The 114026-nt window shown below is 73.7% G+C and carries 96 protein-coding genes and 1 pseudogene (1 of these 97 cut by a window edge); 45 read left to right on the forward strand and 52 right to left on the reverse strand.

Annotation, left to right across the window (positions count from 1 at the left end):
- Positions 1-649, forward strand: the 3' end of a protein-coding gene (locus ACIRSU_RS08050) for a sulfatase (protein WP_403789874.1). 764 nt of this gene lie to the left of the window's left edge; the window shows 649 of its 1413 coding nt (coding positions 765-1413); the start codon falls outside the window, past its left edge; the stop codon is at positions 647-649.
- A gap of 79 nt (positions 650-728) precedes the next feature.
- Positions 729-1628, forward strand: coding sequence for a formylglycine-generating enzyme family protein (locus tag ACIRSU_RS08055; RefSeq protein ID WP_403789875.1), 900 nt, complete (start codon positions 729-731; stop codon positions 1626-1628).
- Between the two features lie 89 nt (positions 1629-1717).
- Here the strand turns inward: ACIRSU_RS08055 and ACIRSU_RS08060 are convergent, their stop codons facing one another.
- The 3 genes from ACIRSU_RS08060 to ACIRSU_RS08070 all read right to left on the reverse strand — a co-directional run bounded on the left by ACIRSU_RS08060 (position 1718) and on the right by ACIRSU_RS08070 (position 8962).
- Positions 1718-3958 carry a sulfatase-like hydrolase/transferase gene (locus ACIRSU_RS08060; protein ID WP_403789876.1) on the reverse strand — a complete coding sequence of 747 codons (2241 nt, stop codon included), beginning with the start codon at positions 3956-3958 and terminating at the stop codon, positions 1718-1720.
- 200 nt (positions 3959-4158) lie between these two features.
- The gene (locus tag ACIRSU_RS08065) at positions 4159-6735 is read right to left on the reverse strand and encodes a SpoIIE family protein phosphatase (RefSeq protein WP_403789877.1); all 2577 of its coding nucleotides are present in this window, start codon (positions 6733-6735) and stop codon (positions 4159-4161) included.
- Positions 6736-6964: 229 nt separating this feature from the next.
- Positions 6965-8962 (reverse strand): ricin-type beta-trefoil lectin domain protein, encoded by a 1998-nt coding sequence (locus tag ACIRSU_RS08070; RefSeq protein WP_403789878.1) that lies wholly within the window; start codon positions 8960-8962, stop codon positions 6965-6967.
- Between the two features lie 183 nt (positions 8963-9145).
- Here ACIRSU_RS08070 and ACIRSU_RS08075 point away from each other — a divergent pair, with 183 nt between their 5' ends.
- Entirely contained in the window at positions 9146-9799 is a 654-nt protein-coding gene (locus ACIRSU_RS08075) for a TetR family transcriptional regulator (RefSeq protein ID WP_403789879.1), read from the forward strand.
- Between the two features lie 21 nt (positions 9800-9820).
- Here the strand turns inward: ACIRSU_RS08075 and ACIRSU_RS08080 are convergent, their stop codons facing one another.
- The gene (locus tag ACIRSU_RS08080; RefSeq protein WP_403789880.1) at positions 9821-10297 is read right to left on the reverse strand and encodes an ATP-binding protein; all 477 of its coding nucleotides are present in this window, start codon (positions 10295-10297) and stop codon (positions 9821-9823) included.
- 286 nt (positions 10298-10583) lie between these two features.
- On the opposite strand from ACIRSU_RS08080, the gene ACIRSU_RS08085 reads away from it, so the two are divergent.
- From ACIRSU_RS08085 to ACIRSU_RS08095, 3 genes are read left to right on the forward strand one after another with little or no spacing between them, the layout of a single operon-like run.
- Positions 10584-11840 (forward strand): extracellular solute-binding protein, encoded by a 1257-nt coding sequence (locus ACIRSU_RS08085; protein WP_403789881.1) that lies wholly within the window; start codon positions 10584-10586, stop codon positions 11838-11840.
- A 35-nt stretch (positions 11841-11875) separates the two neighbouring features.
- Positions 11876-12862, forward strand: a complete 987-nt coding sequence (locus ACIRSU_RS08090) for a carbohydrate ABC transporter permease (protein ID WP_403789882.1) — start codon at positions 11876-11878, stop codon at positions 12860-12862.
- Positions 12859-13728, forward strand: coding sequence for a carbohydrate ABC transporter permease (locus ACIRSU_RS08095; protein ID WP_403789883.1), 870 nt, complete (start codon positions 12859-12861; stop codon positions 13726-13728). Before ACIRSU_RS08090 ends, ACIRSU_RS08095 begins: the two co-directional genes overlap by 4 nt.
- Before the next feature lie 19 nt (positions 13729-13747).
- Here ACIRSU_RS08095 and ACIRSU_RS08100 read toward each other — a convergent pair whose 3' ends face one another.
- Complete coding sequence (locus tag ACIRSU_RS08100; protein ID WP_403789884.1) at positions 13748-14533, reverse strand: DeoR/GlpR family DNA-binding transcription regulator; 786 nt, start codon at positions 14531-14533, stop codon at positions 13748-13750.
- A 193-nt stretch (positions 14534-14726) separates the two neighbouring features.
- On the opposite strand from ACIRSU_RS08100, the gene ACIRSU_RS08105 reads away from it, so the two are divergent.
- From ACIRSU_RS08105 to ACIRSU_RS08120, 4 genes are all read left to right on the forward strand, one after another.
- Positions 14727-15599 (forward strand): SIS domain-containing protein, encoded by an 873-nt coding sequence (locus tag ACIRSU_RS08105; RefSeq protein ID WP_403789885.1) that lies wholly within the window; start codon positions 14727-14729, stop codon positions 15597-15599.
- 80 nt (positions 15600-15679) lie between these two features.
- The gene (locus ACIRSU_RS08110; RefSeq protein WP_403789886.1) at positions 15680-16621 is read left to right on the forward strand and encodes an ROK family protein; all 942 of its coding nucleotides are present in this window, start codon (positions 15680-15682) and stop codon (positions 16619-16621) included.
- Complete coding sequence (locus ACIRSU_RS08115) at positions 16618-17544, forward strand: 1-phosphofructokinase family hexose kinase (protein WP_403789887.1); 927 nt, start codon at positions 16618-16620, stop codon at positions 17542-17544. The genes ACIRSU_RS08110 and ACIRSU_RS08115 overlap by 4 nt, the downstream gene beginning before the upstream one ends.
- Positions 17545-17553: 9 nt before the next feature.
- A complete protein-coding gene (locus ACIRSU_RS08120; RefSeq protein ID WP_403789888.1) occupies positions 17554-18414 on the forward strand; it encodes a ketose-bisphosphate aldolase in 861 nt (286 codons plus the stop codon).
- Between the two features lie 614 nt (positions 18415-19028).
- On the opposite strand, the gene lanL is transcribed toward ACIRSU_RS08120, so the two are convergent.
- The 4 genes from lanL to ACIRSU_RS08140 all read right to left on the reverse strand — a co-directional run bounded on the left by lanL (position 19029) and on the right by ACIRSU_RS08140 (position 24508).
- Positions 19029-21707: a class IV lanthionine synthetase LanL gene (gene lanL, locus ACIRSU_RS08125; RefSeq protein ID WP_403789889.1), complete on the reverse strand. Its 2679-nt coding sequence runs from the start codon at positions 21705-21707 to the stop codon at positions 19029-19031.
- Positions 21708-21709: 2 nt separating this feature from the next.
- The gene (locus ACIRSU_RS08130) at positions 21710-21892 is read right to left on the reverse strand and encodes an SflA family class IV lanthipeptide (RefSeq protein WP_388858056.1); all 183 of its coding nucleotides are present in this window, start codon (positions 21890-21892) and stop codon (positions 21710-21712) included.
- Between the two features lie 158 nt (positions 21893-22050).
- Positions 22051-23439 (reverse strand): MFS transporter, encoded by a 1389-nt coding sequence (locus ACIRSU_RS08135; protein WP_403789890.1) that lies wholly within the window; start codon positions 23437-23439, stop codon positions 22051-22053.
- A 124-nt stretch (positions 23440-23563) separates the two neighbouring features.
- Positions 23564-24508 carry an NADP-dependent oxidoreductase gene (locus tag ACIRSU_RS08140; protein WP_403789891.1) on the reverse strand — a complete coding sequence of 315 codons (945 nt, stop codon included), beginning with the start codon at positions 24506-24508 and terminating at the stop codon, positions 23564-23566.
- A gap of 101 nt (positions 24509-24609) precedes the next feature.
- Between ACIRSU_RS08140 and ACIRSU_RS08145 the strand changes: the two genes are divergently transcribed.
- The 6 genes and pseudogenes from ACIRSU_RS08145 (at position 24610) to ACIRSU_RS08170 (ending at position 31073) form a co-directional block, all read left to right on the forward strand.
- The gene (locus ACIRSU_RS08145; protein WP_403789892.1) at positions 24610-25632 is read left to right on the forward strand and encodes a GlxA family transcriptional regulator; all 1023 of its coding nucleotides are present in this window, start codon (positions 24610-24612) and stop codon (positions 25630-25632) included.
- A gap of 416 nt (positions 25633-26048) precedes the next feature.
- Positions 26049-26183 (forward strand): annotated as a pseudogene (locus ACIRSU_RS08150) (TetR/AcrR family transcriptional regulator); the annotation flags it as partial.
- Positions 26184-26421: 238 nt separating this feature from the next.
- On the forward strand, positions 26422-26577 hold the full coding sequence (locus tag ACIRSU_RS08155; RefSeq protein WP_403789893.1) for an acyl-CoA dehydrogenase family protein: 156 nt from the start codon (positions 26422-26424) through the stop codon (positions 26575-26577).
- A 175-nt stretch (positions 26578-26752) separates the two neighbouring features.
- Positions 26753-28279: a Re/Si-specific NAD(P)(+) transhydrogenase subunit alpha gene (locus ACIRSU_RS08160; protein ID WP_403789894.1), complete on the forward strand. Its 1527-nt coding sequence runs from the start codon at positions 26753-26755 to the stop codon at positions 28277-28279.
- Position 28280: 1 nt separating this feature from the next.
- Positions 28281-29699: a Re/Si-specific NAD(P)(+) transhydrogenase subunit beta gene (pntB, locus tag ACIRSU_RS08165; protein ID WP_403789895.1), complete on the forward strand. Its 1419-nt coding sequence runs from the start codon at positions 28281-28283 to the stop codon at positions 29697-29699.
- Between the two features lie 165 nt (positions 29700-29864).
- Positions 29865-31073, forward strand: coding sequence for an MFS transporter (locus ACIRSU_RS08170; protein WP_403789896.1), 1209 nt, complete (start codon positions 29865-29867; stop codon positions 31071-31073).
- Positions 31074-31204: 131 nt separating this feature from the next.
- On the opposite strand, the gene ACIRSU_RS08175 is transcribed toward ACIRSU_RS08170, so the two are convergent.
- The 5 genes from ACIRSU_RS08175 to ACIRSU_RS08195 all read right to left on the reverse strand — a co-directional run bounded on the left by ACIRSU_RS08175 (position 31205) and on the right by ACIRSU_RS08195 (position 35484).
- A complete protein-coding gene (locus ACIRSU_RS08175) occupies positions 31205-31996 on the reverse strand; it encodes an ABC transporter permease (protein ID WP_403789897.1) in 792 nt (263 codons plus the stop codon).
- Positions 31993-32997, reverse strand: a complete 1005-nt coding sequence (locus tag ACIRSU_RS08180) for an ATP-binding cassette domain-containing protein (protein ID WP_403789898.1) — start codon at positions 32995-32997, stop codon at positions 31993-31995. The genes ACIRSU_RS08175 and ACIRSU_RS08180 overlap by 4 nt, the downstream gene beginning before the upstream one ends.
- Positions 32998-33203: 206 nt before the next feature.
- A complete protein-coding gene (locus ACIRSU_RS08185) occupies positions 33204-34043 on the reverse strand; it encodes a DUF4097 family beta strand repeat-containing protein (RefSeq protein ID WP_403789899.1) in 840 nt (279 codons plus the stop codon).
- Between the two features lie 72 nt (positions 34044-34115).
- Positions 34116-34661 (reverse strand): hypothetical protein, encoded by a 546-nt coding sequence (locus ACIRSU_RS08190; protein WP_403789900.1) that lies wholly within the window; start codon positions 34659-34661, stop codon positions 34116-34118.
- A 178-nt stretch (positions 34662-34839) separates the two neighbouring features.
- Positions 34840-35484 carry a helix-turn-helix domain-containing protein gene (locus ACIRSU_RS08195; protein ID WP_403789901.1) on the reverse strand — a complete coding sequence of 215 codons (645 nt, stop codon included), beginning with the start codon at positions 35482-35484 and terminating at the stop codon, positions 34840-34842.
- A gap of 147 nt (positions 35485-35631) precedes the next feature.
- Here ACIRSU_RS08195 and ACIRSU_RS08200 point away from each other — a divergent pair, with 147 nt between their 5' ends.
- On the forward strand, positions 35632-36711 hold the full coding sequence (locus ACIRSU_RS08200; protein WP_403789902.1) for a LuxR C-terminal-related transcriptional regulator: 1080 nt from the start codon (positions 35632-35634) through the stop codon (positions 36709-36711).
- Between the two features lie 11 nt (positions 36712-36722).
- Here the strand turns inward: ACIRSU_RS08200 and ACIRSU_RS08205 are convergent, their stop codons facing one another.
- The 8 genes from ACIRSU_RS08205 to ACIRSU_RS08240 all read right to left on the reverse strand — a co-directional run bounded on the left by ACIRSU_RS08205 (position 36723) and on the right by ACIRSU_RS08240 (position 45123).
- On the reverse strand, positions 36723-38351 hold the full coding sequence (locus ACIRSU_RS08205; RefSeq protein WP_403789903.1) for an NADH-quinone oxidoreductase subunit C: 1629 nt from the start codon (positions 38349-38351) through the stop codon (positions 36723-36725).
- A gap of 3 nt (positions 38352-38354) precedes the next feature.
- A complete protein-coding gene (locus tag ACIRSU_RS08210; RefSeq protein WP_403789904.1) occupies positions 38355-40049 on the reverse strand; it encodes a proton-conducting transporter membrane subunit in 1695 nt (564 codons plus the stop codon).
- A complete protein-coding gene (locus tag ACIRSU_RS08215; RefSeq protein WP_403789905.1) occupies positions 40049-40750 on the reverse strand; it encodes a hypothetical protein in 702 nt (233 codons plus the stop codon). The genes ACIRSU_RS08210 and ACIRSU_RS08215 overlap by 1 nt, the downstream gene beginning before the upstream one ends.
- Positions 40747-41712, reverse strand: coding sequence for a respiratory chain complex I subunit 1 family protein (locus ACIRSU_RS08220; protein ID WP_403789906.1), 966 nt, complete (start codon positions 41710-41712; stop codon positions 40747-40749). Before ACIRSU_RS08220 ends, ACIRSU_RS08215 begins: the two co-directional genes overlap by 4 nt.
- On the reverse strand, positions 41709-43790 hold the full coding sequence (locus ACIRSU_RS08225; protein ID WP_403789907.1) for a proton-conducting transporter membrane subunit: 2082 nt from the start codon (positions 43788-43790) through the stop codon (positions 41709-41711). Before ACIRSU_RS08225 ends, ACIRSU_RS08220 begins: the two co-directional genes overlap by 4 nt.
- Complete coding sequence (locus tag ACIRSU_RS08230; protein WP_403789908.1) at positions 43787-44269, reverse strand: NADH-quinone oxidoreductase subunit B family protein; 483 nt, start codon at positions 44267-44269, stop codon at positions 43787-43789. The genes ACIRSU_RS08225 and ACIRSU_RS08230 overlap by 4 nt, the downstream gene beginning before the upstream one ends.
- 183 nt (positions 44270-44452) lie before the next feature.
- A complete protein-coding gene (locus ACIRSU_RS08235) occupies positions 44453-44587 on the reverse strand; it encodes a hypothetical protein (RefSeq protein WP_403790238.1) in 135 nt (44 codons plus the stop codon).
- A 149-nt stretch (positions 44588-44736) separates the two neighbouring features.
- On the reverse strand, positions 44737-45123 hold the full coding sequence (locus ACIRSU_RS08240) for a VOC family protein (protein ID WP_403789909.1): 387 nt from the start codon (positions 45121-45123) through the stop codon (positions 44737-44739).
- Between the two features lie 127 nt (positions 45124-45250).
- On the opposite strand from ACIRSU_RS08240, the gene ACIRSU_RS08245 reads away from it, so the two are divergent.
- Entirely contained in the window at positions 45251-45898 is a 648-nt protein-coding gene (locus tag ACIRSU_RS08245) for a TOPRIM nucleotidyl transferase/hydrolase domain-containing protein (protein WP_403789910.1), read from the forward strand.
- Positions 45899-45915: 17 nt separating this feature from the next.
- Here ACIRSU_RS08245 and ACIRSU_RS08250 read toward each other — a convergent pair whose 3' ends face one another.
- Both ACIRSU_RS08250 and ACIRSU_RS08255 read right to left on the reverse strand, forming a co-directional pair.
- Entirely contained in the window at positions 45916-48063 is a 2148-nt protein-coding gene (locus tag ACIRSU_RS08250; RefSeq protein WP_403789911.1) for a tetratricopeptide repeat protein, read from the reverse strand.
- The gene (locus ACIRSU_RS08255) at positions 48060-48470 is read right to left on the reverse strand and encodes a hypothetical protein (RefSeq protein ID WP_403789912.1); all 411 of its coding nucleotides are present in this window, start codon (positions 48468-48470) and stop codon (positions 48060-48062) included. The genes ACIRSU_RS08250 and ACIRSU_RS08255 overlap by 4 nt, the downstream gene beginning before the upstream one ends.
- Positions 48471-48673: 203 nt before the next feature.
- On the opposite strand from ACIRSU_RS08255, the gene ACIRSU_RS08260 reads away from it, so the two are divergent.
- Positions 48674-49309: a DUF1345 domain-containing protein gene (locus ACIRSU_RS08260; RefSeq protein ID WP_403789913.1), complete on the forward strand. Its 636-nt coding sequence runs from the start codon at positions 48674-48676 to the stop codon at positions 49307-49309.
- Positions 49310-49324: 15 nt separating this feature from the next.
- Here the strand turns inward: ACIRSU_RS08260 and ACIRSU_RS08265 are convergent, their stop codons facing one another.
- From ACIRSU_RS08265 to ACIRSU_RS08285, 5 genes are all read right to left on the reverse strand, one after another.
- Positions 49325-50350 (reverse strand): TolB-like translocation protein, encoded by a 1026-nt coding sequence (locus ACIRSU_RS08265; protein ID WP_403790221.1) that lies wholly within the window; start codon positions 50348-50350, stop codon positions 49325-49327.
- 5 nt (positions 50351-50355) lie between these two features.
- Entirely contained in the window at positions 50356-51690 is a 1335-nt protein-coding gene (locus ACIRSU_RS08270) for an MFS transporter (RefSeq protein ID WP_403789914.1), read from the reverse strand.
- Between the two features lies 1 nt (position 51691).
- Positions 51692-52573, reverse strand: a complete 882-nt coding sequence (locus ACIRSU_RS08275; RefSeq protein WP_403789915.1) for an alkaline phosphatase family protein — start codon at positions 52571-52573, stop codon at positions 51692-51694.
- 180 nt (positions 52574-52753) lie between these two features.
- Entirely contained in the window at positions 52754-53884 is a 1131-nt protein-coding gene (locus ACIRSU_RS08280; RefSeq protein ID WP_403789916.1) for a serine hydrolase domain-containing protein, read from the reverse strand.
- Positions 53885-54148: 264 nt separating this feature from the next.
- Positions 54149-55051, reverse strand: coding sequence for an alpha/beta hydrolase (locus ACIRSU_RS08285; protein ID WP_403789917.1), 903 nt, complete (start codon positions 55049-55051; stop codon positions 54149-54151).
- Between the two features lie 119 nt (positions 55052-55170).
- Here ACIRSU_RS08285 and ACIRSU_RS08290 point away from each other — a divergent pair, with 119 nt between their 5' ends.
- Positions 55171-56568, forward strand: coding sequence for a helix-turn-helix domain-containing protein (locus tag ACIRSU_RS08290; RefSeq protein ID WP_403789918.1), 1398 nt, complete (start codon positions 55171-55173; stop codon positions 56566-56568).
- A gap of 1 nt (position 56569) precedes the next feature.
- Here ACIRSU_RS08290 and ACIRSU_RS08295 read toward each other — a convergent pair whose 3' ends face one another.
- The 5 genes from ACIRSU_RS08295 to ACIRSU_RS08315 form a co-directional block, all read right to left on the reverse strand.
- Positions 56570-58228 (reverse strand): alpha/beta hydrolase, encoded by a 1659-nt coding sequence (locus ACIRSU_RS08295; protein WP_403789919.1) that lies wholly within the window; start codon positions 58226-58228, stop codon positions 56570-56572.
- Positions 58229-58322: 94 nt separating this feature from the next.
- Entirely contained in the window at positions 58323-59675 is a 1353-nt protein-coding gene (locus ACIRSU_RS08300) for a sensor histidine kinase (protein WP_403789920.1), read from the reverse strand.
- Between the two features lie 60 nt (positions 59676-59735).
- Complete coding sequence (locus ACIRSU_RS08305; RefSeq protein ID WP_403789921.1) at positions 59736-60422, reverse strand: response regulator transcription factor; 687 nt, start codon at positions 60420-60422, stop codon at positions 59736-59738.
- 54 nt (positions 60423-60476) lie between these two features.
- Positions 60477-61304, reverse strand: coding sequence for an alpha/beta fold hydrolase (locus ACIRSU_RS08310; RefSeq protein WP_403789922.1), 828 nt, complete (start codon positions 61302-61304; stop codon positions 60477-60479).
- A 66-nt stretch (positions 61305-61370) separates the two neighbouring features.
- Positions 61371-62708: a hypothetical protein gene (locus ACIRSU_RS08315; RefSeq protein WP_403789923.1), complete on the reverse strand. Its 1338-nt coding sequence runs from the start codon at positions 62706-62708 to the stop codon at positions 61371-61373.
- Positions 62709-62810: 102 nt separating this feature from the next.
- Between ACIRSU_RS08315 and ACIRSU_RS08320 the strand changes: the two genes are divergently transcribed.
- On the forward strand, positions 62811-63452 hold the full coding sequence (locus tag ACIRSU_RS08320; RefSeq protein WP_403789924.1) for a LysE family translocator: 642 nt from the start codon (positions 62811-62813) through the stop codon (positions 63450-63452).
- 21 nt (positions 63453-63473) lie between these two features.
- Here the strand turns inward: ACIRSU_RS08320 and ACIRSU_RS08325 are convergent, their stop codons facing one another.
- The gene (locus ACIRSU_RS08325) at positions 63474-65903 is read right to left on the reverse strand and encodes a discoidin domain-containing protein (protein WP_403789925.1); all 2430 of its coding nucleotides are present in this window, start codon (positions 65901-65903) and stop codon (positions 63474-63476) included.
- 101 nt (positions 65904-66004) lie between these two features.
- Complete coding sequence (locus ACIRSU_RS08330) at positions 66005-67060, reverse strand: LacI family DNA-binding transcriptional regulator (RefSeq protein WP_403789926.1); 1056 nt, start codon at positions 67058-67060, stop codon at positions 66005-66007.
- 167 nt (positions 67061-67227) lie between these two features.
- On the opposite strand from ACIRSU_RS08330, the gene ACIRSU_RS08335 reads away from it, so the two are divergent.
- The 6 genes from ACIRSU_RS08335 to ACIRSU_RS08360 all read left to right on the forward strand — a co-directional run bounded on the left by ACIRSU_RS08335 (position 67228) and on the right by ACIRSU_RS08360 (position 75698).
- Positions 67228-68532, forward strand: a complete 1305-nt coding sequence (locus ACIRSU_RS08335) for an ABC transporter substrate-binding protein (RefSeq protein WP_403789927.1) — start codon at positions 67228-67230, stop codon at positions 68530-68532.
- 6 nt (positions 68533-68538) lie between these two features.
- Positions 68539-69411 (forward strand): carbohydrate ABC transporter permease, encoded by an 873-nt coding sequence (locus ACIRSU_RS08340; RefSeq protein ID WP_403789928.1) that lies wholly within the window; start codon positions 68539-68541, stop codon positions 69409-69411.
- Between the two features lie 4 nt (positions 69412-69415).
- Entirely contained in the window at positions 69416-70258 is an 843-nt protein-coding gene (locus tag ACIRSU_RS08345) for a carbohydrate ABC transporter permease (protein ID WP_403789929.1), read from the forward strand.
- Positions 70259-70319: 61 nt separating this feature from the next.
- A complete protein-coding gene (locus tag ACIRSU_RS08350) occupies positions 70320-71615 on the forward strand; it encodes a glycosyl hydrolase (protein WP_403789930.1) in 1296 nt (431 codons plus the stop codon).
- Positions 71616-71776: 161 nt separating this feature from the next.
- Positions 71777-74812, forward strand: coding sequence for an alpha-mannosidase (locus ACIRSU_RS08355; protein WP_403789931.1), 3036 nt, complete (start codon positions 71777-71779; stop codon positions 74810-74812).
- A 91-nt stretch (positions 74813-74903) separates the two neighbouring features.
- Positions 74904-75698 (forward strand): maleylpyruvate isomerase family mycothiol-dependent enzyme, encoded by a 795-nt coding sequence (locus ACIRSU_RS08360; RefSeq protein WP_403789932.1) that lies wholly within the window; start codon positions 74904-74906, stop codon positions 75696-75698.
- 1 nt (position 75699) lies between these two features.
- On the opposite strand, the gene ACIRSU_RS08365 is transcribed toward ACIRSU_RS08360, so the two are convergent.
- The gene (locus tag ACIRSU_RS08365) at positions 75700-76629 is read right to left on the reverse strand and encodes a ketopantoate reductase family protein (RefSeq protein ID WP_403789933.1); all 930 of its coding nucleotides are present in this window, start codon (positions 76627-76629) and stop codon (positions 75700-75702) included.
- 160 nt (positions 76630-76789) lie between these two features.
- Here ACIRSU_RS08365 and ACIRSU_RS08370 point away from each other — a divergent pair, with 160 nt between their 5' ends.
- Both ACIRSU_RS08370 and ACIRSU_RS08375 read left to right on the forward strand, forming a co-directional pair.
- Positions 76790-78226 (forward strand): WGR domain-containing protein, encoded by a 1437-nt coding sequence (locus ACIRSU_RS08370; protein WP_403789934.1) that lies wholly within the window; start codon positions 76790-76792, stop codon positions 78224-78226.
- Positions 78223-78708 carry a hypothetical protein gene (locus ACIRSU_RS08375; protein ID WP_403789935.1) on the forward strand — a complete coding sequence of 162 codons (486 nt, stop codon included), beginning with the start codon at positions 78223-78225 and terminating at the stop codon, positions 78706-78708. Before ACIRSU_RS08370 ends, ACIRSU_RS08375 begins: the two co-directional genes overlap by 4 nt.
- A 20-nt stretch (positions 78709-78728) precedes the next feature.
- Here the strand turns inward: ACIRSU_RS08375 and ACIRSU_RS08380 are convergent, their stop codons facing one another.
- The 3 genes from ACIRSU_RS08380 to ACIRSU_RS08390 all read right to left on the reverse strand — a co-directional run bounded on the left by ACIRSU_RS08380 (position 78729) and on the right by ACIRSU_RS08390 (position 80880).
- Positions 78729-79598: a class I SAM-dependent methyltransferase gene (locus tag ACIRSU_RS08380; protein ID WP_403789936.1), complete on the reverse strand. Its 870-nt coding sequence runs from the start codon at positions 79596-79598 to the stop codon at positions 78729-78731.
- 98 nt (positions 79599-79696) lie between these two features.
- Positions 79697-80119: a DUF350 domain-containing protein gene (locus ACIRSU_RS08385; RefSeq protein WP_403789937.1), complete on the reverse strand. Its 423-nt coding sequence runs from the start codon at positions 80117-80119 to the stop codon at positions 79697-79699.
- 146 nt (positions 80120-80265) lie between these two features.
- The gene (locus ACIRSU_RS08390; RefSeq protein ID WP_403789938.1) at positions 80266-80880 is read right to left on the reverse strand and encodes an HdeD family acid-resistance protein; all 615 of its coding nucleotides are present in this window, start codon (positions 80878-80880) and stop codon (positions 80266-80268) included.
- Positions 80881-81108: 228 nt separating this feature from the next.
- Between ACIRSU_RS08390 and ACIRSU_RS08395 the strand changes: the two genes are divergently transcribed.
- The 3 genes from ACIRSU_RS08395 to opcA all read left to right on the forward strand — a co-directional run bounded on the left by ACIRSU_RS08395 (position 81109) and on the right by opcA (position 83788).
- Positions 81109-81705 carry a DoxX family protein gene (locus tag ACIRSU_RS08395; RefSeq protein ID WP_403789939.1) on the forward strand — a complete coding sequence of 199 codons (597 nt, stop codon included), beginning with the start codon at positions 81109-81111 and terminating at the stop codon, positions 81703-81705.
- A 4-nt stretch (positions 81706-81709) separates the two neighbouring features.
- Complete coding sequence (locus ACIRSU_RS08400; protein ID WP_403789940.1) at positions 81710-82648, forward strand: NADP-dependent oxidoreductase; 939 nt, start codon at positions 81710-81712, stop codon at positions 82646-82648.
- 228 nt (positions 82649-82876) lie between these two features.
- Positions 82877-83788 (forward strand): glucose-6-phosphate dehydrogenase assembly protein OpcA, encoded by a 912-nt coding sequence (gene opcA / locus ACIRSU_RS08405; RefSeq protein ID WP_403789941.1) that lies wholly within the window; start codon positions 82877-82879, stop codon positions 83786-83788.
- Between the two features lie 80 nt (positions 83789-83868).
- Here opcA and ACIRSU_RS08410 read toward each other — a convergent pair whose 3' ends face one another.
- Together ACIRSU_RS08410 and ACIRSU_RS08415 are read right to left on the reverse strand one after the other, a co-directional pair.
- Complete coding sequence (locus ACIRSU_RS08410) at positions 83869-84735, reverse strand: class I SAM-dependent methyltransferase (RefSeq protein ID WP_403789942.1); 867 nt, start codon at positions 84733-84735, stop codon at positions 83869-83871.
- Complete coding sequence (locus tag ACIRSU_RS08415) at positions 84732-85973, reverse strand: cytochrome P450 (RefSeq protein WP_403789943.1); 1242 nt, start codon at positions 85971-85973, stop codon at positions 84732-84734. Before ACIRSU_RS08415 ends, ACIRSU_RS08410 begins: the two co-directional genes overlap by 4 nt.
- Before the next feature lie 204 nt (positions 85974-86177).
- Here ACIRSU_RS08415 and ACIRSU_RS08420 point away from each other — a divergent pair, with 204 nt between their 5' ends.
- The 7 genes from ACIRSU_RS08420 (at position 86178) to ACIRSU_RS08450 (ending at position 98532) form a co-directional block, all read left to right on the forward strand.
- Positions 86178-87380, forward strand: a complete 1203-nt coding sequence (locus ACIRSU_RS08420) for a cytochrome P450 (protein ID WP_403789944.1) — start codon at positions 86178-86180, stop codon at positions 87378-87380.
- 217 nt (positions 87381-87597) lie between these two features.
- Positions 87598-88119, forward strand: coding sequence for a hypothetical protein (locus tag ACIRSU_RS08425; protein ID WP_403789945.1), 522 nt, complete (start codon positions 87598-87600; stop codon positions 88117-88119).
- A gap of 147 nt (positions 88120-88266) precedes the next feature.
- Complete coding sequence (locus tag ACIRSU_RS08430) at positions 88267-89583, forward strand: glycosyltransferase (protein ID WP_403789946.1); 1317 nt, start codon at positions 88267-88269, stop codon at positions 89581-89583.
- A 148-nt stretch (positions 89584-89731) separates the two neighbouring features.
- Entirely contained in the window at positions 89732-90697 is a 966-nt protein-coding gene (locus ACIRSU_RS08435; protein WP_403789947.1) for an alpha/beta hydrolase, read from the forward strand.
- Positions 90694-92850: a hypothetical protein gene (locus ACIRSU_RS08440; RefSeq protein WP_403789948.1), complete on the forward strand. Its 2157-nt coding sequence runs from the start codon at positions 90694-90696 to the stop codon at positions 92848-92850. Before ACIRSU_RS08435 ends, ACIRSU_RS08440 begins: the two co-directional genes overlap by 4 nt.
- A complete protein-coding gene (locus ACIRSU_RS08445; protein ID WP_403789949.1) occupies positions 92847-93803 on the forward strand; it encodes an AAA family ATPase in 957 nt (318 codons plus the stop codon). The genes ACIRSU_RS08440 and ACIRSU_RS08445 overlap by 4 nt, the downstream gene beginning before the upstream one ends.
- Positions 93796-98532 carry a NaeI family type II restriction endonuclease gene (locus tag ACIRSU_RS08450; protein WP_403789950.1) on the forward strand — a complete coding sequence of 1579 codons (4737 nt, stop codon included), beginning with the start codon at positions 93796-93798 and terminating at the stop codon, positions 98530-98532. The genes ACIRSU_RS08445 and ACIRSU_RS08450 overlap by 8 nt, the downstream gene beginning before the upstream one ends.
- Before the next feature lie 44 nt (positions 98533-98576).
- On the opposite strand, the gene ACIRSU_RS08455 is transcribed toward ACIRSU_RS08450, so the two are convergent.
- A complete protein-coding gene (locus ACIRSU_RS08455; RefSeq protein WP_403790222.1) occupies positions 98577-99596 on the reverse strand; it encodes an aldo/keto reductase family protein in 1020 nt (339 codons plus the stop codon).
- Between the two features lie 86 nt (positions 99597-99682).
- Positions 99683-100372 (reverse strand): response regulator, encoded by a 690-nt coding sequence (locus ACIRSU_RS08460; protein ID WP_403789951.1) that lies wholly within the window; start codon positions 100370-100372, stop codon positions 99683-99685.
- A 367-nt stretch (positions 100373-100739) separates the two neighbouring features.
- Here ACIRSU_RS08460 and ACIRSU_RS08465 point away from each other — a divergent pair, with 367 nt between their 5' ends.
- The 3 genes from ACIRSU_RS08465 to ACIRSU_RS08475 all read left to right on the forward strand — a co-directional run bounded on the left by ACIRSU_RS08465 (position 100740) and on the right by ACIRSU_RS08475 (position 103831).
- Entirely contained in the window at positions 100740-101600 is an 861-nt protein-coding gene (locus tag ACIRSU_RS08465; protein WP_403789952.1) for an ABC transporter ATP-binding protein, read from the forward strand.
- Positions 101597-102472 carry an ABC transporter permease gene (locus tag ACIRSU_RS08470; protein ID WP_403789953.1) on the forward strand — a complete coding sequence of 292 codons (876 nt, stop codon included), beginning with the start codon at positions 101597-101599 and terminating at the stop codon, positions 102470-102472. The genes ACIRSU_RS08465 and ACIRSU_RS08470 overlap by 4 nt, the downstream gene beginning before the upstream one ends.
- A gap of 273 nt (positions 102473-102745) precedes the next feature.
- A complete protein-coding gene (locus ACIRSU_RS08475) occupies positions 102746-103831 on the forward strand; it encodes an ABC transporter substrate-binding protein (protein WP_403789954.1) in 1086 nt (361 codons plus the stop codon).
- Between the two features lie 148 nt (positions 103832-103979).
- On the opposite strand, the gene ACIRSU_RS08480 is transcribed toward ACIRSU_RS08475, so the two are convergent.
- The 4 genes from ACIRSU_RS08480 to ACIRSU_RS08495 form a co-directional block, all read right to left on the reverse strand.
- Positions 103980-105431, reverse strand: coding sequence for a glycosyltransferase 87 family protein (locus ACIRSU_RS08480; protein WP_403789955.1), 1452 nt, complete (start codon positions 105429-105431; stop codon positions 103980-103982).
- 136 nt (positions 105432-105567) lie between these two features.
- Positions 105568-106233 (reverse strand): class I SAM-dependent methyltransferase, encoded by a 666-nt coding sequence (locus tag ACIRSU_RS08485; RefSeq protein ID WP_403789956.1) that lies wholly within the window; start codon positions 106231-106233, stop codon positions 105568-105570.
- Positions 106230-106862, reverse strand: a complete 633-nt coding sequence (locus ACIRSU_RS08490; RefSeq protein ID WP_403789957.1) for a DUF2064 domain-containing protein — start codon at positions 106860-106862, stop codon at positions 106230-106232. Before ACIRSU_RS08490 ends, ACIRSU_RS08485 begins: the two co-directional genes overlap by 4 nt.
- Complete coding sequence (locus tag ACIRSU_RS08495) at positions 106859-107536, reverse strand: glycosyltransferase family 2 protein (RefSeq protein ID WP_403790224.1); 678 nt, start codon at positions 107534-107536, stop codon at positions 106859-106861. The genes ACIRSU_RS08490 and ACIRSU_RS08495 overlap by 4 nt, the downstream gene beginning before the upstream one ends.
- A 133-nt stretch (positions 107537-107669) precedes the next feature.
- Between ACIRSU_RS08495 and ACIRSU_RS08500 the strand changes: the two genes are divergently transcribed.
- The gene (locus ACIRSU_RS08500) at positions 107670-108410 is read left to right on the forward strand and encodes a response regulator transcription factor (RefSeq protein ID WP_403789958.1); all 741 of its coding nucleotides are present in this window, start codon (positions 107670-107672) and stop codon (positions 108408-108410) included.
- Positions 108407-109519, forward strand: coding sequence for a sensor histidine kinase (locus tag ACIRSU_RS08505; RefSeq protein WP_403789959.1), 1113 nt, complete (start codon positions 108407-108409; stop codon positions 109517-109519). Before ACIRSU_RS08500 ends, ACIRSU_RS08505 begins: the two co-directional genes overlap by 4 nt.
- 55 nt (positions 109520-109574) lie before the next feature.
- On the opposite strand, the gene ACIRSU_RS08510 is transcribed toward ACIRSU_RS08505, so the two are convergent.
- From ACIRSU_RS08510 to ACIRSU_RS08525, 4 genes are all read right to left on the reverse strand, one after another.
- Entirely contained in the window at positions 109575-110654 is a 1080-nt protein-coding gene (locus tag ACIRSU_RS08510) for an NAD-dependent epimerase/dehydratase family protein (RefSeq protein WP_403789960.1), read from the reverse strand.
- Positions 110655-110685: 31 nt separating this feature from the next.
- Positions 110686-111348 (reverse strand): cytochrome b/b6 domain-containing protein, encoded by a 663-nt coding sequence (locus ACIRSU_RS08515; RefSeq protein ID WP_403789961.1) that lies wholly within the window; start codon positions 111346-111348, stop codon positions 110686-110688.
- Positions 111332-112045: a molybdopterin-dependent oxidoreductase gene (locus tag ACIRSU_RS08520; protein ID WP_403789962.1), complete on the reverse strand. Its 714-nt coding sequence runs from the start codon at positions 112043-112045 to the stop codon at positions 111332-111334. Before ACIRSU_RS08520 ends, ACIRSU_RS08515 begins: the two co-directional genes overlap by 17 nt.
- A 90-nt stretch (positions 112046-112135) precedes the next feature.
- Complete coding sequence (locus ACIRSU_RS08525; protein ID WP_403789963.1) at positions 112136-112990, reverse strand: S-methyl-5'-thioadenosine phosphorylase; 855 nt, start codon at positions 112988-112990, stop codon at positions 112136-112138.
- Positions 112991-113260: 270 nt separating this feature from the next.
- Between ACIRSU_RS08525 and ACIRSU_RS08530 the strand changes: the two genes are divergently transcribed.
- On the forward strand, positions 113261-113869 hold the full coding sequence (locus ACIRSU_RS08530) for a response regulator transcription factor (protein WP_403789964.1): 609 nt from the start codon (positions 113261-113263) through the stop codon (positions 113867-113869).
- Positions 113870-114026 lie beyond the last annotated feature (157 nt).

Here is a 114026-nt window from a genome sequence, read left to right on the forward strand (position 1 = left end):
CGCCGACGGCCAGGCCATCCGCGCCGAACAGCTGCGCACGCTGCTCTCCGTCGATGACGCGGTGCAGGCGTTCAAGGACAAGCTCCAGGCGCTGGGCCAGCTGGACAACACCCTCGTCATCTACATCGGCGACAACGGCTTCAGCTGGGGCGACCACGGCTGGACCGCCAAGTCGGTGCCCTACCGTCCCGCTCACGAGGTGCCGTTCTATCTCTCCTGGCCGGCCGGCGGGCGAGGGGCGGGGACCGTGGACAACCGCATCGTCGCGAACATCGACATCGCCCCGACCATCCTCGACGCGGCCGGCATCACCCCGGCCGCGCCCCAGGACGGCCGGTCCCTGCTCTCCTCCTACAGCCGCGACCACCTGCTGGTGGAGTGGTGGAAGCAGGGCACCGCCGCCGGCGGGGTGCCGACCTGGTCCTCGTACGTCGCCAAGGACAAGCAGTACACGGAGTACTACGACCTGACGACCGACGGGAACGGCACGGTGTCCGGCACCGGCCAGGTGACGTTCCGCGAGTACTACGACCTGGTGAACGACCCGTACCAGCTGACCAACAAGCTCTACCAGGCCACTCCGGCCGACGAGCAGGCTCTCGGCATCCCCGCCCTGGCCGCCCGGCTCGCCGACGACCGCGTGGCCTGACCCACACCACAATCGCCGGCCGGGCGCCCTGACCGCGAGGTACGGGCGCCCGGCCGCCCACCGTCCCGACGGAGCCGCCATGTCCGACTGCTGCACCCCCGGCCACGCCCATGCCCCGACGCTCACCCTCGCGCCGCCGCCCGCCGCGCCCCCGGCCTCCCGGGTGGCCCGGCAGCTGCTCACGCTGCCCGGTGGCAGCTTCCTCATGGGTACCGACGACCCGGAGGGCTTCCCGGCGGACGCCGAGGGGCCGATCCGTGAAGTGACGGTGGAGCCCTTCCGGATCGCGGCCACGGCCGTGACCAATGCCCAGTTCGCCACCTTCGCCAAGGCCACCGGCTACACGACGGAGGCCGAACGCTTCGGCTTCTCCTTCACCTTCGGGGCCTTCCTCGCCGACGAGGTCGCCGCGGTCTCCCCGCCCGTGGCGGCCGTCCCGTGGTGGCGGGCGGTGGAGGGGGCCAGCTGGCGCCACCCCGAAGGGCCGGGTTCGCATGTCACCGACCGGCAGAACCACCCCGTCGTCCATGTGTCCTGGCACGACGCCCAGGCGTACTGCGCCTGGTCCGGCACCCGCCTGCCCACCGAGGCCGAGTGGGAATACGCGGCCCGCGGCGGCCTGGAGCAGCGCCGTTACCCGTGGGGCGACGAGCTCATGCCCGACGGCCGTCACATGTGCAATATCTGGCAGGGCGAGTTCCCCGTGCTCAACACCGGTGCCGACGGCTACGTCTCCACCGCCCCCGTGAACTCCTTCCGGCCCAACGGCTTCGGCCTCTACAACACGGTCGGCAACGTCTGGGAGTGGTGCGCGGACTGGTTCGACCCCGCCGAGGAGACGTCCCGCGCGATGCGCGGAGGCTCGTACCTCTGCCACGACTCCTACTGCAACCGCTACCGCGTCGCCGCGCGAAGTTCCAACACGCCCGACAGCTCGACCGGCAACATCGGGTTCCGCGTGGCCGCCGGTCCCGCGTAGTACGGGCCGTCGCCCGCATACCCACGTCAACGCGGAAGAGGCCGTTTCGGAGTGATCCGAAACGGCCTCTGGCGTGGGGGCGCGGGGGGTCAGGCCACGGTGACCCGGGCCAGGGCCCAGGAGGTGTGGTCGAAGGACGTGCGGTTGTTGGCGTCCTCGACCACCAGCCGCAGGACGCGGACGCCGCGCACGTCCAGGTCGACCTGGACCGGGCCGGTGGCCGCCGTGAGGGTGGGGGTGGTGAGGAGCAGGCGGTCGTCGCCGTAGACCTTGGCGCGGGTGGCGCCGAGGGTGCTCTGCTTGGCGGAGAAGTCGTCGATGCCGACCAGGGACGTGAACCGTACGGCGCTGCCGCCGAGGTGGTAGGCGATGTCACTGGGTGCGTGGACGCCCAGACCCTTGGGGTACGTCGTACCGCCGAAGGCGATCGGCGTGCCGTCACCGGCGGCGTTCTTGCCGTTGGAGGTGTCGAGTTCCACCGGCCCCCAGCCGTTGGTGGCGCTGATCCAGGTGAGGTCGGAGAGGTAGGAGTCGCGCGTGGGGGCGGGCGGCGGGGTCGGGACGGTGCCCGTCGCCGGGTAGTGGACCGGGCCGGCCGGGGTGAGGGCGGTGCCCTCCGCGGTGAGCTCCCACGCGGTCGCGGGGGCGGCGTCCACAGGCGGTGTGACCTGCCAGGACGCGGTGAGCCGGGCGCCGACGGCGAGTTCCTCCGCCGTGGTCGGGGAGGCGGAGGTCACGGTCCATCCGGCCGGGGCGCGCAGGCCGAGCGCCGCGGTGGTCCAGGGCCGTGCGGACCCGTTGTCCAGGGTGGCGGTGACGGTGAACGCCTGGCCGGGGACGGCCAGGCGGGGCAGCGTCAGACCGGTCCCGAACGGCGTGCGCGGATAGCTGTCCTTCCAGGAGGAGCGCATCAGCGCCACCAGCTCCGTGGCCGTGGCCGGGTGCTTGTCGATGACGTTGTGGGCCTCGCCGAGATCGGATGCCAGGTCGTACAGCTCCACCTGCCACTTGTCGTCGGGGAGGTTGTGGTCGCGTTCGGGGGCGAAGCGCACGGCCTTCCAGTTCTCCCGGCGGACCGCCTCGGCGAGCCAGGTGGCGCGCTTCTTGTCCTGGGCGTTGGCGCGGCTGGTGACCCCCGACTCGTCGCGGAACCAGTACAGGTGCCCGTGGCGCGCCGAGTCGGCGCTGCCCGTGAGCAGGGGAGCGACGGAGAGCCCGTCCAGGTCGGTGGGGGCGGGGGCACCGCCGAGCTCGGCCAGGGTGGGAAGGACGTCGGTCAGGGGGGTGGGGCGGTCGCTGGTGCCCTGCCGGACCCGGCCGGGGCCCCAGGCGATGAGGGGGACGCGTACGCCGCCTTCGTAGAGGTTGCGCTTGTAGCCGCGCAGCGGACCGTTGGCGTCGAACAGGTCGGGGTTGACCCCGCCCTCCTCGTGGGGGCCGTTGTCGCTGGTGACGAGGACGACGGTGTCCTGCTCCAGGCCGAGGTCGCGGAGCCGGTCGATCACCTTGCCCACCAGCGAGTCGAAGTAACTGACCTGGGCCGCGTGGCCCTTGTCCGCGGCCGGCCAGCTCTGGCCCGCGTAGGCGCCGGTGTCGGGGATGTCGCTGGGGGCGTGCGGGACGTTCGGGGTGAGCAGAAGGAGGAACGGTTCGGCCGCGTGGGTGTCGATGAACTCCAGGGCGTGCTGTTCGAGGAGGTCCGGGGCGTACACGGCCTTGGCGCCGCCGGCGTTGGCGGGGATGGGCTCCTTGACCGCGTTGTGCCAGAGGTACTCGGGGTAGTACTGGTGGGCGTGGCTGTGGTCGATGTAGCCGTAGAACTCCTCGAAGCCGCGGGCGGCCGGATGGCTGTCCTGGCCGGCGGCCTCCGGTCCGAAGCCCCACTTGCCGATCACGGCGGTCCGGTAGCCGCGCGCCCGGAGCACCTGGGCGAAGGTGGTGTCGGTGGCGGTGAGCGAGCCCTGGCCGCCGGAGGAAGGGTTGGCGCGGACCGTGGAGTGACCGGTGTGGAGTCCGGTCAGCAGGGAGCAGCGGGAGGGTGCGCAGACGGCGGCGGTGGAGTAGGCATCGGTGAAGCGGAGCCCCTCGGTGGCGAGCCGGTCCAGGCGGGGGGTGGTGATCAGCTTCTGGCCGTAAGCGCCGAGTTCGCCGTAGCCGAGGTCGTCGGCGAGGACGACGACGATGTTCGGCAGCCGGGTGCCGGAGCCGTCCGCCGTGTCCGGGACCGCCGGCGCGGACACCGCCTGCGCCGACCCGGCGGCGGTGGCGGTGACGGCGGGCAGACCGAGCGCCGCGGTCGATGCGGCGAGGAAGGTACGGCGACTTGGCATGGGGGACTGCTCCTCGGGTGCGGGTGCGGGTGCGGGTGCGGGTGCGGGTGCGGGCGGGCCGGGCCTGGGCCTGGGCCGGGCGCCTGCCGATCATGCGCGGGGGAGCCGCATCCGGACCATGCACGGAGCATGAAAAACGTGTGACAGCAACCGACTTGACGGAACGGTTGACGCTCGGGCGGGCGCGGCGTCGACAGGGGTCAGTCGGCGGCGGGCAGGGCCTGTTCGGCCCAGATGACCTTGCCTTCGGCCGTGTAACGGGTGCCCCAGTGCTCGCTGATCTGTGCCACCAGGAACAGTCCGCGGCCTCCCTCGTCGGTGCCGGCCGCGTAGCGCAGGTGCGGGGCGGTACCACTGCTGTCCCACACCTCGCAGGTCAGGGTGCGATCGCGCAGGAGACGCACGCGGACCGGCGCCGCGCCGTACCGGATGGCGTTGGTGACGAGCTCGCTGAGGATCAGTTCCGTGCTGAAGACGAGTTCCTCCAGGCCCCACTCCTCGAGCTGCTCGGCCGCGCGGCTGCGCACGGCGCCGACCTCGCTCGGGTCGAACGGTACGTCCCACTGGGCGACCTGGCCGGGCCCCAGGGTGCGGGTCCGGGCGATGAGCAGCGCGATGTCGTCGGACGGCTGACTGGGGAGCCGGGCGTCGAGTACGGCGCGGCGGCTGGCGTGCGGGTCCCGGTCGGGGTGGCTCAGCGCCGCGCGCAGCTCTTCCACGCCCTCGGTGATGTCCCGGCTCCGCTCCTCGACCAGCCCGTCGGTGTACAGGACGAGCTGACTGCCCTCCGCCAGGTGCAGTTCCGCCGTCTCGAAAGGCATGCCGCCGAGGCCCAGCGGAGGGCCCGCCGGCAGTTCCGAGATCGTCGTCGTGCCGTCCGGGGCGACCACGAGCGGTGGCATGTGCCCGGCCCGCGCCATGGTGCAGTTCTGGGAGACCGGGTCGTAGACGGCGTACAGGCAGGTCGCCCCCAGGATGCCCCCGTTGGGGACGGTGCCGTCGCCTTCCCGGTCCATGCCCTGGACGAGGTTGTCGAGCCGGGCGAGGAGTTCGTCGGGCGGCAGGTCGAGGGAGGAGAAGTTGTGCACCGCGGTCCGCAGCCGCCCCATGGTGACCGCGGCGTGCAGGCCGTGCCCGACGACGTCTCCGACGACGAGCCCGACGCGGCTGCCCGGCAGCGGGATCACGTCGAACCAGTCCCCGCCCACTCCGGACTGCGCGGGCTGGTAGAAGTGCGCGACGTCCACGGCGCTCTGCTCGGGCAGGTCCTGCGGCAGCAGACTGCGCTGGAGCGTCACGGCGAGGTTGTGTTCGCGGGTGTAGCGGCGGGCGTTGTCCATGGTGACCGCGGCGCGGCCGACGAGCTCCTCGGCCAGGGACAGGTCGTCCTCGTCGAACGGTTCCGGCTTCTCCGACCGCCAGAAGTTGACCACGCCGAGCACGACGCCCCTTGCCCTGAGCGGAGCCGCGATGAGCGAGTGGATCCCGTAGTCGACGATCGCCGATGTCCGCGGCGGGTCCTGGGCGTGCCAGCCCGGCGCCTTCTTGAGGTCGGGTACGAGTTCGGCCGCGCCCGTGCCGTATCCGCGGGCCTGTGGCGTGGACGGCAGGAAGTCGATGAGGGTGCCGAGCGGATACAGCGGGTGATCGGAGCGGATGCCGTCGACCGCCGTGCGCCGCATGTCGGCGCCCGGGCCGGGCTCGTCGCCGTTCAGTACCGCCTCCGCCAGGTCGACCGTGACGAAGTCCGCGAACCGGGGAACGGCGACGCGTGCCAGTTCCTCCGCGGTGCGCACGACGTCCAGCGTGGTGCCGATGTCGCCCCCGGCGTCGTAGAGGAGCTTGAGCCGCCTGCGGGCCGTCTCGGCCCGGCTGCTCAGGAGCCGCATCTCGGTGGAGTCGCGGATGGTGACCGCCGAACCCTGCGGGCGGCCCCCGGGGTGAGTGGGCCGCTGGTTGACCACGAGCAGCCGGTCTCCGGCCTCCAGCACCTCGTCGGTGGCCACCCGGCCGGAGAGCAGCAGTTCCGCCATCCGGTGGTCCAGGCCGACCTCGTCGACCGAGCGTCCCTCGGCGTCGTCCGGCAGGCCGAGCAGCCGTCCGGCCTCGTCGTTCGCCAGGAGCAGCCGTCCTTCGCCGTCGGTGATCAGCACCCCTTCGCGGACGGCGTGCAGCACCGCGTCGTGGTGCTCGTACATGCGGGTCATTTCCTCGGTGCCCAGCCCGTGGGTCTGGTGGCGGAGTCTTCGGCTGATCAGCGCCGTGCCGATGGTGGCCAGCGCCAGACCGCCGGCGATGGACAGGAGGACGACCGGCAGCTGCCGGTCGGCGATGCCGGTCACGCTCTTCACCGTCAGACCCGCCGAGACCAGGGCGACGACATCGCCCTGGGGCGAGGTGACCGGCACGATCGCCTGGATCTCCTTGCCGAGCGGCCCGTGCACACTCTCGGTGTGCACATGGCCGGCGAGCGAGGGTCCGATCGTGCCGACGAACCGTTTGCCGATGAGGTCGGGCTGGGGGTGGCTGTAGCGGATGCCGTGGGTGTCCATCACCACGATGAAGTCCACCCCGGCGGCCTTGCGGGTGTCCTCGGCGAGAGGCTGCAGGATTGAGGAGGGGTTCGGCGTCTTCAGCGCCTCCTGCAGGCCCAGGGACTTCGCGAAGGTCTGTGCCACGGAGACCGACCGGTCGCGCGCCTCGCGGTCGACGTCGTGCCGCGACTGCAGCACCAGGGCCAGCAGGGCCCCGGCGGCGAGCAGCACCACGACCGCCACCTGAAGGACGAAGACCTGTCCGGCGACGCTTCCGAATCTTCTGCCTAGGTTCGACCGCACCGGCACGGCGGACACGAGGGACAGGACGCGCTCACAACCCCAGTTGTAACACCTTCGCGCGGCCAGGTCCTCCGGTGCTCACGCTGCGCGTCGGGACCGCCGCACAGGGTCTCCGCTCGCCGCAGGGGGGTGCGGACGCCGGTCCGCACCCCCCTGGGGCCGGTCGCTGTCAGGCGGCCGGCGGAGCGTTGAAGGGGGCGGCCCAGGTCTGGTTGGTCTGGATCGCGTTGGGGGCGGCGCCGCAGGCGTACACGTCCACGGGGGTGCCGGGCGTGGCGGTGGTGCCGGCGTAGACGTCGAGGCAGAGGTTGGTGCCGGCGAGCTTCAGGTTGCCGTCGCGGTTGTAGGTCCAGGTCTGGTAGCCGGGGGCGGAACCGCAGGGGCTGACGCCGACCCACTGGCCCTGCTTCCCGTTGATCACGCCGGCGGAGGCGGAGCTCTGGGCGGTCAGGCAGAGGTTGCCGGCGCCGGCCTGGAGCAGCTGGACGGAGCCGTCCGCGTTGCGCTGCCACTGCTGGTTGGAGCCGCCGGAACAGGGGTAGACGTCGACGGCGGTGCCGGTCGTACGGGACTGGTAGTTGTCCAGGCAGAGCGAGGCCTTGGCCCAGCTGTCGCGTGAGACGGTGATCTGGCCGCGCGGGGTGGCGGTGGAGCCGGCCGGCGGGGTGACCTTGAGCATCGCGCTGTCGTGCGAGCCGATGGTGAGCGCCACCGACCCGGACGAGGTGCTGGTGGAGTGCGCCCACAGATCGCGCACGGTGTAGTCGCCACCGCCGCCGTGGAAGCCCAGGGAGGCCAGGTCGAGGGTGTAGTCGGCGGCGGCCGCGCCCTTGTTGAGCACGACCACGGCCCGGCTGCCGTCCGCCAGCGGCTTGACGACCACGTCGATGCCGCCGGCCGCCGCCGGGGTACCGTCGGCGTTGGCGCCGCCGCCCGAGACGCGGTAGCCGCCGGCGCCGAGCGGGTCCTGGTCGACCGCGATGACCTCGGAGTTGCCGAGGATGCCGACGGAGGCGTTGAGGTGCGCCGCCTCGGCCGGGTGGGCCGCGATGTACGAGGGCTCGAACTTGCGGGCGTCGGTGGAGATCACCAGCGGCGCGGCCATCGCGGAGAACAGCGACATCTGGCTGCGCTCCTCGGCGGTGGTCATGCCGTTGTCGCCGATGAGCAGCATGTCGGCGTCGTTCCAGTTGCCCGGCCCCTGGTAGCGGGCCAGCTCCAGGGTGCTGTCGACGCTCTGGTAGGCGCCGAAGTTGTAGCCGGACTGCACGCCGAGCGGCTGGTTCCAGGGGTCGGTGGCGCCGTTGTCGTAGTCGTTGTAGATGTCCGGGCCGACGCGCCAGAGCTGGCCGAGACCGCGCACCCAGTTCATCGCGCCGAACTTGGTGGAGCCGTTGCCGTACGCGGCGGGGGCGGAGATGTTGAAGACCACGTTCGGCTTCGGGGTGCCCGCCTTGTTGGCGTTGGTGACAGCCGTGCCGAGGGCGTTCGCCATGCGGGTGTCGAGCGTCTGCATCGGCTCCTGCTGACCGCAGTTGTCGTACTTGAGCGTGTCGACGCCCCAGGAGACGAACGAGTCGGCGTCGGCCTGCTCGTGGTACTCGCTGCCGTTGGGCTGGTTGGGCGAGGTCGGCGTGGTGGTGGAGCAGGTGTGGGTGCCGGAGGTCTCGTAGATGCCGAACTTCGCCCCGAGGCTGTGCAGATACGCGCCGTATGCGGTGAGTTCGTAGTCGAAGCCCGGCTGCTTCGTGGTGTCGCGGACGTCGGTCCGGGCGCCCCAGTTGGCCGCGCCGTGCAGATAGCCGGAGCTGTTGCGGTACATCCAGCAGTCGTCGACGGTGATGGTCTTGTACCCGGCCGCGATGAGGCCGGCGTCGGCGAGGCCCTTGGCGTTGTCCTGCATGTACTGCTGGAACGAGTAGTTCAGCCGCGGGGAGCCGTCCAGCGGGGCCTGCGGTGTGCAGGTGGCCCGGGCCCAGTTGTTGAAGCCCATGGGCGGAGCGGCGGCCAGCGGCCCCTGCGGGGTGGCGACCGAGGAGTAGTTGGCGGCCGGGGAACCGACGCCGTCGTTGGCGACGGCGGGGCCCGCGGCGAACGCGGAGGCGGTGACGAGAAGAGCGGTGCTCAGCAGGACCGGTGGGGTCCGACGGGGGATGCGCTTGGGCACGAGGGGGGTCCTTCCCTTGATGACTGAAGATGCGTTAAGTAGGTCGTTAACGCTCAACTTCAATCACTGGTGCGCAAAGCTTCGAGGGTGGCGAGGCGCGTCGTCAAGGTGTGGGAAGAAGGCGCGGCGGCAGCACCGGGCGCGAGCGCCTTCCGGGCGCGCTCTGGCGGCTAGATTGCTCGGATGAGCACACGACGACCCCGGGGCCCGTACGCCAAGACCGCCGCCAAGCGGCAGGTGATCCTCGACGCGGCGCTGGCCGCCTACGCCGAGGCCGGCAGCCGGGGTGTGTCCGTACGGGACATCGCCCAGCGGGTGGGGATGACCGACGCGGGCGTCCTGCACCACTTCGGGAGTCGCGAGTCGCTGCTCACGGCGGTGGTCGAGGCCCGCGACACGGCGGCGTCCGAGGCCTACAGCCCGGAGACCGTGCTGTGGCGGACCGAGCTGCTCGCCCAGAACGCCGCCACACCCGGGCTCGTCAAGCTGTTCCTGGACATCGCCGCGGCCTCCGCCGACCCCGACCACCCCGGGCACGCCTTCTTCACGGAGCGGTACCGCGGCCTGAGGCTGCAGATCGCGGCACTGCTCGCCGCCGGCCCGTCGCCGGCGCACGGCTCGGACGGGCCGGCGGCGGACGTCGACGCCGACTGGGCCGCCAGGATCCTGCTGGCCGCGACGGACGGCATCCAGCTCCAGTGGCTGCTGGAGCCGACGATCGACATGGCCGGGGACATCGGCCGGCTGCGGGAGGTGCTCCTGGCGGCGCTGGCCGGAGAGCGTGAGCGGCCCCCCGCTCCTCCCGCTCCCGGCGCCGAGGACACCACGGCGTCGTAGTCCGCGTCCGCTCCCGGCGGATCAGGGCCGGACAGCGCCTCGGTCCGCCTCCGGCGGTCCCTGCTCGACCGCCGCGCCGGCGGCGAGGGTCACGGCCACCCGCGTGCCGCGTGCCGTCCGCACGATCGCGCATTCCACCGCGTACGCGCGGACGAGCGACAGACCGCGGCCGCAGCAAGCGGTGGCCTCGTCACCCGGCAGCCGGGGGCGCCGGCGGCGCCACCTGCCGGTGTCCTGGACCTGGAGCGTGAGCGAGCGGCCGGTGGTCGTCAGGAGCACGGCCACGTCCCGGCTGCCGCTGTGCCGGACCACGTTCGCGGCGAGCTCGGTCACGATCACCCCGAGCGCCTCGTCGACCTCGGCGCCCAGTTTCCAGCGGCGTGCCGCCTCCTGGACGAAGCGCCGCAGCGGTGGGACCGCGTCGACGGTCGCGGGCATCACGCACAGGGCCTGACGTTCGTCGTGCCTGAGCGGGGTGTCGTGGGTGGTCATGAACATGGGGGGCTCCTCTGCGCCTGGGGGGACGGGGCGCGTGGCGGCTCGAAATGTGCCGGTTGTGCCACGGTAAGCACGAAAACTTTGGATGTCTAGGTTTTTGTGGCGCCCGTGGCTCCGGTCAGCCCCGCGGAGGGGGCCTGGGCCGCGCCCCGGCGGTCACGAGTGGATAACTGAGCCGGGTGTGCGGGTGACATGGAGCGCAATTGATGCTCTAAGTTGAGCGTTACGCGCCAACCTGCTCAGTTTCGCGCGCCAACCTCTCTTCGTGAATCAGGCGGTAGTTGCCATGAAGCGACGTCTCTTCCCCCTGTCCACCGCCGCCGTCGTCGGCTCGCTCCTGCTCTCGGCCTGTGGAGGCGGTTCCGGTTCCGCGACCGGCCCCGACGGGGTCACCACGATCTCGTTCGTCGCGGCGGACTACGGCTCCAACGGGGACAACTCGAGCCAGGCGTACTGGCAGGACGTCATCAAGGCGTTCGAGAAGAAGAACCCGAAGATCAAGGTCGACCTCCGGGTCATCAACTGGAACGACATCGACGCCCAGGTCAAGACCATGGTCCAGAACGGGAACCAGCCGGACGTCCTCCAGACCGGCGGCTACGCCGACTTCGCCAAGAGCGGCTTGCTGTACCCCGCCTCGGACGTGCTCTCGGTCGGCACCGAGGGGGACCTCATCCCCGCCATGGCCGACGCCGGCCGCCAGGACGGCACCGCGTACGGCATCCCGTTCGTCTCCAGCGCGCGGATGTTCCTCATCAACAACGCCCTGTTCCGCAAGGCCGGGCTCGACCCGAAGAAGCCGCCGCAGACCTGGGCCGAGGTCACCGCCGACGCGGCCGCCCTGAAGAAGGCCGGCGTCGAGGTGCCGCTCGGCGTCCCGCTGGGCAAGGAGGAGGCCCAGGCCGAGGCGTTCATTTGGATGATGGGCAACGGCGGCGGCTACCAGGGCACCGGCGGGAAGTACGAGATCAACTCGCCCGCGAACGTGGAGACGTTCACCCAGCTGAAGAAGTGGGTCGACGCGGGCCTCACCGAGAAGAGCCCGGCCGCGGTCAACCGCACCGACCTCACCAAGAACTTCGCCTCCGGCAAGGTCGGCATGCTCAACGGCTTCCCCGGTCAGCTCGCCGAGCTCAAGGGCCTGGACGTCACCTGGACCGCGATGCCCGGCGCGACCGCGAAGAGCCGCAGCACCCTCGGCGTCGCCGACTGGATGATGGCCTTCAAGAAGGGCGGCCACAGGGACCAGATCAAGGCGTTCCTCGACTTCGCGTACGGCAAGGAGAACACGGTCAGGTTCGCCAGGACCTACAACCTGCTGCCCGTGACCCAGTCGGCGCGCACGGCCCTCGCGGCCGACCCGGCCGTCAAGGACCTCGCGCCCTTCCTCGACATCCTGCCCACCGCGACCTTCTACCCGCTCAGCGACCCGACCTGGCCGGGCGTCTCCGCCCAGATAAAGACCCAGGTCGGCAGCGCGCTCGACGACCCGCAGAAGACCCTCGACGCCCTGCAGCAGGCGGCCGAGCAGGCGGGCCGGTGACGGACCGGAGCGGCATGTCCGAAACGAGAACGCACGTGTCCACCAGCACCTCTCCCCGTACCGCCGACCGGCGGGCCCACGCGGCCCGCCGGTCGGCAGCCCCGGGGCCCGGCCGGCGAAACCCTGACCGGCCGGCCGGGCCCCGGCCCCGCTCCTGGTTCCGGCGCCTGGGCGCCCTGCCCTGGATCGCGCCCGCCGTCGTGCTCATCCTCGCCGTGGTCGTCTGGCCGGTCGTCGAGATGGTCCGCACCTCGCTGCGGCGGATCGACACCTCGGGCACGGACCTCGGTCCGGCCGGACTCGACAAGTACCGCAAGCTGTTCGCCGACCCCCGGATCGCCGACGTGCTGACCTGGACGGCCGTGTGGACGGTCGCCGTCGTCGCGCTGACGATGCTGCTGTCGCTGGGCCTGGCCCAGCTGTTCAACCAGCGCTTCCCCGGCCGCCGGATCACCCGCTGGGCGCTCGTCGCCCCCTGGGCGGCATCCGTCCTGATGACCGCCATCGGCTTCCGCTGGATGCTGGACCAGGTCGCGGGCGTCCTCAACCGGGTCCTGCTCGACCTCGGGCTGATCGACTCGGCCGAGGCGTGGACCGGCGACGCCACGCACGCCAAGCCGTGGCTGATCGCGGTGGCCGTCTTCGTGTCGCTGCCGTTCACCACGTACACGCTGCTCGCCGGGCTCCAGACCGTGCCCGGCGAGGTGTACGAGGCGGCCCGCGTCGACGGCGCCTCACGCCTTCAGACGTACCTCCGGATCACGCTGCCCCTGCTGCGGCCGGCGTTCCTGGTCGCCCTGGTGATCAACCTGATCAACGTCTTCAACTCGTTCCCCGTCATCTGGGGCATGACCCAGGGCGGCCCCAACGCCGACACCGCCACCACCACGGTCTTCATGTACATGCTGCGCAGTTACGACGTGGCCGAGTCGGCCGCCCTTTCGGTGGTCAACTTCGCCGCCGTCATCGTCATGGTCCTGGTCTTCCTCAAGGTCAGCGGCTGGAAGGAGACGGACCGATGACCACCTCGGCCCTTCACCCCGGTAACCGTCCCCAACCCCATCCCCGCTCCCGCCCTCGCACGAAGACCGTGCTGCTCACCGTCACGGCCTGGGCGCTGGCGGCGCTCTTCCTGCTGCCGTACGCCGACATGGTGATCACGGCCGGGCGCCCGGCAGGCGAGCTGCGCGACAACGGCTATCTGCCCTCGCACTTCGACTGGTCCGCGTTCACCAGCGTCTGGAGCGCGACCACGCTCGGCCGGAACCTGTCCAACACGCTGCTGATCGCGGGCGGTTCGACGCTCCTCGTCCTGCTCGTGGCGCTCCCTGCCGCCTACTACACGGCGCGCGTCCGTTTCCGCGGGCGCAACGCCTTCCTGCTCCTCGTGCTCGTCACGCAGATGTTCCAGCCGACCGCCCTGCAGGTGGGCCTCTACCGGGAGTTCCACGCGCTCGGCCTGCTGGACACGACGACCGTGCTGATGGTGGCCAACGCGGCCTTCAACCTCGCCTTCGCCGTCTGGATCATCAGCGCCTACATCGGCTCGATCCCCGTCGAGCTGGAGGAGGCCGCGATGGTGGACGGCTGCGGCCGGGCCCGCGCGCTGTTCCGGGTGACCCTGCCGCTGGCCATGCCGGGCATCGTCACCGCCGTGATCTTCACCTTCATCGCGGCGTGGAACGAGTTCATCATGGGCCTGACGCTCACCACCTCGCCCGAGCGGCAGCCGCTCACCGTCGGCATCAACAACATGATCGGCGCCTACAGCGTGCAGTGGAACCAGGTGTTCGCCGCGTCGCTGGTGGCCATCGTGCCCGTGGTCGCGCTGTTCGCGGTCATCGAGCGCCATGTGGTGTCCGGACTGACGGCCGGCTCGGTCAAGTAGCCCGTCCTGGCCCCCTCGTTCAGACGCAGTGGACGTCGACGCCCTGGGCGGTGAGTTGTTCGACGAGGTCGTCGGGGGCGTCGTGGTCGGTGACGAGGGTGTGGATCTCGGGGATGGTGCAGACGCGGGCGAAGGCGCGCTGGCCGAGTTTGGTGGAGTCGGCGACGACGATGACCTTCTCGGCGCGTTCGGCCATGGCGCGGTTGGCGCTGGCTTCGCCCTCGTCGTGGGTGGCGGCGCCGAAGCGGGGGTCGACCGCGTTCACGCCGAGGATGGCGTAGTCGAGAGAGAGCCCCTGGAGCACCATGGCGGCGAGGGGGCCGGTGAGTTCGTAGGACTGGGGGCGGGCGACGCCTCCGGTCACGACGGTCTTCACATACGGGCGGACGGCCAGTTCGTTGGCGATGTTGACGGCGTTGGTGACGATGGTCAGGGCAGTGGAGCCGCCGTGCTCGGCGAGGTCGGCGCGGGTGGCGAGCTCGCGGGCGACCTCGGACGTGGTCGTGCCGCCGTTGAGCCCGACGACGGCGCCGGGCGGGATGAGCGCGGCGGCGGCGCGGGCGATGCGCTGTTTCTCGTCGGCCTTGCGGGCGGTCTTGTAGCGCAGCGGGAGGTCGTAGGTGACGCCGCTGAGGACGGCGCCGCCACGGGTGCGGGTGAGCAGTTGCTGGCGGGAGAGTTCCTCCAGGTCGCGGCGGACCGTCGCGGGCGAGACGTCCAGCAGTTCGGCGGCCTCGCCGACCTCGATGCTGCCGCGCTCGCTCAGCGCGTCGAGCAGCCGCGTCCACCGCTCGTGCGAGCTCATCACCGTTCTCCTCACGTCGTGACGTCGTGACGTCGCCTCGCGACATGTCGCAGCCGAGAGTAACCCGGCTCGACGCTTTCGTGATCAATCCTGCGTGTCATTGCTCAAAGTTGAGCGCACAGGCTATAAACGAATCATCTTCAGTCATTCGGCTGGGTGGAGTACCGGCCGACACCGCCTTCGAGGAGGCCCCGTGAGTCACGTCGACGTGGAAATAGCCGAGCAGCCCGCCTGCTGGCTTCGGGCACTGGACGTCCGTCCGGCCGGACTGCCGCGGGCCGGCGAGCGGGTCGCGGTCGTGGGCTGCGGCACCTCGCTCTACATGGCGCAGGCGTACGCCGCGCTGCGTGAGGACGCCGGGCTCGGCGAGACCGACGCCTTCCCCGCCGCGGACTTCCCGGCCGCGCGCCGCTACGACCGGGTCGTGGCCATCAGCCGCTCCGGCACCACGACCGAGGTGCTCGACGCGCTCCACCGGGCCGGCGACACCCCGACCGTGGCGCTCACCGGAGACCTCGACACGCCCGTCAAGGACGCCGCCGACACCGTCGTCGACCTGTCCTTCGCCGACGAGCGGTCCGTCGTGCAGACCCGCTTCGCCACGACCGCGCTGGTCCTGCTGCGCGCCAGCCTCGGTCCCGTACCGCAGGACCTGCTGCGGCAGGCGCGGCACGCGCTGGCGGCTCCGCTCCCCGACGAGCTGCTGAGCGCCGGTCAGTTCACCTTCCTCGGCACCGGCTGGAGCACCGGCCTGGCGCACGAGGCGGCGCTGAAGCTGCGCGAGGCCTCCGGATCGTGGACGGAGTCGTACCCGGCGATGGAGTACCGGCACGGGCCCATCAGCGTCAGCGGCCCCGGCACCGTCGTGTGGTTCTTCGGCGAACCGCCCGCCGGCCTCGCCGACCAGGTCCGCGCGACCGGCGCGTACCTCACGGTGTCGCCCGGTGACCCGCTCGCCGACCTCGTCCGCGCCCAGCGTCTCGCCGTCGCCCTCGCCGGGCGCCGCGGCCTCGACCCGGACCACCCGCGCAACCTCACCCGCTCGATCGTTCTCACCGGCTCATGACCACCGCCACGAGCACCACGAGCACCACGAGCACGGTGAGCACCACGAGCACGGTGAGCAACACGAGCACCGTGAGCACGATGAACAGCGCGCGGACGGCACCACGGAGGGTCGTCGCCCTGGACGTCGGCGGCACCTACATCAAGGGCGGCAGCCTCACCGACGGCGCCACCACCCTCGACCACACGGACCGCTGGTACACGCGCGCCGACCGCGGCCCCGAGGCGGTCCTGGAGACCGTCCTGTCCTGTGCCGCGGAACTCGTGGAGCGCTGCCCCGACGCGCAGGCGGCCGGGATCGTCGTCCCCGGCATCGTCGACGAGGAGTCCGGCCTCGCCGTCCTCGCCGCCAACCTCGGCTGGCGCGGCGTGCCCGTCCAGGACTGGCTCGCCGAACACCTTGACATGCCGGTCGCGTTCGGCCACGACGTACGCGCCGGCGGACTGGCCGAGGCCCGGATGGGCGCCGGCCGCGGCTGCGCCGACTTCCTCTTCGTCCCGGTCGGCACCGGCATCGCCGCCGCCGCCTTCAGCCGGGGCCGCGCGCTCATTGGAGCCCACGGCCGGGCCGGCGAGCTGGGGCACGTCGTCGTCCGGCCCGGCGGCGCCCGCTGCCACTGCGGCGCCCGAGGCTGCCTGGAGACCGTGGCGTCGGCCGCGGCCGTCGCCCGCCGCTACGCCCGCGCCACCGGCTGGCACGGCGTCAGCGCCAGGGACGTCCAGCGCCGCGCCGAGACGGGCGACCCGGTGGCCGCCGACATCTGGACCGAGGCGATCGAGGCGCTCGCCGACGCCCTGGCCGTCGCGGTCACGCTGTACGACCCCGAACGCGTCGTCCTCGGCGGCGGCCTGGCCCGCGCGGGCGAGGCCTACCTGGCCCCCCTGCGCGACGCCCTGACCCGGCGGCTGACCTTCCAGGCCGTACCGCACCTCACGGAGGCCCGGCTGGGGGACCGGGCCGGATGCGTGGGCGCGGCACTGCTCGCGCACGACCTCCTCGAACAGGCACGGGTGCGCCCGTGATCCTCACCGTCACCCTCAACCCCGCCCTCGACATCACCCACCGCGTCGACCGCCTCAGCCCGCACTCCGCGCACCGCGTCCGCGACGTCGGCGCCCGGGCGGGCGGCAAGGGCGTCAACGTGTCCCGGGTCCTGCACACCCTGGGCCTGCTCACGCTCGTCACCGGCCTGGCCGGCGGGCCGACCGGTGAGGCGGTACGCCGCGAGCTCTCCCAGGCGGACCTGCCCGAGCGGCTCACGCCCATCGGCGGCGAGACCCGCCGCACGGTGGCCGTGGTCGACGAGCACACCGGCGACACGACGACGCTCCTCGAACCGGGTCCGGTCGTACGTCCGGAGGAGTGGCGCGCCTTCCTCGCCGACTTCGACGCCTGCCTCGACCGGGCCACCGTCGCCGTGCTCTCCGGCAGCCTCCCGCCCGGCCTCCCCGAGGACGCGTACGCCACGCTCGTCCGCGCCGCGACGGCCCGGGGCGTCCCGGCGATCCTGGACACGAGCGGCCCGGCGCTCCTCGCCGCCCTTCCGGCAGGCCCCGCCCTCGTCAAACCGAACGCGGACGAACTGGCCGAGGCCACCGGTGAACCGGACCCGCGGCGGGCGGCGGAGGCGCTGCGCGCCGCCGGCGCCGAAGCCGTGGTCGCCTCCCTCGGCCCGGACGGCCTCCTCGCGGTGACCTCCTCGGGCGCCTGGCGCGCCACCCCGCCCGAGCGGCTGCGCGGCAACCCGACCGGCGCCGGGGACGCGGCGGTCGCCGCCCTGGCCCGCGGCCTGGCGGCCGGCGTCTCCTGGCCGCGGCGGCTCGCCGAAGCGGTCGCCCTGTCGGCCGCCGCCGTCGCCGCCCCGCTGGCCGGCTCGTTCGACCCCACCGTCCACCAGCGCCTGCGCGGCGCGGTGGACGTCCAGCCCCTCCCGCCCCACTCGTAAGGAACCGTCATGCCTCTCGCAGGTACCGGGGACATCGTCGCCCCCGCCGCGCACGCCGGACACGGCGTGGGTGCCTTCAACGTCATCCAGCTCGAACACGCCCAGGCGATCGTGGCCGGCGCGGAGGAGGCCGGTGCGCCGGTGATCCTCCAGATCAGCGAGAACGCGGCCCGCTACCACGGCGGTCTGCGGGCCATCGGCCTGGCCACGCTTGCCGTGGCCCGTGCCGCCCGGGTCCCGGTCGCGGTCCACCTCGACCACGCGACCGACGACGACCTGGTGCACGAGGCCGTCGAGCTCGGCTTCACGTCGGTCATGTACGACGCCTCGGTCCTCCCGTACGAGGAGAACCTCCGCGCCACCGGGGCGATCACCGCCCACTGCCACGCGGCCGGGGTCTGGGTGGAGGCCGAACTCGGCGAGGTCGGCGGCAAGGACGGCGTGCACGCCCCCGGCGCCCGCACCGACCCGGCGGAGGCCGCCGCCTTCGTCGCCGCCACCGGAGTGGACGCGCTCGCGGTGGCCGTGGGCAGCTCCCACGCCATGCTCACCCGGGACGCGGCACTGGACCTCGCCCTGATCCGCGCACTGCGCGAAGCCGTCCCCGTACCGCTGGTCCTGCACGGCTCCTCCGGCGTCGCGGACGACGTGCTCACGGCGGCGGTCGACCACGGCATGACCAAGGTCAACCTCGCGACGCACCTGAACCGGGTCTTCACCCTGGCCGCCCGCGAGGTGCTCGACGGCGACCCGTCGCTCGTCGACACCCGCCGCTACCTCGGCGCCGGCCGCACCGCGATGGCCGAGGAGGTGACGCGGCTGCTCGGCGTACTCAGGGCTCCGGCCGCGTCGGTGGCGCCGGCCCGCTGACGAGCCGGGGCGGAGCAGACGCCGGCCGACCCCGCCCCGGCGTCGCGAGGACCGCACTCGACCGGTCCCGAACCGGCCGGCTGGTGGACGCGACGAGGGGGGCGTCCAGCAGCCGGCGAGTGCGTCTACGGGCCGGCCGAGGGCGTCGAGCGGTCGGGGCGAGTGCGTCTACGGGCTGGCCGAGTGCGTCGAGCGGTCGGTGAGTGCGTCTAGGGGCCGGCCGAGTGCGTCCACCAGCCGGCCGGCTACGTCCAGGGGCCGGCCGAGGGTGTCCAGCGGCCCGCGAGTGTGTCCAGGCGCCGACCGACTGCGTCGAGCGGCCGACGAGTGTCCAGGGGCCGGCCGAGTGAGTCCAGCAGCGGCCGACGAGTGTCCACGGGGCGGCCGATTGCGTCCAGCGGCGGGCGAGTGTGTCCCAGAGGTCGGCCGATTGCGTCCAGCGGGCTGGGTGAGTACGTCCAGCGCGGCGCGAGTGCCCAGGGCCAGCCGAGTGCGTCCAGGGGCCGGCCGGGAGGCGCGGCGTTCTCGGCCGGTGGCCCGGGGCCGCCGCCACAGCGCCTCGCGCTCGCCGGGTTGTCCTGGGGGGGCGTGGACCGCGACGGCGGGGGGCGCGGTCAGGCGAGGAGGCCGAGCCGCGGGCCGCCCCCGGTGCGCAGGCGCCGGAAGAAGGCCAGCACGCCCGCGGAGCCGCCGGCCCAGGTGGCGCTCGGCCGGGCGAGACCGGTGTCCGGGAACACGGGCCGGGACCAGGTGCCGCCGCTGCGGCTCAGGACGATCAGGGCGACGGTTTCGGCCGCCTCCCGGAACTCCTCGGACCCGGTCGCCGCCGCGACGTCCACCATGAGCTCGCCTACTCCGGCCAGTCCGCAGCACTGCGTGACCAGCGGCATCCGCGGTGCCAGCGCGGCGCAGGCGCGTGCGGTCCGCCGGGCGAGGTCGAGGTATCCGGGCTCGTCGAGGCGTTCGGCGGCCCGGAGGAGTACGGTCCCGATGCCGGCCAGGCCCCGGCACCACGAGCCGTAGCGGCGGGTCGCCCCCGGTGCGGCGGCCGCCGCGATGATGTCCGGCGTCACTGCGGCCAGCCGCGCGGCGGCCTTCGCGGAGCGGCTGATCGCGTCCGGGTCGCCGGTCTCGCCGCCGTACTCGAGCAGGAAGCAGGCGACGCCCGCCTCGCCGTGCGCAATGCCCTCGCGGAGGGCGGCGGTGCCGGCGGTGTCCGGACCGGTCGGGGCCAGCCGGGCGGTGCCCGACGCCAGCATCCGGTCGCAGCCGGCGGCGACGGCGAGGTGCCGGTCCGCGGCGTCCCGGTCGCCGGCCCGGAGGGCGTGCCGGGCGAGCAGCAGCCGGCCGAGTCCGATTCCGGCGGCGCCCGCGATCAGGTCCGCCTCCGGAGGCCCGCCGTCGGGCGCGCGCTCCGGCAGGACGGGGTACCCGACCCGCGCGACCGCGTCCGGCCGCGCCTCCCATCCCGCCTCGGCGAGGAAGAGTTCGACGCCGGTGCGCCCCGTGTAGAAGCCGGGTGGCAGGTTTCTGGACTGTTCCGCCGTCCACCGCGCCAACTCCGCGACAGCGGGGCGCACATGGGGCCGGTGCGCGTGGTGGAGGAGTTCGAGGCCGAGCCCCGAACTGCCGCCGTACACGTCGATCGAGGTGGGGACGTTCCGCTGCGCGGCCCGTACCGGATCCACGATCGCCTGCGCCTCACCGACGCAGTACGCGGTCGTGTGCTCGATGATCTCGTCCAGCAGGTCGTTGTCGATCCGGGCGCGCGCGGGCCGGCGTGCGCTCGCGGCCCGGCCGGTGTCCGCGCCCGTGTCCGCGCCTGTGTCCGTTCCGGCGCCTGTGCCCGCGCCCGCGCCCGTGTCCGTGCCGGTGCGCAGACGGTCGGCGGCGGCGGTGCGGACGGCCGGGTCGAAGCTCAGGAGGCCGGTGATCGCCGCCCGGATCTCCCGGTGGGCGGGCCCGGGCAGCGCCCAGGCCAGACAGGCCAGGGTCCGGTCCCGGTTGACCTCGTGGCCGGTGTCGACGATCACCGGGTCCATGCCGGTGGCGGCGAAGTAGAGGGTCGCGCCGAGGGAGTAGTAGTCGTCGGCGGGGGCGGCCGGGCCGGTCGCGCGCAGAACCGGCTCGCTGTATCCGGGGGTCGCCCCGCCCGGGCCGGCGCCGTCCCGCTCGCTGATCCCGAAGTCGATCAGGTGGCAGTGGCCGGGGCCCGATTCGTCGAGCACGACGTTGTCGGGCTTGAGGTCGCGGACGACCACGTTCCGGCCGTGGATCGCGTCCAGGACGCGCAGCAGCCGGGAGGCGAGGTCGGACAGCGCGCGCGCCGGCCGGGTGCCGTCGTCCGGGGCGGATCTGTCCCCGTGAGGGCCGTCTCCGTAAGGGCCGTTCTGGTAGGGGCCGTTCCGCAGGACCTCCCTGCGCAGGTCCCGGTCGCCGCAGCTGGTCAGCACCAGGTACTCGTCCGACCGGTGAGCGAAGTAGTCGAGCGCGCGGGGCACGCCCGTGACGCCGTCGAGCGCGGCGAGGACCGTGCGCTCGTTGCGCAACCGGTGGCGGGCGTCCGTACCGGACTCGTCCTCGCCGACGAAGGCCCTCGCCTGTTTGACCACCACCGGCCGCCCGAGCGTGCGGTCGACCGCGCGGTAGACGTTGCCTCCGGGTGCGCGCGCGATGCCGGCGGTGACCTTGTAGCGTCCGCCGCCGAAGCCGGCCGCGGACGGCTCGGCACCGGCACCGGGGCCGACACCGGGGCCCGTGCAGGTCGTGAACGGGTCCTCGGCCCACGGCGGGCACCGGTAGCGGCCGACGGCGAGGCCGTCGAAAATCTGCCCGTCCGGCCCGGTCATCACGGATTCGAGCCGTCCGCTCCGGCCGGTCCGGTAGTCACCGGTGAAGGGGCCGTAGCGGTAGTAGACCGGCGCCCTCGGGTCGACCCGCCGGTCGCTGACGACCTGCGGGCCCTCCTGGTCACGCAGTACGGCGGCGAGTTCCCGGGCGACCTCGACCACGGTGCCGGCCGCCGGGTAGACGGTGATCGCCTTGCCGACGGCTCCGGCGCTCACCACCCCGGAGTTGAGGCGGCGCAGCGTCTCCGGGTCCCGGGCGAACTTCGCGTGGCAGACGTGCCGGGCCAGCACCGGCAGGACGAGCCGGGTCACGGCGTCGAGGTTGCCGGGGCGCGCCGAGACGTGCAGTTTCCAGCCGTGTTCCATCGCCGGCATCCGCGGATCGTTCAGGTACGACCAGGTGTCGTCGGACCAACCGCTGCGGCCGGCGATGGAGACGGCCACCGCTACGAGTTCAGGTCACAGGCGAAGCGGGTGGTGGCGGTCACCCAGGGGTCGGCGAGACACGCCGTGTACTCACGGTCGCTGCGGTCGTCGTCCTCGAACGCGATCGCCTCGTCGTCGATCTCCAGCGGACCCGCGTCGCGGATTCCGTCGACTTCCAGAAGTTCGGGCACGGCTACGGGCATGTGACGCCTCCATGTCTTGTCGTGCGCTGAAGTGCAGGAAACGGCCCAGACGGGCCGGTGGGCCCGCTGAGCCGAGAACTCGCTGGACAAAGGTAGGGAGGGGGCGAACCCACTGACAAGGGGTCAGGTGGCACTTCTCGGACCGTCGATCCCCGCGGTCACGTCCGGGTCGTCGGCGCCTTCGGCAGCAGGAAGACGACGACTCCCGCGACGACGGCGATGACGAACACGGCGAAGGAGGCGACGGCGAAGGCGTGGCCGGCGGCGGCGACCCTGCCGACCGCCTCAGGACGGAACGAGCCGAAGAAGACCGCTCCGACCACCGCGACGCCGAGCGCGCCGCCGCACTGCTGGGCCGTGGACAGGACCCCCGAGGCGACGCCGGCCGACTCCGGTTCGACGCGGCTCAGCACCGTGTTGAGCGCCGGAGTGATGACCAGTCCGCCGCCGACGCTTTGCAGAACGAGGGTGGGAATCACCAGCAGCGGCGTGATCCGGGGCCCGGACACCAGCAGGAGGCCGGTCGCCAGATAGCCGCTCGCCAGGACGACCGCGCCGATCTCGAGGACCCGGCGTCCGTACGTCGGGACGGTCCGGCTCGCGACCATGCTGAACACGAAGAACGCGATGGCGGCCGGTGCCTGGACGAGGCCCGCGCCCAGCGCCGACATGCCGAGGCCCTGCTGCATCGTCACCGACAGGGCCAGGTAGTACGAGTAGATCAGCGCGTACAGGGCGAGGACGAGGACGATTCCGAGCGCGAACGAACGCTGCCGGAAGAGCGTGAGCGGTACGAGCGGATCCCCGCCGCGCCGTTCCAGCCTCCGCTCGACCGCGACGAACAGGCCGAACGCGACCGCGCTGCCCGCGAAGCAGGCCCACACCCACCACGGCCAGCCCGCCTCCTGCCCCTGGATCAGCGGCAGCACGAGGAGGAAGAGAGCCGCGCTGAGCACCAACACCCCGGGCAGGTCCAGCGTGCGGCCGGCGGCGGAACCCGTCGCCGGCACGTGCCGCAGGGCGAGCAGGAACAGGGCGACTCCGATCGGCGCGTTCACCCAGAAAACCATGCGCCAGCCGGCGCCGAACAGGTCGGCGCCGATGAGCAGTCCACCGACGAGCTGTCCGCCGATGGTGGCCGCGCCCATGACGATGCCGACCGCCCCGTACACGCTGTGCCGCCGCGCCGCCGGCACGAGCACCGTGACGTACGCGAACACCTGGGGCACCATCAGGGCCGCTCCCAGGCCCTGGACGACACGCGCGGCGATGAGGCTGCCCGCGTTCGGCGAGAGCGCGCAGGCGACCGATGCCAGGGTGAACAGGGCCACGCCGAGAAGGAAGATCCGCTTGCGGCCGTACAGGTCGGCCAGGCGGGTGGCGGTGATGATGAAGACCGCGTAACTCAGCTGGTAACCCGCCAGGATCCACTGGACGTCGCCGGCGGAGGCGCGCAGATCCGCTTCGATCGCGGGGCCCGCGACCACCACGATGAAGGAGTCGAGGACGGCCATGAAGAGGGCGGTCAGGACGACGGTCGTCGTCATCCACGGAACGGAGTCGGCCTTCGCGACTGTCGCCGGCGGGCTCGCCGACTGCTGAATACGTGACACGACAAGAGACCTCTGTGTGCGTCGGAGTCCGGTGATTCTGTGCTGCGATGACGTTCCGTCAGTCGACCAGGAGCACCAACTTCCCCGTGGTCCTGCCGGTTTCACCGAGCCGGTGGGCCTCGGCGGCGTCCGCGAGCGGGAGGACGGCGTCGACGTGGACCTTCAGCCTGCCGGTCTCGACCAACTCCGTAATGGCCAGAAGCGCTCTCCGGTCCGGCTCGACCAGCATGAAGCCCGAGCGGACGGAGCGCGCGGCCGCGGCCGCGGCGAGCGCCTCGGTCTCGCGTGCCGGCAGGGTGACCAGCGTGCCGCCGTCCCGCAGCACCGACAGCGAACGCTCCTGGTAGTCCCCGGCGATCGGGTCGATCACCACGTCCACGTCGGAGACGACCGAGGCGAAGTCGACCGCCGTGTAGTCGATCACCTCGTCCGCGCCGAGCCCCCGCACGAACCCGTGCTTGCCCGCGCGGGCCGTGCCGATGACGTACGCGCCGTACGCCTTGGCGATCTGCACCGCCAGGTGCCCCACCCCACCCGCGGCCGCGTGCACCAGGACCCGCTGCCCCGCCCGCAGGGCCGCCGTGTCCACCAGGGCCTGCCACGCCGTCAGCGCGGCCAGCGGCAGGGCTGCCGCGTGTACGTGGTCGAGCCCGGCCGGCTTGGGGGCGAAGTGCCGTGCCGGAGCGGCCACGTACTGCGCGTAGCCGCCGACCATGCGCGGAAATCCCGGCATGCCGTACACCTCGTCGCCCGGCCGGAAGAGCGTCACGCCGCGGCTGACGGCCTCCACCACACCCGACACGTCCCACCCCACGACGCCGTCACCGGGGACGTACAGGGTGCCGGCCGCCCGGGTCTTCCAGTCCACCGGGTTGACGCCCGCGGCGCGCACCCGCACCAGGATCTCCGTCGGACCGGGCACCGGCCGCTCCCGTTCCACGACCTTCAGCACCTCCGGCCCGCCCGGCTCCTCGTAGGCGACGGCCAGCATCTTCTCCGCCATGCGGATTCACTCCTCGTCTCGTTCGCGGTCGACCACCAGCCTGGTGTCGCCGAACACCCGAAACGAGTGGCCAGATTGCCAACAAGTGAGAGAATCTGGCCATGCAGCGAGCGAAGGAGAAAGCCGTGCGGAACGCCGCGCCGAAAGCCGTGCACCGTGTCGTCGTCCTCGCCCTCCCGGGTGTCGTCCCCTACGAACTGGGCATCCCCGCCAAGGCGTTCGGCCTCGCCCGCGGCCCGGCCGGCGAGCGGCTCTACGAGGTCGTCACCTGCACCCTGGACGGCCGGCCGGTGCGCACGAGCGAGGACTTCTCGATAGCCGTCGAACACGACGCGAGCGTGATCGCGACCGCCGACACCCTGATCGTGGCGCCCATCGGCGATCCGGTGAGCGCCGGCGACCCGCTCCCCGAGCCGGTCGCCGCGGCCCTGGACCGGCTCAGGCCCGGCACCCGGCTGGTGTCGATCTGCACGGCCTCCTTCGTCCTCGCCGCCGCCGGGCTGCTCGACGGCCGGCCCGCCACCACGCACTGGATGTACGCCGAGCGGTTCCGCGAACTGTTCCCGAGGACCCCGCTCGACCCCGACGTCCTCTACGTGGACGACGGCGACGTCCTCACCTCGGCCGGCGCCGCCGCCGGGATGGACCTCTGCCTGCACCTGATCCGCCACGACCACGGCAGCGAGACCGCCAACCGGGTCGCCCGCCTCTGCGTCGTTCCGCCCTGGCGCGACGGCGGACAGGCCCAGTACATCGCCCGGCCCGTCCCCGACGCGACCGGCAGCGACACCGCCGGGGCCCGGGAGTGGGCCCTCCGGCAGCTCCATCAGCCCCTCCAGCTCGCCCAGTTGGCCGACCGGGCGGGCATGAGCGTGCGTACCTTCAGTCGTCGTTTCCTCGCCGAGACCGGCCAGACCCCCGGCCAGTGGCTCACCGCCCAGCGCCTCGAACTCGCCCGCACACTCCTGGAGTCCAGCGACCTGCCGGTCGACCGCGTCGCCGAGCAGGCCGGCTTCGGCAGCGCCTCCTCGCTGCGCCAGCACCTGGCCACGGCGATCGGCGTCTCACCCGCCGCGTATCGCCGCACCTTCCAGGGCCGCGACCGAGGAACCCCACGCATGTGACGCGCGCTGTCTGCTCGACCGTAAGCTGATCGCCGCCGACACGCCGCTGCTCGCCGTCGAGGTCGCCTACGAGGCCGCCGACCGGGTCTTCGGTGTCGCGTTCAAGCGGGCGCGGACCGGTGAAGAGGCCACGATCGCCGAAGCGCGCCGCCTCATGACCGCGTACCTCGAGACGTACGTCCCGAAGGCTCCGAAGCGGCGCCGCTAGAGGACCGGGCTTGTCTACGGAGCAAGGACGTCGCAGGGGCCGGCCGCCGGCGACCGTCAACGGCCTCACGGCCCCCGAGCGGTTGCTGGAGGCGGCCCTGCGGCTCTTCGCGGAGAAGGGCTGAGCGCGTCCACGCGGCGGTGACCGACGTCGTGGTGACGACGATCCGATCGAGAACATCGAGAGCACCACGATCTTCTTCCGGTCGCTGCACCAGCTCGCCGAGGAGAACCAGCGCCAGGTGCGGCGGGAGCGCCGGCGCTACCACGAGACCTTCCGGGCCCTCGTCATCGAGGGGCAGCGCGAGGGCGTGTTCCGCGACGACGTCAGCGCGGAGCCGGCCGTCGACTACTGCTTCGGTTCGGTCCACCACCTCCCGATGTGGTGGCGTGACGGGGGGCGAGGCCTCGGCCGCCGAGGTGGCCCGTACGTTCGCCGACCTGTTCATCGCGGGCATCAGCTCCCGCTGACGGCGGGCGGGCGCCGCGTTCGCGAGCGGCGCCGCCGCGGCGCGCTGAACATCCTCCGACGTTTGTCGACACGACATAACAGGATCCACTGCACCGTCGACGGGGTCCGAGGTGCACGGCGCCGGCGGGCTGTCCCAGGACTTCCCGCCGGCCGGGATGTACGCCCACATCCGGACCCTCCGGTTCGCCGACGGCCCGGACGAGGTCCACAAGAACGCGCCGGCCAAGAGCGAGCTGCGACGTCAGCGCACCGTGCGCGAGTCCTGACCACCGGGTAAGCGCCCGCACCGTGCAATGTTAAGTACGCCTCACCAGTGGGTGCTGTTCAGCGAGAGCCCTCGGCGGTCAAGCTGTGCGGCGTGGTCCGGGTCTTGGGCGGGCGGACTTCTGATCGTGTTGAGAACACGCCGTTGACGGCCAGAGCAGCGAACGGAGAACACACGTGATTGTCGGAGTCCTCAAGGAAGCGCGGGCAGGTGAGAACCGCGTCTCGGCCACGCCGGCCACGATCGAACCGATCCGCAAACTCGGATACGACGTGGTCGTCGACTCCGGCGCGGGCGTCGCGGCCGGCTTCACCGACAGCGCCTACGAGGCCGCCGGTGCGACCATCGGCGACGCGGCGGCCGCCGACGTGGTCCTGGGGGTGAACGCCCCGACCCCCGCGCAGCTCGACCGGGTGCGGCCCGAGGCGACCGTGATCGCGCTGTTCGCGCCCGCGTTCGACCCGGCCATGGTCGAGGAGCTCGGCCGCCGCCCCTTCACGGCGCTCTCGATGGACGCCGTACCGCGCATCAGCCGGGCCCAGTCGATGGACGTGCTGTCGTCGATGGCGAACATCGCCGGCTACCGGGCCGTGGTCGAGGCGGCGCACGCGTTCGGGCGGTTCTTCACCGGCCAGGTGACGGCCGCGGGCAAGGTGCCGCCGGCGAAGGTGCTCGTCGCGGGCGCGGGCGTCGCGGGTCTCGCGGCGATCGGTGCGGCCGGGTCGCTCGGTGCGATGGTGCGGGCGACCGACCCGCGGCCCGAGGTGGCCGATCAGGTCAGGTCGCTGGGCGGCGAGTACCTGTCGATCGAGTCCCCGGAGGTGGAGGTCTCGAAGACGGGCTACGCCAAGGAGATGGGCGACGACTACAAGGCCCGCGAGGCCGAGCTCTACGGCGCGCAGTGCCGTGACGTCGACATCGTCATCACCACCGCGCTGATCCCGGGACGCCCCGCGCCGACGCTGATCACGGCGGAGATGGTCGCGAGCATGAAGCCCGGCTCGGTGATCGTCGACATGGCCGCCGCCAACGGTGGCAACGTCGTCGGCACCGTGAAGGGCGAGAAGGTCGTCACCGACAACGGCGTGACGATCATCGGCTACACCGATCTCGCGGGCCGGCTCCCCGCGCAGTCCTCGCAGCTCTACGGCACGAACCTGGTGAACCTGCTCAAGCTGATGACACCGGGCAAGGACGCGCAGCTGGTCCTCGACTGGGACGACCCGGTGCAGCGCTCGATCACCGTGGTCCGCAAGGGCGAGCTCGCCTGGCCGCCCCCGCCGGTCCAGGTCTCCGCGGCCCCGGCCCCGGCGGCCCCCGCTGCCGCGACGGCGCCCGCGCCGAAGAAGGCGCCGATGTCGGCGAAGCAGAGGTTCGGCGCCGTCGCCCTCGGCGCGCTGGCGCTCTTCCTCACCGCCGGGTTCGCGCCGGCGGCGCTGCTGCCCCATGTCACGGTCTTCGTGCTCGCGATCGTGATCGGCTACTACGTGATCGGCCATGTGCACCACGCCCTGCACACACCGCTGATGTCGGTGACCAACGCGATCTCCGGGATCATCGTCGTCGGCGCGCTGCTGCAGATCGGGCAGACGAGCACGACGGTCACGGTGCTGTCGTGCGTGGCGATCCTCCTGGCCAGTATCAACGTCTTCGGCGGCTTCGCGGTGACGCGTCGCATGCTCGCCATGTTCAACCGGAGCTGACATGTCTGCGACTCTTGCCGCACAGGCGGCCTACCTCGTTGCCGCGCTGCTGTTCATCCTCGCGCTGGCAGGACTCTCCAAGCACGAGTCGGCACGGCTCGGCAACGCCTTCGGCATGCTCGGCATGGGCGTGGCGCTCGTCGCGACGATCGTGCTCGCGGCCGACGGCGACATCGACGCCGCCGGACTCGGCCTGATGCTCCTGGCGATGCTCATCGGCGCGCTGATCGGCCTGCAGCGCGCCCGCGGCGTCGAGATGACCGGCATGCCCGAACTCATCGCGCTGCTGCACTCCTTCGTCGGTCTGGCGGCCGTCCTCGTCAGCTGGAACGGCTTCCTGAACGTCGAGAACCACCCGGACGGCCCCGAGGCCAGGGCCCTGGACGCGGTCGGCACGCTCGGCATCCACCACGCCGAGGTCTTCATCGGCGTGTTCATCGGCGCGGTGACGTTCACCGGATCGATCGTGGCGAACCTGAAGCTCTCCGCGAAGATCAACTCCAAGCCGCTGGTCCTGCCGGGCAAGAACGCCCTGAACCTCGGCGCGCTGGGCCTGTTCGTCGCCCTGACCGTGTGGTTCGTCGTCTCGCCCGCGCTGTGGTCGCTGATCGCGGTGACGGCCGTGGCGCTCGCGCTCGGCTGGCACCTGGTGGCCTCGATCGGCGGCGGCGACATGCCGGTCGTGGTCTCCATGCTCAACAGCTACTCCGGCTGGGCCGCGGCCGCCTCCGGCTTCCTGCTCGGCAACGACCTGCTGATCGTCACCGGCGCGCTGGTCGGCTCCTCGGGTGCCTACCTGTCGTACATCATGTGCAAGGCGATGAACCGCTCGTTCATCTCCGTGATCGCCGGCGGCTTCGGTATCGAGGCGCCCTCCTCCTCGGACGTCGACTACGGCGAGCACACGGAGATCACCGCGGAGAGCGTCGCCGAACTGCTCGGGTCGGCCCGTTCCGTGGTCATCACGCCCGGCTACGGCATGGCCGTCGCCCAGGCCCAGTACCCGGTCGCGGAGCTCACCTCGAAGCTGCGTGCGAAGGGCGTCGACGTGCGGTTCGGCATCCACCCGGTCGCCGGCCGGCTGCCCGGCCACATGAACGTGCTGCTCGCCGAGGCCAAGGTGCCGTACGACATCGTGCTCGAGATGGACGAGATCAACGAGGACTTCGCCGAGACCGACGTCGTCCTCGTCATCGGCGCCAACGACACCGTCAACCCGGCCGGGGCCGAGGACCCCAGCAGCCCGATCGCCGGCATGCCGGTGCTCACCGTCTGGGAGGCCGGCAAGGTCATCGTGTTCAAGCGCTCGATGGCCTCCGGGTACGCGGGCGTGCAGAACCCGCTGTTCTTCCGCGAGAACACCTCGATGCTCTTCGGTGACGCGAAGGCCCGGGTCGAGGACATCGTCGGCGCGCTCTGAGCCCGACGGGCCGGAGGGTCCCGGCCTGAAACCAGGCCGGGACCCTCGGTCGGGTCCGCCCGCTCGTATCCGCCCGCTCATGTCGGCCCGCTCGTGTCGGCCCGCTCGTGTCGGCCCGGTCGTGTCGGCCCGGCCGTGCGGGTCCGCCGGGTTACGGTCGCCGGCATGGCGGGTGAGCGACGAGGGTGGCTGCGGTGTCTGCTCGGCGGAGCGGTGTTCGTGGTGTGCATGATCGGGACCACGCTGCCGACCCCCCTCTACCCCCTCTACCAGGAGAAGTTCGGCTTCTCCGAACTCACCGTCACGGTGGTCTACGCCGTGTACGCCTTCGCTGTCATCGGCGTGCTGGTCCTCGTCGGCAACGTCTCCGACATCATCGGCCGACGGCCCACACTGCGTTTCGGCCTCGGGTTCGCGGCGGCGAGCGCGGTCTGCTTCCTGCTCGCCGACTCGCTGGGCTGGCTGTACGCGGGCCGGCTGCTCTCCGGGCTCTCGGCCGGTCTCTTCACCGGAGCCGCCACCGCGTACGTCATGGAGCTGGCCCCGCCCGGCGGCGGCTCGCGGGCGACGCTCGTGGCGACCGCCGCGAACATGGGCGGCCTGGGCTGCGGCCCGCTCCTGGCGGGACTGCTCGCCGAGTACGCGCCCGAGCCGCTGCTGCTGCCGTTCGCCGTGCACCTCGGCCTGGTCGCGGCCTCGGCCGTCGTCCTGCAGTGGCTGCCCGAGACGGTGGCCGACCGGCAGCCGCTGAGCGCCGTACGCCCGCAGCGCCCCGCCCTGCCGGCCGAGGTGCGGCCGGTGTTCGTACCGGCGGCGGTCGCCTCCTTCGCGGGTTTCGCCCTGTTCGGCGTGTTCACCTCGGTCAGCCCCGCGTTCCTCGCCCGCTATCTGCACGTCGACAACCACGCCGTCAGCGGCCTCGTCGTCGCCCTCGCCTTCTTCGCCTCCACCGGCGGCCAGGTCGCGGCCGGCCGCGTCGGGCCCGCGCGCTCCCTGCCGCTGGGCTGCGGCATCCTCTTCACCGGCCTGATCCTGCTCGCCGTCGCCCTCTACACGGACCTGTTCGTCTTCGTGGTCCTGGCGGCCGTCGTCGGCGGCACCGGGCAGGGCCTCTCCTTCCGCGCCGCGCTGTCCGCCGTCGCCGCGGCGTCGCCGGCCGACCAGCGCGCGGCGGTCATCTCGTCCCTGTTCGTGGTCGCGTACACGGGCATCTCGATTCCGGTGATCGGCGTCGGCCTGGTGGCGGAGCCGATGGGCCTGGAAGGCGCGGGCCTGGTGTTCATCGCCTGCATGCTGGTGCTCGTGGCGTCCGCCGCCGCCTATCTGCTCACACGGGCGCGCCTGCCGGCCACCGACCCGGACCGGAAGGGCTAGGGACTGTCCGGCGGCTCACGGCCGGGCAAGACACCCCCAGGGCTGCCGGCCCCAGGCGGTGAGCATGCCGGCCGCGTGCACCCGAGGGGGCCGTTCCGGCGGAATCCGGCACGGCCCTCGGGCGGCTCGGGCTATCGCTTGGCGCCGCGGCCGAAGGAGCGGCGGGCCCAGACGTAGCCGACCAGGGTCAGGCCGACGCACCAGGCCAGGGCTATGTAGCCGCTGTCACCGATCGCGGTGCCCATCAGCAGGCCGCGCAGGGTCTCGATCGCGGGTGTGAAGGGCTGGTACTCGGCGAACCAGCGCAGTCCGGTCGGCATGGAGTCGGTCGGCACGATGGCGCTGCCGAGGAACGGCAGGAAGGTCAGCGGAAGCGGGGTGTTGCTCGCCGACTCCGGAGTCCTGGCCACCATGCCGATACCGGCCGACAGCCAGGTCAGCGCCAGGGTGAGCAGGACCAGGAGGCCGGCCGCGGCGAGCCATTCGACGAAGGAGGCGTGGGGGCGGAAGCCGATGGCGAGGGCGACGCCGACGACCAGGGCGATGGCGGCCAGGGTCTGTATGACACTGCCGACGACGTGCCCGGTGAGGAACGCGGCGCGGGAGATCGACATCGTACGGAAGCGGTTGACGATGCCCTCGGTCATGTCGACACAGACGCCGACCGCCGTGGCCACCGCCCCCGCGGTCGCGGTCATCAGGATGATGCCGGGGGCGACGTAGTCGATGTATTTCCCGCCGCCGGTCGGCGCGCCGGCGATGCCCGCGCCGAGAGCGCCGCCGAAGGCGTAGTTGAACAGCAGCAGCATCATCACAGGCATGAGGACGACGGAGACGGTCATCGACGGGTAGCGCAGGGCGTGCTTGAGATTGCGCCGCAGCATGGTCATCGAGTCGCTGACGGCAAAGCCGAGGGTGCTCATCGGGTCATCTCCACGGAGGTGTCGGGGGTTCCGGTGCCGGTCAGGGTGAGGAAGACGTCGTCGAGGTCGGGGGTGTGCAGGGTCAGCGACTCCGGCTGGATGCCGGCCGCGTCCAGGACGTCGAGCACGGCCCGCAGCGTCGGGAGGCTCCCGTCGCTCGGGATGCGCAGGGTGAGCTCCTCGGCGTCGCGCGCGGCGGTACCGAAGTGACGGGCGGCGCTGTCGAGTTGTGCCGGGTCCGTGAAGCCCAGCCGGATGTGGCCGCCGGGTATGAGCCGCTTGAGCTCGTCCGCCGTGCCCTCGGCGACGATCCGGCCGTGGTCGAGGACGGCGATGCGGTCGGCGAGCTGGTCCGCCTCCTCCAGGTACTGCGTGGTGAGGAAGACGGTCACTCCGTCGCGCTCGACCAGGTCGCGGATGATCTCCCACAGGGTCCGGCGGCTGCGCGGGTCGAGCCCTGTCGTCGGCTCGTCGAGGAAGATGATCCGCGGCTCTCCGACCAGCGTCATGGCCAGGTCGAGTTTGCGCTTCATGCCGCCGGAGAGCGTCGACACCGGCTTCTTCGCGGCCTCCGTCAGCTCCAGGCGCGCGAGCAGCTCGGCGGCCCGGCGCCGGCCCTCGGCGCGGGGCAGATGCCGCAGGTCGGCCATCAGGAGCAGGTTTTCCTCGGTGGTGAGGAGGCTGTCGACGGCGGCGAACTGACCGGTGACGCCGATCGCGGAGCGCACCTCACCGGGCCGTTCGGCCAGGTCGTGGCCCGCGATGCGGGCCGAGCCGGCGTCGGCGGCGATCAGGGTGGAGAGGATCTCGACGGTGGTGGTCTTGCCGGCGCCGTTGGGGCCGAGCAGGGCGAAGACGGTGCCCTCGGGGATGGTGAGGTCGACGCCGTCCAGGACGAGCTTGTCGCCGTAGGACTTGTGCAGCCCGCGGGCGGAGATCGCCGGCGGGGCGGTGGCAGTGGCGGCGGCGGTGCCGGTGACGGTGGGGGAGGTGATGGCCATGGGGGCTCCTGTGAGATGTGACATGGCACAGCTGGGTCCGGGACCGGGCGTGGCGCCGTGCCGACGCCCGGTTCTCGTGCGTGCTGCCCGGGCGCGCGGCCCAACGGCGTGCCGCCCGGGCGCGGCGGTCAGGCCGGGTACGCGGGGCGCGTGGTCAGGCGGGGTACGCGGGGCGCGTGGTCGGGTGGGGTGCGCGGGGCGCGTGGTCAGGCGGCGCGGCGGATCACGATGTCGCCGGCCTGGGTGCGGGCGTGGATCTCGACGGTGTCGTCGGCGGAGCCGGGGCCCTCGGCGGCGCCGAGGAAGTTGCGCACGGTGCCGACCCGGGAGCTGACGTCCAGCCAGGCCGCGGTGGACTCGCGGATGCCGATCTCGACGCCGCCGATCGAGGTCTGGAGCTCGACCCTGCCGCGGGTCACCTCCTTCACCTGGATGGAGCCGTGGGAGCTCCTGACGTCGACCGACGCCTCCGCGACACCGACCGTGACAGGGCCCATGGAGGTGTTGACCTTCAGGTCGCCGGTGATCGTGCCGATCGCCGTCTCGCCCGTGCCGTTCTTGACGGTCGCCGCGCCCTCGATCGCACCGATGTCGATCCGGCCGGAACCGTGGATCTCCGCGCTCCCCGCCATGCGGCCGACGCGGATGTCGCCGAGGCCGGTGCGCAGGTTCGCGACGCCGGTCAGGTCGAGCCGGATGTCGCCGACCGAGGTCTTGACCCGGCATTCCCCGAGCGGTCCCGTGCTCACGTAGTCGCCCATGGGGGAGTTGGCCTGGAGGTGGGAGCCGGCGGGCAGTTCGACGGTCACGTCGATGGAGCCGACCTTGCCGAACACCGAGCGCTTCTTCGGGCCCTTGAGCGTCAGGGTGCCGTTGGCGTACGTGACCTTCGTCTGCTGCACCGTCTTGATGTCGTTGTCGTCGGCGCCGTTGCTCGGCAGCACCTCGACGACGGTGTCCGTGCGCTCGCTCGCGATGATCCGCACGTGACCGAGGTCGAACTCGAGGATCGCGGTGATGGGCTGGGGCGTGTCGTAAGAAGGCATGGCTGTGCCGTCCTCGTGGCTGAGAAGGGTGGATGCGCAGGAGGTGAGGAGGGGGCGGGTCGGTGCGGGCCGCTAGCGGACCCAGCCCTGGTAGCTCTGGCCCTTGCCCGGGCGTGTGGCGCGGACAGGGGTGGCCGACGGTGCGGTTCCGCCCGGCTCCAGGGCGGTGGCCACCGCCCGTACCAGCCAGGCGTTGACGGACAGGCCCTCCTGGCCGGCCGCGTGCTCGACGCGGGCCTTGAGGTGGGCCGGGAGTCTGAAGTTGATGCGGGCCGTGCCGCCCTCGTCGGTTTCCGGTGCCGCCGACGCCGATGGCGCCACCGGTGGCGCCATCGGCGCCATGTCCTCCGGGCCCGCGGCGGGCAGGTCCGGTGCCGGCGGTGTCGTCACCACGAACTCGGGGTCGAGCCCCCGCAGCCGCACGTCCACCGAGCCGGGCGCAAGTTCACGGGTGATCTCGTCCGAAGCGACGGACAGCGCGTTCAGCAGGGTCAGCCGTACGGCGGACTCCAGGGGGGTGGTGAGCCGCTCGGCCAGGGCGCGAGCGTCCTCCCCGCCCGCCTCGGCGGCGACCGCGAGTTCGCGGCGGAGGTGATCGACGTAGGGAGTCAGGTCCATGGGAACCATCATGGCGCCAAAGTGGCGCCATGGCAAGTCCTTATGGCGCCAAATGGCATCACGTGGCGCCAGGTGTGCGCCAAGCGGCGCCATCGAGTCGCCATCAGGTGCCATCCAGCGACACCGATCTGCACCCATGGCGCCACGGCGCCGCAGGTCAGAGCCCCGGCGGCGGCCCTCAGCGCGTCAGACGGCTTCCCACCGCCGTCGCCGCCGCGGCGACCGCCGCGGCGACATGGGCGTGCGGGCCCTCGGACGGCACCAGCGCCGCCACCGCGGCGACGACCCGGCCGTCCGCCCGGCGCACCGGCAGCGCGACACAGCGCACCCCCGGCACGATCTCCTCCTGGTGCGCCACGCGTTCGCGCCCGGGACGCGTCAGGGCTGCGCCGAGCGCCGGACCCAGCGGGAGGCTCAGGCCGTCGTACACCGGCAGGAGCGACTCCGCCCGGCCCGGAACGGAGGCGACCGTCAGCGCCCGGTCCTCCCTGAGCACGACGAGGACCACGCTGGCCCCCGTCGTCGCCCGCAGCCGGTGCAGCGGCGCCCGCGCCGCCGCCCGCAGTCCCGGGTGCGGCTGCCACGACTGACCGAGGCGGAACAGCTGCGCCCCCAACACATAACGGCGGCCGCGCCGTTCGACCGCCCCGACCGGACCCAGCTGTTCCAGCAACCGGTGCGCGGTCCCCTTCGGCACCCCGCACTCCGCCGCGAGCTCGGTCAGGCCTGCCTCCCCGCCCCGTCGCCGCAGCGCGTCGAGCAGCGCGAACGCGCCCTCGACCACGCCCCGGCCGGTCGGTCTCTCCCCCAAGATGTCGGACATGCAGCGCAGTGTGCGGAACCGGCCGCGCCGCCGCCATCCCAGGATTCTGGGGGGTGTGGCGAGCGAACGGGGGCGGGGAACCGGTCGTTTATCAGACGTTCAGCGCGCCCGGGGACGATGGGCGCAGGTCGAACACCGGGAGGGCGTATGGACCGTCCCCGCCAGGTGCGGGCGAGTCACAGCAGGATCGTCCGGGCTGCCCGCCAGGCGCGCGGCTCCGTGCCCGTCCTGGAGGCCGCGGCCGCGGCCCTCGCCGAAGCCGTCCCCTTCGAGATCTGGGCCGGGGTGCTGCTCGATCCGCTGACGCTCCTCAACGTCGGCGGCAGCTACCGCCACGGGCTCAGCGCCGAGTGGATGCCCCGGATGCTGGACATCGAGTACCGCGAGGGCGACGCCCTGCAGATGCCCGACCTGGCCCGGCGGGCCGTCCCGGTCGGCACGCTCTCCGAGGACCTCGGCGGCCGGCTCGAACGGAGCGTCCGCTACCGGGACATCTACCGCCCGCTCGGACTCGGCGACGAACTGCGGGTGCTGCTGCGCGACGCCGGACGCGTGTGGGGCGCGCTGGTGCTCACCCGCGCCGCGGACCGGCCGCCCTTCTCCGCCGCCGAGACCGACTTCGTCGCCCGGCTCTCCGCCCCGCTGGGCCGTGCGCTGCGGGACGCGCTGACCGACCGGCCCGCGGCCCCCGGCCTGGAAGCCCGCTCGCTCGTGGTGCTCAACTCCGCGTACGAGATCGTGTCGGAGTCCGCCACGGCCGCCGCCTGGTGCGCCGGACTCGCCGAGGAACCCGCGCGCGGTACGGGCCTGCCGGCCGCCGCGTACGGCGTCGCCGCCGCGGCGCTGCGCAGCCCGACCGGCGGCAGCCGCGCCTGCGTCCCGACCCGCGCGGGCGGCTGGGCGGCCATCGAGGGCTGGCGCCTGGAGACGGGGGAGCGGCCCCAGATCGCCCTCTCCATGGGCCCGGCCTCGCCACCGGACCGCATCGCCGCGCTGATGGAGGCGTACGCGCTCACGCCCCGCGAGAGCCAGGTCCTCACCCAGGTCGTCAGCGGCGCGCCCACGGCGGAGATCGCCACCCGGCTCGCGCTCTCCCCGTTCACCGTGCAGGACCACCTGAAAGCGGTCTTCACCAAGACCGGCGTCCGCTCCCGCCGCGAACTGGTCGCCCAGGTCTTCTTCCCGCACTACCTGCCCGCCCTGTCGCTCCCCGGCGAAGGGGAGTGACGCCGCCGCTGTCAGAGGTCGTTGCCCGCGTACGACAGGTTGAAGCTCTTGTTGGTGAGCGGGAAGTCGGGGACGATCGTGTCCGCGAGCGCCACCGGCAGGGCCGGCCAGTTGAAGAACGACGGGTCGACGGGCTTGACCCGGGTGAGCCGGCCGGCCGCGGTGACCTCCACCCGGGTGGTGATCGTGCCGCGCCAGCCCTCGACGAGCCCGACGCCCGAGCCGGCGCCTGCCCCGGCCCCCGAACCGGCGCCGGATCCGGTGCGCGCGCCACCCCGCGCACCGACCGGGGCGATCATCTCGCCCGGCGCGAGCCCCTCGGCCAGGTGCTCGATCAGGGCGAGCGAGACGTCGATCTCCTCGGCACGCACCAGGAAGCGGGCCAGCACGTCGCCGGTCTCGCGCACCGGGACGGCGACCTCGGTGTCGTACGTCACGAAGGGGTGTGCCACCCGGGCGTCCGTGCCCGTGAGCCCGCTGGCGCGCGCCACGTAGCCGAGGCAGCCGAGCTGCCGGGCGGCGTCCGCGCCGAGCACCGCCGTCCCGGTGAAGCGGTCGAGCACGGTGGAGTGGCCGAGTGCCAGCCCGGCGATCTCGCGGATGTCGCGGCCGAACGCGGCCAGCCGCCCCGGATCGGGCAGCGCCCGCAGCACCGCGCCGCCCGGCACCACGCCGCCGCGCAGCAGCCGGTGACCCGTGATCTCCGCGTTCAGGCGCAGGAGTTGCTCGCGGATCCGCTGGGCGTGCGCGTTCAGGATCCCGTGGCCGACGTCGTTGCACAGCATGCCCAGATCGGCCACATGGTTGTGCAGCCGCTCCAGTTCGAGGAGCAGCGCCCGGGCGGGTGCGGCGGCGGCCGGGACGACGGTGCCGGTGGCCTCCTCGACGGCGAGGCAGTACGCGAGCGCGTGACCGACGGCCGTGTCCCCGCTGATGCGCTCGGCCAGCCGCAGCCCGGCCTCGACCGTGCGGCCCTGGAACAGCTTCTCGACCCCGCGGTGCACGAACCACAGCCGCGCCTTCAGCCGCAGGATCGTCTCGCCGACGACCGAGAAGCGGAAGTGCCCGGGCTCGATCAGCCCCGCGTGCACCGGCCCGACCGGGATCTCGTACACGCCGTCGCCCTCCACCTCCAGGAAGGGGTACGGGCCCTCCTGTTCGCCGAACGGCGGGGGCGGCCCGGCGTCCGGGAGCATCGGGTACCAGCCCTTGGGCCAGTGGAAGTGCCGCACCAGGCGCCGCGGCAGCGGATGGTCGAGCGGTACGACACCGTGCAGGTCGCGCATCTCGCGCTCGAACCGGCCCGCGGGGAAGGAGAGACCCGCGAGCGTCGGGATCGCGGGCTTGTCGGGGTCGAGCCGCACATGGAGCTCGGTCCGGACGTCCGGCGGACCCGCCACGAAGAGCAGCACCACGCGGACCCGGTCCGGGTCGTCGTGATGGGCGGCGACCAGCGCGAGCCGGTGCCCTGCGTCGAGCAACTCGGCCGCTCGGGAGAGCAGTTCACGCGCGTCGGTCTCCTCGACCGAGCGGACGGCGTCGGCGGGTACGGATGCGGTCGGCACGCAAGCGGTCGGCACGCAAGCGGTCGGCGCGGAAGCGGCAGGCACGAGGTCGGTACGGGTGGAGTCGGTACGCATGGGTCAGTGCCCTCCGATCACGGCGGCGGCGTCGTGGAGCAGGTCGGTCAGCGGGCCGGTCGTCAGGCCGAGCACGGCGCACGTGGCCAGCCCGAGGCCGAGCGGCCACACGGCACCCGGCCACGGCCCCGGGGCCGGCTCTGGGTCCCGGTCCGGCCCCGGGGCCGGGTCCGGACCCGGGGATCGGGCGGGCCTCGCCGGGCCCAGCAGCATCCGGGCCGTCCGGACCGCGAGCGCGCCGAAGACGACGAGCACGAGCAGCAGTGCGACCGCCGTCACCCACCCCATGCCCGCGCCGAACCCGGCCCGCACGATGCCGAGTTCGGAGGCGAACAGACTGAACGGCGGGAAGCCGAGCAGCGCGGCGACCGCGAGTCCGAAGGCGCCGCCGAGCCACGGCAGCCGGGCGAGCAGCCCCCGTACCCGCCCGATCAGCGGCGTCCCGGTCAGCCGCAGCACATGCCCCGACGCGCAGAAGGCGACCGCCTTCGCGAGCCCGTGACCTGCGATGTGCAGCAGCAGGGCGGCCCGGGCGAGCGGGGTGCCGATCGCCGCGCCCAGGGCGATCAGGCTCATGTGTTCCATGCCGGAGTACGCCAGCATCCGCCGGTAGTCCCGCTGGGCGAGCAGCAGGGCCGCCGCCAGGGCCAGCGTGATCAGCGCCATCCCGGTCAGCAGGCCCCGCGTCAGGCCGGTGCCCAGCGCGGCGGCGGCGATCTGCTCGTACCGCAGCACCGCGGCGAAGGCGACGGGCGCGAGCGCGCCGGACATCAGCGCGGAGACCGGCGCGGGCGCCTGGCCGTAGGCGTCGGGCAGCCAGGCGTGCAGCGGCGCCAGGCCGGCCTTGGCGCCGAAGCCGAGCACCACGAGCGAGATCGCGAGCCGGGTCACGGCCGGGTCGAGCCGGCCGGCACCCGCGACGAGCGTCGGCCAGTCCAGGGCGTGCGTCTCGTCGATGCCCGCCTGCCGGGCCGCGTAGTAGACGAGGACGGTGCCGAGGAAGGCCAGCGCGATTCCGGCCGAGCAGATCACCACGTACTTCCACGCGGCCTCGACGGACCGGCGGGTGCGGCGGTGGCCCACCAGGAACGTGGTCACGATCGTGGTCGCCTCGACCGCCACCCACAGCACGCCGAGGTTCGCCGTGAGCACGGCCAGGCACATCGCGCCCAGGAACGCCTGCACCAGCAGGTGCAGCACCGCCGCGCTCTGGGCTCCCTCCCGCTCTCCGGCCAGATACGCCGGCAGCGTCCCGCACGCGATCAGCGCGACCGCGCCGACCACCAGCAGCAGCCACACCGTCAGCGCGTCGGCCCGCAACAGCCCGCCGAACGCGCTGAGCGCCCCGCCGCGCGGCAGCGTCGCCGCCATCAGCGCGCCGCAGCCGAGCACGACGACGGGCGGAACGACGGCTGCACCGGGCGGGACGACGGGCGAACTGGGCGGAACGACGGCCGAACCGGGTGGAACGACGGCCGAGCCCTGCGGGACGACGACCGAGCCGTGCGGGAGCCCGGCCGGAACCGGGGCGGCTCCGAGGTCCGGCGGCGTCGGGCCCGCCCCGGCCGGGACGGGTGTCCGCAGCGGTGTCCTCGCCGGCGTCCGGCGCCGCATCCCGCGCACCGCGTACACGCCGGAGGCTGCGCACGGCGCGGCGACGGGCGCGGTCAGGACGAGAGCGGTCGTGGCGGCGTCCATCAGTCGTGCAGCTCCCGCAGATCGTCGAGGTCGGTCGTGCCGAACGCGGCCCGCATCCGCGCGGTCAGCAGGTGGAGCACCAGGACCGCGAACAACACGTCGAAGGAGACGCCCAGTTCGACGACGAGCGGCACCCCGGAGGCGGCGAGGAACGCGGTCGCGGTGATCCCGTTGTCGAGCAGCAGGAAGCCCACCACCTGGGAGAGCGCCCGGCGCCTGGTGACCAGGACGAAGAAGCCGATGAGCACGACCGCGAGGCCCACCGGCAGCGCCCGGGTCGCGGGCGTCGGGTCGAGCGCGACCAGCGGGCGGGCCACCGCGCGGGCGAGGAGGGTCAGCGCGGCCGCCGCGAGCAGCGAACCGGCCACGTTCACCAGCGGCCGGGTCTCCCGGGCCTCGGTGCCCCCGGTGTCGTACGGGCTCCGGTCGGCCGTCAGCGCGGTCAGCGCCCGCCGGACCAGATACGGCAGCACGCCCGCCCGCAGCACCCCTGCACCGACCGCCACCACGACCAGGTCCGCGCGCCCCTCGTGCCCGCCGAGCAGCGCCGCGATCGCGGCCAGGGCCACGCCCTGGAGCGCGAACGCCCGCACGACTGCGGCGAGTTCATGACGCCAGAGGACCAGGACGGCGGCGAGCAGGAAGGCCCCGCAGGCCAGATCGAGGAGCTGGGAGTACGGGGTGGAGGCAAGGTCCGTCATGTTCCGGCTCCTTCTCCGCTCAGGAAGGACGAGGCGGCCACCGCGAGCAGGGCCAACAGGAAGGAACCGGCGAGCAGTTCGGGCACCCGGAAGAGCCGCAGCTTGGCCCAGCACACCTCCGCCGCCGCGAGCAGCGCGCCGAGCACCGCCACCTTCGCCACGAACACCGGCAGCGCCACGGCGAGCGCGCCCGCCGACGCCGTGGTGGCGATGCCCCAGGGCGCGAACAACGAGGCGAGCAGCCCGAGCAGGACGGTCAGCCGCAGCTGTGCTCCGAGCTCGATCAGCGCGAGGTCCCGGCCCGCGTACTCCAGGACCATCGCCTCGTGCACCATGGTCAGTTCGAGATGGGTGGACGGGTTGTCCACCGGGATCCGCCCGGTCTCGGCGAGCACGGCGACGGCCAGCGCGGCCGCGGCGAGCAGCCCGGCGGGCGAGACCAGCCGGTCCGGCTCGCGCACGGCCCCGTCGACGATGGCCGGCAGATTGGTGGTCCCGGCCGGCGCCGACAGCGCGAACACCGCCATCAGCAGCGTCGGTTCGACCAGGGCCGCGATCGTCATCTCCCGCGACGCGCCCATGCCGCCGAACGCCGTGCCGCTGTCCAGGCCGGCCAGCGCCAGCGTGACCGTGCCCAGCGCGAGCAGCGCCACGACCAGGATCAGGTCCGCGCGCCGGGCGACCGGGGTGTCGGTGGAGACCAGGGGCACCAGCGCGGCCACCACCAGGGCCGTCGCCACGAGCAGGACCGGCGCGGTGCGGAACGCGGGCCCCGTCCCGGCCGGGCCGATCGGCTCACGGCGCAGCAGCTTCCGCACGTCCCGCCACGGCTGGAGCACCCCGGCGCCCGCCCGCCCCTCCAGGCGGGCCCGCACCTGCCGCATCAGCCCCGTGAGCAGCGGGGCACCCGCGACCACCGTGCCCACCTGGGCGGTCACCGCCGCGTATCCGAGCGCGCTCACCAGCCCACCACCAGCACCACGAAGAGGGACAACAGACCGAGGAAGCCGTAGCCGAGATAGAGATGGACGCTGCCGCCGGCGAGCCGGCGCGCCCCACGGCCCGTCCGGGCGAGCGCGCCGAGCACCGGCTCGTACAGCCGGTGCTCGATCCGGTCGGGCACGCGGTGCCGGAAGCGCACCCGCTCCACCAGATAGGCCGACTCGCGGGCGTGGGTCACCGCCACGTCCTGCTCCGGGGCGAGCACGTCGTCGAAGACCCGCTGGAGGGGCTCGGCGAACGAGGTCGCCGTGTACGCCATGCGCGCCGTGGGCGCCCCGCCGCCGCAGTCCCACAGCCGCGCGCCCGCCCGCCGGTGCCGGGCCTCGGCGCCGTACACCCGGCTGAGCGCGCCGGTCAGCGCCACCGCCCCGGTGAGCGCGGCCACCACCCACAGCGGTGAGAGCGAGGTCGAGATGTCGTGCAGCCGCATCCCGGTGCCGCCGTTGCTCGCCGACCCGGTCCGGCCGCCGCTCGCCGCCCCGGTCCTGGAGAGCGCGACCGCGGCCACGGCCCGGTCCAGGGCCGGACCCAGCAGCCCCGGCACGAGCGCGAGTCCCGCGCACGCGACCGCGAGCACTCCGAGGGCGGCCAGCACAAGCGGCGGCGACTCCTCGGCGCGGTGGGCCTGAAGGCCGCGCGGCCGGGCGAAGAAGCCGACGCCGAGCGCCTTCACGAACACGGCCGCGGCGATGCCCGCCGACAGGGCGACGAGCCCGACCGCGAGCGGCAGCGCGATCGCGACGGCCAGACCCGGCAGCTCCAGGCCGTGGATCAGCGACTGCAGCAGCAGCCACTCGCTCACGAAGCCGTTCCCGGGCGGCAGCGCCACCGCGCCGAGCGCGCCCACCGCGAACAGACCGGCCGTCACCGGCATCCGGGCCCGCAGCCCGCCCAGCCGGTCGAGGTCACGGACACCGGTCGCCCGCACCACCGAACCGGCCGCGCCGAACAACAGGGCCTTGAACGCCGAGTGGTTGACGACGTGCAGCAGCCCCGCCGACAGCGCGAGCGCGGCCAGCGCGCTGTCACCCTCGGCCGCGAAGAGCCCCGCCGCGCCCGTGCCGACGAGCACGAGCCCCATGTTCTCGGCCGTCGAGTGGGCGAGCAGCCGCTTGAGGTCGGCGGCCATCGCGGCCTGCAGGATCCCGTACGCGGCGGTCAGCCCGCCCAGCGTCATCAGCGCCAGCCACCACCAGGCCGGTCCGCCGCCGAGCAGGTCGAAGCCGGTGCGCACGATCCCGTACCCGCCCAGGTTGACCATGGCCGCGCTCATCAGCGCCGACACCGGCGCCGGCGCCTCGGGGTGGGCGCGGGGCAGCCACGCGTGCAGCGGCACCATGCCCGCCTTGGACGCGAAGGCCAGGCCGGTCAGCGCGAACACCGTGCCGCGCACCGCCGGCGAAAGACCCGCCGCGGCCGCCCGCAGCGCGGCGAAGCCCTCGCCGCCGGCCGCGCCGGCGAACAGGGCGAACCCGGCGAGCAGCAGCACCAGACCGAGCTGGGACATCACCGCGTACCAGACGCCCGCGCGCCGCACCTCCGCCCGCTCGCGGTGCTCGGCGAGCACGAGCAGGAGCGAGGCGAGCGCCATCAGCTCCCACAGCGACAGGAACGTCGACACCGAGGCCGCGGCCGGGACCAGGACCAGCGTCAGGGCGAAGAGCGGAAGCACCGCCTGTGCGGTGCGAGAGGCCGGTCCGCGGGCCTCGTCGCCGGTGTGCGGGCCGTGCGGGGCCGTGTAGCCGATGCCGTACAGCGCCACGGCGGCCACCACCGCGCCCGCCACCGCCATGAAGAGCCCCGACAGGGCGTCCACCGACAGCGCCGCGCCCGCGAGCGGCAGCAGCCCCGGCAGTTCGGTGGCCCAGCCAGCCCCGCCGAGTGCGGCGACCCCCGCCGTGCCGCCCGCCGCTCCGACCCCGGCCGTGCACAGCCCGCCCACCACCCGCCGGGCCCTCGGCGGCAGCGCCGCTCCGGCCGCCGCTCCCGCCGCGCCGCATCCGGCCGCCGTCGCCAGACCGGCCGCCACCAGACTCACCGCCCGGTCACCCGTCGCAGGGCCGCGACGATCGCCGCGGGCTCCGGCGGACACCCCGGCACGGCGAGGTCGACGGGCACCACGTCGGAGACGGCGCCCTCGATCCCGTACCCCCCGGCGAACTCCCCGCAGTCGATCGCGCAGTCGCCGACGGCCACCACGATCGGCGGCTCGGGCATCGCCTGCACGGTACGGCGCAGGGGCACCGCCATGTTCCGGGTCACCGGGCCCGTCACCAGGGCCACGTCGGCGTGCCGCGGCGAGGCGACGAGCCGCGCCCCGTACCGCTCGGCGTCGTGGACGGGGTTGAAGGCGGCCGCGATCTCGATCTCGCACCCGTTGCACGAGCCGGCGTCCACGCACCGCACCTGCGCCGAGCCGCCGAGCCGCCGGGCCTGGGGGAGCGGTCCGCCCTCGGGCGCCGGCGGTGCCGGTTCGGCCACCCGCCCGGTCGTACGGATCTTGCGCAACAAGCCCATGCACACCACCCCTCCCGCGTCCTCGCGAGAGCCTTTCCACGGCGGCTAACGGGCCCGTGCACGGACGGAGTTACGGCACTTTCCTCGTGCTTTGCGCGCTTTGTCGAGTCTTGGTGCCGTCGTGGCCGACCGAAAAGGTCAGGAGGGACCGGGTCACGGGGCCAGGGGGCAGGGGGCAGGGGATCAGACAGGCTCCGGGAGCCGCCCCAGGCGCGCGCCGACCCGTTCCGTCCGGTCGTCGGGCGAGCACGTGTCGGCGGCCCAGCTCGCGCGGAGGGCTCCGTCGAGATCGAGCAGGTTCCAGGTGAGCGCTGTCATGCCGTCAGGATCGCAGCCGGCACTGACATGGGTGGCCGCGAGCGCGCGGCGCCGCTGAGCGGAGCGCCCCACCCGGCCTGTCCGACCGGGTGGGGTGCTCCGTTCGTTCTTCGCGGAGTGTCAGCCCTCGACTTGTTCTTCGCGGGGTGTCAGCCCTCGACGTCCTGTGGGTACCAGCGCAGCTCGACCGTGTTGCCGTCGGGGTCCTTGACGTACACCGACTCCGCCGAACCGCGCGCACCCCAGCGCGGCACCGGACCATCGACGACGTCGAACGTCCCGGAGTCGATGACCTCCTGCCAGTCCAGCGGGTCGACGACCAGGCAGATGTGGTCGACGTTGGACTCGCCGCGCGGCCGCGAGAAGAGGTCGATGACCGTGCTCTCGTCGATGCGCACGGACGGGAAGGACACCTCGCCGGCCCGCCACTCCTCGACCCGCTCGGGGACGAGGCCCAGGGTGCCGGTGTAGAAGTCGAGCGCCCGGTCGACGTCGGTCACGTTGAGGACGAGGTGGTCGAAGGCTTTGACGCGCATGAGAGGAATCACGACTTTCGGGTGGGACGGTTGGGCTGGACTCGAACGATCATGATCAGCGCGCGGCCTGCGGGCAAGTGCTCCGGGCGGACGTGGAGTGCCCCTCCGTCATGGATAGGCTGGCGCGATGCGCCATGTAACCGACGCCATGCGGGAGTTCCGGGAGGCGGCGCTCGCCTGGGCGGCCCTCGACGCCGACGGCTCCGGCGAGACCGATGACACCGCGCGCGAACTGGCCGGCCGGCTCCCCGTCCGTACCGTCGTCCTGCTGGAAGGGCTCAGCGACCTCGCCGCCGTCGACGCGCTCGCCGCCCGCCGTGGCCGGGACCTGGCGGCCGAGGGGGTCTGCGTCCTGCCGATGGGCGGCGCCATGAACGTCGGCCGCTTCGCCCGCCTCCTCGGCCCGCCCGGCCTGGGCCTGCGCCTCACCGGACTGTGCGACGAGCGCGAGCACGGCTACTACGCCCGCGGCCTGGAGCGGGCCGGCGCCGAGCGGGACGGGTTCTTCGTCTGCACGGCCGACCTCGAGGACGAGCTCATCCGCGCGCTCGGCGTGGCCCGCGTCACCGAACTCGTCCGCGCCGAGGGCGACTTCCGCGCCCTGGAGACCTTCCTGCGCCAGCCCGCCCAGCAGGGCCGCCCTCCGGAGCAACAGCTGCGCCGCTTCCTCGGTACGAAGAAGGGCCGCAAGATCCACTACGGCCGCGTCCTCGTCGAAGCCCTCGCCCCCGACCGCGTACCCGCCCCGCTGGACGCCCTGCTCGCCGGGCTCTGACCACGGGATCCCTGGAGCTACGGCGACACCTCCGCCGCCCTGTGGCGTGCCAGGTCCTCACGGGCCTCCACCGACCACGGATGGGCGGCGCCGAGCACCCGCTCCCGGCCCTCGACCACCCGCTCAAGTTGGGCGATCGCCTCCGCGCGCGCACCGTTCGCGGCCAGGACGTTGGCCAGGAGATGGCGCGCCGAGAGGGCGATGGGGTAGTCGGCTCCGTAGTGGCGTTCGTGGGCCGCGAGCGCCTCGCGGGCGAGGGGCAGCGCCTCGGCGCGTTGCCCGGTGTAGAAGAGGGCGTAGGCGCAGTCGAGCTGGACGACCATGGTGATCTGGTGGTCGGGGCCCAGCTCCCTGAGACAGTCCGTGAGGAGCGGCGGACCGGCCGGGGCCTCGGCGTCCAGCTCAGGCCCTGGGAGCACTTCGAGGAGGTGAGCCCTGGCCAGCAGAGTCAACGGGTGGAAAGGCCCCAGCTGCTCGGACCGGCCCAGCACTGCTCGCCGTATGAGGGACAGGGCCTCGGCCGTCTGCTCCCGCTGGTACACGGGGCGCGAGAGGGCCACACAGCAGTCCAGTGTCGTGAGGTCGGCCGGACCGAGCGCGCGCTCGGAGTCGGCCAGCACCTGCGCCAGCGCAGTCTCCGCCTCCTCGAAGCGCCCGAGCCGGTAGACGGCTCGGCCGGCCCGCTCCCGGAGGCCCAGGATCAGCGCGTGGTCGCTGCCGAGACGCGGTTCGCCGAGCTCCCGCGCCCGGGACGTCAGCGCCAGCGCCGAGGTGTAGTCGCCCGCCCGGTGCAGTGCCGTTGACAGCCGCAGCGCACACTCCACCGAGGCTTCCGCCGTCTCCCGCCGCACCGCGGGCCGGTCGCGGACGCGCCGGAGCAGCGCGAGGACATGGGGTACGAGGAGGCCGATGCCGGTGTCAGCGGCGCCGCGCTCGGGCACCACGGGGAGCGCGGCGGCCAGGAGGCGCGCGGCCGTGGCGGCGAGCGGTTCGTGCTCGTCGTCCGGGGTGCCGCGGGCGACGCTGTCGAGCAGGACGCCGTGGGTACGCAGGCACCGGGTCCCGCCCGGCACGAGCTCGGTCAGCGAGTGGTCGAGCAGGCCCCGCAACGCCGGCTCGACGCGGACGGCCGGAAGGCTCGGGCCCAGTGCGGCACCGGTCAACAGGTCCAGCGGGAGGGGGTCGTTCGACCAGCAGGCGAGCAGCCGGAGCAGGGTCACCGCTTCGGGCAGGCCGCTCCTGACGAGCCGGTTCATGGAGATCTGCCAGGTGCCGCTGACCAGGTGCCGCGAGTCGTTGCCGGGATCGACGGCGGCGCCCTGGTCGATCAGCTCGATGGGGTCGACTCCCTGGTCGCCTTCCAGGTGGCGGCCGTACTCGGTCAACGTCCACGGCCGGATGACCTGGTGCGCGAGGAAACCGCCCGCCAAGGTGAGGGCGAGGGGCAGCCGGCCGAGCCGGTCGGCGACGGCGGCCGCCTCCTCCGCGGTGCCCGCACCCGGAGCGATGTCACACAGGACCTGGGCGGCGTCAGCCCGCGGCAGCACACCGACGTGCAGCAGCTCGGCCCGGGGCCACCAGTGGCCGGCCGCCTGCCGCGTGGTCACGAGGACGGTGCCGCGCGGGCTGCCGCGCAGCCAGCCGCCGTCACGGAGCACGGCCGGGTCGTCGGCGTTGTCGAGGACCAGGAGCCAGGGCTGCTCGGAGCGGTCCAGGTACTCCCAGACAAGGTCGGCCGCCGCCCGCAGACCGCTGCGCGCGGCGACGAGCTCGCCCTCGCCGGCGCCCCGGTCGGCGGCGACGGCGAGCATGCCGGCGCGCAGCGACGCCTGGTCCGAGGCGTTCACCCAGAAGCCGAGTCGCTCGCCACCGGCGGTCGCGTGGTGGAAGAGCGTGTAGGCGGCGGCGGTCTTGCCGCAGCCGCCCAGCCCGTGCAGCACCAGGACCTCGTCGCCCACGCCCCGGTCGACGGCCGCCCGCAGCCGGTTCATCAGCTCGGCGCGGTCACGCAGCACCACCGGCGCACGGCCGACGGCGGGGCGCCGCACGGAGTCCGGTCCGCCCCAGGAGGGGCCGTGATGGTGGTGCTCGACGATGTGCTGGTCGCCGGATGCCTGGTAGACGCGTCCCTGTCCCTCGGCCCGCGCGTCGTTGCGGCCTGTCACGACTGCTCCAGGCGCATGTCACGGCCGGCCTGGTAGATCCGGGCATTGCCGGAGGCGGTGGCGTGCTGAGTGACCTGAGGAGCAGCGGGAGCGTCGGGGGCGTTGTCCGCGAGGAGCGTGCGGAGTTCCTCCACCAGTTCGGGATGGGCGGCGAGCAGACGCCGGATGCGGCCCTGCCATTCGGCCCGTACCTCGGCCTCGGTCTCCCGGTCGCCCGTGTCCCTGGCCCTGAGCAGCTCCTCTCGGCTGGATTCCAGCTCGTCCAGGACGGCCGGGGCCCGTTCGGGCCGGACGCGCTGCCACAGACCGGCGATGCCGTCCCGGATGCTCTGCCACGCGTCGGTGGCGAGCAGGGTCACCAGTGTCGTCCCGGCCGTCCCGGCCAAAGTCGCGATCTCCGGATCCATCACGTCCCCCTCGAGATTCGTCGGCGCGCCACTAGGTCAGGCAGCGCCACCCTAGGCCAGACGGCGACCAGGGCGACACCGTTCGACCAGCCATACCCGACTTCCCTGTCTCCGGGGCCGCATGACATACCGTCGGTTCGTCGGCCCCGCGTCCAGAGGAGCTCCTCGTGCACCATTGGCTCTCCGAGCGGCGTCGAGGGGCGATGAGCGCGGCCACCGCGATCTGTGTGGGCGTCGTCCTGCTGGTGCTGAACCGGCAGCCGGTGGTCCTCACCGCGGCGGACATGGGCGTGCTGGTGCTGCTCTCGTATCTGCTGCCGTATCTGGCCGTGACGCTGGTCGCGTTCAACACCGTGACCACCGAGCAGATGCGGGTCTGGGCGGAGCGGGAGCAGCGGGGGACGGTGCTGCAGCGGTACGTGTTCGGGACGGCGCCGGGGCCGGGCGGGTCGATCTTCATCGCGGCGGCGGCGCTGATCGTGGCGGTGCTGTGGCTGCCGGGGCACCTCGGCTCCGCGTTCCCTTCCCTGCTGCGGGTGGTGACGGCGCTGGCCCTCGTCGTGATCGCGTGGGTCTGCGTGCTGGTGTCCTTCGCCGTCACCTTCCAGGCGGACAACACCATGGAACGGGAGCAGGCCCTCGACTTCCCGGGCGACGAGGAGGCGGGCTGGTCCGACTACGTGTACTTCGCCATCTCGGTGATGACGACGTTCGGGACGACCGATGTCGACGTCGTCTCGCGGGAGATGCGCCGGACGGTCGCGGCCAACGCGGTCATCGCCTTCGTCTTCAACACGGTGACGGTCGCCAGCCTCGTCTCCGCCGTCAACGGGATCTGAGCCGGTCCGCCGGCCTCATTCCAGGAAGGCCGGCGCCAGCGCCGCCGTCATCAGGCGCTTCGGCGCGCCCGAGCCGTCGGCCGGGACGGTGTAGAGGTCGGCGCCGTAGTCGCCGGGCAGCGAGTAGGAGACCGTGCGGTCGTCGAGCCAGACGGCCTGGTCGTCGACGCTGCGGGGCTCGGCGAGCGGGGTCTCCCGCAGGTCGGCCAGGTCGAGGGCGTACTCGTGCCAGGGCGCGTCGGCGGGGGCGCCCGCGACGCGCTTCTTGTAGACGATCCGGGTCTCGTCGGGGGAGAGGGACGGGCACTCGACGTTCTGGTGGAGCGTGGTGACGGTACGGGTGGCCAGGTCGCCGCGGACCAGGTAGGTCTGGCCGGCGGTCGCCATGGTCGCGTAGAAGTGCCGGTCGTCGCGGGAGAAGGTGACGCCCCAGAAGTTGGTGTCGGCGGCGTGGTGGTCCTTGCCGTCCTTCACCACCCGGAACTCCTCCAGGGACGTGACGAGCCGGCCCGTCCTGGTGTCCAGGACGGCCGTCCGGGTGGAGAAGTTCGAGCTGGCGTACGAGTCGCCGCCGACGAACACCGTCCACGCCACCAGCCGTCCCGACGGCGAGACCCGGGCCCGGGTCGGGATGCCGGGCAGCGGATAGTGGGCCCGCTCCTTGAGCGCCGAGTCCAGGACGACCGCCCGGTACGTGTCCTCCACCGCGCCGCGCACCGCCTGCAGGCAGATCCCGGTGCCGCCGGCCGCGTGGAAGCGCAGACACTTCACCCCGGACGCGGTGCGCGGACCGGCGGGGGCGGAGGCCGGCACGGTGACCAGCTCGTCGCGGTGCGGGCCCCAGGCCATGTTGCGGAAGACGATCCGGCGGTCGGCGCCGGCCGCGAGCGAGACCCGCCCGGATCCGATCGCCGGTCCGCCCGCCTGCGGCCGGTCCTTCTCGGCGGCCCGGTCGGCCGCGTGCAGCAGCGACGCGGCGGCCACACCGCCGAGCACGGCGAGCGCCGCGAGCAGGACGAGCAGGCGGCCGCGCAGGGTCAGCTGGGTCATACGGGGGTTTCCTCCGAAGCGGTGTCCGTGGCGGTGGGCGGGGCCGTGGCCGTGGCCGTCCCCGGTTCCCGGGGCGCCGGCCGCAGGGCGAACGCCGTCGCCGCGCACACCGCGAGCACGGCCGTCGCGGCGCCGACCGCCCAGCGGTCACCCCACGCGGTCCAGGCCGCGCCGAACGCGATCGAGCAGCCGAACCGGGCGAGCGCCTGCCCCGTCTGGATCAACGCGAGCCCCGACGAGCGCAGTTCGGGCGGCACGCAGCCGGCCGCCGCCGCCATCAGGACGCCGTCGGTCGCCGCGTAGAAACCGCCGTGGAGCGCCAGGACCAGATAGGGGAGCGCCGGGCTCTGCCAGCCGCTGAGCAGCGCCCCGTACACGAGCAGCAGGGCGACGTGGCCGCCCAGGAACACCCGCCAGCGGCCGATCCGGTCGGCGAGCCGCCCCAGCGGCACGGCGAGCAGCAGGAAGGCGGCGGCCGTACCGATCGGCAGCAGCGCGAACCAGTGGTCGGTGACGCCGAGGCGTCGCTGCAGCAGCAGGTAGACGAAGGAGTCGCTGACCGTGGCCAGCCCCAACAGCAGGGCGCACAGGGCGAGTCGGCGTACGTCGGGGAGCCGGAGCAGGGCGAGCGCGGCCTTGAGCGAGGCACGCGGCGCGCCGTCGGGCGCCGGCGCCGCCAGGGGGCGGGGGCGCGAGGGTACGAAGAGCAGCAGGACGAGCACGCCGGCCGCGGCCACGCAGAAGCTGACCGTGAACACCGCGTCGTAGCCGTCCACGGCCTGACGGAGGATCAGGAAGGCGACGAGCGGGCCGATCAGGGCGCCCGCGGTGTCCATCGCCCGGTGCACCCCGAAGGCCCGGCCGCGCGACTCCTCCGGCGAGGCGAGCGAGATCAGCGCGTCGCGCGGCGCGGTCCGCAGGCCCTTGCCGGTGCGGTCGGCGGCCAGCACCGCGCCGATCAGCGGCAGCGAACCCGCCACCAGGAGAAGGGGCTTGCACAGCGCGGAGAGGCCGTAGCCGAGGGCCGCCACGGTCTTGTGCCGGCCGCCGCGGTCGGCCAGGTGCCCGCCGACGAGCCGGACGAGCGCGCTGAATCCGTTGTAGACGCCGTCGAGCAGGCCGAAGCCGAGCGGCGAGAGGCCGAGCCCGGCGACCAGGTAGAGCGGCAGCACGGCCGTGACCATCTCCGAGGACACGTCCGTGACGAGGCTGACCGTGCCGAGCGCGAGCACGGTGGGCGCGACGGCGGCGCGCCGCCCGGGGCCGAGGCCCCGGGCGGCGGCCGTCGCGGCCGTCGCGGGAGTGGTGCTGCGACTGTCCGCTACGTACACGTCAGACGGTCCAGATGCCCGTGATCGGGGTCGCGTTGGCGGCCTGCCCGGCGTGCGTGGTGCCGTACATGTCTTCGATCGTGCGCAGCAGGTTGTAGTGGTTGTACGTGGTCGAGGACGTGGAGCCCGGGACCACCTGCTGGCCGTAGAAGACGGTCGCGATCTTGTTGCCGGCGAGCCTGTTGTCCTCGTCGAAGGTGACGACGAGGAGGCTGTTGTGGGTCTTCGCCCAGGTCGCGTAGGCGCCCAGGTTGTTCTTCAGCCAGGTGTCACCGGTGCTGACGGAACAGTCGTGCATGTCGCTGCACAGGTTCGGGACGACGAACGACACCTGCGGCAGCGTGGTGTAGTCGGTCGGGAACTGCGCCATCGTGTACGCCGACGAGGTCGGGACGTTCGAGAAGCCGAACCACGGGTTGTGCTTGCGGGCGTAGTTGCCGCTGCTGCACGTGGTCGAACCCTGGCTGGGCAGCGTCTCGTTGTAGCTCTTCCAGGTCTTGCCCGCGGCGATCAGCTCGGAGGCCAGGTTCGGCGCGGAGGAGAAGCCCGGCGTGTAGCAGCTGTCGTCCGTGATGCCCTGGGTGGAACCCGAGAACATCGCGAAGTAGTTGGGCTGGCTGGGGTGGGTCTCGGCGTACGACTGGGTGAGGTTGGCGCCGCCGGCCTTGAGCGAGTTGATGTACGGGGCGCTGGAGCTGCCGATGACCTGGCTGTAGGCGTGGTTCTCGAAGACCACGACGATCACGTGGTCGGGGGTGGGTACGGTCGCCGCCGCCTGGGCCTGCGACGTGCCGCCGAAGCCGGCCCACAGGCCGATCGAGGCGGCCGCGAGACCGAGGGCGGACAGAAGGGCGGTGCGGCGTTTCGTGGGCGCGCCGGACACGGCTACCTCCGGTTGAGGGTGGGGAGTACGGGGCGGTGCAACCGGCACAGTAGGAGTGAGCATGTCAACCTGGAAGGTGTTCCGCGTGAAGACCCGGGAAACGTCTCGTGCCACCACGCGAACACACTTCCTCACCTGCCCAGCTTCCCTCCGATCCGGCTCAGCCGCAGAGTGCCCGCCTCAGCCGCAGAGCGCCCGCTGATACAGGACCTTGATCGCGCCGTCGATGGGGTGCGGCTGCGGCTGCCCCGAGGCGTCCGGCTTGCTCCAGCGCATCAGATTGATCGCGGCGGACATCCGGCGCCCGCCGTCCTCCCGGGTGAACGACATGGTCCCCGCGCCCCAGACCGTGCCCCGGTTCCCCCAGAAGGTGCCGCACCCGGGGATCGTCAGCTTCTCCAGGCCCAGGCCGTACTCGATCGTCGACCCGTCGAGGGCGACGACCGGGACCGTCCGCCGCATCTCGGCCAGCGCCGCCGCGCCGACGACCTCGCCGGCGAGCAGCTTCCCGAAGAAACGGTTCAGGTCCGCCACGGTCGACACCAGCCCGGCCCCCGCCATGTCCCACGACATGTCGTACACGCTGTAGTCGCGGGGCGGTTCGAGCGTGCCCCACAGCCCCTCGTACATCCGCGCGTGCGGACCCTCCACGTGCGGCCCGGTCGGGAACGCGGTGTGGCGGAGCCCGGCCGGCGCGACGACGTGTTCCGCGACGTACTCCTCCGCGGGCGCGCCGGTCACCTTCTCCAACAGGCGGCCCAGAAGCAGGTAGTTGGTGTTCGAGTACACGCCCGGGGTGCCGCCCGGCTCGGCCGGGGACGGGGCCGCGAGGCCCAGCGCGATCAGCTCGGCCGGGTCGCACGCGCGGAACCGGTAGTCGTCCAGGCTCTGCGCCGACACGTCCCAGGGCGCGCCCTGGATGGACGGGAAGGCGTAAGGGATGTACTCGGCGAAACCGCTGGTGTGGTTCAGCAGCATCCGCACCGTGACCCGCCGGCCGCGCTCGCCCGGCACCAGGTCCGGCAGCTGCTCCCCGATCGGCGCGTCGAGGCCGATCCGGCCCTGCTCGACCTGCTGGAGCACCGCGGCGGCGACGAACGTCTTGGTGATGCTGCCGACGCGGTGCCGCATGTCGGGCGTCACGGGACGCCCGGTCTCCGTGTCGGCGACGCCGGAGGCACCCTGCCACACGTCGCCGCCGACGCCCACCTCCGCGAACACGCCGGGCATACCGGCGTCGTGGAGGCCGTCGAGGGCCGCCTGGAGCGCGGCGGGGTCGAGGCGCGAAGGTGCGGGAGTCTCATGGTCCATGGTGCTGTCCGTCCTTTTCTCGTACTGGTTGCTTCCGTGACCGGGCCGGGCCGGCTGGTGCGGGCCGGGTGCCGGGCCGGGGCGGAGCCGGTCTGGGGCGATGACGATCGGGAGTGATGTCGGGCCGGGCCGGCCGGCCTGGGCGGCCCTGGTCGGGGGCCGGCCCGGCCGGGCCGGCAGAGCCGAAGTCAGTCCGGGGTGATGCCGGTCCGGGCCGATGCCGGTCCGGGCCGACGGCATCGGCGGGGCGGCTCACCCGCGCGGTCACCCCTCCAGGGCGCGGCGCAGCACCGCACCCAGCTCGGCGTTCTGCCGCTGCGAGACCTCGGCGGAGAGGATCGCCTGCGAGCCGTGGAACGTCCCCGGCCACTGGTGCAGCTCGACCGACACCCCCGCCCGCAGCAGCCGCAGCGCGTAGTCGATGTCCTCGTCGCGGTTCGGGCAGAGCTCCGCGGTGGCGATGTACGCGGGCGGCAGCCCGGCGAGGTCGGTCGCCCGGCCCGGAGCGGCGTACTGCGTGGCCGGCCGCCCGCCGAGGTACTGCCGCCACGACGCCGCGGCCTTGTCGCGGTCGATCCACGGGGTGTCGGTGAAGTTCCGCTGCGACCAGGTCTCCTGGCGGTCGTCGAGCTGCGGCTGGTTGAGCAGCTGGAACCGGATCGCCGGACCCCGCTCGTCCCGTGCCCGCAGCGCCACCGCCGCCGCGAGCCCGCCGCCCGCACTGTGCCCGCCGACCGCGAGCCGCGCCGGATCGACGCCCAGCTCCGCCGCGTGCCCGGCCGCCCAGCACAGCACGGCGTACGCGTCGTCCAGCGCGGCCGGGTACGGATGCTCGGGCGCCCTCCGGTACCCCACCGAGATCACCACGACCCCGGAGTTCGCCGCGATCCGTGCCGCCCACGGGTGCTCCGTGTCCAGGTCGCCCATGACGTATCCGCCGCCGCGCAGCCACACGACCGCGCCGCCGCCGCGCGCCCCGTGCGGCCGGTAGACGCGCACCGGCACCTCGGGATCGGCCGGCACCGTCATGTCCGTGATCTCCATGCCGGACGTGTCCGGCGCCGGCACGCCGGCCGCCAGCGCGGCGAGCCCCGCGCGGGCGGCGAGCGGGTCGGCCATGTCGGCCTGCGGGAACAGGGGGATGAATGCTTCGAGTTCGGGATCCATGACGCCCATCCTGGCGGCCACGACCGGGCGGATCATCCGCCGTCCGTCGCGCGTCCGCCCTGGATCCCGCGCCGTCCGTCGCGGGCCGCGCGGGCGGGCGGCCCGCCTATGCTGCTCGCATGGAGGCACTGGCCGTTCGGCTCTCGGGACTCGATCCGTACGTCGACGGCGCGATCCGCATCGTCGCGTTCTACGACACCCTGATGCGCCGCCGCGTCGACCTCCCGGCCCTCGCCCGCGCCTCGGCGGGCCTGGCCGAGTGCGTGGCCGGCATCCGGCTGCACGGCACCGGCCGCGTGATCCGCATGTCGCCGGACGGGACGGAGGCAAAGGAACCGGCGGGGACGATGACGGTGTCGGCGCCGGTCACGCTGGACGACGAGGAGATCGGCAGGGTGTGGCTGGAGCGGGTGGGCGGGCCGCGGGGCGTGCCCCGTGCGGCGGGCGCGCCTGAGGCACCCGGGCCGAGCGGACGGGCCGGGCCGACCGGCCCGCGCAGGCCGGAGCCTTCCGGCAGCTCGCGCACGGCCCAAGTCCTCGCCGCGCCGGCGGCACCTGCCCCGTCCGGCCCTGCAGCTGGCGGGTCGGAGACTTCCGGCTGGTCCGGTACGGCCCGCGTTCTCGCCGCGCCGGCGGCACCTGCCCCGCCCGGCTTGTCCGGAGGGTCCCCTGCGGCCGGCCGGTCGGAGACTTCCGCCGGGTCCCGTACGGCCCAAGTCCTCGCCGCGCCGGAGGCACCCGCCCCGTCCGGCTCACCCGAACCGTGCCCCACCTCGCCCAATCCCCTCGACGACGTTCTCCTCGACCGGCTCGCCATCGCAGTCGCCGCCGTCGTCGAGCGGTACGGGCCGGCCCGGACCACCATGGCCGACCCCGCGCTCGTCGAGCTCGCCGTGAGCGCCGACTGCGAAGAGGCGGCGAGAGCACGGGCGTTGCGGCTGCTCGGCTTTCCTCCGGGGCTTCCCGTTCGCGTGCTCGCCGTGCGGTCGCGCCTCCCGCTCGACGACATCGGCGCCCGGGTGTGTCCCGACGGGCACGTCAAGGCGGCGCCGCTCGCGGACGTCGGGGTGCTGCTGGCGACCGCCGTGGACCCGGCCCGCGTGCCGGCGGGCGTGCGGGCCGGCATCGGGGACCCGGACAGCCCGGAGCGGTCGTGGCGGCAGGCCCGTACCGCCCTGCGCTTCACCACCGCGCGCGAACCGGTCGTCCACCACGCCGACCTGGGCGCGCTCGCGCTGCTCGCCGAGATTCCGGCGGCTGCCGTGCGCGAGAACCCGGACGTCGTGGCGGTCGCCCGGATCGCCGCCGCCGACCCCGACGACCTGGACACCCTCGACGCGTACTGCCACACCGGATCCCTGCGCCGGGCCGCCGAACTGCTCCACCGCCACCACAGCAGCGTCGCCCGCCGCGTCGAGCAGCTCGCCAGGGCGATGGGCTTCGACGTGACGGATCCCGCGGGACTCGGCCGGGCCCGACTCGCCCTCACGGCCTGGCGGTTGCTGGACGACCGCTGAGTCAGGGCGTGCACGTGGTGCCGGGGCGGACCTTCGTGAGGTCGGTCAGATACGCCTCGACCTTCCTGTCCACGCAGGCGTTGCGGCCGTAGCCCGTGTGGCCCGGCGCGTCGAAGGACAGCAGCATGCCGCCGGGGAACTGCCGTGCCAGGCTGACCGCTTCGGCGTACGGGGTCGCCGGGTCGCCCTCCGTACCCACGACGAGGACCGGCGGAACGCCCTCGGCGTGCACCCGGTGCGGCTGCTCGGGGCCGGCCGGCCAGTCCTTGCAGACCAGTTCGCTCGCCACGGCCGACGTGCCGTACACGCCTGCCGCCTTGTCGGCGGCGGGCAGCGCGTCCCAGTAGGCCCGCTCGTCGCGCGGGTGGGGGACGTCGAGGCAGTTGATCGCGGTCAGGGCAGCTTCGCTGTTGTCCTCGGGCACGGCGGACGACCCCGGCGCGTCGGAGCCGTCGGAGGTCCCGGAGTCGTCGGCGTCGTCGGACTCGTCGGAGGTCTCGTCGTCCGTGCCCGGCGGCTCCTCGTCCGTCGCCAGGGCCGCCAGCTTCGTACCGTCTCCCGCGTCCGCCGCCCGCAGCGCCTCGGACAGGTCCTGCCACTGCGCCTCCGGCGTGTACATGGACAGGCTGAGCGCGGAGACGAACGCCTCCGCGTCGAGCCCGCCGGCGGAGCCCTCGACCGGCAGCGGTTCGCGCTGCGTCCGCCGCAGGAGCCGGTCGATCAGCGCGCGTATCTCCTCGGGCGTGGCCCCGGGGCAGGCGTCGCCGACCTGGTCCGCGCAGCTCCGCGCGTACTCCTCGACCGCGTCCCGGAAGCCCCTGGACTGGCCGATCATGCGCTGTCGCCAGTCCAGGGACGGGTCGACCGCCCCGTCCAGGACCATCGCCCGTACCCGGCGCGGGAACTGCTCCGCGTACGAGGTGCCCAGGCTCGTGCCGTAGGACCAGCCGACGTACGTGAGCTTCCGCTCGCCGAGCGCCGCCCGCAGCACGTCGAGGTCCCGGGCCGCGTCGCGCGTGCCGACGTGCCGGAGCAGCGGACCGCTCGCCTTGGCGCACGACTCGGCGGTCTCCCGCGCGCCCGCGAGGACGTCGGCGCGCTCGGCGTCGGTGCGGGGGTAGAGCGGCGCGGGGGCCGCGTCGGTCTCCGGCTCCGGAGACTTCGCGTCCGTCTGCTGCGCGGTGCGGCAGGTCAGGGCCGGCTTGCTCTCCCCGACGCCGCGCGGGTCGAAGGACACGATGTCGAAGCGCTCGCGCACGCCCTTGCCGAGCTCGTCGGCGAGGCCGTCCTTGAGGGCCTGGACACCGCGTTCGCCCGGGCCCCCGGGGTTGTAGACGAGGGAGCCGATCCGCTTGCCCGCCGTGGCGGTGGCGGCCTTCGCCACCGGAAGGACGAAGGTCCGGCCGTCGCCGGGACGGGCGTAGTCCATCGGCACGGTGAGCGCGGCGCAGCGGAAGTGGCCGCAGGACCGCCACGCGAGCCGCTGCTCGTAGAAGCGCCGCAGCTCGGGGCGGGTGGACGGGTCCGCGGGGGCGGCCGAGGTACGCGGCCGGCTCCCGTCCGCGCCGGGTCCGGCCGCGGTGCAGGCGGCCAGGGAGGTGGTGCCGAGGGCGGCGAGGGCGATGACGAGGGTCCGACGGCGGACGAGGGCGCGGATCACGAGGAACTCCCATGGGTGAACGGTCCCCGGCATGATCACGCGCCGATGCTGAGGTTTTCCTGAGGACCGGAGCGGGGGGAGCGGGTCCGAGGTGTCAGTCCGGCGTGGGCAGCCGCAGGACGAAGCGTGCCCCGCCGCGCTCGCCGCGGTCCGCCGTGAGGGTGCCGCCGTGCGCGTGGGCGACCCACGAGGCGATGGAGAGGCCGAGGCCGGTGGACCCCGATCCGCTGCGGAACCGCTCGAAGAGGGCGCCCGCGACCTCCGGCGGAAGACCGGGACCGGCGTCTTCGACGGTCAGCGTGCCGTCGCCGGCCACCGTGATCAGCACGTCCGCCGGGACGCCCGGCGCGTGCCCGTGCGTGAGCGCGTTCCCCAGCAGGTTGCCGACAGCCCGCCGCACCAGGTCGGGATCGGCGAGCACGACCGTGTCCGCCGCCTCGACCCGCACGCGGTGGCCCGCCGTGGGACCCTTCCCTGCGACCCCCTCGGCGACCTCTTCGGTCGCGCCCTCGACGACCTCCTCGACGACCGCCTCCACCAGCTGGTCGAGCCGCAGCAGCTGGCGTGCCGGCGTCGCCGTGCCGGACATGAGCCGGGCCCGGGTGAGCAGCCCGTCGACGAGGCCGCCCATGCCCTCGGCGAGGCGCAGGGTGCGCCGGTGCACCTCCGCGCTGTCCGTCTCGCCGCGCAGCGCCGTCTCGGCGAGCGTACGGAGCGAGGCCGCCGGTGTCCGCAGGTCGTGCGCGGCGTCCGCGAGGAACGCCTCCTGCTGGGCGAGCGCGGTGAGCGCGGGCCGCACCGCGCGCCCGGACAGCAGGTGTCCGACGGCCGCGGAGAGCAGGACGAGCACCGCGCAGCCGCCCGACACCAGCCACACGAGCCGCTGGTGCCGGGCCTGTTCGGCGGTCGCGTCGGCCACCGTGACGAGGACACCCTGCGGCGGCTCGTCCCCGGCCGCGTCCGGCGCGTAGAAGGGCTGCGCGAACACCCGTACCGGCGCGCCGCTCGCCGTACGCCGGTCGAAGGCGCGCACCTCGTCGGCCCGCACCGCCGCCCGGCCGGCCGCCAGGACGGTGCCCCGGCTCACGGTCAGGCACGGCTTGGCCGGCGCGTGCTGGACGGTCAGCCGGTCCGGGTCGGCGTCCGACACGAGGAGCACCGTCAGCGGCGGGCAGGCGGTGTTCACGTTGTCGGCGAGGACGCCGGTGTCCAGGCGGCCCTCCTCGTCGGTCTCCAGGAGGCCCAGGGCCCAGCTGGTGTCGGCGTCCATCGAGTGGTCGAGCTGCTCGCGCCAGCGGCCGCTGTCACTGCGCACGGCGAACACGGCCATCGCGACCAGCCCCACGGCGCTGGTCAGCGCGAACAGCAGGCTGATCCGCCGGCGCAGCCGCAGTACGCGCTCCGTCGGGGTGAGCGGGCGCGTGCGGCGGAGGCGGAAGGGGTTCATCGGGCAGGGTCCGTCGAGAGGTCCGTCGAGTGGTTCTTCGAGAGGTTCACCGGGCGGGCCTCACGGGGTAGCCGCGCCGGGGGCGCCGGGCGGTGCGAGCCGGTAGCCGACCCCGCGCACGGTGTGGATCAGCGGCGGGTCGCCGAGCTTGCGGCGGAGCTGGGAGACGAGCACCTCGAGCACGTTGGACTGCGGCTCGGCCATCTCGTCCCAGCAGCTCTCGATCAGCTCGGCCCGGGAGACCGCCTGGTCGGCGCGGGTCGCGAGGACCTCGAGGACCGCGAACTCGCGGCCGGTCAGCGTGAGCAGCACGCCGCCGCGGCGCACCTGCCGGCGGGCCGTGTCGATCTCCAGGTCGCCGACCCGGTGCACCGGAGGGCGCACGACGGCGGCGCGGCGGCACAGGCTGCGCACCCGCGCGACCAGCTCGGGCACGGCGAACGGCTTGACGAGGTAGTCGTCGCCGCCGCTCGCGAAGCCCTCCACCCGGTCCGCCACCGTGTCCCGCGCGGTCAGGAACAGCACCGGCACCCCGCGACCGGCGCGCCGCAGCCCGTCGACGTAGCCGGCCGCGTCCCCGGACGGCAGCATCCGGTCGAGGACCGCGCAGTCGTACGCGGTGACGAACAGCGCCTCGTCCGCCTGCGGCAGATCGGCCGCCTCGTCGACGGCGAACCCGGCGGCCCGCAGGGCGGCGGCCACACCGAACCGGAGGTTTTCGTCGTCCTCGACGAGCAGTACGCGCACCCCGCACAGCCTAGGCGGTGCCCTCTGCGCCCAGCCCCGGCGGCCCCGGACCTGTTACGCCCGGCCCGCGCCGTGCTCCGCGCAGAAGCGCGTCACCAGCTCGACGTACTCCTCCGGGTGCGTGACGTGCGGGATGTGCCCGGCGCCCTCGAAGACATGAGTACGCACCCCGGACAGCGCCCCGGCCACCCGGTCCACCACCACGCCGAACCACGCCGGGCTTTCCGTGCCCCGGGTCACAAGGGCCGGTACGTCGCCGGCGCTGAGCGCGGCCAGGTCCAGGCCGGCCCAGTCGGGGTCGCCCTGTTCGTCGAGGAAGGTGGGCGCGTTGGTGACGTAGGTGTCCCGCAGCCGCTGCGGCATCTGCTCCCAGGCGCCCGGACCGAAGGCCACCTCCTCCACGAAGGTCCGCGCCCCGGCCAGCGCGTCGCCCTCCCGCAGCAGCTCCACCACGCGGCCCAACCGCCGGCGGGCCTGCGCCATCTGCTCCTCGTACGCGGGCATGCCGGCCACCAGGTCCATCAGGGTCGGCTCGTGCACCACGATCCCCCGGAACAGCTCCGGGCGCCGGGACGCGAGGCCCAGCGTGACCGACGCGCCGAAGGAGTTGCCCGCCACGAAGGCGGGCGCGAAGCCCAGGGTCTTCAGGAGCCCGGCCAGGTCGTCCTCGTCCTCGCGCCGCGTCCCCTGGCCCTCCGGCCGGTCGCTTTCGCTGTGCCCCCGGCGGTCGTACACGAGCACCCGGTGGCGCAGCGCGAGACCGTGCACGACCGCGTCCCAGTTGTGGTGGTCGCCCCAGGAACCGTGCACCAGGACCAGCGGGTCGCCGTCACCGCCGGCCTCGTAGAACAGCCCGACTCCGTCGACCTCGACCCTTGCCATGTGCGCTCCCTGCGGCGACCAGCGGACGAACAACCGGAACCCCGACCATTGTCCGGACCCGTTTCCTCAGCGGTGGGAGAACACGCAGGCCATGCGGGTGTCCGGGTTGCTGCTCAGCCCGACGACCGCCCCGCCGTGCGCCGGGTTCGCGCGGGCGTGCGCGCCCGCGTATCCCTGGGAGGTGAGGAAGACGCCGACGGCCGCGATCCAGTCGGCGGCCGCCCCGGTCGCCGGATCGAGCACCGGCTCCGGCCGCGGCACCACCCGCTCCTGCACCAGATAGCCGCGCTCGGCGGCGACCGCGAGCGCCTCGCGCCACTCGGCGTCGGTGCACTCCCAGCCGACGAAGGTGTCGATGCCGCCGTGCCCCGCGCCGGGCTTGAGGATCAGCCGCTCCCGGCGCTCCCGGCACTCGTCGAGCAGCGCGGCCGGCGCCCCCGCCCGCAGCGTCCGGGACCACGGCAGCACCCGGTCCACCAGGGCCCGTTCCTTGTCGTCGAAGGCGCCGGTCCAGCGCGGGTCGGAGAGCATGGCCAGCGCGCTCTTGTGCGCGAAGAGACCCGACTCCAGGGAGGCGAAGAGCACCGTGCGGCCCGCCTCGTGGGCGCGGAACAGCCGCTCCGCCACCTCGGGCCCCGCCGGGTCGTCGAGCAGCTGGCTCGCCCCGAAGTTGCGCAGCACCAGATCCAGCGGCTCGCCGTTCAGGGCCAGTTTGCCGTCGGGCCGGGTGCGCAGCTCCCCGACCTCGCCGATCACCAGCCGGAGGCCCTGGGCGGCCATCGCCTCCTGGACGGCGCGCATCAGCGGCCCGAAGGCGGCCACCCCGCCGTGGCCCTCGACGAGCCCGATCACCGGCTCGGCTCCGCCGCCCGCGAGCGCCGGCCGGGCCCGCTCGCGCAGGTCCGCCGCGAGCCGCGCCGCCGTGTCGACGTGTCCGAGCCCGTGCGCGGCGGCGAACGCGCCGAACTCCGCGACCTCCAGCAGTCCCCGGTTGCACACGGCCATCTCCAGGCCGCCGACCTCGCTGCCCAGGTTGAACTCCAGGAGCCGGTAGCCCCGGCCGTCGTGGTACGCGTCGGCGCGCCCCAGCTTCGCCGGGCGCCCGTCGCCGGACCGCCGCAGCAGGGCCGCGTGGCGCGGCGCGAGCCCGAGCTCCGCCGCGTACGCCGCCCGGTCGCCGTCGAAGAGCCGGTCCGGCAGCGAGACGAGCAGCTCGAACAGGTCCTCCAGGTCCCGTGCGAACTCCCGTATCTCTTCCTCCTGTACGAACCAGGGGCGCGACAGCAGATGGGGCCGCCAGGCCCCGTCGAAGACGGGCGGCAGCCCGGCGCGGGTCAGGGCGTCCCGCAGCCCGTCGTTCCCGCCCAGACACTCGTCCACGTAGGTGCGGCTCAGCAGAGTCATGGGCCCCAGCAGATCACGGCGGGCGGCTCGCGCGACAGGCCCGTGCAGCGGGCTCCGCGGACCGGCGCCGGGACTGTCAGTGGTGGGTGTCAGACTCTGCTCATGGTGTACGAACTCCTCGCAGCGGCGGGCGTGCTCGCCCTGCTCACGATGGCGCCCGGCCCCGACATGGCGGTCGTGACGCGGCGGGCCGTCGCGGCGGGCCCCGGCGACGCGGTGCGGACGGTCGCCGGGATCACGACCGGGCTGCTCGTCTGGGGCGTGCTGTCCGTGGCGGGGCTCGCCGCCGTCCTGGCCGCGTCCGCCACCGCCTACACCGTCGTCAGGCTGGCCGGCGCCGCCTATCTCGTCCTCCTCGGCGCGCAGGCGCTGCTCGCCGCCCGCCGGAAGCGGCATGGCGACGGAGACGCCGGGACGGCGGCGGAGTCCATACCGACCCCGCCGCCGTCCGGCAGCCCGTGGCGCACCGGCCTGGTGAACAACGTGCTCAACCCGAAGATCGCCGTCTCCTACACCGGCCTGCTGCCGACGCTGGCGCCGCACGACCTCTCCCCGCACCTGGGCATGGCGCTCCTCGTGCTGATCCACGCGGCGCTCACGGTCGTCTGGCTCGGCGGCTATGTGCTGCTGCTCACCCGGGCCCAGGCGTTCTTCTCCCGTGCGGCCGTGCGCCGCAGCATGGAGCGGATCACCGGTGCCGTGCTGATCGGCTTCGGGCTGAAGGTCGCCACCGCGCAGAGCTGAGGACGCCCGGGCCCGGGGGTCTCAGGACCCCCACGCCTCGAACTCGTAGATCCGGGCCGCGGGATCCGTCGTCTGCGTCGGCTTGGTGATCACCAGGCGGACGTAGCGGGCGGTGAGGGAGACCGGGTGGGTGGTGGTCGCCGCCGTGTTGCCGGTGACGGTCACCGCCGTGGTCCACGGGGCGGTCGCGCTGTCGCGGACCTGGACGGTGAAGTCCCGGGTGTTCCAGGTCGCGCTCTCGCCGCCCGCCGCCGCGTGCTTCACGACGAAGCGGTTCAGCGTCCGGGAGGCGCCGAGGTCCACCTCGAGCCACTTCGACGTCGTCAGCGTGCACCACTTGTCGGTGGTGCCGCCCGAGACGCTGCCGTTGACGGCTTTCGGCGCCGACTCGTCGGCGTTGCACTGCCCGGAGGCCGTCGCGGGCCGGTTCAGCGCCAGGTTCGTGTCGGTCGTGGCGGACCAGGCGACCGTGGTGCTCGCGGCGGGGGAGCGGCCGAACTCGGTGGAGACCGCCTCCACGTCCAGCGTGGTGGTCGTCTCGGCGCCGACGCGGTCGAGCCGCGGCACGAAGTTGCTGTCGTTGGGGGTGGCGCCGAGGAAGGTGCGGCTGCCGTCCGGGTTGCGGCGGTACACCTCGTAGTGGTGCACGGCTCCGGTGGCCGACGCGGTCCAGGCGAGCCGCAGCGACTTGCTCGTGGCGCCGGAGTCGGTCGTGCCGAGCACCGTCGGCGCGGCGGGGGCCGCGGGGGCGTCCACGACACCGTCGTACAGGGCGAGTTGGCCGACCTTGATGTCGTACGAGGCGGCCGTGCCGGTCGTCTGGAGGCCCAGCTGGGCGACGGTGCGGCCGGCGTACGCGGAGAGGTCGAGGGTCCTGCGCTCCCAGCCGGCCGTCGTGGTGGAGCCCAGGTCGAGGGTGGTGAAGGTGGTGGGGGAGTCGGTGAAGGAGACGGCGGCCTTCAGGTGGGTCGGCCCGGCGGACGGGGTCTTCAGCACCACCGACAGCTTGGTGTCGGCCGCGACCGGCAGCCGCGTCTGGTACAGCCGTACGGTGTTCACGGCGTCGAGAGGCCCGGTGAGGCGCAGCGCGGAGCCCCCCTCGTAGGCGTCGGTGAAGTCGTACGACGGCTTCAGCTTCGTGCCGGTCGACTGCACCAGCCAGCGGTAGGTCGGCGGCACGTCCTGGAGAGAGAGGTTGTTCCAGCCCGACGACGACACCCGGACGCCGCCGGAGTGGTAGAAGTCGCCCTGCCCGGCGTCGAAGGAGGTGACGAACGGCTTGGCGGTGACCGGGGAGGACTCGGCGACGTAGGTCGCGATGCCCTTCCAGGAGGAGGTGGTCGTGGTGTCGGACGGGTCGCCGTTGGCACCGTCCCAGTAGCGGGCCTCGCGGGCGTAGGAGTCGGCCCGGTCGGTGGACGAGTTGTGGGTCCACTCGGGGCGGTAGAGGCCGAGCGAGGCGGTGTGCGGGCGGCCCGGCGGGAAGAGAGCGTCCCAGGACACGCTCGTGTCGTAGCCGTCGGCCTCGGTGTCCACGCCGGCGAACAGCTCGTACTCGCCGCGGCCGAGGCTGCGGGCCAGCGTGCGGGAGGAGTCGAGTCCGGAGGTGCTCCAGTTGAAGTTGAGGAACATCGAGTCGCTGGTCCGCAGCGAACCCTCCTGCAGGAAGGAGTCGTTGGCGGAGGTGAGGGCGTTCTGCCAGTTCACCGAGCCGGACTCGGTCATCGCGTCGTACCACATGAAGTCGACCGGGCCGAGCGAGCGTGCGTACCGGAGCGCGTTGCGCATCTCGGTGGCGAGCGTGCTGTCGCCGCCGCCCGTCTCCTGGTTGATGAACCAGCCGTCGAAGCCGTAGTACCGGGCGACCTGGGCCAGCTTGTCGGCGACCGGATAGCGGGTGCCGGACTTCTGCACGAAGTCGCGCACCCACTGGAGTTGGCCGCCGTACGCGGTGGGCGGGAAGAACACCGTGCCGTAGACCTTCACGCCGTTGCGGTGGGCGGCGTCGATCACGGTGGGGTTCGGCGCCAGGATCAGCCCCTCGCCGGCCGAACCGCCCCAGAAGACCAGGGTGTCGACGTACTGCCAGTGCCCGAAGGCGTAGTAGCGCGGATCGGGCGAACCCTGTGAGGGGTTGTTGGAGGTCGGCGCGAACGACACCAGGGACACCACCTTGCCCTCACCGGCCCGGGCGCCGGCGTTGGCCTTCAACGCCGGGTCGGCGACCCGGGGTTGCAGCGGGACCCGGGAGCGGTTGAAGCGGGCGTCGGGATCGGTGGCCGGATCCCAGTTCAGAAGGGTGTTCGGGTACCAGTACGAGGCGTAGGGCTGGTCGCCGGTCGCGGCGACAACGTTGTCGGGCGGTGCTGACGCCGACGCGTTCGGCGGGCCGGCGAGGCCGAGCACGGCCGCGGTCAGCGCGGCGGCCAGCAGAAGGGGCAGTCGTCTCATCGGAGCTCCGGTCCAGCAGAAGGGGGGAATGGGCTGGTGGTGCCGGTGGCGCGACGGTGCGGTGACGGACCGGGCGGCACTCCGCCGCCCGGTCCCGGAGGCTAAAGGGCTTTAGCGGAAGGGTCAAGAGGTGCGGCCGCCGGTGCCGCCGTGCTCTCGCGGACCGTCAGACGCGGGGTCGGGTTCCGCACGTCCCGCGCCGAGGACGGGTCGTCGAGCAGTGCCAGGAGCGCGCCGGCGACCTGCTCGCCGAGGGCGAAGGTGTCCCGGGAGAGCGCGGTCAGCGAGGGGTGGACGATCCGGGCCAGCGCGGAGTCGTCGAAGGACACGACCGACAGCTCGCCCGGCACCGGCACGCCCATCTCCGCCGCCACGCCGAGCCCCGCCACCGCCATCACGTCGCTGTCGCAGACGATCGCCGTCGGCCGCCGCGCCCGCGGCCGGGCGAGCAGGGTGCGGGTGGCGGCCGCGCCCTCCGCGTCGCTGAAGTCGGTCGGTACGGAGACGGCCTCGGCGAGGCCGAGCCGGCGCGCCGCGTCCCGTACCGCCCGGATCCGGCGCCGGGTGTGCTGGAAGGCGGGCAGCCCGGCGAGATGGGCGATCCGGCGGTGGCCGAGGGCGGCCAGGTACTCGACGATCGAGGTCATCGCCTCGCGGTCGTCGGCCCAGACGGCGGGCAGCCCGCCGTGCGGCCCCGGGCCGCCGAGCACGACCGTCGGCACGCCGAGCTCCTCCAGGACGGGCACCCGCGGATCGCGCACCTGGAGGTCGACCAGGACGAAGCCGTCCACCCGGTGCTCGGAGGTCCAGCGCCGGTAGACGTCGATTTCGGCCGCGGTGTCCTCGACGACGAGGAGCTGGAGCGCGGTGGAGCGGGCCGAGAGCCCGGCCTGCAGCCCGGAGAGCAGCTGGCCGAAGAAGGGTTCCAGGCCGATGGTGCGCGCGGGCCGGGCGAGCACCAGGCCGACCGCGCCGGCGCGGGCCCCGCCGAGGGCGCGGGCGGCGCTGTGCGGGCGCCAGTTCATGCGCTCCGCGATCCGCAGGATCCGGTCCCGGGTCGCCTCGCTCACGCCCGGGCGCCCGTTGAGCGCGAAGGAGACGGCGCCCTTGGAGACGCCCGCCTCCCTGGCGATGTCGGCGATGGTCGGTCTGGCCAACGGACGCCCCCTCATCCCGCGTGTCCGCGCACGCGCTCTTGACACCGGAGTCTAGTCGCGAGCATAGTCCCGCATCGCTAGAGCGGTTTAGTCAAGCACGTCGAGCGACAAGCAAGCCGAGCAAGGTCAGCGCACCCCCCGCGACGTCCGAGCAAGGAGACACCCTCGTGCGACACATACGACCCCTGCGCAGAAGCCCGCTGGCCCGGTGGACCGCCGTGGCGGTGGCGGCCGTGACCCTCGCCGGCTGCGGCCTCGGCGGCGCCGAGGACTCCGGTGCGCCCGGCCCGGCCGCCGCCCACGGCGAGGTCAAGGGCAAGGTCTCCCTCCAGACCTGGGCCCTCAAGCCCAAGTTCACCGCCTACATGGAGAAGGTGATCTCCGGCTTCGAGAAGAAGTACCCGGGCGTCGAGGTCGAATGGCTCGACCAGCCCGGCGAGGGCTACTCCGAGAAGGTCCTCAGCCAGTCCGCCGGCGGCACCCTGCCCGACGTCGTCAACCTGCCCCCGGACTTCGCGCTGCCGCTGGTCAGGCAGAACCTGCTGCTCGACATCGCCGCGTCCGACCCCGCCGCCGCCACCGACTACGTCAAGGGCGGCCTGGACGCCTACCGCTTCCCGGGCCACGACGGCACGTACGGCTACCCCTGGTACCTCAACACGGACGTCAACTACTGGAACAGCGAGCTGTTCACCACGTACGGACTCGACCCGAAGAAGCCGCCGGCCTCCCTCGACGAGCTCGTCAAGGCCGCCCGTACCGTCAAGGCGAAGTCCGGCGGCCGGACGTACCTGATGAGCCGCAAGCCCAACCTCATCGACCTCGCCAACGCGGGCGTACCGATCATGTCCGCCGACGGCAGGCACTTCACCTTCAACACCCCCGAGGCCGCCGCCGTCCTCGACACCTACCGCGCGGCCTTCAAGGAGGGCCTGCTGCCCAAGGACGTCCTCACCGAGACCTACGCGGGCAACACGAAGCTGTTCAGCTCCGGCACCGCCGCCTGGACCACCGCCGGCGCCAACTACATCACCAGCCTCGGCACCGACAACCCGAGCCTCGCGCCCAAGGTGGTCCCGTCCCCGGCCATCGGCACCCCGCCGCTGTACGTGCAGGGCCTGTCCATCCCGAAGAACACCAGGAACCCGGCCGCGGCCCTCGCCCTCGCCCGCTGGGTGACCAACGCCGAGAACCAGGCCGCCTTCGCCCACGAGACCAGCATCTTCCCCTCGACCACCGCCTCCGCCTCCGACCCGTTCTTCAGCAAGAGTGACGGCAGCAACGCCGGCGACGCCAAGGTGTTGGCCTTCCGCTCGCTCGCCTCGGCCCGGGTCCTCGAACCCGTCCAGGCCAACGACGCCGTCAAGACCCTCATCAACCAGCAGATCGCCCTCGCCATCAGCGGCCAGAGCGGCTCGAAGGAAGCCCTGGACACCGCCGTCGCCCGCGCCGACCAGCTGCTGAAGGACTGAAGCTCCGTGACCCACCGGCGCTGGTTCACGCCCTGGCTGCTCGCCGGTCCCGCCCTGGTCTGGCTCGCCGTCTTCAACGTCTTCCCCGCGGTCAACACGGTGATCCTGTCCTTCACCAACGCCAGACCGCTCGGCGGCGGGCACTTCACCGGCCTCGCCAACTACCGGCGGGCCCTGGACGACGAACAGCTGACCGACGCCCTCGTCAACAGCGTCCTCTATCTGCTCGTCTGCCTGCCGCTGCTCGTCGTCCTGCCGCTGCTGCTCGCGCTGCTCGTGGAGAAGAAGCTCCCCGGCATCACCTTCTTCCGCACCGCCTTCTACACCCCGGTCGTCGCCTCGGCCGTCGTCGTCGGTCTCATCTGGGGCTGGGTCCTCGACGAGCGCGGGCTGCTCAACGGCCTGCTGCACCAGCTCGGCCTCGCCGACCGGCCGGTCTCCTTCCTCACCGACCGCTGGCTGCTGCTCCTCAGCGCCATCGCCCTCACGGTGTGGAAGGGACTCGGCTACTACATGGTCATCTACCTGTCCGCGCTCGGGAACGTCGGCCGCGAGCTGTACGAGGCCGCCGCCGTCGACGGCGCCTCCGCGCCCCGCCGGTTCTGGCACGTCACCCTGCCCGGCGTCCGTCCCGCGACGCTGCTGATCTCCGTCCTCGTCACGGTCAACGCGCTGCGGGTCTTCTCCGAGCTGTACGTGCTGTCCAACGGCACCGGCGGACCCGGCGGGCGCGACATGTCGGTGGTCATGCTCATCCAGATGTACAGCCGCGGCTTCACCGGGCACATCGGCTACGCCTCCGCCCTCAGCGTGCTGCTCTTCGTCCTCACCGTCGGCCCGATGGTCCTGCTGGCCCGACTCAACGGGAAGGGGGCATGACGGCATGAGTTCACCGGGCCGCGCCCCGTCCGCCGCCGAGCGGACCGTCCGCTACCTCCTCCTCGTCCTGGTCCTGCTGCTCACCATCGGCCCGTTCCTGTGGCAGCTGTCCACCTCGCTCAAGGGACCGGGCGAGGACGTCTGGTCCCGCACCCCGGGCTTCCTGCCCGAGCACCCCACCCTCGCCAACTACGCCAAGGTCGCCGACACCGTCCCCGTGTGGACGTACGCCGCCAACTCAGCTGTCGTGGCCGGCATCTCCGTGCTCGGGAACGTGGTCGGCGCCACCCTCGCCGGCTTCGCCCTGGCCCGGCTGCGCTTCCGCGGCGCCCGCCTCGCGCTCGGGCTCTTCGTCGCCACCCTGGTGCTGCCGGGCGAGGTCACGATCGTCTCCCAGTACGTGACGGTCCGCAGCCTCGGCCTCACCGACACCCTCGTCGGCGTCGCCCTGCCCGGCGCCGTCGCCATGCTGAACGTGCTGCTCATGTACACCGCCTTCCGGTCCGTGCCGGCCGAACTCGACGCCGCCGCCCTGGTGGACGGCGCCAACGCCTGGCAGCGGCTCGTCCACATCGGCCTGCCCAACGTCAGGGGCATGCTCAGCGTGGTCGTGATCTTCACCTTCATCCAGGCATGGGACGACTTCCTGTGGCCGCTGATCGTGCTCAACGACCCCGGCCGCTACACGCTCACCGTGGGTCTGCAGTACCTCGACGGCACGTTCTCCGCCAACCCCCGGCAGATCGCCGCCGGCACGATGATCGCGTTCCTGCCGGTCGTCGCCGTGTTCGCGGTGCTCCAGCGCTTCTTCTTCAAGGGCGTCGAGGAGGGCGCGCTCAAGGGATGACCGTCGACACCGTTCGTTCGCCGTTCGCCGCCCGCCGTCTCACGGAGGAACCGCACCGCCCATGACGACCAGCCAGCACACCACCGGTCCGCGCTTCGGCGTCAACTACACGCCCAGCCAGGGCTGGTTCCACCACTGGCTCGACTTCGACCTCGACGCCGTCCGCGCCGACCTGGACTCCGTCGCCGCCCTCGGCCTCGACCACGTCCGGGTCTTCCCGCTCTGGCCGCTCTTCCAGCCCAACCGCACCCTCGTCCGGCCCCGCGCCGTCGAGCAGCTCGGCCGGCTCGTCGACGCGGCCGGCGAGCGCGGTCTCGACGTCGCGGTGGACGGACTCCAGGGCCACCTCTCCAGCTTCGACTTCCTGCCCGCCTGGACCCGCACCTGGCACCGGCGCAACCTCTTCACCGACCCCGAGGTCCAGGACGGCCAGGCCACCTATCTGCGCACCCTCGCCGCCGCCCTCGCGGACCGGCCGAACTTCCTCGGCATGACCCTCGGCAACGAGATCAACCAGTTCTCCGGCGACCCCCACCCCGACCCCGACCGCGCCACACCCGCGCAGGCCGCCGACTGGCTCGGCCGCATGCTCGCCGCCTGCGAGGAGGGCGCGCCCGGCCGGCTCCATCTGCACGCCGCCTACGACGCCGCCTGGTACCTGGACGACCACCCCTTCACCCCCGGCCACGCCGCCGGGATCGGCGCCGTCACCGCCGTCCACTCGTGGGTCTTCAACGGCACCGCCCAGCGCTACGGCCCCGACTCGGTCGCGGTCGCCCAGCACGCCGCCTATCTGATCGAGCTGTCCAAGGCGTGGGCCGACGACCCCGGCCGCCCCGTCTGGCTCCAGGAGGTCGGCGCCCCCGCCCCGCACGTGCCCGCCGCGCGCGCGGCCGAATTCACCCGGTCGACCGTCGCCGCCGCGCTCGACTGCCCCGGTCTGTGGGGTATCACGTGGTGGTGCTCCCACGACGTCGACCGCTCGCTCGCCGACTTCCCCGAACTGGAATACAGCCTGGGCCTGTTGACCAACGGCCGCCGGGTCAAGCCGGCCGGCCGGGCCTTCGCGGACGCCGTCGCCGAAGCCCGTACGACAGGGGCACCGGCGCCGCCGAGGAGCACCGCGCTCGTCGTCGACCTCCCGGCGGAGGTCACCAAGCGCTCCTCCTGCGGCCCCGGCGGCCTCCATTTCGAGGCGTTCATGCGGCTGGCCGCGGACGGGGCCCGCCCGGCCGTGGTCCTCACGTCCCGCGCCGACGACCCCGCGTACCTCGCCGCCCGCGGCATCACCGAGCTGGTCACGCCGGACGACCTCGGCGGCCCGGGCCCCGACCGCGGCCCCGCCCCGCGCGGCTGACACGCCCCGCGCGGCCGGCCCGGCCCCCGCGCGGTGGCCCGGCCCCGCGCAGCTGACCCCGCGGGGCTCGGTCCCAGGGGCCCGGCCCCCGACCGCGGCCCCGCGCGGCTGACCCCGCCCCGTACCGCCCGTCCTCGCCCCTGCCCCTGGGAGTGCTCCGCATGCATGACGACCGCAGCCTCGTCGAGTCCCGGCTCAAGCGGGTCCTCGACGAACGCATCCGACCCGCCGTCCACCCCGTCTCCGTGCCGCTCCGGGCCGGGATCTGGACCGCCCCCGGCGAGCCCGTCCCGGTCGCCGAGGGCCTCGCCGCGCCCCGGACCCCGATCGCCGTCGGCGACGCGTGGGGCGCGCCCTGGAGCACCAGCTGGCTGACCGTCTCCGGCACCGTGCCCGAGGAGTGGGCCGGCCGCACCGTCGAGGCGCTGATCGACCTCGGATTCGACGCCAACATGCCCGGCTTCCAGTGCGAGGGCCTGGTCTACCGCCCCGACGGCAGCCCGGTGAAGGGCCTCCACCCGCGCAACCAGTGGGTGCGGATCGCGGCCCCGGCGGCCGGCGGCGAGGAGGTGCTGCTGCACGTGGAGGCCGCGGCCAACCCGGTGATCCTCGACTACCACCCGTTCCTGCCCACCGAGCTCGGCGACAAGGACACGGCGGGCGACCGCCCGCAGTACCGGCTCGCCCGCATGGATCTGGCCGTCTTCGACGAGACGGTGTGGGAGCTCGTCGCCGACCTGGAGGTGCTCGGCGAGCTGATGGCCGAACTGCCCGTCGAGGGCGCCCGCCGCTGGGACGTCCTGCGCGCCGTGGAACGCGCCCTCGACGCGATCGACCTCCAGGACGTGAACGGCACGGCCGCCGCGGCCCGCGCCGAGCTGGCCGGCGTCCTCGCCACGCCCGCCGAGCCCTCCGCCCACCGCCTCAGCGCCGTCGGGCACGCCCACATCGACTCGGCCTGGCTCTGGCCGCTGCGCGAGACCGTCCGCAAGGTGGCCCGCACCACCGCCAACATGACCGCCCTCCTGGAGGACGAGCCCGACTTCGTCTACACGATGTCGCAGGCCCAGCAGTACGCCTGGATCAAGGAACACCGGCCCGAGGTGTACGCGCGGGTGAAGAAGGCCGTCGCCGAGGGCCGCTTCGTCCCGGCCGGCGGCATGTGGGTCGAGTCCGACACCAACATGCCCTCCTCGGAGGCGATGGCCCGTCAGTTCGTGCACGGCAAGCGCTTCTTCCTCGACGAGTTCGGCGTCGAGAACCAGGAGGCCTGGCTGCCCGACACCTTCGGCTTCGCCGGCGGCCTCCCGCAGATCATCAAGGAGGCCGGCTCGAAGTGGCTGCTCACCCAGAAGATCTCCTGGAGCCAGGTCAACTCCTTCCCGCACCACACGTTCTGGTGGGAGGGCATCGACGGCACCCGGATCTACACCCACTTCCCGCCCATCGACACCTACAACTGCTCCATGCAGGGCAGGGAGATCGCGCACGCCGTCAGGAACTTCAAGGACAAGGGGCGGGCCAGTCGCTCGCTCGCCCCGACCGGCTGGGGTGACGGAGGCGGCGGCGCCACCCGCGAGATGATCGCCAAGGCGGCGCGCATGCGCGACCTGGAGGGCTCGGCCCGGGTGCGCTGGGAACGGCCCGCCGAGTTCTTCGCCAAGGCCCAGGCCGAGTACCCCGAACCGCCGGTGTGGATGGGCGAGTTGTACCTGGAGCTGCACCGGGCCACCCTCACCAGCCAGGCCCGCACCAAGCAGGGGAACCGGGCGAGCGAGAACCTGCTGCGCGAGGCCGAGCTGTGGGCGGCCACCGCCGCCGTACGGGCCGGACTGCCGTATCCCTACGCGGAGTTGGACCGCCTCTGGAAGACGGTGCTGCTGCACCAGTTCCACGACATCCTGCCCGGCTCGTCCATCGCCTGGGTGCACCGGGAGGCGGAGGCCACGTACGCCGCCGTCGCCGAGGAGCTCGGCGGGATCATCGACCGGGCCCAGCGCGCCCTCGCCGGCGACGGCGACGGCGAACTCGTCTTCAACTCCGCCCCGCACAGCCGCGCCGGCATCCCGGCCGGCGGCGCCCTGCGCGCCGAAGCGCTGCCCGCCGCGCCCGGCCGCTGCACGGTCGAGCCGCGCGCCGGGGGCGGTTTCGTCCTCGCCAACGGGCTGCTGCGGGTCGCCGTCGACGCGCGCGGTCTCGTCGTCTCCGTCGTCGACCTCGACAGCGGCCGCGAGACCGTGGCCCCCGGCGCCGCCGCCAACCTCCTCCAGCTCCACCCCGACTTCCCCAACATGTGGGACGCCTGGGACGTCGACCGCTTCTACCGCAACACCGTCACCGACCTCACGGACGTCGACGAACTGACCGTCGCCACCGACTCGGCGCAGGCCGTGCGCGTCCGCGTCACCCGCTCCTTCGGCTCCTCGCGCGCCGTGCAGACCCTCGGCCTCACCGCCGGAGCCAAGCGGCTCGACCTCGACACCGAGGTGGACTGGCACGAGACCGAGAAGTTCCTCAAGTGCGCCTTCCCGCTCGACCTGCACACCGACCGGTACGCCGCCGAAACCCAGTTCGGCCACCTGCACCGCCCCACCCACACCAACACCAGCTGGGAGGCGGCCAAGTTCGAGGCGTGCAACCACCGCTTCGTGCACTTCGAGGAGCCCGGCTGGGGCGTCGCGCTCGTCACCGCCTCGACGTACGGCCACGACGTCACCCGTACCGTACGCGCCGCCGACCGCGGCACCACGACCACCGTCCGCGCCTCCCTGCTGCGCGCCCCCCGCTTCCCCGACCCGCACACCGACCAGGGCCCGCACCGCTTCCGCCACGCGCTCGTCCCCGGCGCCGTGATCGGCGACGCCGTCCGCGAGGGCTACCGGATCAACCTGCCCGAGCGGCGGGTGCCCGGCTCGGCGGAGGTGGCGCCGCTGGTGGGCGTCGCCGACGAGGCCGTGGTCGTCAGCGCCCTGAAGCTCGCCGACGACGGCAGCGGCGACGTCGTCGTCCGCGTCTACGAGTCGCGCGGCGGGCGCGCCCGCACCCGCCTCACCGCCGGGTTCGCGCTGGCGGGGGCCCGGGTGTGCGACCTCCTGGAGCGGCCCCGGGACGGCGAGGCCGTACGGGTCGAGGGCGACGACGTCCTGATCGAGCTGCGCCCCTTCCAGCTGCTCACCCTCAGGCTCACGCGGGTGTGACGCATGACGGGCGGCCCCGGCCCTGGGCAGCGGCCGCGGACACCCCCTACTCTTGCGCCACCGATCAGCGGGGCGTGAAGGTGGGGACGACATGAGTGTGCTGCCGGACGGGCTCGGCGCGGCGATACGCGGCACGGCGCGGGACATCGCCGACATCGTGCGCGCCGCACCCGACACCGGACGCCCGGTGCCTCGCCTGACCTGGACCTTCGGCGAGACCGCGGCCCACCTCGGCCATGCGAACGCGCTGATGGCCGAGCTGGCGGCCGGCCGCCCCCGCCCGTACGGCGACGGCACCCCGCAGGGCATCGCGGCCGCCAACGAGGAGGCGCTGTCGGCCTTTCCCGAGAGGGCCGCCGGGCCGCTCGCCGACCTGATCCACGACCAGGCCCTCGCGTTCCTCGACGCCGTGGAGGAACGCGACCCCGAGGAGATCGTGCAGACCCCGATGGGCCCCTGCGACCCGGCCCGCCTCGGCGCGTACCTGCTCACGCACATGCTCGGCCACGGCTACGACCTCGCCCGGTCCCTCGGCCGCGCCCACATGATCGACCGCGAACGGGTCGAGCTGACCCTGCCCTTCATGACCGCCGCGATGCCCCGGGCCGCCGACCCGGCCGCCGTCGCGGGCCTCACCGCCCGCTACCGGGTACGGCTGTGGGGCGGCGCCCGGTTCGGCGTGACCGTCGCCGACGGCACGGTCACCACCACGACCGGCCCCTTCGACCGCCCCGACTGCACCGTGCTGACCGAGCCGGTCGCCTTCCTGCTGATGGCGCTCGGCCGGATCGACCCGGTCCCGGTGATGGCGACCGGCCGCGCCCTCGCCTGGGGTCGCAAGCCCTGGCTCGGGCCGCGCTTCCCGCGCCTCTTCGTGGCGCCGTGACTCAGGCCTGGACCCGGGCCTGGTGCACCCGCAGCTGCAGTGTCGCCAGGTCGAGCAGCGGCGTGGCCACGCCGAGCGCCCGGGCCCGGGACACCAGGTCGCCGAAGAGGTGCTCGACCTCGGTGGGCCGGTCCGAGACGAGGTCGCGGTAGAGCGACGGCACCAGCGGGGACCCGGCGGCGGTCACCACGCCCAGGTTGGTGCGGTACTCGGCCTCCGGCAGCGGGTGCCCGGCGGCGGCCGAGACGGCGGCCGCCTCGTCGAGCAGGGCCGTCGCCAGCTCCGTACCGCCGGGGAGCGCGTTGACCTCGCCCACCGAGCCGCGCGCGAGGCTCGTCAGGGCGCCGACGGTGGTGATGAAGACCCACTTGTGCCACATCGCGGTGACGATGCTGTCGGGCACGCGCGCGTCGATGCCCGCGTCCGCGAGCACCGTACGGATCGCCGCCACGCGCGGCGACGGCGCGCCGCCGTCGAGCTCGCCGAGGGAGAGGTGGGCGAGCGGCGCGAGCCGCAGGATGTCCCCGTGCTCGTCGAGGGTCGTGACCACCTTCGCCACCCCGCCGAGCACCCGCTCCTTGCCGAACCGGCCGGTGAGCGCGTCGAGATGGGCGAAGCCGTTGAGCTGCGGCACGATCACGGTGTCCGGCCCCACGGCGGGCGCGAAGTCCTCCATGGCCGCCGCGAGCGCGGTGGCCTTCACGGAGAGCAGCACGAGGTCGTACGGGACGGGGTCGGCGGCCAGCTCGTCGGCGGTGAGCAGCACCGGGTCGAGCCGCCACTCCTCCTCGCCCACCACCCGCAGGCCGCGCCGGCGCAGCGCGGCGGCGCGGGCCGGCCGGACGAGGAAGGTGACGTCCTGCCCGCTGCGGGCCAGCATCGCGCCGAAGTAACCGCCGGTGGCACCGGCGCCGACGACCAGGATCTTCATGGTGGTTGAGCCTCTCTTCGCGCTATGGGGGCCGGACAGCAGAGTAGCCCATAGGTTCGTTGAATGAACCGTGATGTGGCCCACTGTCGTGGCCCTCTCACGCGGGCCTCGTCCCGCCGTCGCGCGGCCTTTGTCAGTGGCGCCCCCTACCGTTCGGAACATGACGACGAAGACCTATCTGGAGCTGTCGCAGGACGGCGGCGGCGCGCACAAGTTCTACGAAGTGACGGTCGACGGCACGCTGGTGTCGGTCCGTTACGGCCGCATCGGCGCGGCCGGCCAGACGCAGACCTCGACGTTCGCCACGCCCGGGAAGGCGCGGGCGGCGGCGGAGAAGAAGATAGGGGAGAAGGTCCGCAAGGGGTACGCGCCGGCCGTCCAGGGGCAGCGCGCCGCCCGCGCGGTCACCCGCCGCACGGTGAGCTCCGCCCCCTCCACCGCCCGCGCCGTCGCGCCCGTCCTGTGGCGCTTCCGCACCGGCTCCGCGGCCTTCGGCATCCACGTCGACGACGAGCGCTGCTGGGTCGGCAACCAGGCGGGCGAGGTCTTCACGCTCGGCCACGACGGCGCCGTCCACGCCCGCTTCAGCCTGCCGGACGGCGTCAAGTGCCTGGTCGCCGACGACTTCTGGATCTACGCGGGCTGCGACGACGGCCAGGTCTACGACCTGTCGGCCAAGCTGCCGTTCGCGGCGTACGAGATCGCCACCGACGTCGACATCTTCTGGCTCGACATCCACGAGGGCGTCCTCGATGTGGCCGACCGCTCGGGCCGGCTCACCGTCATCGACCATGAGGACGAGCACCAGTGGTCGCGCGGCGGGCGGGGCGAGCACGCCTGGATGGTCCGCGCGGACTCCGACGGCGTCTACTACGGCGACAGCAGCGGCGTCACCGCGTACGCCCCCGACGGCGGCGGCGAGCTGTGGCACACCGGCATCGACGGTGCCGTGCTCTTCGGCTGGCAGGAGGCCGCCGCGGTGTACGCGGGGACCGCCCGCCGCCAGGTGGTCCGGCTCGCCAAGAAGGACGGTCGCACGCAGGCCGTGTACGGCTGCGACAGCCCCGTCTACTCGTGCGCGACCTCGCCCGGCGGCCGCTTCGTCTTCGCCGGGGACAACGCCTCCTCCGTCTACTGCTTCGCGGAGGACGGCACCCGGCTGTGGAAGCTGGGCACCGGCGGCGGTTCGGCGCTCTCCATGCAGTACCACGACGAGCGGCTCTACCTGGTGACCACCGACGGCTCGCTGGTGTGCGTGGACGCGAGCGAGGCCGCCATCGCCGCCGCCCAGCAGGGCACCGTGCCCGTCGCCCAGGACATCAAGCTCGCCGCCGCCCTGCCGACCTACGCCCCGGCCACGACCGTCGCCGCCGTCGACGCGGTCCGCGCCGCCCCCGCCGGCTCGATCGTCGTCGAGTGCGTCCAGGAAGGCGGCCGTACCCGCGTCCGGGTCGTGACCGAAGGCTACGAGCAGGGGTGGAACGTGCAGTTCCCGCGCGCCATCCGCGAACCCGGCACCCGCTACGTCGTCGACGCCCTGCACCCCGCGGCCGGCGGCTTCTACCGGGTCCGCGGCGACATCCGGCGGCTCCTGTGAGCGGGGCCGCGGACGGGGGCTTCGCCGCGGCCACCGGCGACGGGCCGCCGCTGCCGGAGCGCGACGCCGAGCAGCGCTCCCGCGAGGTGCGGGCCGCGTTCGAGGGACTCCTCCAGATCCGGCGCCTGACCAACCGCCCCGGCGGCTCCGGCTCCGGCGGCGACCCGGCCGCCCGGCCCGCCGACTGGGAGCGCCACCAGCCGGTACGGGCGGTGGCCCTCGCCCTCGAGGCGGCAAAGCAACGGCCCTCGGCGCTCGACGCCGACGGCACCCGCGTGGCCACCGGCTACCGGGTCACGGCCGGCGAGCGCCCCGGCACCGCCCGCGTCGAATGGCTGGGCCCGCCCGGCTCGGGCGCCGCCCACGAGGAGGAAGCCGCCCTCAGCGCCTGCGCCGCCGCCCTCGAACGCCTCGGCTGGGACGCTTTGCTCTACCGCGGCCCGCGCCGCCACCGCTTCCTGGAGGTGGAGCCGTCGGCCTGACCGGGGGTGTGACCCGGGGGCTAGACCGAGGCCACGACCAGTTCCTCGGCGCTGGAGGGACGCAGGCCGTCCGCGCGGCCGGCGAAATAGCGCTCGGTGAGCTGCGCCGACGAGACGTGCCGGGTGTCCCGGAAGCCGGATTCGCGGGCCATGGAGAGCAGTTCGGCCGGGGCGTACATACTGATGAAGGGAGTGCCGTGCGTGCGGGCGGCCCGAGCGGTCGCCTGGAAGCCGGGGCGCTCCCCGGAGTCGACGAGGTCGAACGGCAGCAGGAAGCTCATCGCGAGCGTGGAGCCGGGCGCGAGACCGGCCAGTGTGCGCAGGGTGGCCGCGGTGGTCTCCCGTGTGAGGTACATGCTGACGCCGGTGGAGGCCACGACGGCCGGGCGGGCCGGGTCGAAGCCGGCCGCCACCAGCCGCTCCCACCAGGGCTCGCCCGCCTCGAAGTCCACCGGCACGAGCCGCAGCCCGTCCGGGACGCCGAGGCCCAGCTCGTCGAGCCGGTGGCGCTTCCAGGCCTGCGGGCCGGGCTGGTCGACCTCGAACACCCGCATCCCGGCGGCGAGCTCGGGCCGGCGCTGGGCGAAGGTGTCGAGCCCGGCGCCGAGGACGACGTACTGCGTGACACCCGCACGGGCGCGCTCCTCGACCAGGTCCTCGACGAAGCGGGCGCGGGCCACGGTGGACGCCCGCATCCGGACGGTGGCCCGCGGGTCCATGTCGGGCCGGTCGCGCCAGTGTTCGTCCGGGGCGGCCAGGCGCAGCCCGACCTCGTCCGCGAGGATGTGCGGCGGTGCGTCGACCCGCAGGTGCAGGGCCCGCCACAGGGCCACCCGCAGGGCCGTGTCCTCGGGGCGGAGTTCGTCTTCCTTCAGGGAACCGTTGTTCATGGCTCCCACGCTAGGAAGGCGGACGGGCGCGGCGCTTCTCCGATCTTGCGCAGTGCGCAGGGGGGAGCGGAAGGGCGGGAGAGAGGCGGGGGCCGGTGTCAGGCGATCGAGGCCGAGACCACGGCCGAGACCGCGATGTTCACGGACGCCGTCACCCACACCGCCGGGTGCGGCTCCGGGTCGACCAGGGTCGCGCCCAGCTTGCCCGGGGTGACCAGGTCGACCACCAGGAAGGCGACCGCCATCATCACGAGCCCGAGCAGGCCGAACGCGGCCGTGGACACCAGGCCCTTGGCGAAGTCGTCGTAGGTCGTCCAGATCGCCGTGAAGACGATGCCGCCTATGCCGAGCAGCGCCGAGCTGAGCAGGGTCGCGGCGTTGCGGTTGCGGTCCTCCCAGATCTGCCGGCCCAGCTTGCCGGGCGTGAGGAGGTCGACCAGGACGATGCCGAGGATCAACAGGACGACGCCGAGGGCGCCGTAGGCCGTGGTCCGGCCGAGGCCGTTGACGATGTCGCTCATGGAATGCCGGCTCCGCAGAGAGGGGATCGCGCGCTCGCCGCGCCCGATCTCGGGGTCAAGGACCGGCAAAATGTAGCGCAGGACCGCCCGGCCGGGGCCGGGCGGTCCTGGAAGCGGCCGGCGCAGACGCCGGAGCCGACGGAGGCTCAGAGCCCCGGCGGGATCCCCTTGGCGCGCGAGCGCACCATGAAGCCCGTCCCGATCTCGATCACGCCGACCGCGACCAGCCAGATGCCGCCGAGCAGGATCAGGACGTTCGCCGACTCCAGCGGCGAGACGATCAGCACCACACCGGCCAGCGCGCTGATGACGCCGAGGAAGATCTGCCAGCCTCGGGCGGGTGCCTGCGGGTCGGAGGCCGCCGCGACCGTCTGCGTGATGCCGTGGAAGAGCCAGCCGATCCCGATCCACAGCGCCAGCAGCAGCGTCGACTGCAGCGAACCGCGGAAGCAGAACAGGCCGAGCAGGATCGACACGGCGCCGCTGATGAAGGCCATCACGCGCAGCGAGGTCATCATGTGCGTGCCGAACGCGGCGACCAGGTGCAGCACACCGCTGATCAGCAGATACAGGCCGAACACCACCCCCACCACGGTCAGCGACTGGCCCGGCCACACCAGCACGAGCACGCCCAGGACCAGGGCGCCGAAGCCGGAGATCAGCAGGGCCTGCCAGGCCATCCCGGCCAGCGCGCCCAGCGGTCCGGGCGGCAGGTCCGGCGAGGGCCGGTCGTACGGCTCACGTGCGTGGGTCTCGGTCATGGCGGATCTCCTCGTGGAACGGCGCGCCCTCCGATCGGTCCCCGCCCTCGTCGGGCCGTCACCGGCGCTCTCACTAAAGCAACACCCGACGAACGCCGCAAAAGATGACCTGTATGGACGTACAACGCGAAGGGGTCGGCCGTCGTGCGGCGCAGAGTGGAGAACGCCCGTGCCGGACGCGCACCCGCCGCGCCCCGCGCCGCCCCACCGCACCCACCGGGAGACCTCATGACCGCTCTCAACCGCCGCGACCTCGGCCTGCTCGCCCTGCGCGTCGGCACCGGCGCCGTCCTCGCCGCGCACGGCACCCAGAAGCTGCTCGGCTGGTTCGGCGGCGGCGGCATCGAGGGCACCACCCAGGCCATGGAGGCCATGGGCTACTCGCCCGGCCGGGTGAGCGCCATCGCCGCCGGCCTCGGCGAGACCGGCGGCGGCGTCCTGCTCGCCCTCGGCCTCGCCACCCCGGCGGCCGGCGCCGCCGCCGCGGGTGCCATGGCGGGCGCGGTCGCCGTGCACGCCCCGTCCGGCTTCTTCGCGATGGAGGGCGGCTTCGAGTACCCCGCCTTCCTCGGCTTCACCGCCGCCGCCATCGGCATCGCCGGCGCCGGCCGCCTCTCCCTCGACCACGCCACCGGCCACGTCCTCGACCGGCCCTGGGTGGTCGCCACCGCCTTCATCGGCACGGCGCTCGCCGTCGCGGCGGTCGTGGGGCGCCGGGCGGAGGCCATCGCCACGCCCGAGCCCGCGCCGTCGGCCGACGCCGCCCGGTCCGTCCCCGAGGAACCGGAGCCCGAGCACACCAGCGGCCGCGAGACGGAGGACTGACGCCGTGCGGGCGATGGCCATGCCTCAGTACGGCGGCCCCGAGGCCCTCACCCTCATGGAGCTGCCCGAGCCCAAGGTCGCCCCCGGCGAGGTCCTGGTCCGGGTCGAGGCCGCCGGCATCAACCCCGTCGACTGGAAGATGGCGGCCGGCGGGCTCGACCCCATCATGGTCGTCCACTTCCCGCTGGTGCCCGGCTGGGACATCGCCGGCGTCGTCGCCGGCAACGGCCTCGACTCGTCCGAATTCGGGCCCGGTGACGAGGTGTTCGGCTACATCCGCAAGGACAGCGCCGAGTTCGGCGGGTACGCGGAGCAGGTCGCCGTCCCGGTCCGGATGCTCGCCCGCAAGCCCCGCGCCCTGAGCTGGGCGCAGACCGCGGGCCTGCCGCTCGCCGGACTCACCGCCCTGCAGGCGGCCGACCGGGTCGGCGCCACCACCGGCGACACCGTGCTCGTGCACGCCGCCGCCGGCGGAGTCGGCTCCCTCGCCACCCAGATCCTCGTCGCCCGCGGCGCCCGGGTCATCGGCACCGCCGGCCCGGCCAACCACGACTTCCTGCGCGGCCTGGGGGCCGAACCCGTCGCCTACGGACCGGGCCTCGCCGACCGCGTCCGCGCCCTCGCCCCCGACGGCGTCGACGCCGCACTCGACTTCGTCGGCGGCGAGTCGGTCGAGGTCTCCGTGGAGCTGCTGCACTCCCCGGCCCGCCTCGCCTCCGTCGCCGACCACCGGGCCGCCGCCGTCGGCGGCCACTACGTGTGGGTACGCCCCGACGCCCCCGGCCTGGTGACGCTCGCCGCCCTCGCCGACGAGGGCAAGCTCACCGTCTTCGTGGACAAGGTGCTGCCGCTGCGCGAGGCGGCCGAGGCATGGCGCCTGAACGCGGGCGGGCACACGCGAGGGAAACTGGTGCTCGCGGTGGGCCCGGGCGGGGAGTCCTGAGCGGCGCAGTGGCAGTTGGATCCAATGCGCTGGATCCGATATCCCCGATCAGGCCTCCCGGATCCGATGTCCCGGATCAGACCTCCCGGATCCGATGTCCTGGATCCGGGATCCCGGATATCGGATCCAGCGCATCGGATCCTGAATACTGGGCGCGGGAAGATCCGGAGCCGATCCGGCGCTAGGACCAGTGCGGGCACGCCAACAGGAAAGGGACCGGTACCGGTCATGAAGATCGATCTGACGGACACCAGCTCCAGCAAGATCAACAAGGCGATCCTGGAGGCCCGCCGAGCCGTCGGAACCCCCGCCGTCGGCATGGTCCTCACCCTCGTCATCGTCACCGACGAGGAGAACGCCTACGACTCCGTGAAGGCCGCCAACGAGGCGTCCCGCGAGCACCCCTCCCGCACCCTCGTCGTCATCAAGCGACACGCCCGCTCCCCGCGCGAGCGCAACATCACCCGGCTCGACGCCGAGGTCCGCGTCGGCACGGACGCGGGCGCCGGCGAGACCGTGCTGCTCCGCCTGCACGGCGAGGTGAACGACCGCGCCGACTCCGTCGTGCTGCCGCTGCTGCTGCCGGACGCGCCCGTCGTCGTCTGGTGGCCGGTCGACGCCCCCGAGGTGCCGTCCCAGGACCCGCTCGGCTCGCTCGCCCAGCGCCGTATCACCGACGCGTACGCCGTCGCCGACCCGATCGGCGCCCTCGCCAAGCGGGCCGCCTCCTACGCGCCCGGTGACACCGACCTCGCCTGGACGCGGCTCACCCCGTGGCGCTCGCTGCTCGCCGCCGCCCTCGACCAGGCCCGTGCGACGGTGACGTCGGCCGCCGTCGAGAGCGAGGCGGAGAACCCCAGCGCCGAGCTGCTCGCCCGCTGGTTCGGCGAGCGGCTGAACGTGCCCGTGGAGCGGGTCACGACGGACGGCCCCGTGGTCACCGGCGTCCGCATGGGCACGCCGGACGGCGAGATCGTCATCGACCGCCCGGAGGGCCCGGTCGCCCACCTCGCCATCCCGGGCCAGCCGAGCCGCGTGATGGCCCTCAAGGTGCGCACGACGGCCGAGCTGATCGCCGAGGAACTCCGTCGCCTCGACCCGGACGAGGCGTACGAGGCGGCGCTGAAGTACGGCCGGTAGCACGGTCGTCGAGGCCCCGGGTGCCTGGGCGCCCGGGGCCGTACCGTACGAACAGCAGGTGCGGCGGTCACGGCGGACCCTCAGGCCGTGCGGTCCGCCCGGCGGAAGAGCATCACGAAGTCCGCCATCTCGCGCACCCGGGGGAGCTCCGGGTCCGGCAGGGCGCGCAGCCGGGCGCACGCCTCCGCGACGAGGGGGAGGCCCTCCTCGCGCACCTGCCACGCGCCGGTGAAGAGCCTTCCGCCCTCGATGGAGCGGGCCATCGCCTCCGGGGAGACCTTGAAGGTGGTGGGCCGCTCGCTCGCGGTGCCCTCGTAGCGCAGGCCGCGCGCGCCGGCGACGAGCGCGAGGTGCTCGGGGTCGTCGCGGCGGGTGCCGTCGGGGTCGAGCCGGTCCTCCAGGTCGCTCACGATCCGGCCGATGTCGTCGCCGGGCCGCATGCCACGGGCCGGGACGACCAGATAGCGGCCGCCGGGCCGCAGCACCCGAGCCACCTCCGTGAACACGGCGCGCGGGTCGGGGCCGGCGTGCAGCAGCCAGGTGGACACGGCCTGGCCGACCGAGGCCGTACGGACCGGGAGCCGGGTCGCGTCACCGACCGCCACCCGCGCGCCGAGCCGTTCCCGGGCGTGGGCCAGCATCCCGGGGGACAGGTCGACGCCGCACACCCGGTGGCCGCGGGCGGTCAGTTCGGCCGCCACGATGCCGGTGCCGACGCCGATGTCGAGCACCGGCTCGGCCGGGTCGAGCAGCGGCGCCAGCTGCTCCGCGAAGACCGCCGCCCGCGCGGTGCCGCCGCGCGAGGCGTCGTACGTGGGGGCGATGGCGTCGAACGCGGCGGTACGGGTATCACTCGGGCCTCGCGCCCCGCCGGCGCCCGTCGCGTTCCCGGCGGGCCCGTGCCCGCCTGCCGCGGGCCCCGCGCTCGCCCCCCGCGCCCCGCTCACGCGCGCCCGCTCACGGGCACCGGCGTGAAGCTGACCGGCAGCGTCGCCATTCCGCGCAGGATGCCCTCGCGGCGCGTCAGGTCCTCGTCCGGGTCGGTGAGCCGCAGGTCGGGGAAGCGGCGCAGGAGCGTGCCGAACGCGATCCGGGCCTCCGCGCGGGCCAGCGGCGCGCCGAGGCAGAAGTGCATGCCGTGGCCGAAGGCGAGCTGCTGCGGCATCTCGCGGCGGGCCACGTCGAGCAGGTCGGGGCGGTCGAAGCGCTGCGGATCGCGGTTGGCGGCCGCGAGCCCGATGATGATCATCTCGCCGGCCGGGATGGTGACGCCGCCGATCTCGTACGGGTCCACGGTGAAGCGGGCGACACCACGGCTGACCGGCCCCTCGTACCGCAGCAGCTCCTCGATCGCGTTCGGCAGCAGCGACGGGTCGTCGCGCAGGGCCGCGAACTGGTCGGGGTGGCGCAGCAGGGCGTGCACGCCGTTGGCTATCAGGCTCGCCGTGGTCTCGTGCCCGGCGAGGGTCAGCAGGATGGCCATCGCGGTCAGTTCGCGGTCGCTGATCCGTTCCTCGGCCTGCGCCGCGCACAGCACGCTCAGCAGGTCGTCACGCGGCTCCTTCTTCCGCAGCGCGATCAACGGCTCGTAGAACTCGGTGAGTTCGGCGCGGGCCCGGGCGCCCTTGGCCAGCCGCTCCGGAGTGTTGGGCGGCATGATGAGGCCGACCGCCAGCTTGGCGAAATCGGGCTGCCCCTCGGCCGGGATGCCGATGAGCTCGCTGAGCACCGCCATCGGCAGCGGCAGGGCGAACTCGGCGACCAGGTCGGCCGTTCCGCGCCCCGCGATCGCGTCGAGGAAGGCGTCCGTGTGTGCCTGGATCCGCGGCGCGAGCGCCTCGATCCGGCGCGCCGTGAACGCCTTCGAGACGAGGTTGCGCAGGCGTGTGTGGTCCGAGCCGTCGGCCACCAGCATGCTCGCCATCAGGACGTTGGTGCGCTCCTGGTGGGCCATCTCCTCGGCGAGCCCGTTGACCCCCGCCGGGCTGCTGCTCAGCCGCGGATCGGTGAGCGCGGCCACCGCCTCGTCGTAGCCGGTGACCATCCAGACTTCAAGGGTGGGATTCAGCCGAACCCGCTGCACCACTCCGTGTTCCCGGATCCGCTCGAACAGCGGGTACGGATCGGGCTGTTGGGCGACGTTCAGCGGCACGTCATGGACGATGGTCTGGCCTTGCTCCGACATCCGCTACTCCCCGTGAGGATCGGAAAGATCTGAGGCAGGTAGTCATACCAGCCACGGAAGTTGCGTGGTAGCGTCACCGGCCATCAGCACGGAGAATTGCCCGCGGAGCGGCACCGCCCACCGGCGAAACGTTTGCTCTGCACTGCTCGACCGCAAGCATTTACGGCCTTCACCAGGGTCTTTCTGCGCAGGGGGAGAGGTTTCGTGGCACAGCTCGAACAGGCGGCGACCGCTGATCCGATCCTGCGGCTCGCCCTTCCCGAGCACCTCCCCAACCCCTATCCGGCATATGCCGAGTTGCGTGAAACCGCCCCTGTCCTCTGGCACGAACCGCTCGGCTCCTGGGTCCTCACCCGGCACGCCGACTGCCTCGCCGTCCTCACCGACTCCGCCCGCTTCGCCTCCGACTGGCGCCGGGCCGGCGAGGACATCCCCGCCCCGCTGCTGAGCGTCCAGACCCTCGACCCGCCCGAGCACACCGCCATCCGGCGCCTGCTGCTCGACGGCTTCCGCGCCCAGGACCGGCACGCCCTGCACGAGCGGCTCGACCGGTACGTCAAGGAAACCCTCGCCGAGCTGGCCGAACGACCCTCCTTCGACTTCGTCGGCGAGCTCGCCGAACCGCTCGCGCTGCGCTTCGTCACCGACTTCCTCGGCGTGCCGGCCCCCGACCTCGACTGGTTCGTGCCGATGTCCCGCACCGTCGTCGACGGCATGGACGCCGGCCTCTGGCCGGAGAAGCACGAACCGGCCGTCGCCGCACGCGCCGAACTCGCCGCGTACACCGGCGGCTGGCTCGCCGACCCGCCGGAGCACGGCCTCGTCGCGTACGTCGCCGCGAACGCCGACAAGAGCGGCGTCGACCCGGCCGTCCTGCGCAACAGCCTGCGCGCGGTCCTCCACGCCGGCTACGAATCGGCCTCCCGCCTCCTCGGCAACGCCGCCGCGGCCCTGCTCACCACCCCGGGCGCGCCGGCCGCCTTCCGCGCCGCCGGCCCGGCCACCGCCGTCGACGAACTCGTCCGCTACGACGCGCCCGTGCAGGCCGACGCCCGGGTCTGCGTCACCGACACCGAACTCGGAGGCGTCACCATCAAGGCGGGCGACCCCGTGACCCTCCTCCTCGGCGCGGCCAACCACGACCCGCGCCGCTTCGCCCACCCCACCGAGCTGCGACTCGACCGCGCCCCGAACCCGCACCTCGGGTTCGGCCGCGGGGCCCACGCCTGCCTGGGCGCGTCCATGGCGATCCGGCTCGCCGGATCGGTCCTCGGGACCCTCGCCACGGACCACCCCGGCGCACGGGCGGTCGCGGAACCCGACCACCGGCGCAACCTCACCCTCCGCGGACTCGACCGCTTCGAGGTGACACTGCGCCCCGCCACGGGGGAGGAGGTCAGGACATGAAGTACTGGCACTGAGTCCGAACGAGTCCACAAGACACGGCCTAGCCCTGTGCAGCCCACGCTCACCGGGAGAGGAGGTACGGACATGAAGTACTGGCACTGAACCTGAGCTCCGCGGTGCCCGCCCGGACGGGCGGGCACCGCGCCGTTCTATGGTGAGGAGCCGGCGCCGAGGAGACGGTTCCGAGAAGCCGGTGCCATGGAGACGGGGGTGGGGTATGGCGGTCAGCGAGCTCGTGCGGACCGAACTCGCCCGGCACGACTGGGCGTCGCTCGGCTGCGGCTGCGGTGACGGCGCCGAGCACCTGCCGCTGATGTTCGAGGCGATCCTGGAGGCCGGGTCGGCACGGGACATGAGCGGGTACACCCTCGACGGCCATGTCGAGTGGAACGGGGAGATCTTCGCGTGCACCCCGCCCGCGGTCGCCGTCGTCATGGCCGCCCTCGCCGGCGAGCTGTCGCCGCCGGCCCGGGACGAGCTCGTCGACACGCTGTGGCGCGTGTCCGCCGCCGAGTTCTACCCGGACCACGCGATCGAGGAACGGACTCGGTCCGCCGCCGTCGGAGGGTTCTGGCCGCTCGTACGGATCGGGCTCACCGGGAACGCCGAGCGCGCCTTGACCGTCGCCGACATCGTCGAATGGCTGGAGCTCGACGCGGAGCGCGGCGAGCATTACCGACGACTGCTGCGCGAGCGGGCCCTGGCCAAGACCAAGCGGCCCCGCCCTCGCCGCTTCTGAAGCCGTCCCCACCCCTTGCGCACCCCCGACGCGCCGTCGCGTCCGAAAGGTGCCGGGATCCGTTTCCGCAGGTCGTACGCTGACTACGCGCGTGACGACCGCGCCCGCGCAGCCGCGCGACAGTCGTTCACAGGGGGGAAGTTCAGCATGTCCAGGATCCTTGTCGCCGCCACGCCCGTGTCGGGTCATCACGCGCCGCTGCTGCGGATAGCGAGCCATCTGGCGCAGGCCGGGCACGAGGTCGTGTTCCTCGGCGGGGCGCGGTTCGCGGAGGAAGTCCGGGCGGCGGGGCCGGAGTTCCGGGCGCTGCCCGCGGAAGCGGACTACGACGACCGGGACTTCTCGGCCAGGTTCCCGGAGCGGGAGACGATTCCGGCCGGGCCCGCACAGATCATGTGGGACATCATGCATGTCTTCGGCGACCCGACGGCCGCGCAGTGCCGCGCGCTGAAGGACGTCCTCGCCGACTTCCCGGCGACCGCCGTGATCCATGACAACCTCTTCCTCGGCGGCCTCACGCTGGCGCTCGCCGAGGAGAAGGGCCACCGGCCCACCGGGTTCAGCGTCGGGATCACGCCGCTGAGCGTGGAGAGCCGGGACACCGCGCCGCACGGTCTCGGACTGCTCCCGCCCGCCGACGACGCCCAGCGGGAGCAGTACGCGGCGATCGCCGCCCGCATGGCCGAGATGCGCGAGCCGCTCGTGGACCATCTGCGGGCCTGCTTCGCCGCCGCCGGGGCCACGCTGCCGGAGGGGCCGCTCGGCCGGAACCTGATCGGGGCCGCGGACGTGTTCGTGCAGCTGACGGTGGAGGGGTTCGAGTACGCGCGCTCCGACATGCCCGCCAACGTGCGCTTCGTGGGCGCGATCCCGATCCCGGCCGCCGCCGGGCAGGAACAGCCCGCCTGGTGGCCGGAGCTGCTGCGGGCCCGCGAGGAGGGCCGGCGGATCGTCGTCACCACCCAGGGCACCCTCGCCAACACCGACCTGGCCCGCCTGGTCATCCCCACGGTCCGGGTCCTCGCCGACCGTCCCGACGTCCTCGTCGTGGCCGCCACCGGCCGCCCGGACGCCGCCGACCAGTTCGCCGCCGCGCTGCCCGCCGTACCCGGCAACGCGATCGTGGCCGGATTCGTCCCCTTCTCCGCGCTGCTCCCGCTCGCCGACGTGCTGGTCACCAACGGCGGCTACGGCGGCACCCAGGCCGCCCTCGGCCACGGCGTGCCGCTCGTCCTCGGCGGCGACACGGAGGACAAGCCGGAGGTCGCCGCCCGCGTCGAGTGGACCGGCACCGGCGTCAACCTGCGCACCGCCGCCCCCTCCGACGAGGCCCTGCGCGCGGCCGTGGACACCGTCCTCGACTCGCCCTCGTACCGCGAACGCGCCACCGCGCTCGCCAAGGAGTACGCGGCCCACGACGCCCTCGCCACGATCGACGCCCTGGTGCGCGCGAGCGACCGCTGACCCGTCACATCCCGCCAAGCTGCCGGACGGAGTTGGCCGAGCCCCGACGGTCCTCCGCCTGCGGCTTGCTCCCGCACCACCCCACCCGTCAGGATCACCGGGACCAACACCGGGACCGCCCGGGAGCACCGCGTCGAACGGGGGAGCAGTGAAGCCTCGCCTGGTCTTCGTCCACGGCATCGGAGGTCCCCGCGACCCCGCCGCCGAACTGGACGAATGGCTGCGCGCCGTCGCCACCGGCGCCGGGCCCGCCGGACACTCCGCGCACGTCTCGGCGCTCACCGGCGGCTGGGCGGCCGACGCCCGCTTCGCCTACTACGGCGACCTGTTCCGTACGGCGGGAGCCCAGGGCGGAGCCGCCGGAACCCAGGACCACGAGGACGACGAACTCCTCGCCGCCCTCCTCCTGGAGGCCGTCGACGGGCGCCTCGCCGACCCCGGCCTCGACCTCCCGGCGGCCGAGGCGGCCGCCCTGCGCCATGCCCGCACCCGGCTCGCGCCGCCCTCCGGCGCGCAGGGCGCGGGCGCGCCCGCCCGGCGCGTCGTCAACGCCCTCACCAGCCTGCTCGCCGTCCCCGGCCTGCGCGCCACGGGCGGCTGGCTGAGCGCCCGGCTGACCGCCGGCATGCTCGGCCAGGTCGCCCGCTACCTCAACCGCGCCGAGTCCGACGGCACCACCACCCTCGACCGGCGGATCCGCGCCCGGGTCGCCGACTGCCTCGACCCCGAGGGCCCCAACGTCGTCGTCGCCCACTCCCTCGGCACCGTCGTCGCCCTGGAGACCCTGCACGAACACCCCGCCGACATCGCCCTGTTCGTCACCCTCGGCTCGCCGCTCGGTATCCGCGGCGCGGTCCACCCCCGGGTCCGCCCGCACCCCCTCGCCACCCCCGCCACCGTCCGCCGCTGGCTCAACTTCTGGGACCGTGACGACCTCGTCGCCGCCCGCCCCGTCCTGGAGGACTTCACCCGGCCCAACGCCGACGCCGTCGCGCCGCACAGCCGCCGCGTCGACTCCGACGGCGCCTGGGTGCACCCGGCCGCCACGTACCTGGCCCAGCCGGCCGTCGCCGGACCCCTCGTCGAGGCGCTCACCACCCTCGCGGAGCGATGAACGAACGGCGCCATGTGCTCGTGATCGGGGCCCAGTGCCCCGAACTCGGCCTGCTCGACGCGCTCGAACCGGCCGCGCACGCCCTGCACGACGCCCTCACCACCCCGTGGGCCGGCGCCTGCGAGAAGGACCCGGCGCACGGCGGCCGCACCCTCCTGTCCGGCGCCGGTCTCACCCGTACGGAGATCGAGCACGCGGTACGGGAGGCGGGCCGGGCCGCCGCCGGGGCGGGCGCCGTGCTCGTGCTCGCCCTCCTCGGCCACGGCATGGCCGCCGGCACCCAGCTGTACTTCATGGCCGGCGACTCGCGCGCCGAGGATCCGCTGAGCGCGGTCAACGTCGGAGCCCTGCTCGGCGGACTGCTCGACACCACCGGCCTCGACGGCCTCGTCGCCCTCGTCGACACCTGCCACGCCGGCCGCGCCATCCCCGACCTGTCCTCGCTCGCCGGCGGCATCCGGCGCGGCGACACCCGGCTCACCCTGCTCATGGGCGCCGCGGCCGACGAGGAGGCGTACGACCTCCGCTTCAGCACCACCCTGGTCAAGGTGCTGCACGCGGGCGTCGCCGAGGCCGGCGAGACCCTCACCGGCGCGTCCGTCGCCCGGGCCGTACGCGAGGACGGCGGCGCCGAAGGCCAGGCGATCCAGCACGTCGACTACGACGGCGCCCAGTTCGCCGCCGGCCCGCTCTGGCTCGCCCGCAACGCCCGGCACACCGCCGCCTGCGCCGGCTCCCCGCTCGGCCCCGTCGGCCGCGCCGCCCTCCGCCAGGCGCTCACCCCGCTGGGTGGGGACCAGGCGGCCGCCGACGGCCCCGCCCACCCCCGCGAGCTGGCCGCCCTGCGCGCCCGGCTCGCCACCCTGCCCGCCCCCGAACGCCAATGGGCCCAAGGAGTCCTCGACGCCCTGCGGGACGCCGCCCGCACCCTCGCCCTGCTCACCGCCTGGCCCGGCGCCGACCTCACCAGCACCCTGCTGCGCCGCACCCTCGCCGCCACCGGCGCCGACCCGCTCACCCCGCTGCCCGGCTCCACCGGCACGGAACTCCTCCGCGACACCGTCGAGCACCTCCTGCTGCGCGCCCCGCTCGCCGGCGGCAGCCGCACCGCCCCCGCAGCCGGCTTCCTCGCCGGGCTCGCCCGCACCACCGGCGTCGACCCGCAGCACCCCGCCCTGCGCGCCTGGGCCAAGGACACCGGCGCCGTCATCGACCTCAACGACGCCTTCGCCCGGCTCGCCGAGCGAAGCGAGGAGATGCGCCTGCGGCTCGTCGTCAGCCTGCACGCGGCCGTCGGCGACGAATGGCCCGAATCGCTCGCCGTCTGGCTCCTCGACGGCGGCACGGTCCGCCACCACGAGGAGTTCCCCTGCGCCACGCAGGACCGCGCCGGCACCGAACGGGCGCTCGTCGGCGTGCTCCGCTGGGCCACGCCCCTCGCCCGCGCCCTCGGCACGCCCCTGCGCCGGGTGGAGATCGCCGCGCCCGCCCCGCTGCTCGCCGGCTGGAAGCCGGAGGAGACCGACTTCGGCATGCGCATCGGCACCCGCTACGACGTGGTGCTGCGCTGGAGCGACCGGATCCAGCCGCCCGAGCATCTGTGGTGGATCAACGACCAGGCCCGCGACACCCTGAAGGCCATCGAGGACGGCGCCGACGGCGACCGCGTCGACTGGTTCGGCGAGGCCGACACCCGCCGCCTACCCGAACTGCGGGAGCGGCTCATGAGCGAACCACGCACCCGCGCCGTCGCCCTCGCCCACCGGCCCGCCCGGCTCGGCGACCTGATGGAGACGCTGCTCGCCTCCTCGCCGATCGTGCTGTGGCCGGACGACGCGCCGAGCGACGGGACGCCGGACGGGACGACGCACGGGCCGGCCGGCGGAAGAGCCGACCGAACGGCCGGCGACCCGGCCGAGGGGTCCGTGCCCGAACCCGTACGCCGGTCCGTCGACACCCACTGGCATCTGCTGCCCGCCGAATTCTGCCGCGCCTACCGGCAGAAAGGACGCTCCTCGAACGGGCTGCACCATCTCGCCCGGCTCCGTACCGTCTGGGACGGAGCGGAGTGGCTGGACTTCTGCGCCTGGTTCGACAGCGAACACCCGGCCGGGCGCTACCCGGCCCACGACGAGGGGGAGTCACCCGCATGACCTGGCAGCCCTACTACGCCGGCCACGGCACCCCGCCCGCCCGGCCGGAGGAGCGCGTCGCGCTGCCCCCGGCGCCGCCCTGGCGCGAGTTCCCGCGCCGCTCCCTGCACGAGCAGTTCGTTCCGCCGCGCGGCCTGGTCGAGGCCGTCAACGCCGCGCTCGCGCTGCGCCGTCCGCTGCTCGTCACCGGGCCGGCCGGCTCCGGCAAGTCCACCGTCATCGAGCAGGTCGCCGCCGAACTCGACCTCGGCACCGTGCTGCGCTGGCACATCACCTCCCGCAGCAGCCTCGCCGACGCCCTCTACCGCTACGACGCCCTCGGCCGCATCCACGCCCAGCGCCTCCAGGGCACCGACGGCGGCCCCTCCGCCCCCGACGACATCGCGCCCTTCCTGCGCATGGGCCCGCTCGGCACCGCCCTGCTGCCCGCCGACCGGCCCCGCGCCCTGCTCATCGACGAGATCGACAAGAGCGACCTCGACCTGCCCAGCGACCTCCTCGACGTCCTCGAACGCGGCGAGTTCGAGATCCCCGAACTCGCCCGCTACGGCACGGACGTCGTCGCCGTACGCGAATGGCAGGGCGACCGGCACCACGAGATCCGGCGCGGCCGGGTGCAGTGCACCGAGTTCCCGTTCATCGTCATGACCAGCAACGGCGAACGCGACTTCCCCGCCGCCTTCCTGCGCCGCTGCGTCCGCTTCACCATGCCGCTGCCCACCCCCGAGACCCTCCTCAGGATCGTCGAGGCCCACATGGGCGCCGGCACCGCCGCCACCCCGGCGGCCGACCGGCTCGTCACCGCCTTCCTGGAGCGCCTCGGCGCGGGCGAGAGCCTCGCCGTCGACCAGCTCCTCAACGCCGTCCACCTCCTGTCCGGCACCGACGCCCCCGACGAGGCCCGACGGCAGGCCGTCGAGGACCTCATCCTGCGCGAGCTCTCGCATGCCTGACCCACTGCCCCGGCTGCTCTCCGCCCTGCGCGCCGCCGTCCCCGAACTGGACGGCACCGCACTGGCGGAGGCGCTGTGGCTGGCCGCCCACCAGGCGGACGAAGCGGTACGGGACGGAGCCCGGCCCGGGTCGCACGCGGACGCGTCCCGGTCCGGCGAGCGGCAGCGGCCGCGCGAGCCGGAGACCCCGTCCACCGCCGACCGGGACGCCCCTGCCGCCGGCACCCCGACCCGCGGAGCACGGCACGACGACGCCAGCAGTCCGGGCGCCGCCACCCGCCCCCTCCACGAACGCCTCCCCGGCAGCGCCACCCCCGTCCGCGGCCACGCCGTCGCCGCGCCCCACGCCGCCGGCCTGCCCCGTGCCCTGGAACTCACCCGCGCCCTGCGCCCGTGGAAACGGCGCTGGCCACAGGGCCGGCGCGAGGAACTCGACATCGACGCCACCGTCGACGGCTACGCCCGCAGCGGCGAACTCATCCCGGTGTTCAAGGCCGCGCCCGAGCGCTGGTTCGACCTGGTCCTCGTCGTCGACCGCTCGCCCGGCATGCGCGTGTGGGCCGAGACGGTCGCCGAGTTCACCACCGTCCTGGACCGGCTCGGCGCCTTCCGCACCCTCCAGGTCGCCGACCTCACCTTCGACGCGCAGGGCGCGCCCCGTGCCCCCGGCGCGCTGCGCTCGGCCGACGGGCGGCGCCTGGTCGTCGTGGTCTCCGACTGCATGGCCGACGCCTGGCGCCGCCCCGACGTCTGGCACCTGCTGCGCGCCTGGGCCGGCGCCCACCCCACCGCCGTGCTCAACCCGCTGCCCACCAGACTCTGGCGGCGCGGCGGCCTGAACCTCCCCACCACCCGCTTCACCCCGGCCGCCCCCGGCAGCCCGCGCAGCCGCGTGCCCGTGGAACCCCCGGCCCTGCTCGCACCGGCGGACGAGCCGGGCGATGCCGCCTGGCTGCCCGTCCCGGTCCTCTCCCTCACCCCGCACTCCCTGGGCCGCTGGTCGCGCACCCTGATGCGCGGCGACCCGGAGGGCTGCACCGCGGTCCTCGTCCCGCCCACCGGCCGCACCGCCGTCGGCCCCGCCCGGCCCCGTACGGTCCCGCTCCCGCCGGCCGAACTCGCCCGCCGTTTCCTCCGAACCGCCTCCCCGCGCGCGGCCCGGCTCGCCGTGCTCTGCGCACCCTTCGACCGGTTCAGCCTGCGGCTGCTCCACCTGGTGCGCGAGAAACTGGTCCCGGACGCCCAGATCGCGGACATCGCCGAGGTCGTCACCAGCGGCGTGTTCGAAGTGACCCAGGAGACCGGCGGCACGGTCGAACTGGCGCCGCCGCCCGAGGTCCGGGCCGTGCTGCGCGAGCACCTCCCCGCCCACCAGGTCTGGGCCCTCCACCAGGCCCTCGACCAGCACATCGCCGACCGCGGCACGAGCCGGACCCGGCTGCCCTCGGTCGCGTACGACGGAGACGGGCCGCACGACCTCGCGGCGGAACGGGAGGCGTTCGCGCGGGCGTCGCGGCGGACGTTGGAGCTGTTGGGGCTGGCCGAGCCGGAGCCCGAGGCGGAGCCGGAAACCCGGGAGCCGGAGGAGGAGTGGGGGAGCCTGCCGCCCGCGCCGGAACCCTTCGTCGGCAGCACACACCTGATCAACTCCCTGGCGCACCAAGTCGGCTCCGGCGGCGTGCGGGCCGTCCGGGTCGTCGCCTCCACCAGCGTTCCGGGCGCCGGTCGGACCGCCTTCGCCCTCCAGCTCGCCCACCGGGTGCGCGAGCACTTCCCCGACGGGGCGTACTTCGTGCCGCTCCGCGGCTCCACCCCCCACCCGGTCCCGGCCGAGGGCGCCCTCGACCGGCTCCTGCACGACCTGGGCGCCCCGAGGGAACGGGGCCCCGGCGGACCCGTGCCGCCGGAGACGCTGACCGCGAGACTGCACGAGGTCCTGAGAGGGCGCCGGGTGCTGCTCGTCGTGGACGACGTGGGCGCGGACAAGGGAGCGCAGGCCCTCGCCGCCGTACCCCCGGAGGGCAGCGCCGTCATCGCCACCACGCGGAGCGACACGTTCTTCGGGGCCCAGGTGGAGGTCCACGTGCAGCCGTTGTCCGGTCCGGACGCGGCGCGGCTCCTCGGCGCCGGCGCGCCCCCGCCCGAGGGCCTGGGGCGCGGCGGTTGGTGGCCCCTCACCCTGCGGATCCTGGCCGGCGCCCTCGCCTCGCCCGACCCCGTGAACGTCGCCAAGGCCGGCCTGTTCGTCGCCGAGGCACGCGAGTCGGCCCTGGCCGTGCACCCCGCCACGGCTGTCCGCCGCTGGCTCGCCGACCTCTCCGAAGGCCGCGCCACCACCCTCGTCCGGCTCGCGGAGGCGTCCGCCTCCGAGTTCACCCTGGAGGAGGCCGCGGCCGTCCTCGACCGCCGGCTGTCCTCCGCTGCCGCACGCCTCGACACCCTCGTACGCGACGGGCTCCTGGAGCGGTCCGGACCCGGCCGTTACGTGTTCCCGGCCGCCGTCCACGACGAAGTGCGGGCGACCCCGGGCTACGACGCGCGGCGTGAGGTCGCCCGGGCCCGGATCAGCCGCTTCCACCAGGCCGCCGCCGCGGCCCTGCACGAGGAGCGGCACCCCGGCGGGAGCCTGCCGGCGCGTCTCGGCATCATCCCGGAGCCCGCGCCCCGCCCCGAGGTGTGGGTGCGCAACGCGCTGGAGTTCCCGGACGTGCCGCCGGAGACGCTGCTGCTGCTCACGGACGTGGCCGTGGAGCCGCCGTACCTCCCGGCGTTCGAGCGGGCCGCCGGGCGATGGATCGGCACGAGCCCGGCGTACGGCGGAACCGCCCGGGGCCGGGCCGCGCTCGCCCTCGCGCGGACCGAGCACGCCCTCGGGCGGCCCGAGGACGCGTGGGAGACCCTGCACCGGGTCTCCCACACCGGTCTGGAGGCCGACGAGGCGACGTACGGCCTCGCGGCCCTGCTCCTCAACCGGCTGGTGCTGACCCTCTGGTCGCGGGACGGGGCGCGGGACGCGATCTCCTGGGCCAGGGAGGCGCTCGCTTCTTTCGGCGCCGGCCCGTCACCCGAGAGGGGCGAGGCGTTGCTGTGCCTCGAACAGGCCCTGGACGCCAACGGCGAGGACGACGAACTCCTTGTTGTGCAGGACGAGTTGACCGCCCACTTCCGGGCCCGTGAGCTGCCGTCGGAGGCGGGCCGGGTGTACGTGCGCAGCGCCGCGACACTGCTCCGGCTCGGCCGCCCCGACCAGACCGAACGGGCGGCGCGGTGGGCGCTGACGCTGCTCGACCCGGTGCGGGACGCGGCGGAACGGCAGGCGGCCGAGCGGCTGCTGCGGCTCGCCACGGATCCCGCCAGGATCGTCATCGCCCTCGGCGTGCCCGCCGCGTCCCGTCGCCGGCTCGGTTCGGAGTCGGCGGCCCTGCTCGCCTCTCTGGAGTCCGTCGGCCCCGGCCGGTTCGAGAGCCATGCGCTCCAGGACTGCCTGCTCCTGCTCGTCGACGGCGCCGTGCCGCTCGCCCCGCTCCTCACGGAGCTGGCCGGACGGCTCCCCGCCGTGCGGATGGCGGTCCACCGGGGGCCGGTGGTGGAACCGCCGGTGACCGACGCCGCCGTCGAGTACACACGGACGATGCTGCGCTTCGAGGACTTCGTCCGCACGTCGGAGAACTACCCGGACGACACCACCCTCTGCGTCTCCCCGGAGGCGTACGCGACGATCTCGCACGACGCGGCGAACTCCGCGCTCGCCCTCCGTCTCACGCCGCGCGAAGCGCGCACCGAGACGGGCACGGCCGTCTGCGTGATCCTCACGCCGAAGGTGGACCTGAGCGCCTGGGACGCCGAACTCCTGGACCTGGCACGGGTTTTCAGCCAGCTGGATCCCCGTGGGGGCCTCCTGGCCCGGGCGCTGCGGGACACCGTCGACACGGCCCTGGCCAAGCGCGGCACCGGCCGCTTCGACCCGGCTGACCTGAGCATGCTGGAAGCGGCCGCCATCTCGCTGGACCTGGAGCGCCGGCTCGCCGAAGGGACGTTCCCCTTCCGTCGCGGCCGGAGCGGCCCGCTGGCCTGGGAGCGCCCCGGCGGGGCCGTACCGCTCGCCGTCCAGGTGGTCCTGCACGGCCCCGACCGGGAACTCGGCGACCGTCGCCCGAGCGACCGGATGTGCCTGCTCGTGTACGTGGACGAGGTCTCCACCCGCTGGTCGGCGGGGCTGGTACGGGGTGGGCCGCCGCGCGTCGCGCCGGGCAGCGTGCTCTGGCTCCACCGCGACGCGCCCCTCCCCGAGAACGTCCTCCTCGGTCTCGCCCCCGACGCCCGCGCGGCCGTCCTCGCCGAACCCGACGACGTGAGCCGCGTCGCCGAGTTCTTCCGCCGCGTCCGCCTCCGCACCGTGCACGCCACCGCCCTGCGCCCGCTGATCCACGAGCGCGAGTGGGAGCGGGCCCGCGAGCGCGTCGTACGCCTGGCGGGCGCAGCCCTGCGCGCCGAGGGCCTGCTCCTCCTCGCGGGCAACCCGCGCGGCCGTGCCATGGCCGAGGCCCTCCGCCTGCCCGTCCCGGCGAGCGACGCCTACCTCTGCGTCCCCCTCGCCCGCCGTACGACCGCGCACGGCTCCCGCCCGTCGGTCACGGTCGACGGCAGGAGCTGGGTCGCCGCAGGCCCGGGGGACGAACTCGCCCCACTGCCGCCCGGGTTCCCCGGCCTGCGCGGCCCCGGGCGGTAGCCGCTGCGGCTCGGGCGGACGGGAGGGGATCCACGGCCCGGGCGCTAACCCTGCCAGGCCGGGTCGACGTCCATCAGCCGGGCCGTCTTCGACGGGTCGCGGTCCACCAGGGTGCCGAGGACCTCGTCCACCGCCGCCAGCAGCTCCGCGTCGAGCCTGACGCCTGCCGCCGCGGCGTTCTCCGTGACCTGCTCGGGACGTGTGGCGCCGATGATCGCGGAGGAGACGCCCTCCTGGTTGAGGGTCCAGGCGACCGCCAGTTGCGCCATCGTCAGCCCCGCCTGCTCGGCGAGCGGGCGCAGGCCCTGGACGCGGGTGAGCAGCTCCGGGCCGAGGACGCGGCCGATGAAGCGCGGCGCCCGCCCGCCGGCCGTGGCCCGGGAGCCGGACGGCGGCTGCTCGCCGGGGAGGTACTTGCCGGTGAGGACGCCCTGGGCGAGCGGCTGGAAGACGAACTGGCCGATGCCCTCGCGCCGGCACAGGGGGAGCACCTCGGGCTCGATGACCCGCCACAGCATGTTGTACTGCGGCTGGTTGGCGACGATCCGGCTGCGCAGCCCCAGCTGGTCGGCCAGCTCCAGCGCGGAGGCGATCTGCGGCGCGGTCCACTCGGAGACGCCGAGGTACAGGACCTTGCCCTGGCGGACCAGGTCGTCGAACGCGACCAGGGTCTCCTCCAGCGGCACCTCCTCGTCGAAGCGGTGCGCCTGGTAGAGGTCGACGTAGTCCGTGCCGAGGCGCCGCAGCGAGGCGTGACAGGACTCCATGATGTGCTTGCGCGACAGGCCGCGGTCGTTCGGGCCGTCCCCGGTGGGCAGACAGACCTTGGTGGCTATCTCCAGCGAGGAGCGGCGAATCCCGGCCACCGCCTTGCCGAGCAGCTCCTCGGCGGCGCCGAGGGCGTAGACGTCGGCGGTGTCGAAGGTGGTGACTCCGGCGTCGAGGGCGGCCCGCACGCAGGCCAGTGCGTTGTCCTCGGCGACGGTCTCGCCGTGGGTGAGCCAGTTTCCGTAGGTGACTTCGCTGATCTTCAGGCCGCTACGGCCGAGTTGACGATGCTCTATGATCGCGCAGCCTATGCCCGCACCCGCCGGGACCGGACGGAATATCCCGTCGTGGTGCCGGCGACGGGGCCGGGCGGGGCTGTCGGTCAGTGGGCGGTGCGATAGCGGTGTTCTGGCCGGCCGGTGCTGCCGTAGCGGAGTTCCAGGAGGACCGTTCCCTCCTTGACCAGGTAGGACAGATACCGCTGCGCCGTGGCGCGGGAGACGCCGATCCGCTCGGCGGTCTCGGCGGACGACAGGGCGGTGCCGGCGGTGCTCAGGGCCCGGTGGATCGCGGTGAGCGTGGGCACGGAGTGGCCTTTGGCCGGGGACCGGAGGACCGCGGGTGGGCGGGCGGCGCTGAACAGTGCGTCCACGTCGGACTGGTCGGCGGCGGTCGCGTGGCTGAGCGCGGCCACGCGGTCGTGGAGCCGGCGGTAGGCGCCGAGCCGTTCGGTGAGGTCGGCGGAGCCGAACGGCTTCACCAGATAGCCGACGGCGCCGAGTTTCATCGCCGCGCGGACGGAGGCGATGTCGTGGTCGGCGGTGATCATGAGGGCGTCGGGGCGGGACGCGGCATGGTTCTGGCTGAGCCGCCGCAGGATGTCGAGTCCGCTGCCGTCGGGCAGGAAGACGTCCAGCAGCAGCAGGTCCGGGTGGAGCGTGCGTACCACCGCCAGGGCCTCCGCCACGGTCGCCGCCTGGCCGACCACCTCGAAGCCCTCGACCCGGCGCACGTAGCTGCTGTGGATCTGGCCGACCCGGAAATCGTCGTCCACCACCAGAGTCCGGATCACCGGCCCTCACCTCCTAGGGGCAATGCTCCCGGGAAAGGGGGCCACAACTGCCTCTTCGCTCCGGCGGGCGTCGTGCCGGGCCGGCCCCTGCGCCGTAACCCGTGGTGGCGCGATTGTGCCCGACGACCGGAACGCTGCCTACCCCCCGGCCAGTGAGCAGAACGAGCAGAAGTCGGGATTACGCGGCTTTCGCGGGTTACCTCGGAAACAGCGACGTCACGAACGGCGGCCTCTAGCGTCTGCCTGGCCTCGGCCTGCGAGGGACCCGCAGGGCCTCACCAGGACCTCCCCAGGGACTCCCCGGCGCCCCCAGGAACTCCGAGCAGAGCAACTTCGAGGCACTCCGAGAAAGGGAAGGAGACGGCCCATGGCTTCGCGCAACGATGTCGCGACCAGCCCGGTCTCCCGTGCGACAGAGCGTGCCGACGCACGTATCGAGATCTCCGGGCTCACCAAGCGATTCCTGACTCCTGCCGGTGACGTGTTCACGGCGCTGCACGGTGTGTCGTTCACCGTGGAGCCGGGACAGTTCTGCGCCGTGGTCGGGCCCACCGGCTGTGGCAAGTCCACGACACTGAGCATGGTGTCCGGGCTCGACCGGCCCAGCGAGGGCTCGGTCAGGGTCGGCGGCCGCGAGGTGGACGGCATCACCGACGGCGTCAGCTTCATGTTCCAGGCCGACGCGTTGCTGCCCTGGAAGACCGTCCTCGGCAACGTGCTGATGGGCCCCGTCTTCCGCGGGGTGCCCCGACAGCAGGCGCTCGCCCAGGCGCGCGACTGGCTGCGCAGGGTCGGCCTGGCCGGGTTCGAGGACCGTTATCCGCACCAGCTGTCCGGCGGCATGCGCAAGCGCGTGGCGATGGCCGCGGCGCTGATCAACGAACCCAAGATCCTGATCATGGACGAGCCGTTCGGCGCCCTGGACGTGCAGACCAAGGCGATCATGTCGACCGAGCTGCTGGATCTGTGGGAGCAGATCCGTCCCTCCGTCATCTTCATCACCCACGACCTCGACGAGGCCGTGGCGCTGGCCGACCGGGTGGTCGTCATGACGTCCAGCCCCGGCTCGGTCAAGCAGGTCTTCGACATCGACCTGCCGCGTCCCCGCGGCTCTGTCCAGGAGATCCGCTTCCAGCCCCGGTTCATCGAACTCCAGCACCAGATCTGGGACACGCTGCGCGAAGAGGTGGAGCGCGCCTACGCGAGCACCGCAGGAGGCAAGGCATGAGCACGACGTCCACCGCTCCCGCCGCCGTCGCGGACGGCCGGAAGGGCTCGCCCGCGGCGGCCGCCCGCAGCGCCGCCCGGCGGCGTGTCGCCCAGGTCTGGGCGGGGCGCGTCGGCCTCGCGGTCTTCGTGATCGGCGGCTGGCAGGCGTTCACCACCTGGGGCATCGTCGACCCCTTCTTCTTCGGACAGCCCTCCGGAATCGCGAAGCGGCTGGTCGAACTCTTCCAGGACGGCACCGGGTTCGGGTCCTTCTACGCGAACATCTGGACCACCATCCAGGAGGCGCTCCTCGGCTTCGTCGTGGGTTCCCTCACCGGCGTGGTCTTCGGCGTCGCACTCGGGCAGAGCCGCTATCTCGCCGATGTGCTGGGCCCCTACATCAAGATGGTCAACGCGATCCCGCGCATCGTCCTCGGCTCGATCTTCATCGTCGCCTTCGGCATCGGCGTGACCCCGAAGATCCTGCTCGCCGCGGTGCTGGTGTTCTTCATCGTCTTCTTCAACGCCTTCCAGGGCGTGCGCGAGGTGGACCGCAACATCCTCGCCAACGCCCGGGTGCTCGGCGCGTCCCAGGTGCAGATCATCCGGCACGTCGTGGTGCCCTCCGCGCTCACCTGGATCATCGCCAGTCTGCACAGCGCCTTCGGCTTCGCCATCGTCGGCGCGCTCGTCGGCGAGGTGCTCGGCGCGCAGAGCGGCCTCGGCCTGGTCATCAAGACCGCGCAGAACAACTTCGACCCGAACGGCGTGTTCGCCACGATGCTCGTCATCGCGGTGATCGTGCTGGGCGCGGAGTGGCTGATCGGCAAGCTCGAACACCGGCTCCTGTCCTGGCGTCCGCCGGCCCCCTCCGAGGCCGCGGGCCTCTGAGCGGCGGGCCACCGAGCCGCCTGGACGTCCGAGCGACGGTTCGCCGAGCCGCCGGGCCGCTGGTCGTCCGAGTGACGGGCCGCCGAGCCGCCGGGCCGCCGGTCGTCCGAGTGACGGGCCGCCGAGCCGCCGGGCCCGAGTGGCCTCACCGCCATCCGTCCCCCCGTTCATCACCCCTCCACGCCCCACCCCCTCCCCGTATCCCCGCTCGCTCGGTCACCCGCCCCCGCGTGCCAGGAAGAGCCGAGCAGGATCTGAAAGGAATGAGCCGCCATGCTCAAGAGAGCACTCACCGCAGCGGTCGCGACCGTCCTCACCCTCGGCGCGGTCACCGCGTGTTCCAGCAGCTCCGCGGACTCCGGCTCGGACGGCTCCGGCGGCATGCCGACCGTCAGGCTCATGGTCGGCGGCATCGACAAGCAGATCTACCTGCCCTACCAGCTCGCCGAGAGCCTCGGCTTCTACAAGAAGTACGGCGTCAAGGTCGAGCTGAGCAACGAGGCGAACGGCGGCGTCGGCGCCGACACGGCCATGGCCTCGGGGCAGGTCGACATGGCGGGTGCCTGGTACGTCCACGCGATCGACTTCGTGGCCAAGGGCAAGGGGATCGAGTCGGTCGTCCAGCTCTCCGGCGCGCCGGGCGAGCGGGAGATGTGCACGACGAAGAGCGGGGTGAAGTCGGCCGCCGACTTCAAGGGCAAGACGCTCGGCGTCACCGACATCGGCTCGGGCACCGACACCCTGACCAAGTTCATGGCGGCGCAGAAGGGCGTCAAGGAGGACCAGTTCAACCGCATCGCGGTCGGTGCGGGCTCCACCGCCATCGCCGCGCTCCAGAACGGCAAGGCCGACTGCGTCATCACGACGCAGCCGACCGTCTCCGCGATCGAGAAGAAGGGGGTCGGCGCCTCGGCGATCGACCTGGCCACCACCGACGGCGCCAAGGCCGCGCTGGGCGGCGCCTGGCCGGCGGCGAGCGTCCTCGCCCGTACCGACTGGGTGAACTCGCACAAGAACACGGTGCAGAAGGTCGTCAACGCGCTCGTGGCGACGATGCACTGGATGGACACGCACAGCGCCGCCGACATCGCGAACAAGCTGCCGTCGTCGTTCGTGGCGAACGACCTGGTGACCAAGGACGACTACATCAAGGCCCTGGAACAGGACAAGGACCAGTTCCTGCCGGACGGCATCATGCCGGCCGGCGGTCCGAAGACCGTGCTGGCGACCGAGGTGATGGTCGGCAAGGCGGAGCCGTCGCTCGACCTCGGCAGGACGTTCACCAACGAGTTCGCCCTGGCGGCCAACAAGAAGCTGGGCTTCACCGCCACGACGACCCCGGCCGGAGCCGACGGCTGAACCGCCCGCTCCCGTACGGGGCCGCCCGGGCGCCTGCCGCCCGGGCGGCACCGTGCCGCGCGCACCGAGGGCCACGCCGTGTCCCCACTCGATGGCCCGCGCGGGCCCGGAGAACGAGCCCATGGCAGCGCACGTGATCAGGGGCGGGTCATCGCTGCGACGGTGACGGAGCGGGAGACGAAGCAGGCGCGGAGGAGCCGTCCGGTCCCTCGGTCCGCGCGATGAAGCCCCTCCGCACCTCCGCAGATCGTCCGACGCTCCGTCGCCGCATCCACCACATCGCGCACACCATGGCGCCCGCCGCCCCGTACGCGACGGTGCCGCCGACCGTGCCGGCGGCCGGGCCCGCGAGATACGCCACCGCGCCGGCGAGCGCGACGCCGAGCCACTCCCAGCGCCCGTCCAGGGCGACGAGAGCGACGAGCAGCAGGGCGTACCAGGAGTAGCCGGGCGTCAGCAGGAGGAATGCCGTACCGGTGGTCAACAGGGCTCCGCACCAAGGGCGTTCGGGGTCACCGCGCCACCACACCGCCACCGCCACCGCCGCCGTCCCCTGCGCCGCCGCGGGCAGCGCCCACGGGTCGGGCAGCACGAGCCGCAGCAGGGCGTACCGCCCGCCCGCGCCCGGGGCGTCGTAGCCCTCCTCCCGCGTGTAGCCGCCCAGATAGCCGAGGACGGAACCGTCGGACACGAGGACGTACGGCAGGTACGCCAGGGCGACCGTCACCGCGGCGGGCAGCGCCACGGCCGCGACCGTACGGGGCCGCCGGACGCCGGACAGCGCGCCCGGCAGCAGCACGGCGGGCAGCAGCTTGGCGGCGACCGCCAGACCGAGCAGCACTCCGCCCGTGACACGGCGGCGGCGCGCCAGGAGAACGAGCGCGCCGACCGACAGGAGCACGGCCAGGACGTCGACGTGGGCGTTGTTCACGGCCTCGACGGGGACCGCCGGGCACCACGCCCACAGGGCCGCCCGGCGTGGATCCCCCCGTCGGCGCAGCACGGCGGTGAGGAGGCAGCCGACGGCCAGCGAGAGCAGCGCCGCGCCTGCCTGGAGCCCTTTGTGACGGACGCCCTGCGGCGACAGCGCGTGGACGAGGAGGAACCAGCCCTCCGCCACCGGAGGGTAGATCGTGTGCACGGCGGGCCGGTTGATCCGGGTGCACCGGCCGCCGCCGAGCGGTGCGAGGTCGGTGTCGCCGCGTCCGCAGGCCGTGGTGCCGGGGAAGAGCCAGTCGTCACGGAGCCCGGCGAGCACCGGGTCCGCGGGCGCGTGGTCGTACGGCGAGAGGCCCGCGGCCTGCACCCGGCCGTCCCACGCGTACCGGTAGGAGTCCGTGCTCGTCCGCGGGCCCGCCACCAGTCCCGTCGCCGTCACCGCGACCGCCCCGGCGAGGAGGAGCGGGACGACGTGCCGGCGGGCCACCCGGCGCAGAGCGGTCACCGCCGCCGCGAACACCGCCCACGCGCCCGCGTACCCGGCCAGGAAGCCGGGCCCGCGGGCGCCCCCGTGGAGCAGGAGGACCAGCGAGACGGTCAGGAGCGACAGCAGGAGAGCGGTGACGACGACGGGCAGCGGAGGACGGCGGGCGCGGGTCATGGGCGCAGACTGGCAGCGCGGGCGACGGACGAGGAGGCGACCCGGCGGGGCGTTCGGGTTTCGTAAGGAGTCGGACGCTCCGCGCGGCCGCTTTCGTACGGCGACGGCATCTCGTACGGCGGGGGAGGGGCCGTCCTCAGCGGAGTCCCGCCGCGGACGACCGAGGCGCGAGCGACAGGAAGGGGCGCCCCTCCACCGTCCACTGCGCGCGGACCGCCCAGCCCGCGTTCCGCGCGTGCCCGGTCAGGGCGCGCGTGCCCACCCGGGCCCACGGGAACGGCGTCCCGCGTCCGCCCCGGCCGTCGTCGACGTGTACCTCGCAGCACTCGTCGACGTCGACGGGGGAGCATTCCGCGATCACGCGCCCGGATCGCGACACGACCTGGCGCAGTCTGCGCAGCAGGGCGGCCGGGTCGCCGCCGATTCCTATGTTGCCGTCGACCAGCAGCGCCGTGTCCCAGCGTCCCTCGGCGGGCAGCGGGTCGAAGACCGACCGGCACAGGGCCGCGGCCCCGAGCCCCGCGGTGCGGGCGACCGCCGCCGGGCTGACGTCGATGCCGAGCGCCCGACGGCCTTCGGCCGCGAGCGCGGCGACGAGCCGTCCCGGTCCGCAGCCGATGTCGAGGACCGTGCCTCGGCAGCGGTCGAGTACGGTGCGGTCGGCGCGGTCCGGTGCCTCGCACCAGCGCTCGACCTCCAGCGGCAGCAGCCAGCCGTCGTGCCGGCGCAGGAAGAGGGGGCCCCGGCCGGTGCGCAGGGCGTCGGTGTACGGATCCGCCCGCCATGCCGTCGTCGTGGTCAACGGCCCGCTCCCGCCGTGGTGTCGGTGCACGCGGCGTACCGGGCGGCGAAGCGGGTCCCCGGCGCCGAGGCCGCCACCTGCCGGGCGTCCCGCGCGGTGTCCACGTCCCGCAGGACCGGCAGCCGGCCGACGCGCAGCCCGGCCGCCCGCAGCCGCGCGTACTGGACGGCGCCGGTGTCCGGCCGGGACATGGGCACACCGAGCAGGAGCGCGGGATCGGGCGCGGCCAGGCCGAGGGCCCAGAAGCCGCCGTCGGCGGCCGGACCGAACCAGGCGTCGTGTCCGTCCCAGCGCAGGGCCGGGGCCAGCAGTGACGGCGTGACCTGCGGGGTGTCCATGCCGATGAGCAGCGCCGGCCCGTCGCAGGCCGCGAACGCGGCCGCCAGCCGAGCGTCGAGCCCGCCCGCCGCCTGCGGAACGACGTGGAATCCCGGCGGCAGCCAGGGGCCGGGCTCCCCGTCGAGCACGAGGACGTGCCGGTCCGCCGGCACACGGGCGGCGGCGGTGAGCGTGTCGGCGAGGGCCGCCTCCGCGAGCGCGGCGGCCTCCGCAGGGGTGAACGGGGGAGTGAGCCGCGTCTTCACCCGGCCCGGCCGGGGCTGCTTCGCGATGACGAGGAGGGCGGTCACGGGCGAACCCCGGCCGCCGGCGCGGGCTCGTCGAGCACCTTGCGCATGTCGTGGACCGCCTGCCAGGTGCCCCGCCAGGTGCCGGTGACCTTCGACCGTCCGGCCCGGGGCAGATACGGCACGTCGACCTCGCGCACCCGCCACCCCGCGTCGGCCGCCCGGACCACCATCTGGAGCGGGTAGCCGCTGCGCCGGTCGGTCAGCGCGAGTCCGAGGAGCGCCTCGCGACGGGCGGCCCGCAGCGGGCCGAGGTCGCGCAGCCGCAGCCCGGTACGGCGGCGCAGCAGCCAGGACAGTGCCAGGTTGCCCGCCCGGGCATGGACCGGCCAGGCGCCGCGCACGGTGGGACGGCGGCGGCCGAGCAGCAGGTCGGCGGAGCCGTCGGCCACCGCGCCGACGAGTCCCGGCAGCAGACCGGGGTCGAGGGAGGCGTCGCAGTCGCAGAAGCAGACGAACTCGGCCTCGGCGGCGAGCAGCCCGGCGTGGCAGGCGGTGCCGAAGCCACGCCGCGGCTCGGCCACGACGGTGGCACCGAGACGGGCCGCGATGCCGGCGGAGCCGTCGGTGGAGCCGTTGTCGACGACGATCGCCCGCCAGCCGGCCGGGATGCGGGAGAGCACCCAGGGCAGGGCCTCGGCCTCGTCGAGACAGGGAAGGACGACGTCTACGGTCATGAGGGTCACGGCTCCCACCGTAGGAAGCGCGTCGCGGATCGAGGGCGCCGAAGTCCTTACGAAACGCGGACGTCGGCCCCCGTACCCCCGGGTGGCGGTGACCCGCGGCGGGCCGGATGCGACGCTGGTCGGCATGAGCGAGTACAGCGCCCCCCGGCCCGCGGCCCGGATCCTGGTGGTCGACGACGACCCGACCGTGGCCGAGGTGGTGACCGGATACCTCGACCGGTCCGGGTTCGCCGTGGAGCACGCGGCCGACGGCCCCGACGCCCTGCTGCGGGCCCGGGAGCGGCGGCCGGACCTCGTCGTCCTCGACCTCATGCTGCCGGGCCTGGACGGCCTGGAGGTGTGCCGCAGGCTGCGCGACACCGGGCCCGTTCCGGTGATCATGCTGACGGCGCGCGGCGACGAGGAGGACCGCATCACCGGCCTGGAGGTCGGCGCGGACGACTACGTCACCAAGCCGTTCAGCCCGCGCGAGCTGGTGCTGCGCGTCGAGTCCGTCCTGCGCCGCAGTCGCGGGGCCGCCGGTCCCGCGGCCCCGCGGCCGGTCCTGCGCGCCGCCGGTCTCACCGTCGACCCGGCCACCCGGAGAGCCACCCGCGCCGGCGACGAACTCGCTCTTACTCTCAGGGAGTTCGACTTGCTCGCCTACTTCCTGGAACACCCCGGCGCCGCCCACTCCAGAGAGGAGCTGATGCGGCGCGTGTGGGGCTGGGACTTCGGCGACCTGTCCACGGTCACAGTCCACGTACGACGGCTGCGCGCCAAGATCGAGGACGACCCGGCGCGGCCCCGGCTCATCCGGACGGTCTGGGGTGTCGGCTACCGCTTCGAGCCCGAGTGGGACGGGACGGAAGGGGAAGCGGCATGAAGGACGTCCTGCTGATCGCGGGCTTCGCACTGGCGGGAGCCGTCTGCGCGGGCCTCGCCGGAGCCCTGGTGCTCCGCCTCGTACGGCGCCGCTCGGTCGCCGTCTCCCTCACGGTGGTCGCGGCCGTCACGGTGACCGCGATGCTCGCCGGGACGCTTGCCGTCGCCCAGGCGATGTTCCTGTCCGCACACGACCTGTGGGTGGTGACCGTCGTGGTGGCCATGGCGGCCCTCGTCTCGCTCGGCACCGCCCTGGTCCTGGGCCGCTGGGTGGTGGCCCGCAGCCGGGCCCTCGCCCGTGCCGCCCGCGACTTCGGCGACGAAGGCAGCTTCGCGGCCCCGGACGGCGCCGCCACCGCCGAACTCGCCGCGCTCACCCGGGAACTGGCCGCCACCAGCGCGAAACTCGACGCCTCCCGGCGCCGCGAGCGCGCGCTGGAGGCCTCCCGCCGGGAACTCGTCGCCTGGATCTCCCACGACCTGCGCACCCCGCTGGCCGGGCTGCGGGCCATGGCGGAGGCCCTGGAGGACGGCATGGCCGCCGACCCCGCCCGCTACCACCGGCAGATCCGCACCGAGGTCGAGCGCCTGACGACCATGGTCACCGACCTCTTCGAACTCTCCCGCATCCACGCCGGCGCACTCACCATCAGCCCGAGCCGCATGTCCGTGTACGACCTCGTCGGCGACGCCCTGAGCGGCGCCGACGCGCTCGCCCGCGAGCACGGGGTGCGGCTGGTGGGGGAGGAGGTCGCGGCGATCCCCGTGGAGGTGGACGGCAAGGAGATGACCCGGGTCCTCGCGAACCTGCTCGTCAACGCCATCCGTCACACACCTGCCGACGGCACGGTCGCGGTGGCGGCCGAACGGCGCGCGGAAGCCGTCGTCCTGTCCGTCACCGACGGCTGCGGCGGCATCGCCGACGAGGACCTGCCCCGCGTCTTCGACACCGGCTGGCGCGGCACGGCGGCCCGCACCCCGCCGGCCGGGGCCGGCCTCGGCCTCGCCATCGTGCGCGGCATCGTCGAGGCCCACGCGGGCCGCGCCGAGGTCCGCAACGTCCCGGGCGGCTGCCGCTTCGAGGTCACCCTGCCGGCCGCGGCGAACTGACACGGCCCCTGGCCGGGTGACAGGCCCTGGTGCGGCTCGGCGTGTGGTACCTGCCTCAACGCGGCTTGGCGCGCGGCGACACGCCATCGCGCAGCTCGGCCTGTGCGAACTCCCGCATCCCGGCGTCGAATCCGACCCGCGGCCGCCAGCCGAGGTCCCGGCGCAGCCGGGCCGAGTCCGCCGTCACGTGCCGCACGTCCCCGAGCCGGTACTCGCCCGTGGTGACCGGCAGCGGCCCGCCGTACGCCCGGGCGAGGGCCCGGGCCATCTCGCCGACCGTACGGGGATCGCCGCTGCCGGTGTTGTACGCGGTGAACGAGCCCGCGCCCAGGGAGTTCGCGGCCTCCAGCGCCGTCGCCGCCGCCCGCGCCACGTCCCGGACATGGACGAAGTCGCGCCGCTGACCGCCGTCCTCGAAGACCCGCGGGGCCTCGCCGCGCGCGAGCGCGGAACGGAACAGCGAAGCCACCCCCGCGTACGGAGTGTCCCGCGGCATGCCGGGGCCGTAGACGTTGTGGTAGCGCAGCGACACCGCCCGGCCGCCCGTCGCCCGGGCCCACGCCGCTGCGAGGTGTTCCTGCGCGAGCTTCGTCGCCGCGTACACGTTCCGCGGATCCGCCGGCGCGTCCTCGGTCACGAGGCCCGGCGTCAGCGCGGCCCCGCACAGCGGGCAGCCGGGCTCGAAAGCGCCCGCCGCCAGGTCCGCCTCGCGCCGCGGGGCCGGCCGCACCACACCGTGCCGGAGGCACTCGTAACGGCCCTCGCCGTAGACCACCATCGAGCCGGCGAGGACCAGCTCCCGCACCCCGGCCCCGGCCATCGCGGCCAGCAGCACCGCCGTTCCCAGGTCGTTGCAGCCGACATACGCGGGCGCGTCCGCGAACTCCCTGCCCAGGCCCACCATCGCCGCCTGGTGGCACACCGCGTCCACGCCCCGAAGGGCCTCCGCGACGGCGGTGCCGTCCCGCACGTCCGCGATCACCAGCTCCTCACCGGGGCGCGGCGCGCGAGGCGGACCGGAATGCGCCGTCGGCAGCAAAGCGTCGTAGGAGACGACCTCGTGGCCGCGCGCGAGCAGCGCGTCGACGATCTGCGTACCGATGAAACCGGCCCCGCCGGTGACCAATACCCGCATACCGCCACACGCTAGAGGACCCGGGCCCGCGTCATCCCGCACGACGGCCTCCCGTCACCGTTCCGTAAGGGCCGGCGCCTGGATCCGAACCGTCGTGCCGCCACTGCGGGTGCTCCCGTCCGGCCCAACCGCGGTCCACCAGCCCGGTGCGCATCCCGAGCCGGGCCTCCGGGTCCCGCGCCGCCATCCGGACGTGTCCGGCCGTCACCGCGGCGATGGCCACGGCGAGCCAGTCGTGGACGAACGTCGCACCGGTCCGCAACGACGCCGGCGCGAGATGGGTGAACCACATCAGCAGTCCCGTGCCGAGGATCACCAGCATCGATCCGAGCGTCCACTGCGCATAGAGCTTCTGTCCGGCGTTGAACTTGCCCGCCGGGCGGTACGGGGCACGGGACCGCACCGCCCGCAGCCACGCCCGGTCGACAGGAGTGAACCGGCTGAGCCGGGCCACGTCGGCGCGCAGCGCGCGGAAGGCCAGTCCGATCAGCAGGGGCACCGGAAGCGCCAGACCGCACCACACGTGCACGGTCACGACCAGCCGCCGGCGCCCGACCAGTTCGGCCAGCGGCGTCACGTACAGGCAGGCGGCGGTGGCCAGGCAGGTGAGCATCAGGGCCGCGGTGGTGCGGTGCGCCCAGCGCACCGGCCGGGCGAAGCGGAGCAGGCGGTCGGGGTCAGCCGGTCGGCGCATCGTCCCGCCCGTTCGACCGGCCGACCCAGGCGTCGACCTCGTAGCCGTACCGCTCCCAGTAACCCGGCCGCACCGCCGAGGTGACGGTGATTCCCGACAGCCACTTGGCGGACTTGTAGAAGTACATCGGCGCCACGTACAGCCGCACCGGCCCGCCGTGGGTGTGGGAGATGGGGGCGTCCCGCATCCGCAGGGCCACCAGTACGTCGTCACGACGGGCCTGTTCGAGCGTCAGGCTCTCGGTGTACGTGCCGTCGAAGCAGGTGAACCGCACCGCCCGGGCCCCGGGCCGCACCCCCGCGACGTCCAGCAGGTGCCTGAGCGGCACGCCCTCGAACGGCGTGTCCGGTACCCGCCACCCCGTCACGCACTGCACGTCTCGCACGATCCGGCGCTGGGGCATCGCCCTCAGGTCGGCCAGCCGGTGGCCGGCCGGGCGCTCGACCAGGCCGTCCACCGTCAAGGCGTAGGTCTGCTCGGTGCGGGCCGGCACCGAGGAGACCACGGAGTAGTACCTGAAGCCGTCGCCGCCGGGCAGCAGCCCGGTCAGCCCGGTCGGGTCGTTCGCGGCGATGGTGCTCTGGGCCTGCTGGAGGTACGGCCCGGCCGCGACGCCGGCGGCGCCGAGCCCGAGCAGCCCGAGCACGACCCGACGGCCCACGGGGGTGCCGCGGGGATGTTCCACTGTGCTGTCCATGCCCCCGATACGACCAGCATTCCCCGCTCACGACCAGGGCCGGCGCCATTCCGTCAGACTTTCGTCATCTCCGCTCACAGGCCCGCCGGGTCAGTCGCCCGGCACCCCGGGCAGACCGGTCACGAGACCGTCCAGCGCATGCCGGCACGGGCAGTCACGGACGGCGGGCAGCAGTCCGATCGCCTTCAGCAACACGGTGCGCAGCCGCTCGACGTTGCGGGCGAAGACCTTCAGCACCTCGGCGTGGGTGACGCCCTCGCCGGTGTCCGCTCCCGCGTCGAGATCGGTCACCAGGGCCAACGGGGTGTAGCAGAGCCCGAGTTCGCGGGCGAGGACGGCCTCCGGATGGCCTGTCATCCCGACCACCGACCAGCCGCTCGCGGCGAACCAGCGCGACTCGGCCCGGGTGGAGAAACGCGGACCCTCGATCACCACCAGGGTCCCGCCGTCCACCGGCTCCCACGCCGCCGCCCGGGCGGCGTCCAGGGCGGCCGTCCGCCCCCGCGGACAGTACGGATCCGCCATCGACACGTGCACCACCTCGGGCACCGTGCCGTCCGGCAGCGGCAGGCCGTCGAAGAAGGTCTGCACCCGCCCGGAGGTCCGGTCGACGAACTGGTCGGGGACCAGCAGCGTGCCCGGACCGTACTCGGGAAGCAGCCCGCCCACCGCACAGGGAGCGAGCACCTGGCGCACCCCCAGCGAGTGCAGGGCCCACTGGTTCGCCCGGTAGTCGATCCGGTGCGGCGGCAGTCGGTGCCCGCGACCGTGACGCGGCAGGAAAGCCACCGGGCGGCCGGCCACCTCACCCACGAACAGCACGTCGCTCGGCTCCCCGTACGGTGTCTCCACCCGTACCTCGACCGCATCGTCCACCAGCGCGTAGAGCCCCGAACCGCCGATGACACCCACCTCGGCGCACGGCCCACCCCGACTCACCGTCACCCGACCCACCTCTTCCGCATCGGCACGTCCGGCCACTGTAGGAACCAGGCGGCCGGGAACCGGTCCAACGGGTCTTACGATTCACGAACACCGCACCCGCACGCAACGGAGCAGGGGAGCGATCGGACGTCGTTTTCCGCCAAGGGGGAAGTCGGGAACCGCGCCCCCGGGGGCGGACTCTTGCCGAGGGTGCCGTCCGGAGCGTGGGCGGGACCGGGGGCCGGGGTAACATCTGGCCTCGCGATCGAGCGTGGCTTGGGGGAACTTACGTTGATCATCCGGGTGTTGCTTGCCGAGGACATGCACATGGTGCGAGGCGCCCTGGTGGCGCTCCTCGAGTTGGAAGAGGACATCGAGGTCATCGCGGAGCTGGCGAACGGTGACGAGATCGTCCCCACGGCCCTGGAGCAGCGGCCGGACGTCGCTGTCCTCGACATCGACCTGGCGGGCATGGACGGGCTCACCGCGGCGGCCCAGCTGCGCGACGTGCTGCCGGAGTGCCGGACTCTGATCCTCACCAGCCTCGGTCGGCCGGGAACGTTCCGGCGGGCGCTGGCCGCAGGGGCGCGCGGGTTCATCCTCAAGGACGCGCCGCCGCGTCAACTCGCCCAGGCGATACGCAGAGTGGCGCAGGGCGAACGGGTCGTGGACCCGGATCTCATGGTGGCCGCGTGGGACAGCGGGGACAGTCCGCTGACCGAGCGGGAGACGGAGGTGCTGCGGCTGGCGGCGGACGGCGCCGAGGTCGCGGAGATCGCGGGCCGGCTCTACCTGTCGGTGGGCACCGTGCGGAACTACCTCACCTCGACCTCGGTCAAGCTGAACGCCCGCAACCGGCTGGACGCGGTACGGATCGCGCGCGAGGCCGGCTGGCTCTAAGGGGTGTCTCGCCGATCATGCCGGGCATCGCGAGCCCGGCCCGACCGACAGGACACCCCCAGGGGCGCTCGATCGGATCGGGCCGGGCTCAGCAAGCCCCGGGGCGGTGCTCGTCCACATCGCGCCGGGCTCAGGAAGCCCCCGGGGCGCTCATCTC

The sequence above is a fragment of the Streptomyces sp. NPDC101160 genome (assembly GCF_044768205.1).
Taxonomy (GTDB): domain Bacteria; phylum Actinomycetota; class Actinomycetes; order Streptomycetales; family Streptomycetaceae; genus Streptomyces.

Excerpts from the sequence above, each read along its gene's own strand:
- ACIRSU_RS08055 (WP_403789875.1), top strand. The coding sequence starts at position 729 with ATGTCCGACTGCTGCACCCCCGGCCACGCCCATGCCCCGACGCTCACC.
- ACIRSU_RS08060 (WP_403789876.1), bottom strand. The coding sequence starts at position 3,958 with ATGCCAAGTCGCCGTACCTTCCTCGCCGCATCGACCGCGGCGCTCGGT.
- ACIRSU_RS08075 (WP_403789879.1), top strand. The coding sequence starts at position 9,146 with ATGAGCACACGACGACCCCGGGGCCCGTACGCCAAGACCGCCGCCAAG.
- ACIRSU_RS08080 (WP_403789880.1), bottom strand. The coding sequence starts at position 10,297 with ATGTTCATGACCACCCACGACACCCCGCTCAGGCACGACGAACGTCAG.
- ACIRSU_RS08085 (WP_403789881.1), top strand. The coding sequence starts at position 10,584 with ATGAAGCGACGTCTCTTCCCCCTGTCCACCGCCGCCGTCGTCGGCTCG.
- ACIRSU_RS08095 (WP_403789883.1), top strand. The coding sequence starts at position 12,859 with ATGACCACCTCGGCCCTTCACCCCGGTAACCGTCCCCAACCCCATCCC.
- ACIRSU_RS08100 (WP_403789884.1), bottom strand. The coding sequence starts at position 14,533 with ATGAGCTCGCACGAGCGGTGGACGCGGCTGCTCGACGCGCTGAGCGAG.
- ACIRSU_RS08110 (WP_403789886.1), top strand. The coding sequence starts at position 15,680 with ATGAACAGCGCGCGGACGGCACCACGGAGGGTCGTCGCCCTGGACGTC.
- ACIRSU_RS08120 (WP_403789888.1), top strand. The coding sequence starts at position 17,554 with ATGCCTCTCGCAGGTACCGGGGACATCGTCGCCCCCGCCGCGCACGCC.
- ACIRSU_RS08130 (WP_388858056.1), bottom strand. The coding sequence starts at position 21,892 with ATGCCCGTAGCCGTGCCCGAACTTCTGGAAGTCGACGGAATCCGCGAC.
- ACIRSU_RS08135 (WP_403789890.1), bottom strand. The coding sequence starts at position 23,439 with ATGACGACGACCGTCGTCCTGACCGCCCTCTTCATGGCCGTCCTCGAC.
- ACIRSU_RS08140 (WP_403789891.1), bottom strand. The coding sequence starts at position 24,508 with ATGGCGGAGAAGATGCTGGCCGTCGCCTACGAGGAGCCGGGCGGGCCG.
- ACIRSU_RS08145 (WP_403789892.1), top strand. The coding sequence starts at position 24,610 with ATGCAGCGAGCGAAGGAGAAAGCCGTGCGGAACGCCGCGCCGAAAGCC.
- pntB (WP_403789895.1), top strand. The coding sequence starts at position 28,281 with ATGTCTGCGACTCTTGCCGCACAGGCGGCCTACCTCGTTGCCGCGCTG.
- ACIRSU_RS08170 (WP_403789896.1), top strand. The coding sequence starts at position 29,865 with ATGGCGGGTGAGCGACGAGGGTGGCTGCGGTGTCTGCTCGGCGGAGCG.
- ACIRSU_RS08175 (WP_403789897.1), bottom strand. The coding sequence starts at position 31,996 with ATGAGCACCCTCGGCTTTGCCGTCAGCGACTCGATGACCATGCTGCGG.
- ACIRSU_RS08180 (WP_403789898.1), bottom strand. The coding sequence starts at position 32,997 with ATGGCCATCACCTCCCCCACCGTCACCGGCACCGCCGCCGCCACTGCC.
- ACIRSU_RS08185 (WP_403789899.1), bottom strand. The coding sequence starts at position 34,043 with ATGCCTTCTTACGACACGCCCCAGCCCATCACCGCGATCCTCGAGTTC.
- ACIRSU_RS08190 (WP_403789900.1), bottom strand. The coding sequence starts at position 34,661 with ATGGACCTGACTCCCTACGTCGATCACCTCCGCCGCGAACTCGCGGTC.
- ACIRSU_RS08195 (WP_403789901.1), bottom strand. The coding sequence starts at position 35,484 with ATGTCCGACATCTTGGGGGAGAGACCGACCGGCCGGGGCGTGGTCGAG.
- ACIRSU_RS08200 (WP_403789902.1), top strand. The coding sequence starts at position 35,632 with ATGGACCGTCCCCGCCAGGTGCGGGCGAGTCACAGCAGGATCGTCCGG.
- ACIRSU_RS08205 (WP_403789903.1), bottom strand. The coding sequence starts at position 38,351 with ATGCGTACCGACTCCACCCGTACCGACCTCGTGCCTGCCGCTTCCGCG.
- ACIRSU_RS08210 (WP_403789904.1), bottom strand. The coding sequence starts at position 40,049 with ATGGACGCCGCCACGACCGCTCTCGTCCTGACCGCGCCCGTCGCCGCG.
- ACIRSU_RS08215 (WP_403789905.1), bottom strand. The coding sequence starts at position 40,750 with ATGACGGACCTTGCCTCCACCCCGTACTCCCAGCTCCTCGATCTGGCC.
- ACIRSU_RS08230 (WP_403789908.1), bottom strand. The coding sequence starts at position 44,269 with ATGGGCTTGTTGCGCAAGATCCGTACGACCGGGCGGGTGGCCGAACCG.
- ACIRSU_RS08235 (WP_403790238.1), bottom strand. The coding sequence starts at position 44,587 with ATGACAGCGCTCACCTGGAACCTGCTCGATCTCGACGGAGCCCTCCGC.
- ACIRSU_RS08240 (WP_403789909.1), bottom strand. The coding sequence starts at position 45,123 with ATGCGCGTCAAAGCCTTCGACCACCTCGTCCTCAACGTGACCGACGTC.
- ACIRSU_RS08245 (WP_403789910.1), top strand. The coding sequence starts at position 45,251 with ATGCGCCATGTAACCGACGCCATGCGGGAGTTCCGGGAGGCGGCGCTC.
- ACIRSU_RS08255 (WP_403789912.1), bottom strand. The coding sequence starts at position 48,470 with ATGGATCCGGAGATCGCGACTTTGGCCGGGACGGCCGGGACGACACTG.
- ACIRSU_RS08260 (WP_403789913.1), top strand. The coding sequence starts at position 48,674 with ATGAGCGCGGCCACCGCGATCTGTGTGGGCGTCGTCCTGCTGGTGCTG.
- ACIRSU_RS08280 (WP_403789916.1), bottom strand. The coding sequence starts at position 53,884 with ATGGACCATGAGACTCCCGCACCTTCGCGCCTCGACCCCGCCGCGCTC.
- ACIRSU_RS08285 (WP_403789917.1), bottom strand. The coding sequence starts at position 55,051 with ATGGATCCCGAACTCGAAGCATTCATCCCCCTGTTCCCGCAGGCCGAC.
- ACIRSU_RS08290 (WP_403789918.1), top strand. The coding sequence starts at position 55,171 with ATGGAGGCACTGGCCGTTCGGCTCTCGGGACTCGATCCGTACGTCGAC.
- ACIRSU_RS08300 (WP_403789920.1), bottom strand. The coding sequence starts at position 59,675 with ATGAACCCCTTCCGCCTCCGCCGCACGCGCCCGCTCACCCCGACGGAG.
- ACIRSU_RS08310 (WP_403789922.1), bottom strand. The coding sequence starts at position 61,304 with ATGGCAAGGGTCGAGGTCGACGGAGTCGGGCTGTTCTACGAGGCCGGC.
- ACIRSU_RS08315 (WP_403789923.1), bottom strand. The coding sequence starts at position 62,708 with ATGACTCTGCTGAGCCGCACCTACGTGGACGAGTGTCTGGGCGGGAAC.
- ACIRSU_RS08320 (WP_403789924.1), top strand. The coding sequence starts at position 62,811 with ATGGTGTACGAACTCCTCGCAGCGGCGGGCGTGCTCGCCCTGCTCACG.
- ACIRSU_RS08325 (WP_403789925.1), bottom strand. The coding sequence starts at position 65,903 with ATGAGACGACTGCCCCTTCTGCTGGCCGCCGCGCTGACCGCGGCCGTG.
- ACIRSU_RS08345 (WP_403789929.1), top strand. The coding sequence starts at position 69,416 with ATGAGTTCACCGGGCCGCGCCCCGTCCGCCGCCGAGCGGACCGTCCGC.
- ACIRSU_RS08350 (WP_403789930.1), top strand. The coding sequence starts at position 70,320 with ATGACGACCAGCCAGCACACCACCGGTCCGCGCTTCGGCGTCAACTAC.
- ACIRSU_RS08355 (WP_403789931.1), top strand. The coding sequence starts at position 71,777 with ATGCATGACGACCGCAGCCTCGTCGAGTCCCGGCTCAAGCGGGTCCTC.
- ACIRSU_RS08360 (WP_403789932.1), top strand. The coding sequence starts at position 74,904 with ATGAGTGTGCTGCCGGACGGGCTCGGCGCGGCGATACGCGGCACGGCG.
- ACIRSU_RS08365 (WP_403789933.1), bottom strand. The coding sequence starts at position 76,629 with ATGAAGATCCTGGTCGTCGGCGCCGGTGCCACCGGCGGTTACTTCGGC.
- ACIRSU_RS08370 (WP_403789934.1), top strand. The coding sequence starts at position 76,790 with ATGACGACGAAGACCTATCTGGAGCTGTCGCAGGACGGCGGCGGCGCG.
- ACIRSU_RS08380 (WP_403789936.1), bottom strand. The coding sequence starts at position 79,598 with ATGAACAACGGTTCCCTGAAGGAAGACGAACTCCGCCCCGAGGACACG.
- ACIRSU_RS08385 (WP_403789937.1), bottom strand. The coding sequence starts at position 80,119 with ATGAGCGACATCGTCAACGGCCTCGGCCGGACCACGGCCTACGGCGCC.
- ACIRSU_RS08390 (WP_403789938.1), bottom strand. The coding sequence starts at position 80,880 with ATGACCGAGACCCACGCACGTGAGCCGTACGACCGGCCCTCGCCGGAC.
- ACIRSU_RS08395 (WP_403789939.1), top strand. The coding sequence starts at position 81,109 with ATGACCGCTCTCAACCGCCGCGACCTCGGCCTGCTCGCCCTGCGCGTC.
- opcA (WP_403789941.1), top strand. The coding sequence starts at position 82,877 with ATGAAGATCGATCTGACGGACACCAGCTCCAGCAAGATCAACAAGGCG.
- ACIRSU_RS08415 (WP_403789943.1), bottom strand. The coding sequence starts at position 85,973 with ATGTCGGAGCAAGGCCAGACCATCGTCCATGACGTGCCGCTGAACGTC.
- ACIRSU_RS08425 (WP_403789945.1), top strand. The coding sequence starts at position 87,598 with ATGGCGGTCAGCGAGCTCGTGCGGACCGAACTCGCCCGGCACGACTGG.
- ACIRSU_RS08430 (WP_403789946.1), top strand. The coding sequence starts at position 88,267 with ATGTCCAGGATCCTTGTCGCCGCCACGCCCGTGTCGGGTCATCACGCG.
- ACIRSU_RS08440 (WP_403789948.1), top strand. The coding sequence starts at position 90,694 with ATGAACGAACGGCGCCATGTGCTCGTGATCGGGGCCCAGTGCCCCGAA.
- ACIRSU_RS08445 (WP_403789949.1), top strand. The coding sequence starts at position 92,847 with ATGACCTGGCAGCCCTACTACGCCGGCCACGGCACCCCGCCCGCCCGG.
- ACIRSU_RS08450 (WP_403789950.1), top strand. The coding sequence starts at position 93,796 with ATGCCTGACCCACTGCCCCGGCTGCTCTCCGCCCTGCGCGCCGCCGTC.
- ACIRSU_RS08465 (WP_403789952.1), top strand. The coding sequence starts at position 100,740 with ATGGCTTCGCGCAACGATGTCGCGACCAGCCCGGTCTCCCGTGCGACA.
- ACIRSU_RS08470 (WP_403789953.1), top strand. The coding sequence starts at position 101,597 with ATGAGCACGACGTCCACCGCTCCCGCCGCCGTCGCGGACGGCCGGAAG.
- ACIRSU_RS08475 (WP_403789954.1), top strand. The coding sequence starts at position 102,746 with ATGCTCAAGAGAGCACTCACCGCAGCGGTCGCGACCGTCCTCACCCTC.
- ACIRSU_RS08480 (WP_403789955.1), bottom strand. The coding sequence starts at position 105,431 with ATGACCCGCGCCCGCCGTCCTCCGCTGCCCGTCGTCGTCACCGCTCTC.
- ACIRSU_RS08495 (WP_403790224.1), bottom strand. The coding sequence starts at position 107,536 with ATGACCGTAGACGTCGTCCTTCCCTGTCTCGACGAGGCCGAGGCCCTG.
- ACIRSU_RS08500 (WP_403789958.1), top strand. The coding sequence starts at position 107,670 with ATGAGCGAGTACAGCGCCCCCCGGCCCGCGGCCCGGATCCTGGTGGTC.
- ACIRSU_RS08505 (WP_403789959.1), top strand. The coding sequence starts at position 108,407 with ATGAAGGACGTCCTGCTGATCGCGGGCTTCGCACTGGCGGGAGCCGTC.
- ACIRSU_RS08510 (WP_403789960.1), bottom strand. The coding sequence starts at position 110,654 with ATGCGGGTATTGGTCACCGGCGGGGCCGGTTTCATCGGTACGCAGATC.
- ACIRSU_RS08515 (WP_403789961.1), bottom strand. The coding sequence starts at position 111,348 with ATGCGCCGACCGGCTGACCCCGACCGCCTGCTCCGCTTCGCCCGGCCG.
- ACIRSU_RS08520 (WP_403789962.1), bottom strand. The coding sequence starts at position 112,045 with ATGGACAGCACAGTGGAACATCCCCGCGGCACCCCCGTGGGCCGTCGG.